This is a genomic window from Oceaniradius stylonematis (assembly GCF_003149475.2).
Lineage (GTDB): Bacteria > Pseudomonadota > Alphaproteobacteria > Rhizobiales > Rhizobiaceae > Roseitalea > Roseitalea stylonematis.
On the sequence record NZ_QFWV02000005.1, the window covers coordinates 1 to 92,439 of the forward strand.

A 92,439-nucleotide genomic window follows, 5' to 3' on the forward strand; every position below is an offset into this window, starting at 1 on the left:
ACATCGTGGGTCGAGCCGTCCCCGCGGTGCCGCGTCGCACGCGGAAAACACCCGCGCTGGCGCTCAAGCTCGGCAAACACACGGTAGTTGCCTCCATCGTGCAAACCGGAGAGCTTGTCGGCAAAAAACCGGTCAAAATCCAGCTGGCCCTGAATTGGTTCCTGGCTTGGCGCGGTGATCGGCGTGATGGTCATCTTCGTCCTCGCATGGCACCTTCGCATTCGCGTTCGTGCCCGTGTTTCCTGCCCATATAAACCAGCGCGCCACTGATTGGAACGCTTCCAAAGTGGTGTGATTGTCGCAACCGGAACCGCGCCGGTCCTTGACACGGATCAATCCCGCCGGACCGTCGAAGCCGCCGGCTCGCGAGAACAAATTTTTCTTCCAAAAGGCACGAGTTGGGAATGGCGTTCTTCTGACGGGATTCAATCGCACCTAAAATGGCATCTCGTTCCAAGAGGTGGGTACATGCGCCATTTTCCGGTTTTTGTGAATGTCGACGGCCGCCGCGTGGTCGTGTCCGGCGCGGGTGAAACCGCCATTGCCAAGCTGCGTCTTCTGTTGAAGACCCGGGCACGAATTTCGGTTTTCGGTGCCGATCCCGAACCGCTCGTCCGGCAATGGGCCGAAGAAGGCCGCATCACGCTGACAGAGCGCCCCGTCGAGACCGGCGACGCGCTCTGCGCGCGCCTCTTCTATGCGGCCAACGACGATGCCACCGAGGACGCGCGCGCGGCAGCCATCGGCCACGCCGCCGGAGCGCTGGTCAACATCGTCGACAATCTCGACGATTCGCAGTTCATCACCCCGGCCATCGTCGATCGCGATCCGGTAACCGTGGCAATCGGCACCGAGGGCGCGGCGCCGGTGCTGGCGCGCAAGATCAAGGCCGATCTCGAAGAACGCCTGCCCGCTTCGCTCGGCGTCCTGGCCCGGATCGGCCAGGCCTTTCGAGTGCGCGCCGACATGCTGGGAGACGCCAAGAAGCGCCGCGCCTTCTGGACGAAATTCTATTTCGGCGCCGGCGACCGCGCCCTCAAGGCGGGCGGCGAAGACGCCGTGCGCAAGACGCTGGAAACGCTTCTGACCGACGGGATCGAAACGCGGCACGGGCCGGGCTTTGTCACGTTCGTCGGCGCCGGTCCCGGCGATCCCGAGCTCTTGACGCTGAAGGCCCGCAACGCGCTGCACGAGGCCGATGTCGTCCTGCACGACAAGCTTGTGCCGCAGCCGGTCATCGAACTGGCGCGGCGTGAGGCGATCGTCGTCGAGACCGGCAAGAAGGGCTTCGGAGACGCCTGGAAGCAGGACGACATCAACGCGCTGATGATCGATCATGCAAACAGGGGCGCCCATGTCGTGCGGCTCAAGTCCGGCGATCCGGCCGTGTTCGGACGCCTCGAGGAGGAACTGGACGCGCTCGATCGAGCGGGCGTCGGCTTCCAGATCGTGCCGGGCATTACTTCCGCATCGGCGGCGGCGGCATCGATCGGCCGGTCGCTGACGCGGCGCGGTCGCAACGCGTCGCTGCGCATCATCACCGGCCATGACGCGGAAGGCTTTGCCGATCACGACTGGCGCGCGCTGGCCCGGCCCGGCGAGGCGGCGGCGATCTATATGGGCATCAAGGCTGCATCGTTCTTGCGCGGGCGGCTGCTGATGCATGGTGCGGATGCGGAAACGCCGGTGACAGTGGTCGAGAATGCGTCACGCACCGACCAGCGCGTCGTCGCCGCAACCCTTGGCACGCTGCCCGAGCGTCTCAGGCAGGCCGGTATCACCGGCCCGGCCATTCTGCTCTACGGCATCGCGCCACGCGGCGCGGCCGCCGCAGTCGCTGACCTTGCCGACATGCACCATGAAGCGGAGGCCGTCTGATGGGGCGCCAGAAACATCCGCAAATCGTCACCGCGAACGATTTGTTCGAGGGCGACGTGATCTATCTGACCGGCGAAGGCGGCTGGACGCGTCTGCATGGCGACGCCGCCGTGGCGCACGACTCGGACGAAGCGCAACGGCTGCTCGCCGTCGCCCAGGCGCAGCCGGACAAGATCGTCGGCGCTTACCTCGCCGATGCAGCAATCGATGCAGACGGACGGCCGCAGCCCGTCCATTTCCGCGAGGCATTCCGCACGCGCGGCCCCTCAAACTATTTCCACGGCAAACAGGCGGAGGTCTGACATGTACCGGTATGACGATTTCGACGCCGAGTTCGTGCGGGCACGCGTGGCTGATTTACGCGAACAGGTCGAGCGCCGCATCGACGGTTCGCTCACCGAGGACGAGTTCAAGCCGCTGCGGCTGATGAACGGTCTGTATCTGCAACTGCACGCCTACATGCTGCGCGTCGCAATCCCCTACGGCACGCTCAATTCCCGGCAGATGCGTCAGCTCGCGATGATCGCCGAGCGCTGGGACAAGGGCTATGGTCACTTCACCACGCGCCAGAACATCCAGTTCAACTGGCCCAAGCTGAAAGATGTACCCGATATTCTGGACGCGCTCGCCGATGTCGAAATGCACGCCATCCAGACCTCGGGCAATTGCATAAGGAACGTCACCGCCGACCATTTCGCCGGCGCCGCGGCGGACGAGATCGAAGACCCGCGCCCGACGGCGGAACTGCTGCGGCAATGGTCGACCGACCATCCCGAATTCCAGTTCTTGCCGCGCAAGTTCAAGATCGCCATCACCGGCAGCCCCAACGACCGGGCGGTGACGAAGGCGCACGACATCGGCCTCAGAATGGTGCGCAACGACGCGGGCGAGCCCGGCTATGAGGTGATCGTCGGTGGCGGGCTTGGCCGGACGCCGATGATCGGCAAGACCGTCCGCGATTTCGTGCCGAAGGCCGATCTCCTGCCCTATCTGGAAGCGATCCTCAGGGTCTACAATCTCGCCGGCCGGCGGGACAACAAGTACAAGGCGCGCATCAAGATCCTCGTCCACGAAACCGGAACCGAGGAGATCAAGGCGCTGATCGAGGCGGCGTTCGCCGAGCAAAAGGCGCTGTTCCAGGCGCCGCCGCAGGCGTTGGTCGACCGCATCGAGGCAGCATTCGCGCCGCCGGACTTCGACAACACCCAGTCGCTCGTCTTCGACCGCGCACAGGCGGACGATCCGGTGTTCCGCTCCTTCGTCGAGACCAATGTGAGCGAGCACAGGAACCCGGCCTACGGCATCGTTTCGGTCTCGCTGAAGCCGGTCGGCGGCACGCCGGGCGATGCCTCAGCCGAACAGATGCGCGTTCTGGCCGACATCGCCGAGCGCTACGGCCACGACGAACTGCGCGTTTCCCACGAGCAGAACATCATCCTGCCGCACGTGCGAAAGGCCGACATTCCGGCCGTCCACGCCGAACTGAACAAGGCCGGGCTGGCGACCGCCAATATCGGGCTCTTGTCGGACATCATCGCCTGCCCCGGCATGGACTATTGCGCGCTGGCGACGGCCCGGTCGATCCCGGTCGCCCAGGAGATCGCGACCCATTTCGACGCGCTCAAGCTCGAACGCGACATCGGCCCGCTGAAGATCAAGATTTCCGGCTGCATCAATGCCTGTGGCCATCACCATGTCGGCCATATCGGCATTCTGGGCCTCGACAAGGCAGGCGTGGAAAACTACCAGATCACGCTTGGCGGCGACGGCACCGAGACGGCGACGATCGGCGAGCGGACGGGCCCCGGCTTTGCCGCCGAAGACCTGATCCCGGCGATCGAAGCGATCATCGACACCTATCTGGACTTGCGCCACACCGGTGAAGAAACGTTCCTGGACGCCTATCGGCGTCTTGGCGCACAACCCTTCAAGGACGCCATCTATGACCACCGACGCGACAGCGCCCGCGCCGTCTGACACGCAGGGCGCAACGCTCGACCTGTTGCGCGAAGCGCTCATCGACCGAAGGTTCGGCGACGTTGCCGCCGTTTCCTCGTTCGGCGCCGAGTCGGCCGTGCTCTTGCACCTGATCGCGAGCGTCGACCGGACGGCGCCGGTGCTGTTCATCGACACGGGCATGCTGTTCGCCGAAACGCTGGCCTATCGCGACGAGCTGGCGTCTCGGCTCGGCCTGACCGATGTGCGGACGATCCGCCCGGCGCGGGAGGCTGTGCGCGGTACCGACATTTGGGGCCGGCTTCACCTGACCGATCCGGACGCCTGCTGCGATCTGCGCAAGACGCAGGTGCTCGATGCGGCGCTCGAAGGGTTCGATGGCTGGATCACCGGCCGAAAGCGGCATCAGGCGCTGACCCGGTCGGACATCGAACCGGTCGAACAAGCGGCCAACGGCAAGACCAAGCTCAACCCGCTGGCCCTGTGGTCGCCGGACGATCTGGCCGCCTATGCTGAAGCCTTCGACCTGCCGCCGCATCCGCTTGTCGGTCAAGGGTATCCGTCGATCGGCTGCGCGGTGTGCACCTCGCCCGTCAGGCCGGGCGAGGATGCGCGTGCCGGCCGCTGGCGCGGCCGCGACAAGACCGAATGCGGCATTCACATCGTCGACGGCGCGATCGTGCGCTTAGCGCCAAGCCATGCTTGAGGAGACAAATGCGATGATCATCGTCACCGACGCCGGGTTTGCGCCCGACGACCGCGCCGAACGGCTGATGGCCGGCACCTATGGCGAGGTTTCGCTGGCTGACCTTCAAGCGGGCCTTCCCGCCAACCGCCCGGCATCGATCGGTCTTGTCGCCGACAATGACATCGATGCGCATGCGGTCGCGCCGCACTTCAAGGTGCTTGATGCGATCATCATCGGCTTTCCGTCGTTCGCCGACGGGCGCGGATTTTCGCTGGCCATGCAATTGCGCCGGCTGGGCTTTACCGGACGGCTGGTCGCGCAGGGTCATGTCATCGCCGACCAGTATGTCCATGCCCGGCGCTGCGGCTTCGATGCGGTGGCAATCGACGAGGCTCTGGCCCAGCGGCAGCCCGAACAGCAGTGGCTGGCGCGATTGACCCGGATCAATGCGACCTATCAACAACGGTTGCATCAAGCGGCCCAGGTCGCCTAACTGGAGCCCATGACGATGAACGAGATGACGCCCATCGCCGGCGGTGCGCAGCCGGTCGCCCTCAAGGACGGGCAAACGGTGACGTGGGTGCGCCATTACACCGACCGGCTGTTCGCCTTCCGGCTCACGCGGCCGCAATCGCTGCGCTTCCGATCGGGCGAGTTCGTGATGATCGGACTGCCCGACGACAATGGCAAGCCGATCCTGCGCGCCTATTCGATCGCCTCACCCTCCTGGGACGAGGAACTCGAATTCTATTCGATCAAGGTGCCGGACGGCCCGCTGACATCGCGCCTTCAGAAGATCCAAGTGGGCGATCAGGTCATATTGAAGACCAAGCCGGTGGGCACGCTCGTCATCGATGCGCTGTTGCCGGGCAAACGTCTCTATATGCTGGCGACCGGCACCGGCATCGCCCCGTTTGCCTCGCTGATCCGCGATCCGGAAGTCTATGAAAAATTCGACCAGGTGATCCTGACCCATACCTGCCGTACCCGCGACGAACTGGTCTACGGCGCCGAACTGGTCGACAATCTCGTTAACGATCCGCTGATCGGCGAGATGGTCGACCGCAAGCTCGTCTACTACCCGACGACGACCCGCGAGGAGAGCCCCAAGACCGGCCGCGTGACCGACAAGATCCGCTCGGGCGAACTGTTTGACGATCTCGGCGTGCCGGCATGGAGCATCGAAGACGACCGCGTCATGATTTGCGGCTCGATGGGCCTCAACCTCGAGATCAAGGAATTGTGCGAAGCCGCGGGCATGGAAGAAGGCGCCAACAACAAGCCCGGCCACTATGTGCTGGAAAAGGCGTTCGTCGGCGAGGCCGAGGCGGGTTGACGCAGCGCGTCTGAAAAACCCATCGCCATTCGACCATCATTGCGGTTAGACAGGCGGCATCATTGGTGCCGCTTTTCGTTTCGGGGGACAGTCTTTGGTCGAGCGTGTTGTCATCGTGGGCGGCAGCCATGCCGCGGTCGCGGTTGCCGACGATCTGCGCAAGCACGGGTTCGGCGGCTCGATCACGCTTTTGAGCGAAGAGACGACCCTTCCCTATCAGCGGCCGCCCCTTTCCAAGGCCTACATGTCCGGCGAGATGAGCCTTGAGCGGCTGAAGCTTCGCCCCGAAGACTGGTACCGCGATCAGAAGATCGACGCGCATCTTTCGACGCGCGTCATCGGCATCGACCGCCAGGCAAAAGAGGTGGTCACCGAAGACGATGCGCGGTTCGGCTATGATGCGCTCGTTCTGGCCACCGGCGCGCACGCGCGGCCACTGCCCGCCGAGATCGGCGGCCGACTCGGCAATGTGCACACGATGCGCGATCTGCCCGACGCCGATGCGCTGATGGCCAAGATGGCCGACGGCAAGCGGCTCATCGTCATCGGCGGCGGCTATATCGGGCTGGAGGCGGCCGCAGAAGCATCGAAGAAGGGCATGGCGGTGACGGTGGTCGAGGCCGCACCGCGCATCCTGCAGCGCGTGGCCTGCCGCGAAACCGCCGACGCGTTCCGAGCGCTTCACGAAGGCCATGGCGTGAGCGTCCTGGAGAACACGCAGATCGCGCGCATCGCCGGGAACGCCGACGGCGCGGCGGCAGCAGTCGAACTGGATGACGGCACGTCCCTGCCCTGCGATCTCGTCGTGGTCGGCATCGGCATCGTACCCAATGCCGCACTGGCCGAGGGCGCCGGGCTCGACGTGGCGGTCGGGATCAGCATCGACGACCGGGCGCGCACGTCCGATCCGGCGATCTTCGCATGCGGCGACTGTGCCATCTTTCCGTTCAACCACATGCCCACACGGCTCGAATCGGTGCAGAACGCGCACGATCAGGCCGGCATCGTCGCCGCCAATATCATGGGCCACGACAAGGCCTACGATCCGCATCCCTGGTTCTGGTCGGACCAGTACGACATGAAGCTGCAGATCGCCGGCTTCAACCGGGGCTATGACCGTGTGGTCGTCCGGCCCGGCAAGCGCGAAGGCAGCGTCTCGCACTTCTATTTCGCCGGCGAGACGTTCCTCGCCGTCGATTGCCTGAACGATGCAGCGACCTATGCGATGAGCCGCAAGATCCTCGCTGACGGCAAGGCGCTGACGCCGGACATGGTCGCCGACGAGACGTTCGATCTGCGGGCGTTCGCGAAGTAACCCCCGCGAACTACCCGGCAAACGGAGAAGTATGATGAGCCGACCTGAATTCGCCGTCATCGGCCTCGGCACGATGGGCGCCGCCCTGGCGCTCAACATGGCCGACAAGGGCTTTGATGTCGCGGTCCACAACCGCTCGGCGGCACGGATCGATGCGCTTGTCGAAAACGCCGGCGATCTCGCCGACCGGCTGACACCGGCCAAAACGCTCGACGACCTTGTCGCCGCGATGAAGGGGCCGCGCGCGATCCTCCTGATGGTGCCCGCCGGCCAGCCGGTCGACGACCAGATCGCCGCGCTTCTGCCCTTGCTCGACGAGGGCGACCTGATCATCGATGGCGGCAATTCGGGCTTTCACGACAGCGAACGGCGCGCCGCAGCGGTCGAGGCGCTCGGCAAGCGTTTCATCGGCCTGGGCGTGTCGGGCGGCGAGGATGGCGCGCGGCACGGCCCCTCGCTGATGGCCGGCGGCTCAGAGGAGGCGTGGGAACGCGCAGCGCCCGTGCTGACGGCGATCGCGGCGACCTACGAGGACGAGCCCTGTGCGGCGCTGCTCGGCGCGGCCGGCGCCGGGCACTTCGTCAAGATGGTCCATAACGGCATCGAATATGCCGACATGCAGATGATCGCCGAAGCCTATGGCATCATGCGCGACGGCATGGGCCGGACGCCGGCCGCGATGTCGGACACTTTCTCACAATGGAACGACGGGCCGTTGCGCTCCTATCTCATCGAGATCAGCGCCGCCGTTCTCAAAGCCACCGATCCGAAGACCGGCAATCCGATGATCGACATGATCGTCGACCGGGCCGGACAGAAGGGAACGGGCCGCTGGACGGCGATCGAAGCGCAGGAGTTGGGCACGCCCGTTCCGGTGATCGATGCGGCGGTGACCGCGCGCAACGTCTCGGCGCGGCTTGAGGAACGGCAGCGCGGCGCAGACCGTTTCGGCGAGCCGGCCCGGCCCTTGCCGGACGGTGCGGTGACCGACACCGACCTTGAAAGCGCGCTGATCGCCGGCAAGATCGTCTGCTATGCGCAGGGCTTTGCGATGCTGGCCGACGGCGGCGCCGACAATGGCTGGGAGTTGCGCCTCGCCGATGTCGCGCGCGTCTGGCGGGCGGGTTGCATCATCCGCTCGGCGATGCTGGACGACATGGCGACCGCGCTCGAACAGGCGCCCGATACGAGCCTTTTGATGGCACCGTTCTTCGCCGATCTGATGGAGCGCCACGTGCCGGGCTTGCGCAAGACCGTCACGGCCGCAAATGGTCACGGGCTGCCGGTGCCGTCGCTTTCGGCGGCGCTCAACTGGTTCGACATGATGGCGACGTCGCGCTCGACGGCCAACATGATCCAGGGGCAACGCGACTATTTCGGCGCGCACGGCTTTGAACGCACCGACGAGGAAGGCACCCATCACGGGCCGTGGTAAGGCGCGGCGCGCCGGCGGCAAAACACAAAGCCTGCCCGGCGCACCCGGCGACGAAGACTTCGAGGCCGCCGTCCGGCGCGTGCTGGCCGGACTGCCGGCGAGAGAAACATCCGCCGGTGCAATCCACCCATCCATTAAACCAAGATCGATGCGGCACGGGTGGATGCTGGTCGAAAAATCGGAGGAATGGCATGGCTATAGCCAGGCAACGCGCGACAAGAACAGCCGGCTCGCCGCCGGTTGGCTGGCCGCCCCCATCGTCAAGGGTGGCGATCTGACATGGGGTGACGCCCCGGTGGCCGATCTCCGCCGACGCCACGTCAAGGCAATCCTCGCCGACCATGCGGCGACGCCGCACAAGGCAAAGCACCTGCTGGTGATGATCCGGAAGATCATCGGCGAAGCGCTCGATCAGGACTGGATCGAGATCGACCCGACGCACAAGATCAGCTGGCAGCCGGACCATGCCGGATGGCGCGCATGGACCGCCGATGAAATGCGCGCCTTCCTCGCGCGATGGCCCGCCGGCACGACGCCCCACATGGCCTTTTGCCTGGCAATCGCCGCGGCGACATCGCCGCCCTGCAATGGTCGCAACGGCAAACGCGTGCCCTGACCATCCGCGGCGAAAAACGCATCGTGCCCGGCTTCGTCCTGACACCGAAGAAACGGCGCGGCAAGACGCTGTTCGTCCCCGAAAGCACCATGCTGACCGCCGCGCTCGCAGCCGCGCCGCGCACCGGCAAAACGGTGTTGATGACGGCCTATGGCAAGCCATTCTCCCCCAAGTCGTTGACCGGCCGCATGGCGGACTGGACCGCCAGCGCCGGCCTGCCCAAGGGCTGCACGCTGCACGGACTGCGCAAGACCCTGGGGAAAGCACTGGCCGAAGGGGGCGCATCCACGCGCCAGCTGATGGATGTCCTCGGCCATGACGACATCGAGCATGCCGAACTCTATTCGCGCGAGGCCGAACAGGCGATTCTCGCCGTCGACGCGATGGACAAGATCGCAGGCTTTCTCGATGAATGACGCGCGCGGCCATAGCAGATGGCGAACCTTGTGGCGAACCCTTGGCGAACCTGTTTTCAAGGCATTGAAATCAATGAAGAATGGTGGGCCTGGAGGGACTCGAACCCCCAACCAAGCGGTTATGAGCCGCCGGCTCTAACCAATTGAGCTACAGGCCCCACCCGGACCGTGCGTATCCGAAAGGTCCCAGCCGGGCAAGCGGTGTCGGAGAAACGGTCGCACACCATATTGTCTGCCCATTTGTCGGCCATTGCCCGGGATGACGGGACCTCTGCTCAAGGATGATCGCTTTGAAACCCATTCGCACCTCACCCATTGCCGCCGCGTTCGCGGCAACCGCGCTGACCGCCGCCGCCGGGCACGCAATCGCGGCCGACACCGACATCACGCCGCAAATCACCGTATCGGCCACCGGAACAGCGGATATTGCGCCGGACATGGCGGTGATCGGGCTGACGGTTCTGCGCGAAGCGGACACGGCGCGCGAAGCGCTCGATGCCAACACCGAAGCGATGGCCGAGGTGCTGGCGGCCATGCAGGCCGAAGGCATCGCCGAGCGTGACCTGCAGACATCGAACTTCAACATCCAGCCGCGCTACGTCTATCCCGAGCCGAAGGACGGCATCCGCCCGGCGCCGCGGATCGTCGGCTATCAGGTCTCGAACTCGCTCACCGTGCGCGTGCGCGATCTCGACAGGCTCGGCGCCATTCTGGACCAGTCGGTGACGCTGGGCGTTAATCAGGGCGGCGGCATCAGCTTCACCAATGACGACCCGTCCGCAGCCATCACCGAGGCGCGGACCAAGGCGATGAAAGCGGCGATGGGCAAGGCCGAGACGCTGACCGAAGCGGCCGGCATCGGGCTCGGCCGCATCCTGTCGATCTCCGAGCAGTCGTCCGAGCCAAGGCCGATGCCGGTTGCCCGCGCCGCGATGATGGAGATGGCGGCCGACGCAGCGCCCGTGCCGGTCGCGGCGGGTGAGAACACCTACCGCGTCAGCGTCAATGTGACGTTCGAACTGGCCCAATAGGCCGCGTCGAGAACGTCAGCCGGCCGAAAGGCCCGGCCAGTTGGCGTCGCCCTTGGTGATGTTGCCGGGAACGTCGCGCTCCCACCGGCTGCGCACGCCTTTGGAGAAGTTCAGATAGAGCTTGTCGTCGACCACGGTGAAGGCTTCGGGGTCGATCTTGGCGGTGTAGCCGTTGGCGACCGCATAGGCGCAGAAACCGCCATATTGCGGTGCGTAGCGGTCGGGATCGGCGGCAAAGGCGTCGCGGTTTTCGGCTGAGGCAAACTGATAAGTCGCGCCCTCATGGGTCGCGGTGATGGAGGGATCGCCCATCACCGCCGCGCCTTGCGTGAAATAGGCGACCGGGTCATGCCCCAGGATCGCGGCGCCGCCGTCCAGATTGACCTTGCCTGCCCAGGCCTTGCGGGCAGACCCCGCGATCAGCGCGGCTGCCACCGCGCCGGCGCCGAGCGCCAGAAACGCGCGACGGTCCAGATTGGCGGTTGCGGTCTTGACCTTGCCGCGAACGATATGGCGGGTCATGGCGATCTCCATCGGTTGAGCCCTGCGTTGCCGCCAAACTGTCAAAACGATCGATCACGTTCAAATCGCATCTTCTGACGCGAACACACATCTGCGTGAATCAGGCGAGCGCCTTGACCCAATACTCCATCGGCTTTTCGGTTTCGGCGGTCTCGCCAATGTCCTTCCAGCCATATGCCGTGGACAGGCCGTCGAGCCGCACATACCCGCGGTTGCGCCAGAAGCCGTCGAGCGGGACGTAACCGGCCGGACGCAGCGGATGGTTCGCCGGGCGGACGACTGCCGAGAACAGGCACTGTGTGAAGCCCTGCCGCCGTGCCTCGCTCTCGCGCAGTTCGAAAAATCCGACGCCGACGCCCTGGCCGCGATAATCGGCCAGAAGGACCGATTCGCCGAAATAGAAGAAATCGTCCGGATCGAGCCCGCGCGCGGCAAACGGTTCGGCGAATTCGGCCTTGTGCTCGCCGAGCGGCGCCGCCGTTGCGGCGCCGACCAGTTCGTCGCCGTCGAATGCGCCGGCAACGAAGGCGCCATCTGCCTCGAGATAGGTGGCGAGGTAGCGGCGCTCATAATCCATGTCACCGTCATAAAGGTAGGGAAAGGCGCGGAAGACGGTGATCCGCAACCGCGCCAGATCGTCCAGACGCGATACGATCTCGTTCCGCGCCAGCGGACGGACCTTCGCCCGATCCGTCATGAAACCTGCGCGATCCAGTCCTTGTGATTGTAGTAGGTCGTCACGCGGCTGATGCGGCCATCGTCGACCTCGAAGAAAATGCCGGCCGGCAACGAATAGCCTTGGCCGCTGGCCGGCGGAAGACCGTCGGCAGTGGCAACATAGGTGCCGTCGACGGTGAATTCGGCGGCGGCGCGCACGCCGCTTTCGGAGACCATGATTTCGATGTCGCGCAGCGTCTCGCGGTAATGCCGCGACATCATCGCGTTGAAGCGGCGGAACGCATCGCGGCCGATCTCGCGGCCACCCAGATTGATGTCGTGGGCGACATCCTCGTGCAGCAGACCGGCCATGGCCTCATAGTCGCTGGCGTTGAAAGCGTCGAAGTAGCGCTCGATCAGCGCCCGTGTCTCGTTCTGGCTCAAAGCTGCCCCCGCAATTGTCTATGCAGGCCGAACCTATCGGCCCACAGCCGAAACGCAACGGCCAAACTCACAGTTCCCCGCCGACCAGATGGTCAAGATATTCGCCATCATGGGCCATGTCCTGCTCTCGGGCCGTCACCCGGCCGAAAACGGAGATGCCCGCCTCGTGCACGCTCATCGGATCGCCCGAGACAAGCGGGTGCCAGTCGTAGAGAGGCCGGCCCTCCGCCACCAGCCGATAGGCGCAGGTGCCCGGAAGCCAGACGATCTCGCCGACATTGTCGGGCGTCAGGCGCACGCAGTCCGCCACCTTTGCCTGCCGGTTCTCATAGTCCGTGCAGCGGCACGAGGCGGCGTCGAACAGCCTGCAGGCAACCGTCGTGTAGAGGATCTCTTCGGTGTCCTCGTCGATCAGCTTGGACATGCAGCATTTGCCGCACCCGTCGCACAGGCTTTCCCATTCCCGCGCCGTCATCTCCGTGAGCGTCTTGGTCTCCCAGAAGGGTCGGAGGGCGTCTTTGGCCACGGTCTCTCCTCAACCGGCGCGGCGGGCCCGATGCCAACGCTGCCAGCGCAGGAAACCGCGATAGCCGATTTCGGCCAGTTGGCGAAGCCCGGGAACCGAAAACACGAACGCAAAGCGCCGCCAGACCGGCAAAACGCGCCAGATGCGCGCAAAGGCATCGACGCCCGCATGCCAGCCGCCATCGGCCTGATCGCGGACGTGAAACCGTCCGAGCAGCGCGTCGCGCGTCTTGCCTGCCGGCAATTCCGCATCGGTCAACGACTCGATGTCGATCCAGCGCACGGCCCCGGCCCGGTCGATCCTGCGGTAATAGCCGACTTCGATGCGGCAGACGGGACACCCGCCGTCATAGAAAACGTCGATGGCCGGCATGGGGGCCGACGCTTCAATACCCGATGTCTGATCGATGATAGCCATAATGCCGAGATAGTGCGCCGCGCCGCACTGTCATCGGTGCGAACTGTCGCGCCTAGGTGCCGGACTTTTCCGACAGGACGCTGCATCCCAGCCGGCGCACCGCATCGCGCAGCCCTTCATCGTCAAAGCCCTGCGCCATCCGTTCGATGCGTTCGGCCTCATCGGCGGTCAGCGGCCGCGCCTTGCGGCGGGGCTTGGGCGGTTCGGCCAGTTGCTTTTGCACGAGCCTCACCCGGCAAATCGCGTCGAACCCCATGAAGGCGTTGATGCGCCCCACGATCTCGCCGGTCTGGTGCTGGATGTGAAGCGCGGCCATGGCCTCGGCCGCCACCACGAGAACGCCGGGCTCGAACGCATCATCCTCATGGCGTCGGCGCGGCCAGTCGATTTTGAGCGGGCAGGACGTCTCGGCGATCTGCGCACCCGCGATTTCGGGCCAGGCATCGATGAGCGCGAGCGACAGGCCGGCGCGCTTGGCAAGTACCGGGTCGAGGACGGCGTTGACGAAATTGGCTGCGGATTTGGCCATGGCGCGACGTTATCAGGTCTGCCCGCGCGCTTGAAGCATGCAGGATCGATCTTGCCCTTGTTGTGGACGGCAGCCTATGTGCGGCCATGCCGTCCCGCGATTCCGCTCCCGCCAAAAAGCTGCTTGCCTGGTATGACGGGCACGCTCGTGACCTGCCCTGGCGGGTGAGCCCGCGCGACCGAACAAAAGGTATCCGTCCAGACCCATACCGGGTCTGGCTGTCGGAGATCATGCTGCAGCAGACGACCGTCGCGGCGGTACGAAGCTATTTTTACGCCTTCACCGCCCGGTGGCCGACGATCGCCGCGCTTGCGGCGGCGGACGAGGAAGACATTCTCAAGGCCTGGGCCGGGCTCGGCTATTATTCGCGGGCGCGCAACCTGAAGAAATGCGCCGAAGCAATCATGGCCGACCATGGCGGCGCGTTCCCCGCCGATCTCGACGCATTGCGCGCCTTGCCCGGCATCGGCGACTACACGTCGGCGGCAATTGCGGCCATCGCCTTCGACCTTCCGGCCGCCGTGGTCGACGGCAATGTGGAACGCGTGGTCACGCGCCTCAAAGCGATTGACACGCCGCTGACCAAGGCCAAGCCGGCCATCAAGGCCGAGGTGGCGGCGATGCTCGATCCCGAACGACCGGGCGATTTCGCGCAGGCGACGATGGATCTGGGCGCCACGATCTGCACGCCCAAGCGGCCGGCATGTCTGCCATGTCCGCTGCGGTCGGAATGCGCCGCTCTCGATCAGGGCGACCCGGAACGTTTCCCCGTCAAGGCGCCCAAAAAGGACAAGCCGCTGCGTGTCGGTGCGGCCTTCGTCCTGGTGCGCGACGACGGTGCGGTGCTGCTCGAAAAACGGGCCGGAACCGGGCTTCTGGCCGGCATGACGCAGGTGCCAACGACCGGATGGAACGCGCGCCACGACGGCGAAACCGGTTCTGACGCCGCGCCGGTCGCTGGCACCGAATGGCGCCGATGCGGGCAGGTGCGGCATGTCTTCACCCATTTCGCGCTCGATCTAACAGTCTGGCACGCCCTGTCGAACCACAGGGCCGGCGACGGGCAATGGTGGTCGCCAGCTTCCGAACTTGCCGGCGAAGCGCTGCCCACCGTCATGAAAAAAGCGATCGCGTGTGCTTTACCGGACGCGTTTTGAGGGGACCCGCCGCCATGCATACCATTCGACACATCGTCTTCGACATCGGCAAGGTGCTGATCCATTACGATCCGGAACTGCCGTTCAAGCGCATCATCCCGGACGACGAAAAGCGCCGCTGGCTTCTGGCCAATGTCTGCACGCCGGCCTGGAACATCGAACAGGATCGCGGCCGCCCATGGGCCGATGCTGAGGCCGAACTCATCGCTGATCATCCGCAGTGGGAACGCGAAATCCGCGCCTTCCGGCAGAATTGGCGCGAGATGGTGCCGCATGCCTACGATGGCAGCGTTGCCATCCTGGTCGAACTGATCGAGGTCGGAACCGATATCACCTTCCTGACCAACTTCGCAGCCGACACGTTCGCCGAGGCGCAGACCCTGTACCCGTTCCTGAAATCGGGGCGCGGCGTGACGGTCTCCGGGCGAGTTCAGCTCATCAAGCCCGACCCGGCGATCTATGCGCTGCACACCGACACGTTCGATCTCGATCCTGCGGCAACGCTGTTCATCGACGACAGCGAACAGAACGTCGAGGCGGCGCGCGCATTCGGATGGCACGCCGTGCACTTCACAAGCGCCGAAGCGCTGCGGGAAGACCTGCAGCGCTTCGGGTTTCGGCCTGATTGAACTGGAGGTCAGTTGCCGAAAGTCAGCCGCCGGCGGCAGCCATGCGGTCGCGAACGATCTGGCGCAGCGCGTCGATGGGCTTGAGGGTACCGGCATCGTCGAAGTGCCAGAAGGTCCAGCCATTGCAGGCGTCGAGCCCCTGGACCCGTGCGCCGGTGCGGTGGATCGAGGCCTGCTCGCCGCCTTCGCACAGCGAACCGTCGGCCTGAACCGTGGCCGTCCAGCGGCGTTTCGGGTCGGTCAGCTCGGTGCCCGGTTCCAAAAGGCCCGCTTCGATCAGCGAAAGGAAGGCGACGCGGGGCTGCGCCCGCTTGCCGGCAACAAGCGTCAGGCTCTTGCCGTCATGGGGTTCGACCGCATCGATACGCGCAGTCGCCGCATCGATATAGGCCTGCTCGCGCTCGATGCCGATGAAATGGCGGCCCAACCGCCTGGCAACTGCGCCAGTCGTGCCCGTGCCAAAAAAGGGATCGAGCACGACATCGCCGGGCTTTGACGCGGACATCAGCACGCGGGCCAGCAGCGCCTCGGGCTTTTGCGTCGGATGCACCTTGGCACCGTCCTCGTCCTTGAGACGTTCGCCGCCATTGCAGATGGGAAACAGCCAGTCCGACCGCATCTGGACGTCGTCATTGGCCGCCTTCATGGACTCATAGTTGAAGGTGTAGCCCTTGGCCTTCTGGTCGCGGCTCGCCCAGATCATCGTCTCATGCGCGTTCTGGAAGCGGCGGCCGCGAAAGTTCGGCATCGGGTTGGTCTTGCGCCAGACGACATCGTTGAGGATCCAGTAGCCCAGATCCTGCAGGCTGGCGCCGACGCGGAAGATGTTGTGGTAGGAGCCGATCACCCAGATCGTGCCGTTCGGCTTGAGCACACGGCGCGCGGCCAGAAGCCAGGCGCGGGTGAAGGCGTCGTAATGGGCGAACGAGCCGAACTGGTCCCAATGATCGTCGCAAGCATCGACCTTGGACTGGTCGGGCCGGTGCAGCGCGCCCTCGAGCTGCAGATTGTAGGGCGGATCGGCGAAGATCATGTCGACCGATTTTTCGGGCAGTTGTTCCATCGCGGCGACGCAATCGCCCTTGAGGATGACGTCCAGGGGAAGGGCCGGCTTGGCGGAACGGACGCCCTTGCGGGCGGCCGAAGGGGCCAGGTGTACGCGAGACATGAAGCACCCGATCTCAAGAAACAGCAACGGGCGCCATGGTTACCGCTCAGGGTAAACATCGCGTCAAGGACCATGGTTAACCGATGGTTGGCAGCCAAAGCCGCCCTACGGCTCACGGTGTGTCGTAGGGACCCTCGTCAAAGCCGACAATGACCTGAAGATTGCGGGTTTCCGGCTCGGGCAAGACGATCTGGTCGTCCCGGAAGATGAACTGCGTCGCTCCGCCGCCCATCGCCACGTCGATGCGGCCAAGCTGCGAATAGGGCAGGTTCTCGCCGGCGCGGATGGCAACACGCACGGGCAGGTTCAGCGAACCCGGCGCGCCCTTGGGCCCGTTGACCACGCGGCCGGCGGCGGCGACGGTCATGAAGAGCTGCCCGTTGCGATAGCGGCAGGTGCGCGTCACGTCCGAGATCACAGCCTGATGGACGACTTCGTCGGGATTGCCCTCATTGCCGTCTGTGTAGGTGCGCAGATAGGCGGTGCCCTCAAGCAGCGTCACGCGCGGACAATAGGCGCGCAGGTCCGCCTCGGTGAAGGCCTCGTCATTGCTGGAAACGTCGAGCACTTCGCTCGGGCCGCCCGACTGGCAGGCGGCCAGCGCGGCCAGCATACCAATGGCGGCCAGCGACCGGATCGTCCGGACAGCGCTTTTGCCATCGAGCCCTGCCCTGCATGTTCCGATACCCATCACCATTATCTTCGCTCTCCAATTCCTGCGGTCGGCGCTCGCGGCGCGCACCATTCGGCTAGTGGGACATCGTGTCAACCATGCGGCGGATGCGCGTCGCCGCGGGGGTTCCGATCCCGTCGGATTTCCGATAAGGCTCGCGCGCATTTTGTGCAATGGCTGACGGGCGGACACAAACCGCCGCCAAAGCGCATCGATGAGGGCAACAGCACCGTGAAATTCATCTCGACACGCGGCGAGGCGCCGCATCTGGGTTTTCGCGACGCGGTCCTGACGGGGCTTGCCGCCGATGGCGGGCTCTACCTGCCCGAAAGCTGGCCGCACTTGTCTCCCGATGCGATCAGGGAGCTGCGCGGCAAATCGTTCGCGCAAACCGCGGTCACGGTGATGTGGCCGTTTGTCGAGGGCGAGATCGAGCGGGAAACCTTCGAGGCCATCGTCGCCGAAGCCTATGGGACCTTCCGGCACGAAGCGGTCTGCCCCCTTGTCCAGACCGGCGCCAACGAATTCACACTCGAACTGTTTCACGGTCCGACGCTGGCGTTCAAGGACGTGGCCATGCAGCTTCTCAGCCGGCTGATGGACCATGTGCTGGCCGAACGGGACCAGCGGGCGACGATCGTCGGCGCTACATCGGGCGATACGGGCGGGGCGGCGATCGACGCCTTTGCCGGCCGCGACCGGACAGACATCTTCATCCTCTTCCCCGAGGGGCGGGTGTCGCCGGTCCAGCAGCGCCAGATGACGGGCTCGGATGCCGCCAACGTGCATGCATTGGCGATCGACGGCAATTTCGACGACTGCCAGAATCTCGTCAAGGCGATGTTCAACCACGGTGCCTTCCGCGACGCGGTTCGGCTGTCGGGCGTCAACTCGATCAACTGGGCGCGGATCATGGCCCAGATCGTCTATTATTTCACGTCGGCGGTTTCGCTGGGCGCGCCCGACAGGCCGGTCTCGTTCACCGTGCCCACGGGCAATTTCGGCGACATCTTCGCCGGTTACGCCGCCAAGCGCATGGGCCTGCCGATCGACAGGCTGGTCATCGCGACCAACGACAACGACATTCTCGCCCGCGCGCTTGACACCGGCACATACGAGATGCGCGATGTGGTCCAGACCACATCGCCTTCGATGGACATCCAGATATCGTCGAACTTCGAGCGGCTGCTGTTCGAAGCCTCGGGACGCGATGCGGCCTATGTGCGCCGCGCGATGGAAACGCTCAAACAGTCGCGGCAGTTCGCGCTCGGCGATGCGGTGCATGGGGCGATCGCAACGGACTTTGCCGCCGGCCGGGCCGACACCACCGAGGCCGGGCGGACCATTTCCCATGTTCTGGACGCCTCGGGCTATCTGCTCGACCCGCACACGGCAGTGGCCACCCATGTTGCGCGGGCCCGCGCCAGGGCCGAAACGCCGATGATCGTGCTGGCGACGGCCCATCCGGCCAAGTTCCCCGACGCAGTGGAAGATGCCGCCGGAATCCGGCCGGAACTGCCCGCATGGCTCGGCGATCTGATGGGGCGGCGCGAGCGGTTCGCGCCACTTCCATCTGATCTCAAAATGGTGGAAGATTACATTTCGGCCCGCACCCGGGCCGCCGGAGGAAGTGTCGGGGCCGGATAAGACAACAAGGCCCCCGGGAGTGCGCGCGTATATGACAGTCCAGACAACCGTCCTGAAGAACGGGATCACCGTTGCCACGCAACGGTTCGACAATGTCGAGAGCGTCTCGGTGGGCGCATGGTTCAAGGCCGGCACCCGCAACGAACAGGACCATGAGCACGGCATCGCCCACATGCTCGAGCACATGGCCTTCAAGGGCACGGCGACGCGCAGCGCGCGCGACCTGGCCGAAGCCATCGAAAATGTCGGCGGCGACATCAATGCGGCGACCAGCGTCGAGACAACCTCCTTCTTCGTGCGCGTCTTGCGTCAGGACACGGCGCTGGCGATCGACGTACTGGCCGACATCCTGCAGAACTCCCGCTTTGACGCGGACGAACTGGAACGCGAAAAGCATGTCGTCCTGCAGGAACTGGGCGCGGCGACCGACACGCCCGATGATGTCGTCTTCGACAGGTTCACCGAAACCGCCTTCCGTCACCAGCCGGTCGGTCGCTCGATCCTTGGTACGCGGGACACCATCGCATCTTTCACCTCGGACATGATCCGTGCCTATGTCGATCGCGAATATAGCGGCGAACGCATGGTGATTGCGGCGACCGGTGCCGTCGACCATGACGAGATCGTCCGGATGGCGGAACAGCGCTTTTCGACCATGAAGCCCTCGGCCGAGGGCCGCGAGCTTGGCCTGGCGCATTATGTGGGCGGCGACTATCGCGAGCAGCGCCCCCTTCAGGACACGCAGCTTGTGCTGGGTTTCGAAGGCCGAGCCTATCATGTGCGCGACTATTATTGCAGCCAGGTGCTGGCAATGCTGCTGGGCGGGGCCATGTCCTCGCGCCTGTTTCAGGAAGTGCGCGAAAAGCACGGGCTTTGCTATTCGATCTATGCATTTCATTGGGGCTTTTCCGACACCGGCATCTTCGGCGTCCATGCGGCCACCGAGCCGGGCGACCTGCCCAAGCTCCTCGAACTGATCATCGGCGAATTGTCGCGGGCGGCCTTCGACATCGAACAGAGCGAACTGGACCGGGCGCGGGCGCAGTTCCGCGCCAGCCTGCTGATGTCGGGCGAGAGCGCGCCGAGCCGCGCCGGACAGATCGCGCGGCAGATCCTGCTGTTCGGCCGTCCGATCCCCAATGAGGAACTTCTGCTGCGGCTCGACAACCTCACCGTGGCGCGCCTGCGCGATCTGGCCGGCCGCATCTTCGTTGAATCGGCGCCCACCGTTTCGGCCGTGGGGCCGGTCGATACGCTGATGGACATGGACGACATTCGCGCAAGGCTGGCCGCGGGCGCGCCGCAACAGGGCACGGCGCAACATCGGCGCGCGGCGGTCGGCTGACTGCACAGACGGGGCAACGGAGGAGGCCGATGTTCGCATTTTCGAGCCGGGGCACATCCGGCGCGGTGATGGAAGGCCGGACCGTGCATCTGCGCCATCCCGAACTTGCCGATCATGAGCAATGGGCAGCCCTGCGGGCCGAAAGCGCGCAGTTCCTGCAGCCCTGGGAGCCGGTCTGGCCGCGCGGCGACCTGACGCGGCCCGCCTTCCGCGCGCGGCTGCGCCGCTATGCCGGCGAGATACGCGCCGGCACGGGCTTTCCCTTCTTCGTCGTGCGCAACAGCGACGAGGCGCTGCTGGGCGGCATTACTTTGGGAAACATCCGCCGCGGTGTCGCGCAGAACGGCCAGATCGGATACTGGATCGGCGAAAAGTTCGCCGGCCGTGGCTTCATGAGCGAAGCGGTGGCGCTGGTGTGCGAATATGCGTTTGCGCGAACCGGGCTGCATCGCCTTGAAGCTGCCTGCATTCCGGGCAACAGCAAGTCGATCCGGCTTCTGGAGAAGAACGGATTTCAACGCGAAGGCGTGCTGCGCGCCTATCTTAAAATCAACGGCCGCTGGCGCGACCATGTCCTTTACGCGCGCATCAACCCGATGCATCTGGACGCGGCGCGCCTCGACCGGACGGATATCTGAGGTGCATTTGCACTTGCCCATCGACTTTTCTTCCCGCCGACCGGCCCGGTCGTTTGGCGTGCTGGCAACGCTTCTGCTGATGGCCGTCCTGGCCGTGCTGCTGGCCGCCATGCCGGCGCATGCCCAGTCCAACGAGCCGATCTCGATCGGCCGCGACGACACCGCGCTCGACCTGACCGGCGCGGTGACGATCTATCGCGACCGCGGCAACGCGTTCCGCGTGTCAACGGCACCGGACGCGGAGGGCATCGTGCGGACCATCGAGGTCCAGGCCTCCAACGCGGACACGGCGGGCGACTGGGCCGTGCTGGTGCTCACCAACACCAGCGACGTGCAACTCGACCGGCTTCTGGTGGCGCCGCGGTTCCGACTGGTCAGTTCCGGCCTTTTCTGGCCCGATCTGGGGGCGCAGCGCATCGTTGCCTTGACGCCCAGTTCGGGTTTTTCGCTCGACCGGATCGACGATCCGCATGCGGACATCTTCGCGATCACGCTCGATCCGGGCGCGGTGATCACGCTGGTTGCCGAACTGGCCTCGCCCACCCTGCCGCAGCTCTATCTTTGGGAAGAAGACGCCTACAAGGACATCGTCAATTCCTACACGCTCTACCATGGCATCGTTCTGGGCATCGCGGGCCTTTTGGCGCTGTTCCTGTCGATCCTGTTCGTCGTGCGCGGCACCGCAACATTCCCGGCAGCAGCGGCCCTCGCCTGGTCGGTGCTCGCCTATGTATCCATCGATTTCGGCTTCATCAGCCAGTTCGGCGTCCTCGACACGGCGGCGATACGCACCTGGCGCGCGACGTCGGAGATCGCCGTCGTGGCGACGCTGGGGCTATTTCTGTTCACCCATCTGAGCCTTGACCGCTGGAGCGACCGGATGCGCTGGGGCGCGCTTTTCTGGCTGCTCGGCATCGTCGTTCTGGGCGCGCTGGTCACCTACGATCCCTCTGTTGCCGCAGGCGTCGCGCGGATCGCGCTTGCGGCGACTGCGGCATTCGGCCTGGCGCTGATCATCATTTTGAGCCTGCGCGGCTTCGACAAGGCGATCATGCTGATTCCGGCCTGGGCGCTGCTGCTTGCATGGGTGGCAGCAGGATGGATGACGATCACCGGTCAGGTCGACAATGACATCATCCAGCCAGCGCTCGCAGGCGGTCTGGTGCTGGTCGTCCTGCTGATCGGCTTCACCATTCTGCAAAGCGCCTTTTCGGGCGGCGCGTTCCACGAGAACCTGTTCTCCAATGTCGAATTGCAGGCGCTGGCCGTCACCGGCTCGGGCGGCATCGTCTGGGATTGGGATGTGGGCCGCGACCGGCTGACGACGACGCCCAATCTGGGCGTGCTGCTCGGTCTCGGCCCGACCGCCTTGCAGGGGCCGGCCAAGAACTGGCTCAAACACGTCCACCCCGACGACCGGGAGACCTTCCGGGCGGCTCTGGATGCCGTTGTCGAACGCCGGCGCGGCAAGATCGATCTGGTCCTGCGCATGCGCACCGGTGAAACCCAGCACGCCTGGTATGCGGTCTCCGCGCGCCCGGTGATCGGCGCGGACGGATCGGTCATTCGCTGCATCGGCACCGCTACCGATGTCAGCGCGCAAAAGCGCGCCGAGGAACGCCTTCTGCACGACGCAGTCCACGACAATCTAACCGGGCTTCCGAACCGCGAACTGTTCTTCGACCGGATCCGCACGGCGGTGGCACTTGCTGCACCCGACGGACCCGTCCGACCGACGGTCTTCATCGTCGACATCGACCGGTTCAAGGAGGTCAACGAAAGCGTCGGCATCAATGCCGGCGACACGCTGCTGATCACCGTGGCCCGGCGCCTGAAGCGGCAGTTGCGCCCGCAGGACACGCTGGCGCGGATCGGCGGCGACCAGTTCGGGATCGTTCTGGTCTCCGAATCCGAGCCCGGCGGCATCGCCGCCTTCGCCGAAGCGGTCAAGAAGACCATCAAGACGCCGATCAGCTTCGCCGAGCGCGAGATCGTGCTGACGCCGTCGGTCGGGCTCGCGACATGGTCGCCCGAATGCAAACGCGGCGAGGAACTGTTCAAGGACACCGAACTGGCGCTGCACCAGGCCAAGCGCTTCGGCGGCGACCGGGTCGAACCGTTCCGCCCCGCCTTCCGTGACGGCGGTTCCAACATCGTCCAGATCGAGGCCGATCTGCACCGGGCCATCGAGCGCGACCAGATTTCGCTTGTCTATCAGCCGATCATCGCCGCCAAGACCGGCGACATTGCCGGCTTCGAGGCACTGATGCGCTGGCATCATCCCAGGCGCGGCGATGTTCCGCCGACCGAGTTCATTGCGATCGCCGAGCGGTCCGAGCTGATCGGCGAGCTGGGTGCCCATGCGCTGGAGATGGCCGCCGCGCAGTTGATGGAGTGGGAGACCGCGCTGCCCGAGATGCCCGTCTTCGTGTCGGTCAACGTGTCGGCGCAGCAACTGGTGCGGCGCGACTTCACCAATCTCGTCTCAGGCATTCTGGCGCGCCATCCCCAGCGCACGCACACGCTGCGCATCGAGATCACCGAGACCTCGCTGATGCAGAACCCCGAGCAGAATGTGCGGGTTCTGGAGCGGGTCAAGGCGCTGGGCGTCAAGCTGGCGCTCGACGATTTCGGAACCGGCTATTCGTCGCTGTCCTACCTGTCGCGCTTTCCGTTCGATGTCCTGAAGATCGACCGATCGTTCATGCGGCCCATTTCATCGGGACGCGATGCGCTGCTGCGATCGATCATCGACATGGCCCATGCGCTCGGACTTTCGGTCGTCGCCGAGGGGGTCGAGGACGAGGATGACCGGTCGGTCCTGGCGGAGATGGGTGCGGACTATCTGCAGGGCTTCATCACCGGCCAGCCGCTCACGCCGGAAGATGCCGCCACCCTGATCGCGCAGCGCAACCCGATCGTGGCCCGCGAGGAACAGGCGGCGGAGTAGTGTTCAGGCCCGGCCGCCCTCGGGGATGAAGTTTGCGGCGCCGATGCCCATGCGACTGATCATGGCGGGATATTTGTCGTCATGGTCGTGCGCGAACACGATGTCGGGATCGGCGTCTGCAGTCAGCCAGGCATTGTCGCGGATTTCCTGCTCGAGTTGCCCGGCGCCCCAGCCCGCATAGCCCAGCGCGATCGCCGCCTGCGCGGGACCGGCGCCGGCGACGATCGATTTGAGGATGTCGACCGTCGATGTCAGGCAGATGGCGTCGGACAGCGGGATCGTCGTATCGATCGCATAATCGTGTGAATGCAGGACGAACCCGCGATGCTCATCGACCGGACCGCCGATCCGTACCGGGCCTGCGGCATCGTTGATCTGCGCTTTGTCGAGCACGGTCGTCTTGCCGAATTCGGTGTGGCCGATCAGTTCGGCGAGCGTCATGTCGGCGGGCTTGTTGAGCACAAAGCCCATGGCGCCCTCATCGCTGTGGGCGCACAGATACACCACCGATTCGGCGAAGATCGAGGCATTCATGCCGGGCATCGCCACAAGGAAACGGCCCTCGAACTGGCCATTTCCGCTGCCGATGCCGCGCTTTCTGAGCGTCTCCATGGCATCAGCGTAACAGGCACCGGCCAAATGAGAAGCCCTTCCGGGTGCAATTGTCCGCCACTTCCCGCCACCACGGCAGCGCCGGTGCGATCACGAACTTATGACGGGCGACGTGGCAGCGCTGCTTGATCGGCCGGCGCGGCACGGCCATACCGGCGCCATGCTTGCGATCGAACGACCCATTCCGGCGATAGTGGCGGCCACCATCACCCTGATCGCGATGGCGGGCCGGGACAGCGCCGCACAATCGACCGAGTGGTATGAAACGGTCGGTGGCGCGGTGCGGGTCGTCGTCGCGCCGCCGGACCCGACCGATACGGAAATCCGCGGAATGCTGGAAGTCCGCCTTGAAGAAGGCTGGAAGACCTATTGGCGCGATCCGGGCGCATCGGGCATTCCCCCGCAGATCGACCTCGCCGGCAGCAAGGGCGTGGCGGACGCCGAACTGCACTATCCGGCACCGGTCTGGATCAACAATCCCTACGGGGACTTTGCCGGCTATGACCGGCCGGTCTCCCTGCCCTTCACCATGGCGCGCACGGCCAATGGCGAGGCGGAACTTGTCGCAAACGTCTTTCTGGGAATTTGTGAGGACATCTGCATCCCGGTCCAGACACGGTTCTCGATGCCGATCAGCCACGCCACCGGCAGCACCCTGGCGGCGATGCGGGTTGAACAGGCCCATGCGGCGCTGCCGCCGCCGGAAGCCGCGGGCCTGACCGTCGCGCCAAACGGACATATGGAGGATGGACGGGCGCGCGTGACCGTCGTCAACATGGCCGACCCCGACACGATCCCGCAACTTTTCGTTCACGCGCCCGATGGCACGCAGTTCAAGCCGCCCGAAANTCGATGCGATCGTCACGGTCGATGGCGGCAGCGTCCGCATCGAAACGCGCGTTTCACTGGAACTTGGCTGACGGGTGATGGCGGACACCGCCGAGCCGGAATTTCTTTGAGATGCGGTCTTTTCCTCCGCGCCAAGGCGCTTATGTCGCTGATGATACAACCTGTTGGGAAGGGATGACCCGATGACGATCGAAACCGGCGCGAAACTGCCCGCGATGACGCTCAAGACAATCACCGAGGACGGACCGGCCGATATCGACAGCGCCTCGATCTTCGATGGCAAGACGGTCGTCCTGTTCGCAGTGCCCGGCGCTTTCACGGGGACGTGCACGCTGACCCACCTGCCGGGCTATCTCGACAATCGCGACGAAATCCTCGCAAAGGGTGTCGATGAAATCGCGGTTCTGGCGATCAACGATCCGTTTGTCATGGCCGCCTGGGCCGAGCAGACCGGCGGAATGGGCAAGATCCGGTTCCTGGCCGATTGGGACGGCGCCTTCACCAAGGCCATCGGCATGGACATCGACCTTTCGGTCGCCGGTCTCGGCGTTCGCTCGAAGCGCTACTCGATGCTGGTCAAGGACAGAACGGTGACCAGCCTGAACGTCGAAGACAGTCCCGGCGAAGCGGAGAAGTCCGGTGCGGCGGCGATGCTGGGCCAGCTCGACTAGGCTGACAACCAGCTAACGCTCATTGGTCGAGCCCCGCGCGGGACCGGACAAAGCCGGCGACAGTGCCGGCCACCGCGCCCCCGATCAGGCCCGAGCCGAGCGTGGCGAACGAGACCGCATCGGCGACAAACCACACCACGACCGCACCGATCACCGCGCCGATGACGGCGTAGGCCGCATAGCGCTGCGCCGGCGTCCCATGACCGTCATTGCCGTTCGTCAATGTCGCCTCCCTGCCCTTTTTCGCCAACGCTCTTCTTGAAAGGCGCCATGGCGCCGCGGGCCAACTCGTCCGCGCGTTCGTTCTCTTCGTGGCCGGCATGGCCCTTGAGCCAATGCCAGGTTACATCATGGCGCTGGGTTGCCGCATCGAGCGCCTGCCACAGTTCGGCGTTCTTGACCGGCTTCTTGGCGGCCGTCTTCCAGCCATTTCTCTTCCAGCCATGGATCCATCCCGAGATGCCATCCTTGACGTAGGAGGAATCGGTATAGAGATCGACGGCATGCGGGCCGCCCTTGAGCGCGCCGAGCGCCTCGATCGCAGCCATCAGTTCCATGCGGTTGTTGGTGGTCCGCGCCTCACCGCCCGACAGCTCCTTGCGGCTGCCGTTCCATTCGAGGATTGCGCCCCAGCCGCCCGGCCCCGGATTGCCCGAGCAGGCGCCATCGGTGTGGATGGTGATACGCTTTGCGTCAGTCATTGCTTACGCACTTTTGCGGGCGTGCAGATCAAGACCATATTCGCGTGCCGAGCCGATGGTCCGATGGAACCGCATCTTGCGTATGTATTCCTGCGGGTCCTTCTTGACCACAAGCGAGCCTTCCGGCGTCGTCACCCAATCATAAAGGCGGGTGAGCATGAAGCGCAGGGAGGCGCCGGCGGCGAGCACGGGCAGCGCGTCGATCTCCGGATCGGTCAGCGGCCTGACGCGGTCATAGGCGTCAAGCAGCGCCTTGCCCTTGGTGATGTTGTAGGAATGGTCGCGCTCGAAGCACCAGGCATTGAGGGCGACCGCGACATCATAGGCGAGCGCGTCGGTGCAGGCGAAATAGAAGTCGATGAAGCCGGACAGTTCGTCGCCCAGAAAGAACACATTGTCGGGAAACAGATCCGCATGGATCGTGCCCTGCGGCAGGTCGCGCGGCCATTGCTCCTCCAGCGTGGCCAGCAGGGCTTCGGTCTCCTGGGCGAGATCGCGATCCATGCCCGGATGGGCCTTGAGGCACTGCTGCCAGAGCGGGCGCCAGTCCTCGACGGTCAGGCCGTTGCGCCGCTGCATGGCGAAATCCGCGCCGGCCAGATGCATTCGCGCCATACCCGTGCCGACACCGGCGCAATGCACCGCGGACGGACGTCGCATCCAGACACCTTCCAGAAACGTCACCATGGCGGCTGGCCGGCCGGCCAGTTCGCCCAGAACGGTGCCGTCGCCGCGCTTGACCGGCAGCGGGCAGGAAATGTCGTGCGTTGCCAGATGCTCCATCAACCCCAGAAAGAACGGCAGGTCGGCGGGATCGACGCGCTTCTCGTAGAGCGTGAGGATGAAAGTATCGTCGCCGGCGTGGACGAGGAAGTTGGAGTTCTCGACGCCTTCGGCGATGCCCTTGTAGGACTTGAGCTCGCCAACGCCGTATGGCGCGATGAAGGCGCGCAGCTCGTCCTCGGAGATGTCGGTGTAAACGGCCAATGTGTCCGCCCGGTCAGCTTGCCGTGCCGTTGAGGAACGCCATATCTTGCCCGGTCAGCGGCGTGTCGCGCAGCGATCGCATGACGGGGAACAGTTCGTTCTCCTCGGCGGTCAGGGCGATGTCGACGGTGACATTGCGGCGTTCGCGCAGCGCGTCGATGATCTCTTCGACGACGATCTCGGGTGCGGATGCGCCGGCGGACATGCCGATGGTTGCGGCATCGCCGATGCGCCGCCAGTCGATATCAGCGGCGCGCTGAACCAGCATCGAATCACGCGCGCCGTGGCGTTTGGCGACTTCGACCAGCCGCATCGAGTTGGACGAGTTCGGCGCGCCCACGATCATAAAGACGTCCGTGCCCGGCGCCGCCTTCTTGACCGCTTCCTGGCGGTTGGTGGTCGCGTAACAGATGCTCTCGGACGACGGGGCGGTCAGTGCCGGGAACCGGGCCTGCAGGGCAGCGATGACATCGGCGGTGTCGTCCACGGACAGTGTCGTCTGGGTGACGAAGCCGAGTTTGTCTTCGTCAGGCACCGTCAGGTCAGCCACCTGCCCGACGGTCTCGACCAGGGTCACGGCACCCTCGGGCAATTGCCCCATCGTGCCGATCACCTCGGGATGACCGGCATGGCCGACCAGAAGAACGTGTCGGCCCAGACGCTGATGGCGCATCGCCTGTTTGTGCACCTTGGAGACGAGCGGGCATGTGGCGTCGAGATAGAGAAGGTTTCGCGCCTCGGCATCGGCGGGCACCGATTTGGGCACGCCATGGGCGGAGAAGACCACCGGCCGATCGACATGTTCGGCCGGAATGTCGCCAAGCTCCCTGACGAACACCGCGCCGCGCTCGCGCAGCGCCTCGACGACGAACTTGTTGTGCACGATCTCGTGGCGCACATAGACCGGCGCGCCATACTTTTTCAGCGCCAGCACGACGATCTGGATCGCCCGGTCGACGCCGGCGCAGAAGCCGCGCGGCTCGCACAGGCGGATCGTCAGCGGCGGCTTGGTGGCGTGGACGTTCATGATCGTTCCCGTTGTCCCTCCTGATTAGGGACCGGCCAAGCCGCGTGTCAAGCGTACATGACGCCCCGCATTTCAGTGGGGCGGACGAACCCGCCTCCACATGAACAGGCCGGTCACCACGACGAGCACGACGGCCAGCCCGTACCAGGTCAGGGCATATTGCAGGTGATTGTTGGGCAGGTCGATCCGCGTGACGCCGCCGACGGGCCAGCCGCCCGGGTTGGCGGCCTCCTCCGCGTCGAGGAAGAACGGCAGCGCGTCGTCGATGTCATAGCCGGCGTTCGCGACCATCGCCGGCCAGTCCTTCCAGTAGTAAATGTTTCCGGCGATGTCGTTGTCGGGCACGATGAAGGAGGGCTTGCCATCGAGCCGCTCGCGCGCAAGCCCGGTGACCGTTACCGGCCCATCGACCTGCCCCTCGGCACGTGTTGCCGGCTCCTTGAGATCGAACGGCACAAAGCCCCGATTGACCAGCAGCATGCGCCCATCGTCCATGAGGAGCGGCGTATAAATGTAATAGCCCGAAGCGCCCTTGTGGGTCGCGAAGAAATGCCGCTCGTTGGCGTGGTCGAAGGTGCCTGTCGCGGTCGCCGGCCGGTAGCGTATGTCGGCGCCGTCGGCGACAAGCCGCGCGATCTCGCCGGCGGGAACGGCAGCCGCAGACAGGCGGGCGTCGATGGTCGCGAGCAGGTCCTCCTTCCACGCCAGCCGCTGCACCTGCCAATTGCCGAGCAATACAAGGACAATCAGCGCCGGCACCGCACATGCAATCATCAGCCAAGGAAATCGGCGACGGTCCTGTGCAGCCGCGTCTGCCATTGTCTGTCCCAAATGGTCGGTCCTCAAATGCGAAACCGGGCGATCATGGTTTGCCACGACCGCCCGGTTCGAAGTTCGTTCGCGCCGATCAGTGGTGGTAGATCGGTGCGCCCCAAGTGCCCCAGATATAGACCACGAAGAACAGGAACAGCCAGACCACGTCGACGAAGTGCCAGTACCATGCCGCCGCCTCGAACCCGAAGTGCTTCTCGGGCGTGAACTGGCCGGCATAGGCCCGCACCAGACAGACGATCAGGAAGATCGTGCCGACGAAGACGTGGAAGCCGTGGAAGCCGGTCGCCATGAAGAAGGTCGCGCCATAGAGCGATTCGGAGAAGGAATAGGGCGCGATGACGAATTCGTAGACCTGCACGCAGGTGAACAGGATGGCCAGCAGAATGGTCAGCCAAAGGCCCATCTTGAGGCCCTGCCGATCATTGTGCAGCAGGGCATGGTGCGCCCAGGTGACCGTCGTGCCCGACAGCAGCAGGATCACCGTGTTGTAGAGGGGCAGGTGCAGCGGATCGAGCACTTCCATGCCGGCCGGCGGCCACTGGCCACCGGTGTATTCCATGCGGCCGACCTGCTGCGCCTCGTTGAAGAACAGGCTTGCGTCGAACACCGCCCAGAACCAGGCAACGAAGAACATCACCTCCGAGGCGATGAACATGATCATGCCGTAGCGCAGATGCAGCGAGACGACCTTGGTGTGGTGGCCCTGCAGCGATTCGCGCACCGTGTCCGACCACCAGCCGAACATGGTGTAGAGCACGATCAGCGTGCCGATCAGGAAGGTCCAGGGATTGGCCATCGGGATGCCCAGCAGCGAAAACTCGTTGCCTTGGCCCGCCTGCATCCAGCCGATGGCGCCGATTGCCATGATCAGCGCGCCGATCGAACCGATCAGCGGCCACGGGCTCGGGTCGAGAATGTGGTAGTCGTGGTTCTTGGCGTGCGTGTCAGCCATGATGTCTATCCCCGATTGTCGCTTTTTGCGGGTCGCTCAGTGTCGAGACCCGATGAGGTCGGTTCGGTGTCGGCCGGCGATATCCCCGCGGTCTCTTCGGCCTCGTCGATCTTGAAAAATGTATAGGACAGGGTGATCGTCGAAACGCCTTGGAGTTCCTTGGCGTCGACGATGGCCGGGTCGATGAAGAACACCACCGGCATTTCCATCTCTTCGCCGGGCTCAAGGGTCGTCTCGGTGAAGCAGAAGCATTCCATCTTGTTGAAATAGGCGCCGGCGGCCTGCGGCGTGACGTTGAACGTCGCCGAGCCGGTCGTCGCCATGTCGCGCCAGTTGCGCGCCGAATAAGCGACCTGGGTCGTCTCGCCGATCTTCAGCGTGACCGACCTGTCGACAGGCTTGAAGTCCCATCCCAGACCCGAACCCGTGTTGGCATCGAAGCGCACATTGATGGTCCGGTCGAGCACCCGAACCGGCGCCGTGTCGGAAACCTGCGTCGTGCCGCCATAGCCGGTCACGCGGCAGAACAGTTCGTAGAGCGGCACGGACGCATAGGCGAGCCCGATCATGCTCGCGAAGAACGCCAGACATGCAAGCGCGATCCGCACATTGGCGCGGTGCTTGACTGGGTCTGTGGCGGTATCGAGGCTGCTCATCGGTGTTCCGTCAAAGCGGTCGGTTGAGGACGTCTGGGCCGAGTTTGATCACGGTCACAGCGTAGAAGATCACGACGAAGGCGGCCAGGCAAATGGCCAAGGCGATCGAACGCTTGCGCCGGGCCTTCTGCTGCGCCTCGGTCAATTCGATGGTCGGACGGTTCTCGGACATCGCGCTCACGCCAGCACCCGCATCAGGACGGTCTCGACGAACAGGACGGCGAAGATGGCGAACAGATAGGTCAGCGAGAAGCCGAACATCTTCTTGGCCGGCACCATCGTCGCATCGCCGTCCGCCATCTTCCAGACAGCCAGCGCATGGCGGATGAAGTTGGCACCCAGAAGGATCGCCGCAACGCCATAGATGGGGCCTGCAAAGCCAAGCGGCCATGGCAGCACGGCGAAGGCTGCCAGAAGCACCGAATAGACGAGCATCTGAAGCTTGGTGTGCCGCTCACCCGCAACGTTCGGCATCATCGGCATGCCGGCGATCTCATAGTCGCGCAGCTTGAACAGGGCGAGCGCCCAGAAATGCGGCGGTGTCCAAAGGAAGATGATCATGAACAGGACGGCCGATTCCATCGTGATCGTGCCGGTCACGGCGGCCCAACCGATCATCGGCGGGAACGCGCCTGCCGCGCCGCCGATGACGATGTTCTGCGGCGTCGAACGCTTCAGCCACATCGTGTAGATGACGGCGTAGAAAAAGATGGTGAAGGCGAGAAGACCGCCCGCCACCCAGTTGGTGACGAGCCCCAGCGTCATCACGGACAGCACCGACAGGATCAGACCGAACACAAGCGTCTCGTCCCGGCTGACGCGGCCCGAGGGGATCGGCCGCTTTGCCGTCCGGCTCATCACCGCATCGATGTCTGAATCGTACCACATGTTGAGCGCGCCCGACGCGCCGGCGCCGACGGCGATCGCCAGAATGGCGACCGCGCCGATGAACGGGTTGATCGCGCCGGGCGCGACGAGAAGCCCGACCAGCGCGGTAAAGACGACGAGCGACATGACGCGCGGCTTGAGCAGGTCGAAATAGTCGCGCGGCGTCGCCTCGGAGATGCGCGGTGCGGATGTCTTGATGTCTTCAACGAGTGCCATGCGGCGAACCCTGTCCCAACGATGCGTGCCGGACTTGTTCTTGATCCGGCGGGCCGGTTGTCCGGCTCCTGTTCTGCGCGACCCGGCACATGGGCGCCGGGTCGCTGCGCGTGATCGCGCCTATTTGATGCGCGGGAGCTGCTCCCACTGGTGATAGGGCGGCGGCGAGGAAAGCTGCCACTCCAGCGTCGTCGCGCCTTCGCCCCACGGGTTGGCGCCTGCCTCGCGCTTGCGGGCAAAGGCCTCGAACACGCCGTAAAGGAAGATCAGCACGCCGATCGCCGACAGGTACGATCCCCAGGACGAGACCATGTTCCAGCCCGCATAGGCATCGGGATAGTCGATGTAGCGGCGCGGCATGCCGGCCAGACCCAGGAAGTGCTGCGGGAAGAAGATGAGGTTGACGCCGACGAACGTCACCCAGAAATGCAGGCGCGCAATGGTCGAATTGTACATGTAGCCGAACATCTTCGGGAACCAGTAGTACCAGGCGGCGAAGATGCCGAAGACCGCGCCGAGCGACAGCACGTAGTGGAAGTGGGCGACCACGTAATAGGTGTCGTGCAGCGAGCGGTCGAGGCCGGCATTGGCGAGCTGGACCCCGGTGACGCCGCCCACGGTGAACAGGAAGATGAAGCCGATGGCCCAGAGCATCGGTGTGCGCAGCTCGATCGAACCGCCCCACATGGTCGCGATCCACGAGAAGATCTTGATGCCGGTGGGCACCGCGATGACCATGGTGGCGAAGACGAAGTAGCGCTGCGTGTCGAGCGACAGGCCGACCGTGTACATGTGGTGGGCCCAGACGATGAAGCCGACCACACCGATCGCCACCATCGCGTAAGCCATGCCCAGATAGCCGAAGATGGGCTTGCGCGAGAAGGTCGACACGATGTGGCTGACGATGCCGAAGGCCGGCAGGATCAGGATGTAGACCTCGGGGTGGCCGAAGAACCAGAACAGGTGCTGGAACAGGATCGGGTCGCCGCCGCCGGCCGGATCGAAGAAGGCCGTGTCGAAATNTCAGCACCGACCAGGCAAACAGAGGCATCTTGTGAAGCGTCATGCCAGGAGCGCGCATGTTGAAGATGGTGGTGATGAAGTTGATGGCGCCCAGGATCGAAGACGCGCCGGCGATGTGGATCGACAGGATGGCGAAATCCATCGCCGGTCCGGGCTGGCCGGTCGTCGAATAGGGCGGATAGATGGTCCAGCCGCCGCCGACGCCATAGGCGCCGGGCGCGGACGGCATGAACATGGAAATGACCAGCAGGATCGCAGCCGGCGGCAGAAGCCAGAACGAGATGTTGTTCATGCGCGGGAAGGCCATGTCCGGCGCGCCGATCATGATCGGCACCATCCAGTTGGCAAAGCCGCCGATCAGCGCGGGCATGACCATGAAGAAGATCATGATCAGGCCGTGGCCGGTCGTGAACACGTTGTACATCTGCTTGCCGGCATCGATTGCCGCGTCGCCCTCGACGCCATAGACCATCGAGGCCAGCCCGTGGAAAATCTGGATGCCCGGCTCGGCCAGTTCCCAGCGCATCATCACCGACAGGAACCCGCCGAACACGCCCATGATGATCGCGAAGATCAGATAGAGCGTGCCGATATCCTTGTGGTTGGTCGAGAAAAGCCAGCGATTGACGAAGCCCTTGGGGGCACCGTGGTCGTGGGCGTCGTGGGCCACTGCGTCCGACATGAAATTGGCTCCTGAAAAATCCTAAACGGTCAAGCTTACTCGGCGAGGTTCGCCAGGGTGCGGCGCGCCTCGATCGTCGCGATCAGCGTGCGGTTGGCTTCATCGAGATCGTCGCGCGCGGCAGTCAGCCACGCGTCGTAGTCGGCCTCGCTGACGACGCGCACCGCGATCGGCATGTAGGCATGGTCCTTGCCGCACAGTTCCGAGCACTGGCCATAATAGAGCCCCTCGCGGTCGGCGTGGAACCAGGTCTCGTTCAGACGGCCCGGCACGGCGTCCATCTTCACGCCGAAGGCCGGAATGGTCCATGAATGCAGGACGTCGGCGGCGGTCACCAGCAGGCGCACCGTCGTGTCCACCGGCACGACGAGTTCGTTGTCGACGGCCAGAAGGCGCGGATAAGCGGCCTCGTCTTCCTTGCCCAGGCCGGCGCGGTCTTCGTCACGCAGCAGAATCTGATCGAAGGCAACCTCTTCGCCGTCCTCGGTCTGGTATTCGTAGCCCCAGTACCACTGATACCCGATGGCCTTGACGGTCATGGCCGGTTCGCCGGGCGGCGAGTACTGCTTGGTCAGAAGCTGGAAGGACGGCACGGCCAGAAGGATCAGTATGACGATCGGTCCGACGGTCCAGATCACCTCGATTGTCGTGTTGTGGCTGACGCGCGAGGGCACCGGATTGGCCGAGGCGCGATAGCGGATCATCACCCAGGCGAGAAGGCCCAGAACCAGGAAGACGATCGGCACGAGGAAAACGAGCGTGTAGCGCTCGAACCAGGCGATTTCTTCCATGATGCCGGTGGCGGCCGGCTGAAAGCCCAGTTGCCAGGGCTCGGGCTGCGCGGCAAAAGCCACGATCGGCGCCGCAAAAGTTGCAAAGGCTGTGGCGCACAGGCGGCGGGTCGTCTTCATCAACACGCTTCGTCTCCCAACATGTCACTGGAGGCCGTTGACTGCCCTTTCCAGTTCGGCGGCTTAGAACCATAATAAATGACGCGCCGCAACTGCGACAGTGGGTTAATTGTGCGTCATATCGGCGCTCACGGGCGCCGGGGCAGCGTTTGGCGGCTGCGGCATGCCGGACCTGCCTCATCGGATGGGATCTTCGCCGCCGCCCGGCCTTTCGCCTTTATTTCGCCCGGTTGGACCGATTTGTGAACGCGCGACGCCGTATCAATTGGCGTCCGCGCGTCGTAAAAACGGGCGCAATGTGATTCGCGACGACAGACAGGACCCTGCCGTGGTTGTTTTCCGCCGGATTTCCCGCTTTGCACGCAGCATCGCCGCGCTGGCCCTTGTTGCGCTGGCAATAGTCGCGCTGCCGTCCACAGTTCATGCCCAGCAGGATACGGTGCGCGGCGAATATGGCTGGTGGCAGCTCAGATGCTCGACGCCGGCGGGCGCGCAGAACGAACAGTGCGTCCTGATCCAGAACGTCGTCGCCGACGACCGCCCCGAGCTCGGCCTGTCGGTGGTCGCCTTCAAGACTGCCGACCGCACCGCGCAGATCCTGCGCATCCAGGTGCCGCTCGGCGTGCTGCTGCCCAATGGCCTGGGCCTGCATATCGACGGCAACGATATGGGCCGGGCCTATTTCGTGCGCTGTTTCACCGATGGATGCTATGCCGAGGTCATCCTGGAAGACCAGTTGCTCAACAGCCTGAAAGCGGGCACCGAGGCGACGTTCACCGTCTTCGATACGCCCGAGGAAGGCATCGGCATACCGGTGGACCTCGGCGGCTTCACCGAGGGGTTCGAGGCGCTGCCCTGACCTGCCGGTGAGCTGGCGGCGGGGCTCGAAACCGGGGCGCCGGCGCCTTATGTCTGCTCCAGCATCGTTCCCGTTACCGAAAGGCGCCGCCATGCAGACCGGCCTGATTTCCCGTTTCGACATGTCCGAGGACCGCCTGAGGGCCCTTGTCGCCGACGCCTTGCGGCAGTCCGACGATGGCGAACTGTTCGTCGAGTACCGCGAATCCGAAACCCTGATGTTCGACAATGGGCGGCTGAAGACCGGCTCGTTCAACACAGCCTCAGGGTTCGGTCTGCGCGCGGTGGCGGGTGAAGCGGTCGGCTATGCCGAATCGGACGATCTTTCCGAAGCCGCGCTGAAAAGGGCCGCCGGTGCGGTCGGCGCGGTCACGCGCGGCCATTCCGGCACCTATTCGGACGCACCGCCGCGCACCAACAAGAAGCTTTACGGCGACATGAACCCGATCGGCGAGCCGTCGTTCGAGGCCAAGGTCAAGCTGCTGCAGCAGATCGATGCCTATCTGCGCGGCAAGGACGATCGCGTCCGCCAGGTCTCGGTGTCGCTGGCGGCCACATGGCAGATGATCGAGATCCTGCGCGCCGACGGCCATTTCGCCCAAGACATCCGTCCGCTCGTGCGCGTCAATGTCTCGGTGATCGTCGGCGAGGGCGACCGGCAGGAAACCGGGTCGCACGGCATGGGCGGGCGCCAGTCGTTCGGCGACTTCATCGCTACCGAGAACTGGCAAACAGCCGCCGACGACGCGCTGCGCCAGGCGCTGGTGAACCTCGAGGCTCGCCCGGCGCCGGCCGGCACGTTTGACATCGTGCTCGGCAATGGCTGGCCCGGCGTGATGTTGCATGAAGCCGTCGGGCACGGGCTGGAAGGCGATTTCAACCGCAAGAAGCAATCGGCGTTTGCCGGGCTGATGGGCGAACAGGTGGCGGCCAAGGGCGTGACCGTGGTCGATGACGGCACGATCGAGTCCCGCCGCGGCTCGCTGACGATCGACGATGAGGGCACGCCGTCCGGCTATAATGTGCTGATCGAGGACGGCAAGCTGGTCGGCTACATGCAGGACCGCCAGAACGCGCGGCTGATGGGCATGAAGCCGACGGGCAACGGAAGGCGGGAATCCTATGCGCATGTGCCGATGCCGCGCATGACCAACACCTACATGCTCGGCGGCGACAAGAGGCCCGAGGAGATCATCGCCTCGGTCGATGACGGCATCTATGCGGTCTCGTTCGGCGGCGGCCAGGTGGACATCACATCGGGCAAGTTCGTCTTCGCCTGTACCGAGGCCTACAAGATCGAAGGCGGCAAGATCACCTATCCGGTCAAGGGCGCGATGCTGATCGGCAACGGGCCGGACGCAATGCACCGCGTGTCGATGATCGGCAACGATCTGGCGCTCGACAATGGCATCGGCACCTGCGGCAAGGGCGGCCAAGGCGTGCCGGTCGGCATCGGCCAGCCGCATCTTAGAATGGACCAGATGACGGTGGGCGGCACCGAGGCAGCCTGAGCGCCCGCTGCGGCACGAAGCCCCGCGGCCTCGTTCAACCGGTCTCGAACAGCGCCAGAACCTGCTCGCGATACTTGCGGCCGACAGGAATGGATGATCCGTCGCTGGTTTCGACGAGCAGCTTGCCGTCGGTGCGCACCAGGCGCCGCACATGGCATTTGCGCACCCACCAGGAGCGGTGCACGCGCAGACCATCGAGGCCGGTCAGGTCGCGCTCTGCGTGGCTGAGCTTCATCAGGACGAGCGCCGATCCGAGCGGCGTCGTCACCTTCACATAATGGTCCTGGGCCTGCACCGAGATCACGTCCATGCCGATCCGCTGGGGCAGTTTTTCAAGAACGGCCGAGGGTACGGGCGCGCCTGTTCCGGCGGTCGCAACGGCTTGCGGTTCGGGCTCGTCGCCACGCGCATAGCGGTAGGTGAAGGCGACGATCACCGATATCGCCAGCGCATAGGGCAAAACCTCGACAAACTCGGCCGGAAAGCCGCTGCCGAAAAACGCCGCTTGAACAAGACCGTTATAAGCGGCGATCGGCAGGGCGGCTGTGAGTGAACCGAGCAGCAGCGCCAGCGGCGGCGAAAGGCCGGCCCCCTCGGCTGTGACCGTCGTCAGCATCGAGACGAACAGGCCAAGCGCGAAACTGCCGACAACCACCAGCGCCCAATAGAGCGTCCTTTCGGCGAGCGACATCGTGCCGAAACTGTCGAACGGACCGGCAAGGCCGAGAATGGCAATGATGCCGGCCAGCACGGCCCAGAACCGGGCGGAGCGGCCGAGACCATGCATTTCGCGCAGCGTGAACGCCAACGGCCCGTCGTTCGCGAACTTGTCCATGCGGTTCACGTAATCGGTCTTGCGGGCCTGCGCAACGCGATGGTTTTCGCTCTGCATCGACCATTTGCATGGGGATGAACAATGGATGCGATGACGGGCCGGACCGCGACGGTTCCGGCGATCAGCGCGCGCGGCCTGGGCAAGCGCTTCGGCCGCATCGAAGCGCTGGCCGACCTTTCCCTGGAGCTGCGCCGGGGCGAGGCGCTGGGACTGATCGGCACCAACGGCGCCGGCAAGACGACCGCCCTGACATTGCTGCAGGGGCTGAGACGGGCAGACACAGGAAGGGCCGAAATCTTCGGCCATCCGGCCGGTTCGGTGGCGGCGCGCCGCCATGTCGGCATCACGCCCCAGAACGCCGACTTTCCCGAGCAGATGTCGGCGCGCGACGTTCTGGCCTACGCAGCCGCACATTTCGAACGGCCCCAGCCGGTCGGCGAGCTTGTCGCCGCGTTCGGCCTGGAACGGCTGGTCGACCGCCGCATGGACGGGTTCTCCGGCGGCGAGTTGCGGCGCGTCGCATTGGCCCTCGCCTTTGTCGGCAATCCCGACCTGGTGTTCGCCGACGAACCCACCGCCGGTCTCGACACCGGTGGGCAGGACATGTTCAAGGCCTATGCGCGCGCCTATGTCGAGAGCGGCGGCAGCCTCTTGCTGACATCGCATCATTGGGACGAGATCGAGCATATCTGCGACCGGATCGTGATGATCGACCGCGGCCGGCTTTTGCTCGAGGGGACGCTCGACGACATCCGCCGGAATGCCGGGCGCAACCGGATCAGCTTCAGAATTGCCGAAAGCGCGCCCGTGCCGTCTTGGCTGGACGAACACTTCCAACGCGAGGGCCAGCGCTGGAGCGGTGTCTCAGCCGACAGCGATGGCCTGGCCCGGCGCCTCATCGCCGACCTGCCGGCCCTGCAGGACGTTCACATCGAACCGCTCGACCTGAAAGAAACCATTGCCCAGATGCAAATGGAAAGGACGATCTGATGGCCATCCTTCGCGCCAACCTGGCGCTGACATTCAAGCGCCTTCTCCGCCAGCCCGGCTTCTGGGTCCCGACCATCCTGTTCCCGGCCATGCTCTATGCATTCTTTGGCGCACAAAACGCCGGCGGCGGCATCGCCGCAGTCTATGCGGCGGCATCTTTTGCGGTCTATGCGGTTCTCGGCGTTGCGTTCTTCCAGTTCGGCGTCAGCATCGCCGAGGACCGCCAGAGCGCGTTTGCCGTCTGGCAGCGCAGCCTGCCGGCGCGGCCGTTCGCGTCATGGACGGCGCGGCTTTGCGCCGCGCTGGTCTTCTCGATCGCCGCCGTCGCGCTCGTACTGGCGACGGCACGTCTGGTCGGTGACCTGCATATCGACGCGGCCACCCAGGCACGGCTTCTTGCCGTCTGCCTGATCCTTGCCGTGCCGGCGACCTTCATGGGTACGGCGCTCGGCTATCTCGCATCGCGGCATTCGGTCGTCGCGGTGGCCAACCTGATCTTCCTTCCCATGGCCTATCTTGGCGGGCTGTGGGTGCCGCCGCCCGCCCTGCCCCCGCAGATCGACGCCATCTCGCGATGGACGCCGACGCGGCACATGGGCGAGGCGGCATGGGCTGCGGTCGATGGCCGTTCCATTCCGCACACGAGCGTCGCGGCGCTGCTGGTTTTCACGTTGGGCTTTTTCGCGCTGACCTGGCTTGCCTACAGTTGCGACAGGCACGCACGGTTCGGATGATCGGGCCGCTCAGGCCGGCCGGTCCACGCCGCGTCTGGTGAACTCGGCCTCAAGCCGCTTCTCCAGATCGACCAGATCCTGGGGCAGCGGCAGGCCCTCGGCCTTCATCTGCTCGAGTTCGAGATGGACCTGCATCAGCAGTTCGGTCGCATCCGCCGGCTGGTTCTCCATCTCCTGAAAGAGCATGTTCAGCCGTGTGATCAATCCCTCGAATGCCATGACCGCCGGTCCTCTCGTTGCGTCCTGCAAGATGGACCACAGCACGAGTGCCCGTCATTGACCAGTGTCAAAGCAAAGGGGTGTCAGCGCACCAGGTTGCGGCCGGCGCTCTTGGCTTCGTAGAGCTGTTGGTCGGCGCGCTCGAACAGCGTGTCGATATCGTCGCCATCGGCCCAGTTCGACACGCCGAACGACACGGTTACCGTGCCGATCGGCTTGTTTGTCTTTGAGGTGACTAGGCGCGCGCCTGCAATCCCTTCCTTGACATCTTCGAGCAGCGCCCGCGCCGTCTCGATGGTGATGTTGGGCAGAATGATCGCGAATTCCTCGCCGCCATAGCGGCTCACCGTGCCGTGCTCTTTCAGCTTGCTGTTGATGAACGTGCCGACGAACTTCAGGATCTCGTCGCCGATCTGGTGGCCGAAGCGGTCATTGACCGACTTGAAGTGGTCGATGTCGGCAATCGCGAAGCTCATCGGCTGCCTGAACGTTTCGGCATGCGCCAATGCCGAGGCAATGGCGTGCTGGAAAAAGCGGCGATTGTTGAGACCCGTCATCGGGTCCTGCATCTCCGCCCTGCGGGACTGGCTGAGCTTGTCCTGCAGGCGAATGATTTCTTCCTGCGTCTCGCGCAGGCTTGCCGAGAGCTGCTGGGTCTGGGCGCGAACGCGCTGGTTTTCGCGAATCATCAGCGCGATCACGGTTTCGACCTCGGCGGCGGTCGATGCCTCGCTCAGCGATTTGGTGGTGTTGTCGATCGCGCCCTCGTAGCGCTCGGTCGTCTGCAGATAGGAGCGGATGAAGGTCTGTACCTCCTCCATTTCCTTGCGCAGGCCCTCGTCGGCCTGCATCCGCGCGATGTCGCCATTCGTGTCGGCCTCGATGATTTCGCCGTTGAGCGCCGACAGATCGTAGACGCTGGGCTTTGCGCCGCCGGCCATCAGGCTTTCGATGCGCTCGTTGAGCACCAGGCTCGAACCGGCGGCGTAGGTGTACCAGACCTTGAACGTGTCTGGCTCGGGCGGCGTGCCGTGCGCTTCGGCCAGGCTCAGCGCTTCGGCGGCGAAGCGGAACGGATCGTCGTTCGTCCCCGAAGCAGGCCGGGCGGCTGCGGATTTTGCGGTCGAACGTGCTGACATCGCTTTGGCGCTTTCAATCATGACTGGACGTCGTGATCCTCACTTGGAACGGGATCACGCGACCTTTATGCCTTCGGTTCCGGGTTCGGAGACGAGCTGATCGACCGAGCCGATCGCCCATTTCTTGATCTGCTCTTCGAGTTCGCCGTTCAGAGCCCGCAGCTTGTCCATTTCCTCGACCATCTTGTTCTTTTCGGCCTGCTGGAACTGTTCGAGCTTTTCCTGAAGCAGCTTGTTGTTCTCGCGCACGGCCTGATAGTCGTCGCCGATATGGGTATCGACCTTGGCCACGGCCTCGGCGACGCGGCCGTCAAGCCGGGCCTCCATCTCGGCAAGCTGTTCTTCCAGACGACGCAGTTCGCCGGCTCGAACGCCCGACGCGGTGAATATGACGGCGAAACCGCAGATGACGAGAAGCGCGATCGGGACGAGAGCGATCGCATGCAACGTGTCGGCCAGTGCAGCCGATCCGACATTGAACGCGCCCAGTGCGAGGACTGCGGCCGATAGAACCGCCAGAACGGCGCAGACCATCTGGACGAGCGCAAGAAGCTTGCCCGAACCGGCCTTTTTCGGCGCGTCCGACGCGTCTTTCTTCTTGCCACCTTTACCGGCCATGTAAGCCCACCTTGCAGACCGAACGAACGACAGGCGGCCACTTTGCAGATGCGCCGCCCCGGCTGGAAAACCACCGGCATCGATTCCGCGAGCGCGCTGCCCGAAGGCATCGCGTCCATCCTGCGGAATGCAGGCCGTTGTCCCCACTGACCAAACGCTATGCGGGTCGTCTTAAGGAAGCGTAAAATGCCGTCAAATTTCAGTCATCTGGCGGCCGTCGTGCGGGTTTCACATGCCGTCGAGGCGGGCCAGAACCTGATCGATGCTGCCAGTCAGCTTTTCCACCTGGCCGCGCAATTCGATCAACTGTTCGCGCGCGAGCATGACGTCGGACCTTGCCGGCGGCGCCTCGCCGGGCGACTCGCCCAGCCCGTTGATCAGCCATGTCGGCGACACGTTCAACAGTCCGGCCAGCATGAACAGCTTGTTGGATCGAGGTTCGGAACGGTCGCTTTCCCAGTTCTGCAGCGTGGCGGACTTGACCCCCAGCCGCCGTGCCAATTGCGCCGTTGTCAATCCAGCCGTCTCGCGCGCCGAAACGATGCGGCCACCGAGCGTGTCATCCATGCCGGCACCGTCTGCATCGGCATTCATGCTGGGTTCAAACGGCGACATCATGGGTTGGTGCTCCATTGCGGGCTGGCGGGGATCATTGGACGGACGGTGCGGTCGGGCATGTCCGATTGCGACACGCACATGACCGTTAGCAACCAAAGACAGGCGGCAGGCATGCCGAGACCGGGTGCTAACATCGCCTCGGGCATTATGTCCAATCGCGGACCGGGCACCGTCCGCGGTTCCGGTCTCAACGGGCCATGGGTTGCAATGGGCGGCAAACGGTCTATGTCCGCTGCGCATCCTCCCAACGGCCGCGATCATGACTAGCCAAGACCAAATCCTGATATCGGCAAAGTCGGTCACCAAGACCTATGAGGACGGCTTCCAGGCGCTCAAGGGCGTCGATCTCGACATTGTCGATGGCGAGATCATCGCGCTGCTCGGCCCCAACGGCGCCGGAAAGACGACGCTGATCTCGATCATCTGCGGGATCGTGAACGCCTCGTCGGGCACGGTGACGGTGGCCGGCCACGACATCGTCGACGATTACCGCAAGACGCGCAGCCTGATCGGGCTGGTTCCGCAGGAACTGACGACGGACGCGTTCGAGAGCGTGTGGTCGACCGTCTCCTTCTCGCGCGGCCTGTTCGGCAAACCGGCAAATCCGGCCCATATCGAAAAGGTCCTCAAGGACCTGTCGCTGTGGGACAAGAAAGACAACAGGATCATGCAGCTTTCGGGCGGCATGAAACGCCGGGTGCTGATCGCCAAAGCGCTCGCACACGAACCGCGTATCCTGTTCCTGGACGAGCCGACCGCCGGCGTCGATGTCGAACTGCGCAAGGACATGTGGGCGGTGGTCGAGCAATTGCGCGCCGATGGCGTGACCATCATTCTGACGACGCACTATATCGAGGAAGCCGAAGCGATTGCCGACCGGATCGGCGTCATCAACAAGGGCGAGATCATCGTCGTCGAGGAAAAGGCGGCACTGATGACCAAGCTGGGACAGAAGTCGCTGCGTCTTGACCTGCACGCCCCGCTGACCCGTATTCCCGACAATCTGTCGGCTTTCACGGGCGCGCTCGATCTGTCCGAGGACGGCTCGGTTTTGACCTACAGCTACGACACCAGCGCCGAGCGCACCGGCATCACGCGCCTTCTCGCAGGCCTTGCTGAAGCAGACGTCCGCGTCGCCGATCTTTCGACACACCAGAGTTCGCTGGAAGACATTTTCGTTGATCTCGTCAGGGAGCAGGCATGAACGGCCGCGCGATACTGGCGATCTACCGCTATGAGATGGCGCGCATGTGGCGCACGATCGGCCAGAGCGTCGTCTCGCCCGTGCTGTCGACATCGCTCTATTTCATCGTTTTCGGTGCGGCGATCGGCTCGCAGATGCAGGAAATCGACGGCGTGTCCTACGGCGCGTTTCTCGTGCCCGGTCTCGTCATGCTGTCGCTTTTGACCCAAAGCGTTTCCAACGCCGCTTTCGGCATCTATTTCCCCAAATTCACCGGCACGATCTACGAGGTCCTGTCGGCGCCGGTTTCGGCATTCGAGATCCTGTGCGGCTATGTGGGCGCGGCGGCAACCAAGTCGCTGATCCTTGGCGCGATCATCCTCGCAACGGCGACGCTCTTCGTCGACCTGCAGATCGCCCATCCCTTCTGGATGCTGTTCTTCCTCGTGCTGACGGCGGTCACCTTCTCGCTGCTGGGCTTCATCATCGGCATCTGGGCGGACGGGTTCGACCAGCTGCAGATCGTGCCGCTTCTGGTGATCACGCCGCTGGTGTTTCTGGGCGGCAGCTTCTACTCGATATCCATGCTGCCGGACTTCTGGCAGACGGTGACGCTGTTCAATCCGGTGCTCTATCTTGTCAGCGGCTTCCGCTGGAGCTTTTACGAGATTTCCGATGTCAGCCCAATGATCTCGATCCTCGCGATTCTGGTGTTCCTGACCGTGTGCTGCACGATCATCTGGTGGATCTTCAAGACGGGCTACCGGCTGAAGAGCTGAGCGGCTTCACAGCGAATGGGCTGGATAAAGCCGCTTCATGGCCGCTAGGTCCGATGCGACGATCTGTTCGAGCACGCCCAGATCGATGTTCTTCAGCCGGCCGATATAGAGGCACGAGACCGAGTGCCGGTGCGGGCCGAGCCGTTCGAGCAGATCGGAATGGTTCTTCAGGCCGGTCATCGCGTAGACGACCATGTTGGCCTTGCGCGGCGAGAACCCGGTCAGGAAGAAGCGGTGGCGGCTGCCGTCGGCGCGCGCATATTCGTAGTTGCCATAGCCGATCAGGCTGTCGCCCCACATTATCGGTGCCGCACCGGTGACGCGGTTCATCATGTCCAGAACCGTTGCCGCATCCTCGCGCCGGCCAGCATTTTCGACCGATGCCAAAAACGCATCGACCGAAGCGCCGGTCGGCCGCGTCTTCATCTCGCTCACGGATAGAAGCGCGCGGTCCGCCAGTCGGCGCCCTCGTCGTCGCGCGTGAAGACGAAACGGTCGTGCAGCCGGAACTTGCCGTCCTTCCAGAATTCGACATAGGTCGGCGACAGGCGAAAGCCCGACCAGTGCGGCGGGCGCGGAATGTCGCCGATGGCGTATTTGGCGGTGAAACGGGCGACTTCCTTTTCGAGCGCGAACTTGCTCTCGAGCGGGCGAGACTGGCGCGAAGCCCAGGCGCCGATGCGGCTGCCGCGCGGCCGCGACGCATAATAGGCATCGGCCTCTTCGTCGTCGACGACCGTGACCGGGCCGCGCAGGCGCACCTGGCGCCGCAGGCTCTTCCAGTGAAAGCACATGGCCGCCTGCCGGTTGGCCAGCAGTTCGGCGCCCTTCTGGCTTTCGAAGTTCGTGTAGAAGACGAAACCGCTCTCGTCGAACCCCTTCAAGAGCACCATCCGGACATTTGGAAGGCCGTGCTCGTCGGCCGTTGCCAGCGACAGTGCGTTCGGGTCGTTCGGTTCGGATTTCCCGGCCTCCGCCAGCCAGTCCGCAAACAGGCCGAACGGGTCGGCTTCCATGGCGGGATCACGTTCTGTTAACCGGGCCTCGGGCATGATCGGTCTCTGGTGTGGGGTTTGTCGGGGTCGCGGTTTTGACCGCTCGGTATCGTTTCAGCTGCAAATTCACGGCCCGCGCGCGGGCTGTCAAGGCGCGTTCCGCCGTGATCGGCCATGGCGCCGCTGCGGTCGTTGCCCTGTCGGCGCTGGCCGGCTGCGCCGTTGGCGGCAATCCCATTGACGACGCCATCTCCACCAGCGCCATTTCGCTCGCCGATCCCGCACCATCGATCGCCACAGACCCGTTCGCGCCACAGCGTGCCGGCGATCCGGGCGACACGGACCGGCTGATCGACGAGGACACGATCCGTCTTGCCGTGACGACCGCCGATCTGGGAAAACTGAACGATGGCGCGCTGCCCTGGGCGAGCGCCGCCACCGGATCGAGCGGTACGATTACCGAGATCAGCCAGGGCGAACTGGCCGGTCAGACATGCCGCCGGTTCTCGGCGACCCGAAACGCATATGACGGTGTGACGCTCTATCGGGGCGAAGTGTGCCTCGATCCCCGTTCCGGCTGGTGGACGCGCAGTCTGGCGCCAGCCGGCACCCTGCGAGACGCCGGCTAAGTCCCGCTTTTCAGGCTGGAATTCGGCCGCTCCATTCCCCATATCGACGCAGACGACTGACATTGGAGGGATTGATGCGCGATCCTTATGCGGTTCTCGGCGTCTCCAAGACGGCGAGCGCGGCGGAGATCAAATCCGCCTTCCGCAAGCTGGCGAAACAATTTCATCCGGACGCCAATCCGGACAACGCGAAGGCCAAGGAGCGTTTCGCGGAGGCTTCGCGCGCCTATGAGATCGTCGGCGACGCCGACAAGCGCAAGAAGTTCGACCGCGGCGAGATCGACGCCGAGGGGCGCGAGACATTCCAGGGCTATCCCGGCGGCAACGGCTTTACCGGCGCCGACGGGTTCGATGACCTGTTCGGCGGCCGGGCGCGGGGCCAGGCGCATGCCGGCGGCTTCGACGCCGAGGACATTCTCAAAACGGTCTTTGGTGGCGGTTTTGGTGGCGCGCAGGCCGGCGGACCCCGTCGAACCTTCTCACAGGCCGAGTTCGAGACGATGTTCGGCGATCCGCCGGGAGGCGGACGCGCGCGCCAGGGCCGGGCCGCGCCGCCGAAAGGCCGCGACATCGAGATGCCGTTGGCGGTGCCCGTGCGCGACGTCATCAATGGCGGCCAGGCCAAGCTTGCGCTGAAGGACGGGCGCACCATCGCCGTGACCGTTCCCAAAAACGTGCAGGATGGACAGATCATCCGCCTGAAGGGCCAGGGGGAAACCGGCCCCGCGGGCCATCGCGGCGATGTGTTGGCAAAGGTGCGCATCAGGCCGGAGCCCGGCATGCGGATCGATGGTCATGCGATCCATGTCGACACCGACATCGATCTGAAGACCGCCGTGCGCGGCGGCAAGGCGCCGGTGCAGACGCCGGACGGCAAGATCGCGGTCAAGATCGCGCCCTGGACCTCGTCGGGCCAGTCGCTGCGCGTGCCCGGTCGCGGCCTGCCGCAAAAGTCTGGAAAGCGCGGCGATCTTTTCGCCGTTGTGCGCATTGCCCTGGACGAAACCGACCGCGAGGCGCTCGAACAGCTCTTTGCCGACGAGGCCGCAAAGGGCTGAGCCAGCCCCGGCGCACACTTCCGATTGCGCCTTGAAGCGCCATGACCTTCGTGCGATATGCCCGGTCGTTGACATGACAGGCGCATGGAGCCGTTTTTATGAGCATGGGTTCGGGCCTGATGAAGGGCAAGCGCGGCTTGGTGATCGGCCTTGCCAACAACCGGTCGGTCGCCTGGGGAATCGCCAAATCCTGCGCCGCCCATGGGGCGGAGCTCGCCCTGACCTATCAGGGCGATGCGCTGCGCCGGCGTGTCGAGCCGCTCGCCCAGGAACTCAACGCGCTGGTGGCCGGGCATCTGGATGTCACCGAACCGGAATCGCTCGATGCCGTCTTCGCCCATCTTGAGAAGACATGGGGCCGGCTGGACTTTCTGGTCCATGCCGTTGCCTTTTCCGACAAGGATGAACTGACCGGCCGCTACGTCGATACGTCGCGCGAGAACTTCAACCGGTCGATGGACATCTCGGTCTACTCTCTGACCGATCTTGCGCGCCGCGCCGAACCGCTGATGACCAATGGCGGGTCGATCCTTACGCTGACCTATTACGGCGCCGAAAAGGTCATGCCCCACTACAATGTGATGGGCGTCGCCAAGGCGGCGCTGGAAGCAAGCGTACGTTATCTGGCGGTCGATCTCGGCCCGCAGGGCATTCGGGTCAATGCCGTTTCGGCCGGGCCGATCAAGACGCTGGCCGCCTCGGGAATCGGCGATTTCCGCTACATCCTGAAATGGAACGAATACAATTCGCCGCTGCGCAGGACCGTCAGCATCGACGAGGTTGGCGATGCCGCGCTCTATCTTCTGAGCGATCTGTCGCGGTCGGTTACCGGTGAAGTGCACCATGTCGACAGCGGCTATCACGTCGTCGGCATGAAGGCCGTCGACGCACCCGACATCACCAAGCAATAGCGATGGCGAAACGGCAGGCGACCTTGCCGCGACCGACATGAGACCTGCCCATCCGTTCTACATGATCCGCCATGGCGAGACGGACTGGAACCGCGAGCAGCGGTTTCAGGGACAGATGGACATTCCGGTCAACCCAACCGGACTCGCGCAGGCGGCCGCCTATGCCGATATGCTGCGCGCCGAGCGCGACGACTGGTCGGGCTGGTATTTTGTGGCAAGCCCGCTGTCGCGCACGCGCACGACCATGGAGGTCCTGCGCGAAGGGCTTGGCATGGCGCCCGGCGACTACGCGCTCGACGACGATCTCAAGGAGGTCACGTTCGGCGATTGGGAAGGCCACACGCTGGAAGCTCTGCGCGACGAGGTGCCGCATCTGGTTGCCGCGCGCGAGGCTGACAAATGGAACTTCGTTGCGCCTGGCGGCGAGAGCTATGCGATCGCCGTCGACCGTGTTCGACGCTTTCTCGAGCGCCTGCAGGGACCCAGCCTGATCGTTACCCATGGCGGCATCATTCGCGGCACACGCCATCTGCTCGAGGCCATTGAAGGCGATGCCGCCGCGCGGGGCCGCATTCCCCAGGACAATATCTACCGGTTTGACGGAAACCGGGGCCGCTGGCTGCGCTGACCGGCTTTGCATCGCAGCGCGGCTCGTCTAAAAGCCCGGTGAACTCCGGGACCCATCATGTCACACAACACATTCGGTCATCTGTTTCGCGTGACGACCTGGGGCGAAAGCCACGGGCCGGCGCTTGGCTGTGTCGTCGACGGGTGCCCGCCGGGCATCCGTTTCACCGTCGCGGAAATCCAGTCCTTCCTCGACAAGCGCAAGCCGGGCCAGTCGAAATTCACCACCCAGCGCCGCGAGGCCGATGAAGTGCGCGTGCTGTCGGGCTTCATACCCGATGAGGACGATCCCGAGATGCTGATCACCACCGGCACACCGGTGTCGATGCTGATCGAGAACACCGACCAGCGATCCAAGGACTATTCGGAGATCAAGGCCCGCTACCGGCCCGGCCATGCCGATTTCACCTATGACACCAAATATGGACTGCGCGACTATCGCGGCGGCGGACGCTCGTCGGCGCGCGAGACCGCCGCGCGCGTCGCCGCCGGCGCGCTGGCGCGCAAGGTCGTGCCCGGCCTAGAGGTCCGCGGCGCGCTGGTTGCGATGGGCACCGAACGGATCGACCGGGCCAACTGGGATTGGGACGCGGTCGGCCACAACCCGTTCTTCTGCCCCGACGCAAAAGCCGCCGATCGGTTCGCCGACTATCTCGACGCGATCCGCAAGGACGGCTCGTCGGTGGGCGCGGTGATCGAGGTGGTGGCGACGGGCGTGCCGGCCGGGCTTGGCGCGCCGATCTATGCCAAGCTCGACCAGGACATCGCTTCGCACCTTATGTCGATCAACGCGGTCAAGGGTGTAGAGATCGGCAACGGCTTCGAGGCGGCAACGCTGCGCGGCGAAGACAATGCCGACGAGATGCGCATCGGCGATGACGGCAGACCGGTGTTCCTCACCAACAAGGCGGGCGGCGTCCTGGGCGGGATTTCGACCGGCGAGCCGGTGGTGTCGCGGTTCGCGGTCAAGCCGACCTCGTCGATCCTGACGCCGACCAAGTCGGTGACCAAGGACGGCAACGAAGTCGATGTTCAGACCAAGGGCCGGCACGACCCTTGCGTCGGCATTCGCGCGGTGCCGATCGGCGAAGCGATGGTGGCCTGCGCCATCGCCGACCATTATCTGCGGCACCGGGGCCAGACCGGCCGGATTTGAGGGTTTTGCGATGAGTTACGATCAGGCCAGCGTGGTCGAGGCGCTGCGCGCGTTCGAAAGGGGTGAGATCGTCGTCGTCATGGACGATGACGGGCGTGAGAACGAGGGCGACCTGATCGTCGCTGCCGTGCACACCACGCCCGAGAAGATGGCTTTCATCGTCAGGCACACATCGGGCATCGTCTGTGCGCCGATGCCGCCCGAGGAAGCCAAACGGCTGAACCTTGCCCCGATGGTCGCCGAAAACACCGACGCCAAAGGCACCGCGTTCACCGTCTCGGTCGATTACAGGCACGGCACGACGACCGGCATTTCCGCCGACGACCGCACGGCCACGGTGCGTAATCTGGCCAATCCCAACGCGGCAGCGGAAGATTTCAACCGGCCCGGCCACATCTTCCCGCTGGTCGCGCGCGAGGGGGGCGTTTTGATGCGTTCGGGGCATACCGAAGCGGCCGTGGATCTGTGCCGCCTGGCGGACCTGCCGCCCGTCGGCGTGATCTCAGAACTGGTCAATGATGACGGAACGGTGATGCGCGGACCGCAGGTGACCGGTTTCGCCGAGACCCATGGCCTGAAAATGGTGTCGGTCGCCGACCTGATCGCCTACCGGCAACGGCAGGAAACGCTGGTCGAGCGGGTCGACGAAAGCCATGTTCAGACCGCCGCCGGGCCGGCGACCGCCCATGCCTATACGCTGCCCTGGGATCCGATGCAGCATCTGGCGATCGTTGCCGGCGACATTCGCGACGGCCAGGAAGTGCCCGTCCGGCTTCATCTGGAGAGCGTGATCGATGACGTGTTCGGGCGAGACCGCGATCCGGTTTCGGTGCTCGAACGGATGATCGCCGAGCACGGGCGCGGCGTCGTCGTCTATCTGCGCGAGGGGTCGGTGGGTGTTGCACACCATAGCTCAAGGCCACTGACCGAAGACCATGCCGAAGCGCGCGACCGGGAGAACCAATGGCGCGAGATCGGCCTGGGCGCGCAAATCCTGCGCGATCTGGGTGTGGCGTCGATCCGGCTCTATTCGACCCGCGAGCGCCGCTATGTCGGCCTTGAGGGGTTTGGCATCCGGATCGCCTCGACCGAACGGCTGGAGGGCTAAGATGGTGCGCGCCGGCCTTGCGACGGCGTTGCTGGCAGCCTTGTCGTCACCGGTGGCCGCCCAAACCGTTACGGCCATCGAGACCGACGGCGCGGTGACCGCTATCGTCGAGACGCTGCGCGGCAGCTATGTGGAGACCGAGCGCGGCACGTTGCGCATTGAACCGGGCGATTGCGACGGCGGCGTCTGCCTTGTCCCCGACGTCATTCGCGGCCTGCCTGCACGGGCGCCCGAAGGCGCCCTGCCCGACGGATTCGTCGCCAGTGCGTCCTCGGGCGACATCGTCCGTGCCTGGTACGGGCGGCCGACGGGCCGCTACGCCCATGGCGTTCTGGGCGATGCGATCGAGGGCGGATCGCTGGTCGCGCAGACCGGCGGCGGCACCACGGTCGAATTCGTTTTGCCCGAATCGCAAGTGTTCGAGGACATCACGCCGCGCATCCGCGATCTCGACAGCGACGGCAAAAACGAGATCGTGACCATCCGCGCATCGCGTTCGGGCGGTGCGGCGGTCGCCATCTACGGCATGCGCGGCGGCGATCTGGTCGAGATCGCGTCGTCAAGCGAAAACGGCCGCGCCAACCGGTGGCTTAACATCGCCGCCATCCTGCCGGGCACCGGCGACGGCGGCACCGAGATCGTCGGTGTGCGTACGCCGCACATTGGCGGACGTCTGTTCACGATGAGCATGGCGCCCGACGGCAGCATCACAGAGCGCAACGACATCGCCCGCGATCTCTCCAATCATCTGATCGGCTCGCGCGAACTGGGCCTGTCGGCGGTTCTGGGTGGCGAGGTCTACCTGCCTTCGCAGGACCGGCGCGCCCTGCGAAGGCCGCTTTCGGACGCCGCAGACATCGCCCTGCCCGCCCCTATCGACAAGGCCATCATCGCGGTGGCCGGGCGGCTGGTCACGGCGACCGAAGACGGACGGTTGCTCGTCGTCGAACCCTGACCGCCGCCAACTCGGCGGTGGAAAACGCCGGGTGTCGGCACCCCCTTATGGCAAGGTGCGCTCCGAACCCCTACCTTGACGCCATGGCGACGCGCTATTTCGAACATCCGATCTTCAAGGAGCATGTCACGCCGCCGGGGCATCCCGAGCGCGTTGACCGGCTGCGCGCCCTCGAAGAGGCGCTGACGTCGGATGCATTTGCCAAACTCGACCGTGCCGAGGCGCCACGCGCGGACGAAAGCGCCGTGCTTCTCGCACATCCGGAGAGCTTTCTCTCCAGCATCAAGGCGCAGATCCCCGAAGAGGGGCTGGCGCGCGTCGATGCCGACACGGTGGCCGGACCCAAAAGCATGGAGGCGGCGCTGCACGGGATCGGCGCGGCGATGGCCGCCGTCGACGGCGTGTTCGAGGGCACGTTCGACAACGCTTTCGTCGCGGCGCGGCCGCCGGGTCACCATGCGGAAAAAGAGACCGCGATGGGGTTCTGCCTGTTCAACACGGCGGCTATCGCCGCCCGGCATGCACAGGCGGTCCACGGCGCCGAACGGGTGGCCATCGTCGACTGGGACGTTCATCACGGCAACGGCACGCAGGACATCTTCTGGGACGACAGGACCGTGCTCTACTGTTCGACGCACCAGATGCCGCTCTATCCGGGCACGGGTGCGAAAGGCGAGATTGGCGCGCACGGCACGATCTGCAATGCGCCCCTGTCGCCGGGCGATGGCGGCGAAGCGTTTCGGCTGGCGTTCAAGGACCGTGTGCTGAGCGCGATCGACGCGTTCGGTCCCGACCTGATCGTCATATCGGCGGGGTTCGATGCCCATCACCGCGATCCGCTGGCCAACATCAATCTTGTCGAAGACGATTTCGACTGGGCGACGGGACGGCTGATCGAGGCGGCCGGGCGGCATGCCGACAACCGTCTGGTCAGCGTGCTGGAGGGCGGCTATGACCTTCAGGGTCTGGCCGCGTCGGCCGGCACGCACATTCAGCGCCTGATGTGGGGATAGACGATGAGCGAGACCGATCCGAACGCCGATGTCACCGGCCTTTCCTTTGAAAAGGCGCTCGAGGAACTCGAGAAGATCGTCGACCGGCTGGAACGCGGTGATGTCGCGCTCGAGGAGAGCATCGCCATCTACGAACGCGGAGAGGCGCTGCGCGCCCGGTGCGACACGCTGCTGAAGGCCGCCGAACTGAAGATCGAGAAGATCAAGACCGGCCGGGACGGTCAGGCGACCGGCACCGAGCCGCTGGGCGACTGAGACGGGCTGACCGGTGAACGCTGTGTCGCTTTGCGACGCGATAGCATTTGGACGATCGCCGTCTATCTTGTCGGCACAACAGCTTCCAAACAGCAGGTCCTGCCATGAGCTTTTTTCCCGGAACCGATCCCAAGGCGGGCGATGCGTTCGCCTGTGACGCGCTCGAACAACTGATCATCCCGAATGCCAAGGACATTGGCGGCTTCGAGGTGCGCCGGGCCCTGCCCTCGCGACAGCGCAAGCTGGTGGGCCCGTTCATCTTTTTTGACCGCATGGGGCCAGCCGTGTTTCGCCCCGGCGAGGCCATCGACGTGCGCCCGCATCCGCATATCGGCCTGTCCACCGTCACCTATCTGTTCGACGGCACCATCCGGCACCGCGATTCGCTGGGTACCGAAATGGTCATTTCGCCGGGTGACATCAATCTGATGACGGCCGGGCGCGGCATCGTGCACTCGGAACGTTCGCCCGAGGAACTGCGGTCGACGAAACGGGCCATGTCGGGCCTTCAGACCTGGCTGGCCCTGCCCGACGGCAGCGAGGAGATCGCGCCGGCCTTCGAGAATACGGCCGCCGAGACGATGGGTATGGTCGATGGCGAAAAGGCCCATGCGAAAGTGCTGATCGGCGCGTTTCACGGCGCGGCGTCGCAGGTGACGCAGTTCTCGGAAACGCTCTATGTCGACGTGACGCTTCCCGCCGGTGGCGAGATCGACATCCCGGCCGACACCGAGGAGCGCGCCATCTATGTGATCGACGGTTCGATCTCGGTGGCGGGCGATGCGTTCACCGGCGACCAGCTTCTCGTCTTCCGCCCCGGCGACGAGATCGTCGTCCGGTCCGAGGCCGGCGCATCGTTCATGATCTTCGGCGGCGCGTCGATCGGAAGCCCGCGCCATATCTGGTGGAACTTCGTGTCGTCTTCGAAGGAACGGATCGAACAGGCCAAGCAGGAGTGGAAGTCGGGACGCTTCGACATCGTTCCGGGCGACGAAGAGGAGTTCATTCCCCTGCCCTCGTAAACGTCCACGACCGCACGTTTGCCGTTTCTTCACCGTTCCGGTTGAGCGGATTTTCACCGCGTTCCTTTGCCCGGTTTCAACGCCCGTTCGCTATCTCTGCACGCGAAGGGGTGGAACCGGGCATGGCTCACATACACGCAAAAAGACAGATTGCGCCGATCGCCGTCATGGCAGCGGCGCTGGTCGCCGGAACGGCGACGGCCGCGTCCGGTCCGCGCCACGACGCGTCGATCGACCAGGCGGCGGCGGAACGGATCGCGCTGCGCATGGGCACGATGCGCGGCAGCATCGAGCCCGGTGCCTCTCCGGTCACCACGCCGGATGCGATGCCGACCCACTCTGTCCAGTCATCCTCGCCCGCCATCCTGCCGGCGCTGGTCCCGTTCAGCGGACCGGCCTTTGCACTCTTCCACGAGCCGATTGCCCGGCCATTGCCCGACCGGCAGGTCCGGATTGTCTATGGCGGTTCCCTCATCGTCGCCGCCGCTGAAGGCTGGTGAGGCCTGACCCGCAAGGCTTGCGCCAACGCGCCACCTCGGCGATGAGGTGGCATGACAGTTCCGGACGACAATCCGCGCGAACGGCTCGACAGAACTCTGGTCCGGCGCGGCCTTTTCGCGACGCGGGCCCGGGCGCGCGATGCGATCATGCGCGGCACGGTGACCGTGGACGGCCAGACAATCACCAAACCCGCACATTCTTGCACAGGCCGGACCAAGATCGCGGTCGCCGACCCGGCCAGCGGCTATGTCTCGCGCGCGGCGCTCAAGCTGAAGGCGGCGCTCGACGCCTTTGCGATCCCGGTGACCGATGCGGTGTGCCTCGACATAGGCGCGTCGACCGGCGGGTTCACGCAGGTGCTGCTGGAAGCCGGCGCAGCCGGGGTCCACGCCATCGATGTCGGACACGGTCAGATGGACCCGACCCTTGCGGCAGACCCGCGCGTCCGCCTGACCGAAGGGCTCAATGCACGCGATCTCGAGATTGGCCATCTGGACGGCGACCGGCCGTCGATCATTGTCAGCGATGTCAGCTTCATCTCGCTCACGCTCGCCTTGCCGGCGGCGCTGGATCTGGCCGCGCCCGGCGCACATCTGGTCGCCCTCGTCAAACCGCAGTTCGAGGTCGGCCGCGAGCGGATCGGCAAGGGCGGACTGGTCGCGGCCGACGATGCAAATCGTTCCGCCGAAGACATCGCCGCGTGGCTCGGCATCCGGCCCGGCTGGTCCAGCCGGTCGTTGATCCCCTCGCCCATCACCGGCGGCGACGGCAATACGGAATTCCTCCTCTGGGGCATCAAGGATGGCTGAGAAGCTGACGATCATGGCCATGGGCGCGCAGGGCGACGGGCTGGCCAGCCATGACGGCCAAACCGTCTATGTGCCGGGCGCGCTGCCGGGCGAGACGGTGCGCGCAACGCTCGATGACGCGCGCGCCCATGACGTTGAAATCGTCACGCCATCCGCAGAGCGTGTGTCCCCGTCCTGTCCGCATTTCGGCGACTGCGGAGGCTGCTCGGTCCAGCATTGGGCCGATCCTCCCTACCGCGCGTGGAAACGGCAGCTCGTGGCCGATGCGCTGAGCCGGCAAGGGATCGAAACGAAGGTCGCGAGCCTGGTTCCCGGCACGCCGCGCATCCGCCGGCGAGCCACCTTCTCCGTGCTGCGGCGGCCGGAGGGCGTGCGGCTCGGATTTCAGCGCGAGGGCAGCCACATGATTGTCGACACGACCGATTGCCACGTCGTCGATCCGGTCCTCAACAGGGCGCGCGGGGCGCTGAAGGCGCTGGCCAAGGCCGTTCTTCCGGTCATGAAGGCGGCGGCGAAGCCCGTCTCGATGACCGTCACGGTCACGCAAACGGGGCTCGATGTGGCGGTCGCCGGCGACTTCACGCTGTCGGAGCCGGGACGGCAGGCGGCAATCGGAATCGCGCTGAAAGCCAACTTCGCACGGCTCACCGTGCGCGACGAGGCGCTCGCCGAAACGCGCAAGCCGGCCGTTTCTTTCGACGGGATCGCCGTCGGCCTGCCGCCGGGCGGCTTCATCCAGGCGACGGCGCGTGCCGAGAGCGCCATGCGCGATCTGGTCACCGGTCACATGCAGGGCGCAAGATCGGTCGCCGACCTGTTCGCCGGCTGCGGCACGTTCGCGCTGCCCCTCGCCCGGCTGGCCCGCGTTCATGCCGTCGAGGGCGACCGCGCCTCGCTGGCCGCGCTGGATGCGGCATGGCGCGCGGCGTCCGGGCAGAAGCTGCGCCGTGTGACGACCGAACGGCGCGATCTGTTCGTGCGTCCTGTGACGGCAAAGGAACTCGACAGCTTTGACGGTCTGGTGTTCGATCCACCGCGGGCCGGGGCCGAGGCGCAGGCGCATCAGATCGCCGGTTCGGGTGTGAAAAGGGTTGCCGCCATCTCCTGCAATCCGGCGACGCTGGCGCGCGATCTGGCCATCCTGACCGGCGGCGGCTACCGGATCGTCACGGTGACGCCGATCGACCAGTTCCTCTGGTCACCGCATGTGGAGACCGTGGCGCTGCTGGTCCGCTGAGCGCCTATTTCTTGCGCGCCATGAAGGCCATGAAGGCCTGCCGCGCCTCGTCGGACTTGAGCTGGACGGCGAACAGGTCCGCTTCCTCGGCGATCCGCGCCTCCAGTGCCGTGGTGTCGCCCTTCATCAGCCGTTTTGTCAGGGCCAGCGCCTTGGGCGGTTTGGCCGCCAGCACCTTGGCAGTGTCCATGACCGCGCGCTCCAGATCGTCTTCGGGAACCACCTTCCAGATCAGGCCGGCATCGGCGGCCTGATCGCCGGAGAAATCCTCGCACATGGCCAAAAGCGCGAAGGCGCGCTGATGTCCGGTGATGGCCGGCACCAGCATGCTCGATCCGGCTTCGGCGACGAGCGCCAGATCGACGAACGGCGTTTTGAACACCGACCGGGGCGTTGCGAATGTCAGGTCGCAATGCAGGTGGAGCGTCGTGCCGATGCCGATCGCGAGCCCATCGACGCCGGAGACGACCGGCTTTTCGAGCTTCGGCAAAAGCCGCAGCAGATCGAGCACTTCGGTGCCCATCTCGCCGGTCGTGGCAAAGGCGAGGAAATCGGCCAGGTCGTTGCCCGACGTAAACGCGCCCGGCTGGCCCAAGATGACATGGCAGCGCACCGCATCGTCGGCCTCGCCGTCGGCGAGCGCGCCGGCAAGCGCGGCATACATGGCGCGGGTGATCGCGTTCTTCTTGTCGGGCCGGTTGAAGCGGACGATCTGGACCGCGCCTTCGCGCGAGACGAGAATATGCCGCTCGGCGGTGTCCTGTGCGGCGCTCATGTCATGCCACCAGCGCCTGGCCGGCCGCCGCCAGGCTCGCCGCGCCCTGTTCCACCCGGTCGCGCAGCGCGCCGGACTGGCCGACCAGATTTTCCGCATAAAAGCGGGCGGGAGACGCACGGTCGACACCGTTGGCGGAGCCGAGCGCGCCCTTGACCAGATAGATGCCGCCGGCCGTCAGACCGAACAGGTGCTGGTAGGGCGTCGCGGCGGCCAGCACCGCCTGCTTCTCGCCATCGGCCATCTTGGCCATCATCCAGTCGGTCGCGGCGCGCAGATCGGCCATCGCGGCCTCCAGATAGCGGCCGGCCTCGCCAAAGCGGGTATCGTTGGAAGCGCGCAGTGTTTCCAGAACACCATCGAGCTCATCGAGATAGGCGGCAACGCATGCGCCGTCCGACAGCGGCAGCTTGCGCTGGACCAGATCGATCGCCTGGATGCCATTGGTGCCCTCATAGATCTGGGTGATCCGGGCATCGCGCATGAAAACCGCCGCACCCGCCTCCTCGATGTATCCCATCCCGCCATGCACCTGCACGCCGAGCGAAGCGACCTCGGACCCGATGTCGGTGGAAAACGCCTTGGCAATCGGTGTCAGAAGGCCGGCGCGCTCGTTCCAGAACCTCTTTTCCTCATCCGTTCCGACGCGGGACATGTCGATGGCGTGCGCGCAGGCATAGCAGATGGCGCGCGCGGCCCCCGTCAGGGTCTTCATCGTCAGCAGGTTGCGCTGGACGTCGGGATGGTGAACGATCGGGCTCATGCCGTCGCCGTCCCAGCCCGGCGCGCGGCCCTGGGTGCGCTCATTGGCGTAGGCGACAGCCTTTTGCGTAGCCGCTTCGGCCACCGCGACGCCCTGGATGCCGACGGCGAGGCGCGCATTGTTCATCATCGTGAACATGCAGTTCAGGCCACGGTTTTCCTCGCCGACCAGCCAGCCGATCGCGCCGGCGGTGTCGCCATGCTTGCCGTCGCCGAAGATCATCGTGCAGGTGGGCGAGGCGTGAATGCCCAGCTTGTGTTCGAGCCCGTTGCAGAACACATCGTTGCGGGCGCCGATCGAACCGTCTTCGTTGACGAGGAACTTGGGCACCAAGAACAGCGAAATGCCGCGCGTGCCGGCCGGCGCATCGGGCAGCCGTGCGAGTACGAGATGGACGATATTGTCCGTCATGTCGTGCTCGCCATAGGTGATGTAGATCTTCTGGCCAAAGATACGGTAGGTCCCGTCGCCGGCCGGTTCGGCCCGTGTCTTCAATGCCCCGAGATCGGAGCCGGCCTGAGGCTCGGTCAGGTTCATGGTCCCGGTCCACTCGCCTGAGACGAGCTTTTCCAGATAGGTCGCGCGCAGCTCGTCGGTGGCGTGCTTTTCAAGCGCCTCGATCGCACCCATGGTCAGCATCGGGCACAGCGCGAAAGCGATCGAGCCGGAATTCCACATCTCCATGGCTGCCATCGCCATCGACATGGGCAGCCCCTGGCCGCCATGGTCCTCGGGGCCGGGCAGCGCGTTCCAGCCGCCTTCGATCCAGTCCAGATAGGCCCGCTTCCAGCCTTCAGGCGTCGTGACTTGCCCATCGTCAAGCCGCGAGCCCTGGCGATCCGACGGCAGATGCAGCGGCGCGATCCGGTCGGTGGCGAACTTTCCCGCTTCCTCGAGGATCGCATCGATCAGATCGACCGACAGATTGCCGCCCTTGCCGTCGTCGATGGCCTCTCCAAGGCCGGAAACCGCCTTGAGCGCGTGGGTGATCTCGTCGACCGGTGCCCGATACATATATGCCTCCCTGAACCGCCGTCTCGTGGCGCGATGCGCGTCCGGCACAGCGCTAACGGCTTTTTACGTAAACGTCAATTGGCCCGTCACTCCAACCGGTGATCAAACCCTCGCGGCCACCTTATCCGCAGGCAGGACGCGAACCAACCGTCCGGCGCCCATTGCACGGCGGCGAGGGCCGCTTACATAGGGCTCGAACACCTAAAAAGGGATCTTGGCCTTGAAAGAGATGATGACGCGGTTCCTGCCGGCGCGCTTCCGAAAGTCGGTTCCGATCATTCCGGTCGTGCGCCTGCGCGGGATGATCTCGCCCGGCGGCTCGCCGCTGCAGCCCGTCCTGTCGTTGGCCGCTGTCGCGCCGGCTCTCGAGCGCGCATTTTCGGTCAAGCAGGCCCCGGCGGTGGCGATCAGCGTCAACTCACCCGGCGGCTCTCCCGTCCAGTCGCGGCTGATCTACAAGCGCATCCGCGATCTGGCCGAGGAAAAGAAAAAACCGGTGCTGGTCTTCACCGAGGATGTCGCCGCTTCGGGCGGCTACATGATCGCGGTTGCCGGCGACGAGATCATCGCCGATCCCTCCTCGATCGTCGGTTCGATCGGCGTGATTTCGGCCGGTTTCGGTTTCACCGAGGCGATCAGGAAGATCGGCGTCGAGCGGCGCGTCTACACGGCCGGCCAGAACAAGTCGACGCTCGACCCGTTCCAGCCGGAAAAGGAAGAGGATGTCGAACGGATCAAGGCGCTTCAACTGGAAGTGCACCGGACATTCATCGATCTGGTGAAGGAACGGCGCGGCGACAAGCTTGGCGACGATCCGGATCTGTTCAGCGGACGTTTCTGGGCCGGCAACAGCGCCAGGGAACTGGGACTGGTCGACCATCTGGGCGATATGCGCGGTTTCATCAAGGACCGTTTCGGCGACAAGGCGCAACTGCGTCTGGTGACCATGCCGCGCGGCCTGTTCGGCCGCCGTCCCCAACCCGGCGTGACGGGGCTGGGCGGGATCGACCCCGCGGTGCTGACCTCACATGCGGCAAGCGGTCTCTTGTCGGCGCTTGAGGAACGTGCTCTTTGGAACCGCTACGGCCTTTGAGCGAACCGACCAGGGAGATGACGGTGCCCCAGCTTCTGTTCTTTGCCGCGGTCGCCGTGGTTGGCTATCTGGGTTATCGCGCCTTCGTGCGCGAAGCGGGAAAAGTGTCGGCCCGAGTGCGCCGCGCCGAAAAGGAAGCCAAGACCAAGGCAGTCGGCACGCTCGTCAAGGACCCCGTCACCGGCGAATACCGGCCCGCCCGCGACGACGACTGAAATCCAGTCCTACAAGACCTTGCCCGGATTCATGATGCCGGCCGGGTCGAAGGCCGTCTTGATCCGCCTCATCAGATCGAGCGCCACTGGCGATTTCACCTCGGCCAGTTCGTCGCGCTTCATCTGACCGATGCCGTGTTCGGCGGAGATCGAGCCGTGATGGGCGCGCGCGATGGCGTGCACTGCCGGCGTGATCTTGTCCGTCGTCACCAGAAAGTCCGCCTTCTCCCACCCGACCGGCTGCGAGATGTTGTAGTGCAGATTGCCGTCGCCCATGTGGCCGAACGGGCACGGGCGAGCGTCCGGCACGATCGCCGCCACGGCCCTGTCCGCTTCGTCGAGAAAGGCCGGAATGGCCGAAACCGGCACGGAAATGTCGTGCTTGATCGAGCCGCCCTCCGGAATCTGGCTTTCGGACATCGCTTCGCGCAGATGCCACAGCGACTGGCGCTGGGCCTCGCTTTCGGCGACAACGCCGTCCGCCAGCGTCCCCTCGCCGAAACCGGTTTCGACCAGATGGTCGAGTTCGGCCCGCGCGTCGGCCTCGGACCGTCCGGACGACAGTTCGATCAGCACATACCAGGGATAGGCCTGATCGAGCGGATCGCGGGCGCCGTGCATGTGGCGGACGGTGAAGTCGATGCCCATGCGCGCCATCAGTTCGAACGTCGTCAGCGACGGGCCGCATCGGGACCGGGCCTGCCGGAAGAAGGTCAGCGCTGCGTCCGGCGACGGCACGGCGAGGAAGGCCGCTGCCCGCCCGCTCGGTTTGGGATGGAGCTTGAGGACCGCGGCGGTGATGATGCCCAGCGTGCCTTCGGCGCCGATGAACAGGTCGCGGAGGTCGTAGCCGGTGTTGTTCTTCTTCAGCCGGTTGAGATCGTCGAGGACCTCGCCGGTCGGCAATGCCACTTCGAGGCCCAGGCACAGGTCGCGCGCGACGCCATAGGCGAGCGCACCGGTGCCGCCGGCATTGGTCGACAGGTTGCCGCCGATCTGGGCCGAGCCCTGGGCAGCCAGCGAAAGCGGAAAGAGGCGGTCATGGGCGTCGGCCGCCTCCTGGATGGTCTGGAGCACGACACCGGCCTCCACCGTCATCGTGTCGCCGTCCACATCGATGGCGCGGATGCGGTTGAGCCTGTTTGTCGAGACGATGATCGCTTTGCCCGATGCGTCCGGTATCTGCCCGCCGACAAGACCGGTGTTGCCGCCCTGCGGGACGATCGGCGTGCCGGTTTCGCTGGCAAGCTTCAGGATCGCGGCGACCTCGGAGGTCGCGCCCGGCTTGAGAACGGCGGCGGCGGCGCCGGTCCAGCGGGCGCGCCATTCGCGCAGGTGCGGCGCGATGTCGTTGTCGGCCGTGGCCGCGTGGGCATCGCCGACGATCGCAATGAAGCGGTTGCGCAGATCGTCCTTCATGGCGTCTCGCGCGGCGCTGCGGCACGGGCCAGCCGATCGTTGATCGCCTCGCCAAGCCCGTCGCCGGGGATGGGCATCACCGCGATGGCGGCGGCGCCCGACCGGTCCAATTCATCGAGCATCGCAAAAAGGTTGGCTGCGGCTTCGGTGAGATCGCCGGCCGGTGACAAGTTTGCCATTGCCACGGCGTTGCCGGCGCCAGTAATTTGGCCGGAGCCGAAGGCCAGAAGCGCTTCGCCGGGCCGGACATCCGCCGCTTCCAGCCGCACGGGCAGGCCGGGTGCATAATGGGAGCGCAGCATGCCCGGCGCGCTGATCGCCGCATCGGCACCGGCGCGCGCCACAGGCTGGCCGATGACGCGCTCGATATCGGCCAGTGCAATGCCGCCGGGCCGCAGGCAGACCGGTGTATCGCCCGACACATCGATGATGGTGGATTCAACGCCCACACGCGCCGGCCCGGCATCGAGGATCAGCGGCACGGCGTCGCCAAGGCTTTCGCGGACGGCATGCGCAGTGGTCGGGCTGATCCGGCCGGACCGGTTGGCGCTGGGCGCGGCAACGGGACGGCCAAGCGCCGAAATCACATCGCGCGCGACGCCGCGCGGCATGCGCACCGCGACCGTATCGAGGCCGGCGGTCACGAGAGGGTGGATCGTCGCGCGCCTTCCGAGCGGCACCACCAGGGTCAGCGGCCCCGGCCAGAAACGGTCGGCCAGCCGTTCGGCCAAAGGTCCGAGATCGGCAAAGCCGCGCGCCATCTCCAACCCGTCGACATGGCAGATGAGCGGGTTGAAACGGGGCCTGCGTTTGGCCGCAAAGATGCGCGCCACCGCTTCGCCGTTGGTCGCGTCGGCGGCCAGACCATAGACCGTCTCGGTTGGCAGGGCGGCGATGTCACCCTCTGCCAGGAGCCGCGCGGCGCGGCGGACGGCGTCTTCATCGGCCGGCACGATCACCGTCTCGGCTGGCGTGCGCCGGGTTAATGTTTCGTTAGCCACGTCGGGCAACACCATCTCAACCACATGGGCATAATCTTTCCGGCGGTCTTACACGAAAACCGGGAATGGGCTCCATGAAAAACCGCCTGTCTGCACTCGCCGCGGGTACCGCGCTCTGCGCCATCATGGCAGCGCCCGCCGGCGCCGGATATACGATCTACGAGGACAGCGCGATGCCGTCGGTCCTGTTCTTCGAGTTCGACGATATGCCGGGCGACGACCCCACCGTGATCTCCGCGCCGTCGGGCACCGCGCCTCCGGTCGTGCTCAACGCGCCAATGACCGAAGAGGCGCCCGGCGCCACCGACGACGATCGCGCCGAGATGGCCGACGATGACGACGAACCGCTGTTTTCGCAGAGCGGCGGCGTTGGCACCATCGACAATGAGCGGATGCGCGAAATCATCATCGAGGATGCGATCCGCGACGAGGTACTGCGCGACGTCCAGTTGCGCTGATCGCGCCCGCAAACATGCCCATCACAACGCCCGGTTCGCGCCGGGCGTTTTGCTATCCGGCGATCCTGGAGAAGTCGGCGAGCTTGCGGGTGACCGCGCGCAGGCCCGAGAGGATTGCCAGCCGGTTGGTCCGCACCTTGGCATCGTCGGCATTGACCATGACCGTGTCGAAGAACGCATCGACCGCAGGCCGGAGTTCGGCGAGCACCGCGAACGCGCCCTCATAATCCTCGCGCGCGACATGGTCGTCGACATGGCCCGCGACGGCCTCGATGACGTTGGCCAGTTCCTTCTCCGCCGGCTCGGCCAGAAGCGCCCGATCGACAGGCCGGTCAAACGCGCCCGCGCCGTCCTTCTTCTCCTCGGCGGCAAGGATGTTGAGCGCCCGTTCGGTGCCGACGCGCAGGTTCGCGCCGGTCTCGCTGTCGAGCAGCTTCTGCAGCGCCTCGACCTTGCGCACGATGATCAGCAGGTCGTCGTCGGTTTCGCTCAGCACCGCGTCGATGAGATCGTGCCGCGCGCCCTTGTCGCGCAGCCAGACCTTGAGCCGGTCATGGAAGAAGGAAAGGAGGTCGGCAGAGACGTGATGCTGCGCCAATGCCAGCCTTATCCCGTTCTCCAGCACGATCCGGATCACGCCCAGTGCGGCGCGGCGCAGCGCATAGGGATCCTTGGAGCCCGTCGGCTTTTCGTCGATCGCCCAGAAGCCCGTCAGAAGATCGAGCTTGTCGGCCAGCGCGACGGCGATGGCGACCGGATCGGTCGGCACGCTGTCGGTCGGGCCGAGCGGTTTGTAATGATCCTCGATGGCGCGGGCGACTGAGGGATGCTCGCCCTGCAGCACCGCGTAAGTGGCGCCCATCGCGCCCTGCACTTCCGGAAACTCGCCGACGATCTCGGTTGTCAGGTCCGCCTTGGCGAGATGGGCGGCGCGGCGCGCGAGGTGGCGCAGCGCCTCTCCCTCCCCCTTGAGGGGAGGGTCGGATGGCGAGCCCTGCGAGACATCCGGGTTGGGGGTATCGCCAGCGCCGTGACCCCCACCCGGCTCAGCTTCGCTTCGCCGACCTCCCCTCAAGGGGGAGGTGGGGAGCGTACCCATGGAATCCGCAACATTGTCCACCAGCTCTCCGGCCAGCGCGGCGATGCGCGCGACGCGTTCACCTTGCGTGCCCAGCTTGGCGTGGAAGGTCACACCCAGATGGTCGAGCTTGGCCATGCGCTGATCGAGCGGCTTTTTCAGATCGAGATCGAATTTTTCGGCTGACGTGCGGCATTTTTCCAGATCGGGCAGGTCGGCCTGGTCGGTCGTCCAGAAATGCAGCGCATCGGCCAGCCGCGCCCGCACCACCTTGCCATTGCCGCGCGCGATCTCCGCACCGCCATCGCTCGCCTCGATATTGGCGACGAGGATGAATTTGTTGGTCAGGTTACCGGTCGCAGGGTCGCGGCAGACAAAGCATTTCTGGTTGGTCTTGATCGTCAGGCGGACCACCTCGTCGGGGATTTCGAGAAACTCGCGCTCGAACTCGCCCATCAAAACGACGGGCCATTCGACCAGCCCAGCCACCTCGTCCAGGAGCGCCTCGTCCTCGACCAGTTCGACGCCATTGGCAAAGGCGAGATTGCGCGCGTCGGCGGCGATCATTTCCTTGCGGCGCTCGGGATCGATAATGACGAAGCGCTTTTCGAGTTCGGCGGCATAATCGTCGAACCGGCGGACCTTAAACGGCTCGCCCGCGTGAAAGCGATGGCCGCGCGTCACATTGCCCGAACGGATGCCGCCCGCCTCGAAATCGATGACCACCGGCTCCTCGGTTTCCGGACCGAAGGTGCACAGGATCGATTGCAGCGGACGCACCCAGCGCAGTGCGCCGGGCTCGGCCGACGGCGCACCCCAGCGCATCGATTTGGGCCAGGGAAAGTCGCGGATGATGGCGGGCATGGCTTCGGCGACGATTTCCTCCGCCGAGCGGCCCTCGCGTTTGATCACTGCGACATAGAAATCGCCTTTCTTCGGGTCGGACCGGACTTCGGCCTCGTCGACCGACGCCAGGCCCGCACCACGCAGGAAGCCGGCAACGGCCTTTTCGGGCGCATCGACGCGGGGACCTTTTCGCTCTTCGGTCGTGTCGGCCGAGCGGGCCGTCAGCCCGCGCACGTCCAGCGTCAGCCGGCGCGGCGTCACATGATCGCGCGCGCCCTCATAGGTCAGCCCGGCATCGACCAGCGCGCCAGTCAGCGCCTCGCGCAAATGGGTCGCGGCGCGGCGCTGCATGCGCGCGGGGATTTCCTCACAGAAGAGTTCGACGAGCAGATCGGGCATGACGGATCGCGTTCAGGGTGGAAGCTGAATGCGTGTTATTGGAGGTCTTGGCCGAACGCAATGTCGTGGCCGTCCAGATCCTGAATTCCGAACTCGAGGACGCCATAGGGCGCTTCATAGAGCGAATAGTCGATGCGGGCGCCGCTGGCCTGGAACTCCGCATAGATCGCCCGGGCATCGTCGACCCAGAAATAGGCATTCCACATCTTGTCGACGATCTTGCAGTTCGGCACGATCTCGTGGTCTTCGGGCGCCTGCGACAGCATGACGAAGCACGCGTCGCGCCAGCAAATGGCGAAACCGGGCGGATCGCCCCAGAGCCGCTCCTTGAAGCCGAGACAGTCACGCCAATAGGCAGCGCTTTCGACGACATCGCGCACCAGCAGCACGGGTGCCTGCTCCACCAGCTTGCCCTTGGCCATTGCAGTCTCCCTCACCAGCCGCCGCCGCCACCGCCGCCGCCGCCACCGCCGGAAAAGCCGCCACCGGAGGAAAAGCCCGACGAGGAGGATTTCGGCGCGGGCATGGCCGCGGTCATCGAACTGGACAGATCGCCGGCCAGACTGCCCATCTGGTCGCCGATCCTGTCGGCGCGGAAACCGTCGCCGTGATACCAGCGCGGTCCGTGATAGGCGACGGCCGTTGCAACGCCCGCCGCGGCAGCCGCCGCCAGCCATTTCTGGAACGCCTTCGACCAGGGCTTTTCGACGCCCAGTGCCACCGCATAGGGCAGAAGCGTCTCATAGTGCTGCGGCGACATTTCGGGCGAGCCGAGCATGTTCATCCGGTCTTCCTCGGCGACGGTCAGATAGCGTTTCAGGCCGGCGATCTCCGCCGACCGGGTCTGGCCGAGCGGCGTCGGTGCGCCCATCAGGAAGAAGAACAGCGCGTTGAGCATCAGCAGGGTGATGAGCGGGCCGACCAGCAGCGGCTTTTCGATCAGCGCCAGTCCGTCCGCAATGCCGGCCAGGCCAACATTGACGATCAGCGATATGGCGATGAAGACCGTGAATGCCAGGCCGATTTTTCCGCCCAGCCCGCGCCGGGCGTTCTTGGCCGCGTTGACCAGCAGTACGGTCACGACGATGCCAATAAAGCCGAGCGGGATCAGCGGCACGAGCGTGGTTTCGACCGGTCCGCTCAGGGCGAGCGCGGCAATGGTGACCACGATCGACAGAACAAGTCCGGCAACGACATAGCCGACATTGGACTTGTAGAAGACCGCGCGATGTTCGTCCTCGATCGCCGAACGAAAGCGGTCGGCCATGCGCTTGACGCGCTCGCCGTTCGTCTTGGTGACGGTCAGCGCGCCGCCATTGGCCGAGACGCGGTCGGCAAGCGCCCGCTCTCCGACGGGCAGTTTCGAGCCCATCAGCGGTGTGTCCGTGCGGCGCATCGTCAGCGTGCCGTCGTTATTGTCGAGCTCCATATAGCCCTTGACCGCCAGATTGAGCGCGGCCGCCGAAAGGGCGGTGAACCCCTGCCCGCGCAGCCCGCGGTTGGCGATGTAGTGGGTCAGCGCCGGCGATACGCCGTCCGGTAGCTCCCAGCGCGGCACGACGATGTCCTCCGGCGGGTCGCGGCCGACGCGGTTCCATGCCCAAAAGAAGAAGCCGAAGACAAACGCCAGCCCGCCAAACGCCACGACCTCTCCGGCGAAATCACGCAGGAAGAACTGTCCCGCCGCCGGCTCGGCGACATGGCCCTTGGGGAACTTGACCCCGACGGTCAGGCCCTCTCTCGGCCCCAGAGGCGCGGTCGTTTCGAAGATCACCGTGCCATTGTTGTTCGCCCTGGCCGAACGCGCCTCGCGTCCGCGGCTGCCGAACGGGCCGGTGAAGAAGATGACATCCTGCGCGCGCGCCTCGCCGGGCAGACGCACCGTCGCGCGCGCCACATCGATCGGGAACGCCCATGCGTTGCCGGTGACGTTCCAGAAGATTTCGTCATGGTCTTCGAAGAAGCGCAGCTGGCGGTCGGTGCGGTAGGTGATGGTGTAGGTGTGGACGCCGGGGCGCAGGAAGACGTCCGCATCGCCGACATAGGTACGGGCGACGCGGCCGTCGCGCTCGACAAAATAGGGTTCGGGGGCGCCGTTGCGGGTCACGGCCACCACATCGAAGCCGACCAGCACTTCGCGGCCGGCGGCGTTTTCGACCCGCAAGGGAAAATCGCGAAAGATGCCGCGGCGAATGCGCTGGCCTTCGGCATTGACGCGGATCGTCTCGACCACATCGAGCGTGCCGTCGGGATTGATCGTGATATCGCTGTCGAACAGGAGAATACGTTCGTCGGCAACCGCCGCGACCGCCATCGCGGCCAGCAGGATCAACGAGATGAGAATGCGGTGAAACACGCGTCCTCCGTCACATGGGCGTGACCTGGGGCCAGGGCCCTAACTGTTGAATGACACCTGCGGCACGGCGCGGTCGCCCGGATCGTCGAGTTCGAAATAGTCGGCCTGGACGAAATTGAACGTGTTGGCGACGAGATTGGACGGAAAGCTCTCGACCTTGACGTTCAATTCGCGGGCCGAACCGTTGTAATAGCGCCGGGCCATCTGGATTTCGCGTTCGGTGGTCTCCAGCGCTTCCTGCAACTCGGCGAAATTCTGGTTGGCCTTCAGGTCGGGATAGCTCTCGGCAACCGCGAACAGCCGGCCAATCGCCTGGCTGAGCATGCTTTCCGCCGCGGCGCGACCGGCCACATCGCCCGCCGGCACGTTCTGCGCCCGCGTGCGCATCTCGGTGACCTGCTCGAGCGTTTCCTTTTCATGGCCGGCGTAGCCCTTGACCGTCTCGACCAGGTTGGGGATCAGGTCGGCGCGCCGCTTGAGCTGCACGTCGATGCCGCTCCAGGCCTCCTGAACCATCTGGCGGGCCCGGACCAGCCCGTTATAGATGACGATCGCATAGGCCGCGATGGCCACGATGATGATTGCCGTGATGGTGCCGCCGCCGAACATGGCGCGTCTCCTTGTGCTCGCCCCGTCGGCCGGCAAACTAGATGGGTTCATCCCAAGATGGAAGCGCCCCGGCCAACAGCGTCGCGCGCATCATCTGGACGGGGCGGACCTCAGGCGGGCGGGTCATCCGCTGGCGCGATCCAGCCCATCAGCGCGCCTCCCGGCTGGCGGACCATTGCAATGCGTCCCAACTGCGGTACGTCGAACGGTTCGCCCAAAACGGTTGCGCCGGCAGCTTTCGCCCTTCCAACGCGCTCGTCCACGTCATCGACCGCGATGTAGGGGTACCAGGCTTCCGGCATGCCATCAAAACTGTCGCCTGCCATTTCGTACATGCCAGCGACGCGCTCACCGTCCTGGATGGCAATCCAGTAGGTACCCGTCGGTCCCATCTTCATCGATTCGAAGGACCAGCCGAGCACGTCCGCATAGAACGCCTTGGCCTTCTCGACATCGCGACTCATCAGTTCGTTCCAGTGGAAATGGCCGTGTGCCGTCATCTGCGCCTCCCCGGTCCGCGACGATGGGGCCGATTGAACGCGCCGAGGCGGCTTCAGGCAAGAAAAAACCCCGCCCGGCAAAGCCGGACGGGGCTCGCTACCCAAAGAGCAGGGGGGTCAGCTCGCGGGCAGCATCACTTTGTCGATGACGTGGATGATGCCGTTGTCGGCCTGAATGTCGGCGGCAACGACGTTGGCACCGTCAACGACGACAGCGCCCGTGTGGGCGTCTTTCTCGATGGCCAGCAGGCGGTCGCCGCCGGCCTTGATGGTGCGGATGTGGATGGTGCGGCCCGGCAGCTGGTTTGAGGCCAGTTCGCGCGGCAGGACGTGATAGCTCAGGATCGCGGCGAGCTTGTCCTTGTTCTCCGGCTCGAGCAGGCTTTCGACCGTGCCGGCGGGCAGGGCCGCGAACGCGTCGTCGGTCGGCGCGAAAACGGTCAGGTTCTCGCCAGTCGCCAGCGCACCGGCCAATCCGGCTGCTTCGGCTGCGGCGAGCAGCGTGTTGAACGTGCCGGCGCCCTGGGCCACCTCGACGATGTTGTCGGCCTGGGCCGGTGCGGCCAAAAGGCCCATGGAAATGGCAGCGCCCATCATTACCTTGCGCATGGTGAGTAGTCCTCCGTAAACGAACAAGACGGCGCAGCGTTCCCGCGCCATTGTCCGTGTTTACGGGCACCGCACCTTTCAGATGTTCGTGATCGATGAACGGTCCGTCACAAATTTGTTTGTGATCCGATCGGACATTGCTGCGTAAGCGCGGCCTGCGCGGACGAATGACTGCCGTCGCAGAAAGGCTGTTTGGCCGACTGGCCGCAGGTGCACCAGAAATAGGCCTTTCCCTGTTCCACTTCGACACGGATCGGGGCGGTTGCGGCAACGGCGCCTTTTGTCATGGTCATCCTCCGGCTTTTTGTGGCGCGGATTGCACCGGCCTGCGGAAATCGGACAGGACAGATCGGTGAACAGTGCCGCGACTCACCCGCCGGGCTTTGCGCCGCCCGCATCGGTCATCAGGAACGCCTCGCCACACGCCTTGGCCAGATCGCGCACCCGCAGGATGTAGCTCTGGCGCTCGGTCACCGAGATCACGCCGCGCGCATCGAGCAGGTTGAAGACGTGGGACGCCTTGATGCACTGGTCATAGGCGGGCAGGACGCATCTGTGGAGCTGGGCGTTGGAGGCATCGTCCGGCGCTCCTGCGGCCAGCAAGGCGCGGCATTCGGCTTCGGCGTCCTCGAAATGGCGCATCAGCATCGCCGTGTCGGCATATTCGAAGTTGTGCCGCGAATATTCCTGTTCGGCCTGCATGAAGACATCGCCATAGGTGATCCTGTCGTCGCCCTCGCCGCCGTTGAAGTTGAGGTCGTACACATTGTCGACGTTCTGCACATACATGGCGAGGCGCTCGAGCCCGTAGGTGAGTTCGCCGGAAACGGGCGCACACTCGATGCCGCAGACCTGCTGGAAATAGGTGAACTGGGAGACTTCCATGCCGTCGCACCAGCATTCCCAGCCAAGCCCCCAGGCGCCCAGCGTCGGGCTTTCCCAGTCGTCCTCGACGAAGCGGATGTCGTGCAGGAGCGGGTCGATGCCGATCGCGCGCAGCGAACCCAGATAGAGCTCCTGCAGGTCCGGCGGCGACGGTTTCAGGATCACCTGGTACTGGTAATAGTGCTGCAGCCGGTTGGGATTCTCGCCATAGCGCCCGTCAGTCGGCCGGCGCGAGGGCTGCACATAGGCTGCCTTCCATGACCGCGGCCCGAGCGAACGCAGGGTCGTCGCCGGGTGGAACGTTCCGGCGCCCACTTCCATGTCGTAGGGCTGCAGGATCGCGCAGCCGTGGCGCGCCCAATAATCGTGCAGGGTCAGGATCAGGCCCTGAAACGAACGCGTCGGATGCTGGGCGTCGATGGATGTGTGAGCGGTCATGGCGTCGTCGAAAACCGTTTTTCAATGCCGGCTGCCCTCGCACGGGCCAGAGAAAGGGTCAAGCTGTGCCGCATTCCGACAGGCCGCCGCAACGCGGTCGGATTCCGCTAACCATTTCATCCGTCAATCTTTTTTAACCGCGTTCCTTAGCCCTTGTTTGGCCGGCTTGCGCTAGGGTGCGTCTTGTCGAGGCGGCGAACACAAGCCTCCCGGCAAACAGGGTAAGAGGATCGCAAGAGGCCAAAAAGGCCCGGCGGCTCTCAGGACAACAGGCGAGACGTCAAACGATGAGCATCGGTGCGCAACCAGCCTGGGCAGGGCATGAATTCCGGCTCGATCCGGCCCGCCTGCCCCAGGAACTGTCCTATGCAACACGCAACGGCAATGGCGAGACGACCATCACGGTCAACCGCCGCGGCGCCACCCTGAAGCGCGAACTGGCGCAATCGGGCCTGCCGCTTCACATTGCGCTGCCGGCGCGCGCCTTTCGCGGCGTTGCGGTGCGGGCCACCGAAACCGGCCCCGATCAGGCTCTGGTGACGCTGGAGCTGTTGCACGAGGACGAGGAACTGAGCGTTCCGCTGAGCGTCGGGCACGACCTGCCCGCCATCGCGCGCGACTGGCAGGCCTGGTCGGAGCTGCTCGAACTGCCGATGATGATGATCGAGATGGACGGTGTCGCGCGCACGCTCGAAGAAAGCGCGCAGGCGCTCGTTTCGGGCGATGCACAGCCGCGCCGCCACCATTCCATGTTCGCCGAGCGCCGGCCGCGTTTTCTGGCGCGCCGCCGGATGGGCAATCTCGGCGTGCGGCTGATGGTGCGCGGCGAGGAAATCATCGCCCGCGATCCGTCGATCTGACGCCTCGGCCTCACCGGCCCCTCAGAAGCCTCTCTGCCTGTCGCGATCGCTCGAACTTCTTCGCGAAATGGTCGGCGAAGGCACGGACACGCGGCACGATGTCCGCCCGGCTGGGAAAGGTCAGGGCCAGCGGTGTCGTGTCGGCAATCGCCTCGTCGAGAAGCACCACCACACGTCCGTCTTCGATTGCGTCGGCGCACAATCCCTCGGGGATTAGCGCGACGCCGTTGCCCGCCAGAACCAGATCGCGGATGGCGAACTGATTGTCGGCCATGACATCGCCGGCGGGCAGTTTCGCGCCCCCCAGAACGGTGTGCTCGAGAAACCGCGCCAGCTCCGGTGCAGGCGCAATGAAGTCGTCGATCTCTGCAATTGTTCGCGGCCTGCCTTTGCGGCGCACCCATTCCGAACTTGCGCAGAACTGCCATCCGACATCCAGCAACCGCCGTTCCACGCGGTCTTCGCCGCCGCGGCGGCTGATCCGAAGCGCAATGTCCACATCTCCGTCGATCATGTTCATCGTCGCGCTGGTCAGCATGACGTCAAAGCGAACAGCCGGATGCATCCGACGGAACTCGGTGATCGCCGCGGTCAACGTGTCGGTGGGTAAGTCTGCAGGCGCGGTCAGGCGTATCAGCCCGCCCAGCCTGCCTGGTTTCGTCCGGATTGCGTCCATCGCGGCGGTCAGCGTCTTCAGCCCGCCTTCCGCCTGATCGAACAGCAGACGCCCATCCTCGGTCAGCGACAGGGATCGCGTGGACCGCTTCATCAGCCGCGTGCCGAGCGTCGCCTCAAGGGTCTTGACGTGCAGGCTCACCGTCGAGCGCGGCTTGCCCAGCCGAGCAGCCGCCGCGGCAAAGCTCCCGGCCCGAACGACTTCGACAAAGGTGAAAAGGGAATCGAGTTTGGCCATTGTGCAGAATTCCGTTCAATCATGCCATGAATGACCGGCTAATCAAAACAATCAAGTGGGTCCAATGTCCGTGTCGAAGCAAGGAGATTTGCCATGACCAGCGACCCGATCCATCGACACCCCGCAGACGGAATCCTGTCATCTGTCGGCCAAGCCCGGTTTTCCGGGATCGAGGCCGACATCCTTTTGGGAGGCGATGCCGCGCCCTTCACGGTCATGGTGATGACCGTCATGCCCGGGCTGGGTGCGCCGGCGCACAATTCATTTGGGGAAGACAAGATTTTCCACGTGAGCAAAGGCGCGCTGCTGTTCCTCGTCGGCGACGATCGCGTGCGTGCGGAGCCGGGCGATCACATCCTTGTCGCAAAGGGCGTCACGCACAGCTTCTCGGCGCTCGGCGACAGCCCGGCGAAGATGACCCTGATATCGACGCCCGCGAAGCATGAGCGCTTCTTTCTGGCGCTTTCCGACCTGCCCGTGCCGCATGATCCCGGTGACGTTCAAGCGGTCTGCAAGGCATTCGACCAGGCCATCGTCGGCCCCGTGGTGCAGCCCTAAAGGCAGATCAGCGAACGATTTCGGCGATGGCGGCGGCGACAAGGCCGCCGAAGATTAGCCAACCGACGACCGTGTTGGACTTGAAAAGCGCCAGGCACTGGTCGGCGTCGTCAATGTCGAGGACGCGGATCTGGTTGAGCATGTGCAGGCCCGCCGCGACCAGGCCGAGATAGGCAATCGGCGGCGCGCCCGTGCTGGCATAGCTGGCGGCCAGAAGCACGACCATGCCGCCATAAAGGATCACGAGCGCCGGCTTGGTACGCTCGCCGAACAGGCGCGCGGTCGAGCGCACGCCGACCAGCGCGTCGTCCTCCTTGTCCTGATGGGCGTAGATCGTGTCATAGCCGATCGTCCACAGGATGCAGCCCAGATAGAGCAGGACGGGCGTCGGCCCGAGCGATCCGTGCACGGCCACCCAGCCCATGAAGGCGCCCCATGAAAAGGCGAGCCCCAGGAAAAGCTGCGGCCAGTCGGTGAAACGCTTGGCAAACGGGTAGATCGCGACAATTGCCAGCGAAGCGATACCCACGGCGATCGCCGTCCAGTTGAACTGGACAAGCACGACAAAGCCGACGAGCGCCTGCCCGACCAGAAAGGTCTTCGCCTGGGTGCGGGTCACCTGCCCGGACGGCAGCGGCCGCGACCGCGTGCGCGCGACCTTGTCGTCGATCTCGTGATCGACAAGATCATTGTAGGTGCAACCCGCTCCGCGCATGGCGATCGCGCCGATCAGGAACAGGACGAGATGCCACGGATCGGGCAAACGGTCCAGAACGGGCATGCTTTCGGTGCCGTGGCCAAACGGCGCCAGCGCCGCCGCCCACCAGCACGGCCACAGCAGCAGCCACCAGCCGATCGGCCGGTCCCAGCGCGCCAATTGCGCGAACGGCCAGACCGCCCGCGGCATGATCGCATAGACCCAATGGCCCGATGGCGCGTCGGCGACGCGGCCCTGCCCGGCCTTTGACTGCACATTGTCCATGATTGCCTCGTCGCAACCCTGTGGGCAAAGGTCAAGCGCACGGGGCCGGTCTTGACCCGCGTCGTGGTGCCGCGTAGCGCCGGGCCATCGATGGCCGTTGGGAGTTGAGCGAAATGCGCGTTCTGTTGATCGGCGGCGGGGGCCGCGAACATGCGCTGGCGGCAAAGTTGGCCGCCTCGCCGCTTCTGACCGCGCTGATCTGCGCGCCCGGCAATCCCGGCACGGCCGCCATCGCCACCAATGCGGTGCTGGATGTCGCCAACCATTCCGCCGTCATCGATTTCTGCCGCATCCAGAGCATCGACCTCGTCGTCATCGGACCGGAAGCGCCGCTCGTCGCCGGCCTTGCCGACGATCTTGCCGCTGCCGGCATCGCGGTGTTCGGCCCGACAGCGGAGGCGGCACGGCTGGAAGGCTCCAAGGCCTTCACCAAGGAATTGTGCGACCGGCAGGGCATTCCGACCGCCGCCTACGGACGGTTCAACAATGCGCCCAAGGCGAAGGCCTACGTCCGGCAACAGGGCGCGCCGATCGTCATCAAAGCAGACGGGCTTGCGGCCGGCAAGGGCGTGACCGTGGCAATGACCGTGGAAGAGGCTCTGGCCGCGATCGACGACTGCTTCGAGGGCGCGTTCGGCGATGCAGGCGCCGAAGTCGTCGTCGAGGCGTTCCTGGAAGGCGAGGAGGTGAGCTTCTTTTGCCTGTGCGACGGCAGGACCGCCCTGCCCCTGACCTCGGCGCAGGATCACAAGCGGGTCGGAGACGGTGACACGGGTCCCAACACCGGCGGCATGGGCGCCTATTCGCCCGCACCGATCTTCGATGCAGCGATGCAGGCGCGCGTGATGGAAGAAATCATCGCGCCGACGCTTTCCGGCATGGCGGCGATGGGCTGTCCCTTCACCGGTGTCCTTTATGCAGGCCTGATGGTGACGGACGAAGGTCCGAAGCTGATCGAATACAATGTCCGCTTCGGCGATCCCGAATGCCAGGTGATCATGCCGCGCCTGCGCGACGACCTGTTGCCGCTGCTCAAGGCAGCCGCCGAGGGCGCATTGGGCGATGCGACGGCGCGCTGGACGGATGACACCGCGCTCACCGTCGTCATGTGCGCACCGGGCTATCCGGCCGCGCCAGAAAAAGGTTCGGTGATCGGCGGCTTGGACAAAACCGGCGCGATGGACGGCGTCACCATCTTCCATGCGGGAACGGCAACGCGAAACGGCGAACTGGTCGCCCATGGCGGGCGGGTGCTGAACGTCACCGCGACGGGAAGCACGGTGTCGGAGGCGCAGGCGCTCGCCTATCAGGCTGTCGAGGCGATCGACTGGCCGGACGGCTTCTGCCGCTCGGACATCGGTTGGCGCGCCATCGAACGTGAGCGCTGATCAGGACTCCATCGACAGTGCCGCGCGGCCATTGATGAGCGCGTCGGCGTCCGCCGTGAACTTTCCGGATGCGCCATCGGGGTGAAGGACCACGGCTGGCAGCAGGGCGAGCCGGGCACGGCTGCCCTTGACCCCCGACACAAGGATGCGGATCGCTGCTTCATCGGCGCGCGGATGGACCGGCCGGATGGCGATCGCGCCGAAACGGCGCCCCATGCCGGCCAATATGTCTGCGAGCATGGACGGCCGCGCGATCATCGAAAACCGGCCGCCGGGCCGGGCGATCGCCGATGCGGTCTTGATCCAGGCCAGCATCGTACTCGCGTCGATCACATGGGCGGCGGCCCGCGCAGCATTGGGCGATTGCCGGTCGCGCGCATCGTTGAACGGCGGATTGGCGATGACCTGATCGAAGCGCCCGCTTTCGAGACCCGCCGCTTCCCGGGCACGACCATCCAGCGTCACATCGGCGGCGACGATCCGCACGCGCGGCTGAAGGCTGGCGTTTTCCGCGCGCTGCATCGTCTGGCGCGCGCAGTTCGCCATCACGGGATCGTTCTCGAACAGCGTCGCACGGGCATCGGGGCACCGGCTGAGGACGGCCAGCGCCGCCGCGCCGGCGCCCGCCCCCAGATCGGCTAGCGTTCCATCAAATCCGGCGGGCACCGTCGCCGCCAGAAGCATCGCATCGAGCCCGGCGCGATGGCGTCCACGCGAGGGCTGCACAAGAACGAACCGCCCGCGATGAAAAGCGTCTATGGTCGTTGGCGACCCCGGATCAGCCCTTGAGTTCATGCCTTGAGTTCATGGGCAAGCCCCGCATCGTGCATGATGCGGCGCGCCTGGTCGATCCGGTCGCTTTCGACGAGAATGCGGCGGGGAATGGCGCCAATCGACCCTTCGATGATCGACATGTTCTGGTCGGCAATCATGACGCCGATGCCCGCATCGCGCATCAGCGCCTCGACGAAGGAGAGGGTGACGATGTTGTTGGAGCGCATCAGTTCTTCCATGGAGCTTGGTTACGCGGTTGCAGGCTGGCGGGCAAGGATGGCTGCGACCAACGGCGCAGCCCGCGCGCCAATTCGCCGCTTGCTGGCCGCCGGGCGAAACCATAGGGTGCCGCCGAAAAAGGAGAGGCACTCATGGGTGTTGTCGTTGCCATCGACGAGCCGCCGCGCAAAAGCGGAATCGAGCCGCTCGTGGCGCTTGCCAAGCCCGGCATGGAACGGGTGAACCAGCTTATCCTCGACAAGGCCGGGTCGGATGTCCGGATGATCCCGGAAGTCGCCAACCATCTGATCAACTCGGGCGGCAAGCGGCTGCGGCCGATGCTGACGATCGCGAGCGCCGAAATGTTCGGCTATCAGGGCGATCACCACATCAAGCTCGCCGCCAGCGTCGAGTTCATGCACACGGCGACGCTCTTGCACGACGACGTGGTCGATGAGAGCGACCGACGCCGGTCAAAGCCGACGGCGCGGATCATCTGGGGCAATCAGGCCAGCGTTCTCGTCGGCGATTTCCTTTTGGGACAGGCCTTCCGGATGATGGTCGATGTCGGCTCGATGGACGCGCTCGATGTCTTGTCGACCGCCTCTGCGATCATCGCCGAAGGCGAGGTGATGCAGCTTTCGGCCGCCAAGAAACTGTCGACCACCGAGGACGATTATCTCGCCGTCATCAAGGCCAAGACCGCCGCTTTGTTCCTTGCTGCGGCCGAAGTCGGGCCGATCGTCGCCGGCGCGGGCAGCGACGAGCGGGCGGCGCTGCGCTCCTATGGGCTCAATCTGGGCCTTGCCTTTCAGCTCGTCGACGACGTGCTCGACTATGGCGGCGATGCCGGCGATCTGGGCAAGAATGTCGGCGACGATTTCCGGGAGGGCAAGATTACGCTGCCGGTCCTGCTGGCCTACCGGCGCGGCTCGGACGATGAGCGCGGCTTCTGGAAACAGAGCCTTGAAGACGGCGACAATGGCGCCGAGCGGTTGGAAAAGGCGCGGGCGCTGATGGCCAGGCATGGCGCGCTGGCCGACACGATCCAGCGGGCGCGGCACTTCGGTGCGATTGCGCGCGATGCGCTGGCGCCAATGCCGGCGACGCCGCAAAAGGACGCGCTTCTCGAGGTGGTCGATTTCTGCATCTCGCGCCTTAACTGAGCACTCGTCCCGCAGCGATGCGGCGTGATTGCCGCAGGGCCACAAAAGCGCCATGCTGGCGGGTGAATCGGAACAAGCCTCCAATCCACGGTTACAGGCCGCCCATGACCGCATCCTTCGCAAAGTCCTCGACGCTGGCCCTGATGGCGCTTGCCACGGCGCTGGCCGTCCAGCCACGGCCCGGCATCGCATCCGCCGATCCCGCACCCGGCTTCCATGCGCCGACACGGACATTTGCCGGAGCGTTCCTTGCGGCCAATGCGGCGCGCGAGCGGTTCGATTTCGGCGAGGCGGCGCGTTACTACGACGAGGCACTGCGCTTTGATCCCGGCAATCCGGGCCTGCGACGCGACCTGATGATCTCGCTGGTCACCGATGGCCAGATCGGCGCGGCGGTGCCCCACGCCGAGATCCTGAAGGACGAGGCCGATGTGGAGCGGATCGCGCGCCTTGTGCTCGGCGTCGAGGCAATTCGCGAAAACCGGTATCTGGATGCCGAACCGACATTGATCCTGGCCGTCGAAAACGACCTCGAACGGCTGTTGACGGGCATCCTCCGCGCATGGGCGCGACACGGTGCGGGCGACACGGACGGCGCGCTCGACCTGATCGACGGCCTGCGAGGCCCGGACTGGTTCGACCTTTTCTCTTCCTATCACGGCGCGCTGATCGCCGATGCGGCCGGCCGGGCCGATCAGGCAAGAACCCGTTATGCGGACGGCATGAACAATGCCGCCGGCGGCAGCGCCTCGCCGCTGACCTATCTGCGGCTTGCTGAAGCCAATGCGCGGTTTCTGGCGCGCACCGGCGAACTGGCCGAAGCGCGCGAGGTGATCGGGCGCGGGCTTGGGACGGCGCCCAACAATCCGGACCTGCTCGCCGCTTCCGGGACCATCGACACGCCAGCGGGATCGCGCAACGTCATCGACACGCCGCAACTGGGCGCCGGAGAGATCCTGCTCAATCTGGGATCGGCGATCAACCGCGACGGCGCCGAGGACTTTGCCGCGCTCTATCTTGAGCTGGCGCGTTCAATGGCGCCGGAGAACGCGCAAATTCTGTTCGAGCTCGGCGGTATCGCCGAAAAGCTCGGCCAGCCGGAACGCGCGATCCGCTACTACGCATCGGTACCCGCCGATTCGCCGCTGGCGCGGATCGCCGACCTGCAGCGCGGGCTGGCGCTGTCGGCGCTCGATCGCCACGACGAGGCCAAGGCCACCCTCGCCGCCCTGATCGAGGACAATCCCGACGATTTTCGCGGTTATCTGGCGCTCGGCGGCGTCTACGCCTCGCTGAAGGAGTTCGAAGAGGCGGCCGATGTCTACGAGGCCGCCGTGACCCGGCTCGATCTCGACGATTCGCGCTTCTGGCAGATGCACTACCGTCTCGGGATCGCCTATGAGCGCACCGATCGGTGGCCCGAGGCCGAGCGCACGTTCAAGCATACTCTGACGCTGTCGCCCGACCAGCCGGATGTCCTCAACTATCTGGGCTATTCGTGGGTCGACATGAACATGCATCTCGATGAAGGCATCGAGATGATCCGCACCGCAGTCGAGCAGCGGCCGCGCGACGGCTATATCGTGGATTCGCTCGGCTGGGCTTATTACCGGCTCGGCGAGTTCGAAAATGCGGTGGAGCATCTGGAGCGGGCAACGGATCTTCGTCCGCGTGATTCCATCATCAACGACCATCTGGGCGACGCCTATTGGCGTGTCGGGCGCAAGCTGGAGGCGACCTATCAATGGTCGCGCGCGCTTGCCATGGAAGGCGAGGATGATGCGCTGGCCGAAATCCGCGCCAAGCTGGACGCGGCCAATGCCGGCGAGGAACCGGCGATCGCCGAAAGCCGCGTCGACAGTGGTGCAGCTGAGCAGGCCAGCGACACCGCCGGCGGCAATGACGGCTGAGCCATGCCGGAAATTCCGGTGAGTCCGCCCGGCGCTTCGCTTGAAGACCTCGCGCCGGCCAAGATCAATCTGTGCCTGCACGTGACCGGCCGTCGCGCCGACGGCTATCATTTGCTCGATTCGCTGGTGGTCTTTGCCGACAGCGATGCCGCTGACCGGATCGCCGTGGCGCCGTCCGATACCGACCGGTTTTGCGTGAACGGGCCGGAGGCATCGGGGCTCGAAAGCGACAACAGCGCCGGCAATCTGGTGACCACGGCGCGCGACTGGCTGCGTGCGCAGAGCGATACCGCCAGCCCGGTTGCCTTGACGCTCGATAAGAATTTGCCGGTGGCGTCAGGCATTGGCGGCGGTTCGGCCGATGCCGGCGCGACGTTGCGGCTGCTGGCCCGTTTGTGGAGTGCCGAAGCGGCGATCGGTGCCGATCGGTCCGAAGCGATCTGCAATGCGCTCGGCGCCGATATCGCCATGTGCGTTCATGGCGGGCCTTTGCGCGTGCGCGGCATCGGCGAGCGGCTCGATCCGGTCGCCGGCCTGCCAGCCCTGCCGGCTCTTCTGGTCAATCCGCGCGTCGCAGTCGCCACGCCGTCCGCCTTCGCCGCGCTGCAAGACCGGGACAATACGCCGGTCCCGGCAATGCCGGATGGCGGCTTCGCCGATATCGGCGCCCTCGCCGACTGGCTGTCGGCCGGGACGCGCAACGATCTGGCTTCGCCGGCCCGACAGCTGGTGCCGGCCATCGACGATGTGCTTGGCGCGCTGCGGTCCAGCGGTGCGCTGATGGCCCGCATGTCGGGTTCTGGCGCGACCTGTTTCGGCCTGTTCACAACGCGCAAGCAGGCCGTGGACGCGGCCGAAACCATGGCCGGGGCGCGACCGGACTGGTGGATCAGGGCGACGATCCTGAACGCGGACACACCTGTCAGGAACCGGGCAGAACAGGGAGAAGCCCATGTCGAGGCTTGACGACACAAGGCCGTTCATCGCGCTGGCGATTGCGGTGATGACCGTCTCGGACACGCGCAAGGAAGACCAGGACCGCTCCGGGCAAGCCCTCAAGGACCGGATCGAGGCCGCCGGGCACACGGTTGCCGGCTACGCGATCGTGCCGGACGAGATGGCGCGGATATCGGCGCAGGTGCGCGACTGGGCGGACGATGAGGGCATCGACATCGTCATCACCACCGGCGGCACGGGCTTTACCGGACGCGATGTGACGCCCGATGCGCTCGAGCCGATGTTCGACAAGCACATGGACGGTTTTTCCCATGTCTTCCACCGCATCTCGTTCGACAAGATCGGAACGTCGACCGTCCAGTCCCGCGCGACGGCCGGGCTGATCGGCACGACATTCGTCTTCGTTCTTCCCGGCTCGCCGGGCGCCTGCAAGGACGCCTGGGACGGCATCCTGAAATGGCAGCTCGACTACCGCCACATGCCCTGCAATTTCGTGGAGATCATGCCGCGTCTGGACGAGCATCTCAAACGCGGCGGCGGCAAGTCAGCGTGAGGCCGGCGGCAACAGTCCGGCCCTGAGGGTCCGCACCGCGACGCCGCGCGGCAACGCGTCGAGCGTCATGCCGGGGCGGCTCAAAGCCTGCGCCTGCGCCTTGGAGATCAGAAACCCGCGCGCGAACGGCCCGGTCAGGCCCCGTCGCGCGAACAGACGCGCCCAGAACGATTGGCCGGGATCGCGCGCCATGCGAAACCGGGCCGCACCAGCCGCACCCGTCGGCGCATTGATGTGCGTTTCCACCGCGGCGAGCCAATCGCCGACCAGCCGCGCGCCGGGCGGCAGGACCAGGATCCAGAGCCCGCGAGCAGTGTCGAGCATGGCCGACACATCGGCCTTCGATGCATCGATGATCGTGCAGCCAGCGATCTCGCCGACACGCGCGGTTTCGTCCGACGAATCGTGGTCAAGCACCAGCACGTCGCTGACGGCGCCACTGACCGCATGGCGCACCAGATCCGGCAACATGTGCGCCAGCCGGTCTTCGTCATTGTGCGTGGGAACCAGGACGGAGAGCATCCCGCACGCCTAACCGATGTTCCGGCGCGACGCAAAATCGTCAGTTTGTTCTTGTATTGTTCTGCCGATCACGATAGGAAAATAATCATTGAACCATGGACAGATTCGCACGGGAGCGCGGCATGAAGGCGATTGCCGAAGCAGATCAGATTGCAGGCCATCTCAGCGCACTGGACGGCGCGGTGGCCGCCAATCAGCATATCGAGGCATCCGGCATGCGTCGCGACAATCGCCGCGTCCGCGGCCGGGCGAGCGCGATCAATCCCGCCGGGCGTTTCGAGGCGCTCAGCCGCACCGAGGAGGATGATGGCTGGCAGAGCCTTGAGGATCTGCCGCCGTTCAAGACCGAGGTGCAGGTCGAGCAGGCGCGCACGGTGATCACGCGCAACCAGTCGCCGGACATTTCGTTCGACCGGTCGATCAACCCCTATCGCGGCTGCGAGCACGGATGCGTTTATTGTTTCGCGCGCCCGACACATGCCTATGCGGGACTGTCGGCGGGCGTCGACTTTGAGTCCAAGCTGTTCGTCAAACCCGATGCGGCAAAGCTTCTGGAAAAGGAAATCACCCGCAAGGGCTATGAGGCCCGATGCATCGCGATCGGCACCAACACCGATCCCTACCAGCCGATCGAGCGGGACTGGATGGTGATGCGCTCGATCCTGGAAGTGCTCGAACGCTACAATCACCCGGTCGGCATCGTGACCAAGTCGGCGCTGGTGACGCGCGACATCGACATCCTCTCGCGCATGGCCTCAAAAGGGCTGGCCAAGGTGGCGCTGTCGGTGACCACGATGGACCGGATGCTGGCCCGGACGATGGAGCCCAGGGCCTCGACCCCGACAAAGCGGCTCGAAGCGATCCGGGCGCTGGCCGATGCCGGCATTCCAACCTCGGTCATGGTCGCGCCGATCATTCCGGGGCTGAACGATCACGAGATGGAGCGCATTCTCGATGCGGCGGCTTCGCTTGGCGCGACCCAGGCCGGCTATGTCCTGCTGCGCCTGCCGCTCGAGGTCGCACCGGTCTTCAAGGAATGGCTGCTGCGCCATTATCCCGAGCGCTACCGGCATGTGATGAGCCTGATCCGCTCGATGCGCGGCGGCAAGGATTATGACGCCGACTGGAACAAGCGCATGCGCGGCACGGGCCCCTATGCGTGGCAGATCGCGCGCCGCATGGAAATCGCCTGCAAACGGTTGGGGCTCTCGGGACGCGGCACGGCGCTGCGCACCGACCTGTTCGTCAAGCCCGCGCCAAACGGGGAGCAATTGGCGCTTTTGTAAACCCCGGACACGATTGGCATCGGCAGCCCACACGGCCCGTCCCCGCCGTTTTTCGCAGCCGATGCCACGGTTCGCTTCACTTGGGCGGCTTCCCCTGCCGCCTGCCGCGCCGAACTGCCGACGGCGTGCCAAGCAAGCGAACCTTGCGGCGAATCGGGTTGCGTGTGATGGCTCTGCCATGACGTCGCATGCATCCGGTTCGCCGCTTCTTTTCGACCCTGTCCCGCAGGAGCCGGATTTTGCGTTCGAAGAGGCCCTGTACAAAAAGGGCCATAACGCTGTCGCCGGCGTTGACGAAGCCGGGCGCGGCCCGTTGGCAGGCCCTGTCGTCGCGGCCGCCATCGTGCTCGATCCATCGGTGGAAATTGCGGGCCTTGCCGATTCCAAGGCGCTGACGGCACGGCGCCGCGACATTCTGTTCGACGCGATCATGGCCGATGCGCGTGCGGTCAGCGTGGCAAGCGTCTGCGCCGACAGCATCGATGCGTCCGACATCCGCAAGGCGAGCCTTGCGGCGATGCGCGCCTGTGTGACCGGCCTTTTGCCGCGCGCCGATGCGGCGCTGTTCGACGGGCGCGACGTACCGCCCGGACTGCCACCGGAGTTTGCGGCACAGTCGTTGATCAAGGGCGATGCGCGCTGTCTGTCGGTCGCCGCCGCCTCGATCGTCGCCAAGGTCAGCCGGGACCGGATGCTCGTCAACCTGTGCACGGCGCATCCGGGCTATGGCCTGTCGGGGCACAAGGGATACGGCTCGGCTGGCCATCGCGCGGCCATCGAACGGCTTGGCGGCGTTGCGCGCCTGCACCGTTTCACGTTCCGCCCGCTGTCCGGGCTCTGACAGACCAAAATTCGCTTCGAACCGGCAACAAAAAACCGCGCCCGAGGGCGCGGCATTGATGCCTTGACCGGACCCAGCGGCGGTCAGTTCATGTGCGTTTTGACCTGGTCGATCGACGCCTTGAAGAGGTCGCCCCGCGTCGTTGCGGTCATCTTGTCGCCCAGCAACCGTTCGGCGGCGGCGACCGAGACATCGACCGCCGTGGCGCGCACGGCGTTGACCGCATCGAGTTCCGCCTGGGCGATCTTCTGCTCGGCGAGCGCGGTGCGGCGCTCCACATATTCCTCGGTCTTCTGCTTGGCTTCGGCCGTGATGTGCTCGGCCTCGCTCCTGGCAGCCTCGACGATGCTTTCGGCTTCGCTTTCGGCTTCCTTGCGCTTGCGCTGGTATTCGGCCAGCAGTTGCTGGGCCTCCTCGCGCAGCCGGCGCGCCTCTTCCAGCTCGTTGCGGATCTTGTCGCCGCGGCTGTCGATGCCGCGCGTGATCATCCCCGGCACCTTGAAATAGACCAGGATGCCAAAGAACAGGAAAAGACCGATCAGAGCCCAGAAACTTGAATCGAACATGTCCTAATCCCTTCCGGCGCCCTAGCGGCGCACCGCGCCGACCGCTTTGGTCAGCTCGGCCTTGGTGACCGAAGTGCCAACCAACTGATCGACAATCGCGGCGGTGGTGTCGGTCGCGATCGAGCCGACTTCGGCCATTGCCTTTTCGCGAATGGATGCGATCCGGCTTTCCGCCTCTTCGAGCTTGGAGGCCAGTTCGCCTTCCACCTTCTGGCGTTCGGCCTCGGCTTCGGCCTTGGCCTTGTCGCGCGCCTTCTGGCCGATCTCGCCGGCCGTCGTGCGCGCCTGCGCCAGTTCCTGCTCATAGGCGGCATGCGCCTCGTCGGCCTTTTCCTGCAGGTCGCGGGCCATGTCGAGGTCGCCGGCTATGCGGTCCTGCCGGGTCTCCAGAATCTCGCCGATGCGCGGCGAGATCACCTTGGCGATGAACCAGTAGAAAAAGCCGAAGGTGATCGCCAGCCAGAACAGCTGCGATGCATAGCTCGATGTATCGAACGGCGGAAAGGCGCCGCCGCCCTCTTGGGCTGCTTCGGTGCTGGCGGCCAGCGCAGCGGTGACGAACATGGCGTTACCCCAAAAGGCTTCTGGTCATGCGGCCTGTCCGCCTTCGGACGAGACCGCGGGATGAGGCGGATGGGCCGCCGCATCCATGGTTCCGGCGTCGATCAGACTGCGAAGAGCAGCAGCAGGGCGACGAGCAGCGAGAAGATGCCCAGCGCCTCGGTCACGGCGAAGCCGAAGATCAGGCGGCCGAACTGGCCGTCGGCGGCCGACGGGTTGCGCAGTGCGCCGGACAGATAGTTGCCGAAGATGGATCCGAGGCCGATGGCCGCGCCACCCATGCCGAGACAGGCGATACCGGCGCCGATGAACTTTGCTGCTTCCGCTTCCATGGTGAGCTCCTTTGAACGAAGAATTTGCGGGATGGGTTGTGGCGGCGGGCCGCCATGTGGATCAGTGGCTCGGGTGCAATGCGTCGTTGAGATACATGCAGGTCAGAACCGCGAAGACATAGGCCTGGAGAAACGAGACCAGGAATTCGAGCGCTGTCATGGCGACGACCATGATCAGCGGCAGGATGGCGCCGCCAATGCCGACCGCGCCCAGCGCACCCAGCGAAACGACGAAGCCGGCGAAGACCTTCAGCGTGATGTGGCCGGCCAGCATGTTGGCGAACAGGCGGACGGACAGGCTGATCGGACGCGACAGGAACGAGATGACCTCGATCGCAACGACCAGTGGCACGAGCACGCCCGGCACCCCTTCGGGCACGAACAGGCCCAGAAACTTCAGCCCGTGCTTCATGAAGCCGTAGATGATCACAGTGCCGATCACCAGCATGGCGAGCGCGAAGGTGACGATGATGTGGCTGGTCACGGTGAAGAAATAGGGGAACATGCCGAACAGATTGGCGAACAGCACGAACATGAAGAGCGAAAACACAAACGGGAAGAACCGCATGCCCTGGCTGCCGGCCGCATCGCGCAGCATCGAGGCGACGAACTCGTAGGACATTTCGGCCATCGACTGCAGCCGGCCCGGCACGAGGCCCCGGTTGGCGCTGCCGAAATAGAGGAAGGCCGACGCGGTCGCGACGGTTGCGACCATGAAGAGCGAGGAGTTGGTGAACGACAGGTCGAGACCCGCAACATTCTCCAGCGGCACGATCGTGTTGATCTCGAACTGCTTGATGGGATCGTTCGCCACCGTGCCTGTCTCCGTCCTTGCCGGGCGCCGGGCGCCCTTGTCATTTGCAACCGCGGCGTGATGCCGTCAGTCGTCGCCCTCTTGCGATCCGGGCCCGTCGCCGAGCCGTTCTCCGCGCTTGCCCGCAGCCGGATGGGCCACCTTGCCCGCCGCGCGCAACACATTCAAAACACCGGCAGCAAAACCAAGCAGCAGGAAGACAATCAGTCCCCACGGACTGGTGCCAGCCACCTGGTCGAGCAGATATCCGAGCCCGGCGCCAACCAAAATGCCCGCAACGAACTCGCTGGACAGTTTGAGCGCAGCCGCGATCCCGGTTCCGGCTCCCTCCTGCCGCCCTTCGTCAGCCGCATCCCCGCTCGGGGCGCGTTGCGCCAGCGCTTCTTCGAGCGCCCGGCGCCGCTGTTCCAGATCGGCATTCGGTTTCGAGACGGCACGCCCGCCCTGCTTGTCACCGGCCGGGGTGCGTGTTGGCTTGTCTGCTGCCATGACCCTGAACCTGACGCGCGAGACGGGCCGCAGGCCCCCTCAAATTGCGCGCAACATAGTTTCGGCCCTGTCATTCGTCAAGGCGGATTGGGCGGTGCAATATGAGCAGGAAAACGATTTTAAATCAGATATTTATGGCGGGATTGCCGATTCGTCGCACGGCGCAACGACAGGCTTTAGACCAAATGCCGACGTGGGGCGGTGACGATCAGCTCCAGCCGCCGCCATAGGTGCGGTAGAAGATGTGCAGGCCGATCCGCGTCAGCCGTTTCATCGACCGGGCCCAGCGCGGGTTGACATAGGTGGCGTGATAATGGGTCGACGAGCCGACCTCGTCGAGCCAGATCTTGCCGGCCGTGGTGGCCATCGCGATGTCCTTGGCCTTCTGCCACATGTGCGGCTCGGTGATGCGGTCGCGAATGCCGTCGCAGGCAAACGAGAACTGGCAGCGGTTGCGCCAATGCCGGTTCTGATAGACGACACCACAGATCGAGTTCGGGAATGAGGGGTTGCGCACCCGGTTGAGGATCACCTGGGCGACGGCTGCCTGACCGCGCGCGATCTCGCCGCGGGCCTCGAAGTAAATGCCTTCGGCAAGGCATTTCTGCTCGCGATCGGAAAAGACGCGCGGCGGCAGCGGGCTGCTGGCCCAGGCGTGATCGTTTTCCGGTACCGGCGGAATGAACCGGCCGCGGCCGGCCGGCTCGCTGCGCAGCAGGCTGGCGAATGGCGATTCTTCGGCGAAGTCGGCTTCCGGCGGCGCATAGGCGGTCGCCAGGACATCGGGATTGGTATTGGTGACCAGGGACGCGATCATCGAGGACACCTGGGGCTCGGGCGCCGGCTTGCGAATGTGGAACGCGGCGGCGATCTGCATCTCTTCGCCGCGAATTTCCGGCTTGACGAAAGCCATCTGCACGCCGTCCTCAAGCGAGGGCCGCAGGATGCTGGACTGGCGTTCCAGGATCGAGCCAGCCGAGAAATCCTTGGGCGGGGCGGCGGGAACGACGGCGGCGATGCGGCCGGACTTCTCGGTGCGGTTGATGCGCGCCTCGTCGGGCGTGTCGGGCAGAACCTGCTTTTCGCTGATCACGGCGAGCGGCCCGACGCCCGATTGCGCGCCATCGGGTTTGCGGATCGCGCCGGTGACACCGGTATCGACCGGGAAACGGACTTCGGCGGAGTGGATCGAACCGACGCCGGCCCGGCTGACATGCATCAGCCAGCGGTCTTCGGCGGCCGTGTCGATGCCCGAAACGAGAACCGACATGTCCTGGAGGGACATTTGCGACGGATTGGCGACAACAACAGCGGAGGCGAACGCAAACGGCACGATGAACTTCGTGCCAAAAAGACGCAGAAAACGCACTGACCAACTCCGAAATGCTTGCAACGCAAAGCGAACGAGCAGCACAATGCGGCATTAACCTTGATGAGCCGTTAAGTGGCCGGTCAATTTTTGTTAAGGGGTCGCCGGCGACGCAAGAGCGTTCACCTTCGGCGTTTGGCCTTGCCTGCGAACGGGTTGTCGGGCGAGCGCAGCATCAGCCGCACCGGCACGCCGGGCAGGTCGAAATCCTCGCGCAGCGCGTTGGTCAGATAGCGCAAATAGGATGCCGGCAGCGCATCGGGCCGTGAGCAGGACAGGACGAAGCCCGGCGGACGGGTCTTCGCCTGGGTGATGTATTTGAGCTTGATCCGGCGGCCCGAGACGGCTGGCGGCGGATGATGCTGGGCGACGGCGTCGAGCCATTTGTTCAGCCGCGCCGTCGCGACGCGCCGGTTCCAAACCTTGTGGGTGGCGACGATCTCCTCCATCAGCCGGTCGAGCCCGTAGCCGGTTTCACCCGAGACCGGAACCGCACGGACGCCACGGATTTGCGGCAGAAGGCGCGCGGTGCGTTCATGCAGGTCGGCCAGCCGCTCCTGCCGATCCTCGACCAGGTCCCATTTGTTGAACGCGATGACGGGCGCCCTGCCCTCGCGCGCGATCAGATCGACGATCTGCAAGTCCTGCTTTTCGAACGGAATCATCGAATCGAAAACCACAACGACGACCTCGGCGAAGCGGATCGCCCGCAGCGCATCGCCGACCGACAGCTTTTCAAGCTTTTCCTGCACGCGCGCCTTGCGCCGCATGCCGGCGGTATCGAACAGGCGCACCTTGCGCCCCCGCCACTGCCAGTCGACCGAAATCGAATCACGCGTGATTCCCGCCTCGGGCCCGGTCAGCAGGCGCTCTTGACCGACCAGCCGGTTGATCAGCGTCGACTTGCCGGCATTGGGGCGGCCGACGATGGCGATGCGCAAGGGCTTGGTGTCGTCATAGGCGGGCTCTTCGCCCTCGGGCACGTCCTCGACGGCGATGTCGGTCTCGGCCTCGTCGGCGCCGCCCTCCCGCTCGTGCGCCAGGGCCCGCTCCTCGCCGATGGCCTCAACGATCGCGTCGCGCAGATCGCCCAGGCCCTGACCGTGCTCGGCGGAAACCGGCACAGCTTCGCCGAGCCCGAGCGCATAGGCATCGTAGAGCCCTGCTTCGGCACCGCGTGCCTCGGCCTTGTTGGCGACAAGGACGACGGGCTTTCCCGAGCGGCGCAATATGTCGGCGAAGGTCCGGTCGGCGGCGGTCAGCCCGTTCTTGGCATCGACGAGAAAAAGCGCCAGATCGGCTTCGCCGACGGCAATCTCCGTCTGCGCGCGCATGCGGCCGGGCAGCGTTGACGCATCGCCTTCCTCAAGCCCGGCCGTGTCGATGACATCGAAACGCAGGTCGACAAGCCTTGCTTCATGCCGGCGCCGGTCGCGGGTGACGCCGGGCTCGTCATGCACCAGCGCGAGCTTGCGGCCCACCAGACGGTTGAACAGCGTCGACTTGCCGACATTGGGCCGGCCGACAATGGCGATGGTGAACGACATGGCTCAGCCTTCGGCGACCGCGCCGCTGGCCACGATCAACTCGACCATCATCTGCGCGCGACCGGCAACGCCCTGCGGCGCCAATTCGTCGTTCAGGATCTCGTCGAACAGGCGTTTTGCGTCGGCAAAGCGGTCTTCGTTCCAGGCGGCAAGGCCCATCGCCTCGCGCGCCGAATGGCGCAGCGGATTGTCGGACGCGGTCAGTTGTTCGGCGCGGCTGGCGACATCGGTGTAGCTGCCGTGATCGACCATCACATAGGCCGCGCGCAGCCGCGCCATGTCGCGCAGCGCGACCGGAACGGAGCGGTCGGCGGCGATCGCATCGAACGCGGTAACGGCCGCATCGGTTTCGCCCTGTTCCAACTGCACCGTCGCCGCGCGCATCCGCGCCAGAACGGGATATTGTCCGAATCCGTCGGCTTCGAGTGAGCGCAACCGTTCCATGGCGGCATCGGACTGGCCGTCATTGGCAAGGTTGAGTGCTTCAAGGAACCGGTCGCCCGATGCGGACGCCTGACGGGCGCTGTACCATTCCCAGCCGCGATAGCCGGCGGCGACGGCGACGATCAGCACCGCGCCGGCGACGATCAGGACACCGAACCGTTCCCAGAAGTTCTTGAGCCGCTCGGAGCGAAGCTCCTCTTCGACCTCGCGGAAAAAACCGTCGTCCGACATTACAAAACCCAGAAGACCAAAACGTTGCGCCGCTTTACCGGCAAATTGCGCGCATTGTAAGTGGGATCGCCCGCCTCACATGGCAACCGGCGGCACGCCGAACAGCAACAGATGGCCCTGCAGGATCAGCCACAGATAAAGCGCGGTGCCGACGACCGCCGCGATGCCGTCGTAAAGGACGGCCGGATTTTCATACACCGGATCGCCGCGCCGCTTGACCGAAATCCGGTTCCACACGCCCCAGCCCAGGAACGCGCCGAAAAGGATGAGCGATGCCAGATCGCCATTGGCAAGCAGATGGCCGAATGCCCAGACCTTAACGCCCAGGATCATCGGATGCTTGACGGCGCGCTTGATGTAGCCGGCCGGCAGTTGCGAGGCGACCAGCAGGATCAGCGCCGGCAGCATCAGCAGAAGATTGATGTGCGCCAACCATGTGGGCGGAACCCACAGGACCGGCGCAACCATGCGGGCCTCGCCGAAACCCCAGATCAGCAGCACGAAGCCGATCAGCGAGACGGCCGAATAGACGCCCTTCCAAAACCCCTCGCCGCGTTCGGCGATCACGCCATCGCGAAAGTCCGGCGCCACCATGCGCACCGAATGGATGCCCAGAAAGACGATAATGCCCGCCACAAGCCAGATCATGGCCAAACTCCCCGAACTTGCGCCGGTCTTCGGCGCTTTCTATCGTCCCCCTATGACAGCGAACGTGAAAAAGGCCAAGGCGCGGCTTGCCGCACTCAAGGCGGAGATCGAATCCCTGCTTGTCATGGGGGCCGACGCCAACGCACCGGTCGAACTCGACCAGGTTGCGGTCGGGCGGCTTTCGCGCATGGATTCCATGCAGCAGCAGGCGATGGCCCAGGCGGCCGAACGCGCGCGGCGGCGCGACCTTGTTCGCATCGAGATGGCCGAGCGGCGGATCGCCGAGGGCGAATACGGCTATTGCACGCAATGCGGTGAGGAGATCGCCGAAAAGCGCCTGGAGATCGATCCGATGGCCGAACGCTGCATCAACTGTGCGCAATAGGCGGCGGGTTCCCCGCGTCGATCTTGACAACGTCAAATAACACACCATCTGACCTGACACTGCCAACACAAAGGACACTCCGCCATGACCCAACGCGTCGTCCTGACCGGTGCATCCGGCTTTATCGCCAAGCATATCGTGCTGCAGCTTCTCAATGCCGGGTTTGCCGTTCACGGCACGGTCAGGTCGATGAAGCGGGCCGACGAGGTGCGCGACGCGGTCCGGCCGCATCTTGACGACGCGCAGGCGCTGGACCGGCTCACCTTTGCCGAACTCGATCTGACCAGCGACGACGGCTGGGGCGAGGCGCTCGAAGGCGCCGATGTGCTGATGCATACCGCCTCGCCGTTCCCGCTGGCCCAGCCGAAAGATGAAAATGAGGTGATCCGCCCAGCCGTCGACGGCACGCTGCGGGCGCTGAAAGCCGCCAAGGCCGCGGGCGTCAAACGCGTCGTGCTCACCTCTTCAATGGTGTCGGTGATGGAAAAGGACGCGCCGGACAATGGCAAGGAATACACCGCCAGCGACTGGAGCGACGTCAATTCGGCGCGGATCAACCCCTATGGCAAGTCGAAGACGCTGGCCGAGCGAGCCGCATGGGACTTTGTCGGCAACGAAGCGCCCGACATGCAACTGACCGCCATTAATCCCGGTCTGGTGCTCGGTCCGGCGCTCGATGCGCATTACGGCACCTCGCTGGGCGTGGTGGAGCGTGTTCTTTCGGCCAAGGATCCGATGCTGCCCAATTTCGGTCTGCCGGCGGTGGATGTGCGCGATGTGGCCCACATGCACGTCAAGGCGCTGTCGGTACCAGACTCGATCGGCAAGCGGCTCATCGCCGTTTCGGATTTTATCTGGTTTCCGCAGATCGCCGACATGCTGGCCAAGGCCTATCCGGACCGCNAAGATCGTCACGCGGCGCGC

105 protein-coding genes, 1 tRNA gene and 2 pseudogenes are annotated in these 92,439 nt (G+C 65.1%); 53 read left to right on the plus strand and 55 right to left on the minus strand.

Going from position 1 to position 92,439, the window contains the following annotated elements; genetic code table 11:
* Positions 1–194, minus strand: a pseudogene (locus tag DEM25_RS08925) (5-aminolevulinate synthase); the annotation flags it as partial.
* 274 nt (positions 195–468) lie between these two features.
* Here DEM25_RS08925 and cysG point away from each other — a divergent pair.
* The 10 genes from cysG (at position 469) to DEM25_RS08975 (ending at position 9,640) form a co-directional block, all read left to right on the plus strand.
* On the plus strand, positions 469–1,878 hold the full coding sequence (gene cysG, locus DEM25_RS08930; protein WP_109766672.1) for a siroheme synthase CysG: 1,410 nt from the start codon (positions 469–471) through the stop codon (positions 1,876–1,878).
* Positions 1,878–2,180: a DUF2849 domain-containing protein gene (locus DEM25_RS08935; protein WP_109766671.1), complete on the plus strand. Its 303-nt coding sequence runs from the start codon at positions 1,878–1,880 to the stop codon at positions 2,178–2,180. Before cysG ends, DEM25_RS08935 begins: the two co-directional genes overlap by 1 nt.
* Before the next feature lies 1 nt (position 2,181).
* Positions 2,182–3,855: a nitrite/sulfite reductase gene (locus DEM25_RS08940; RefSeq protein ID WP_109766670.1), complete on the plus strand. Its 1,674-nt coding sequence runs from the start codon at positions 2,182–2,184 to the stop codon at positions 3,853–3,855.
* A complete protein-coding gene (locus DEM25_RS08945; RefSeq protein ID WP_109766669.1) occupies positions 3,821–4,540 on the plus strand; it encodes a phosphoadenylyl-sulfate reductase in 720 nt (239 codons plus the stop codon). Before DEM25_RS08940 ends, DEM25_RS08945 begins: the two co-directional genes overlap by 35 nt.
* A gap of 13 nt (positions 4,541–4,553) precedes the next feature.
* Positions 4,554–5,015: a DUF934 domain-containing protein gene (locus DEM25_RS08950; protein ID WP_210210105.1), complete on the plus strand. Its 462-nt coding sequence runs from the start codon at positions 4,554–4,556 to the stop codon at positions 5,013–5,015.
* 15 nt (positions 5,016–5,030) lie between these two features.
* The gene (locus DEM25_RS08955; RefSeq protein WP_196780337.1) at positions 5,031–5,858 is read left to right on the plus strand and encodes a ferredoxin--NADP reductase; all 828 of its coding nucleotides are present in this window, start codon (positions 5,031–5,033) and stop codon (positions 5,856–5,858) included.
* Between the two features lie 94 nt (positions 5,859–5,952).
* Positions 5,953–7,173 (plus strand): NAD(P)/FAD-dependent oxidoreductase, encoded by a 1,221-nt coding sequence (locus DEM25_RS08960; RefSeq protein ID WP_109766667.1) that lies wholly within the window; start codon positions 5,953–5,955, stop codon positions 7,171–7,173.
* 34 nt (positions 7,174–7,207) lie between these two features.
* Positions 7,208–8,608 (plus strand): NADP-dependent phosphogluconate dehydrogenase, encoded by a 1,401-nt coding sequence (gene gnd / locus DEM25_RS08965; protein ID WP_109766666.1) that lies wholly within the window; start codon positions 7,208–7,210, stop codon positions 8,606–8,608.
* A 163-nt stretch (positions 8,609–8,771) separates the two neighbouring features.
* Entirely contained in the window at positions 8,772–9,224 is a 453-nt protein-coding gene (locus DEM25_RS08970) for a site-specific integrase (protein ID WP_120222694.1), read from the plus strand.
* On the plus strand, positions 9,125–9,640 hold the full coding sequence (locus DEM25_RS08975; protein WP_109766664.1) for a tyrosine-type recombinase/integrase: 516 nt from the start codon (positions 9,125–9,127) through the stop codon (positions 9,638–9,640). Before DEM25_RS08970 ends, DEM25_RS08975 begins: the two co-directional genes overlap by 100 nt.
* 81 nt (positions 9,641–9,721) lie before the next feature.
* Here DEM25_RS08975 and DEM25_RS08980 read toward each other — a convergent pair.
* Positions 9,722–9,798, minus strand: a tRNA-Ile gene (locus tag DEM25_RS08980).
* A gap of 123 nt (positions 9,799–9,921) precedes the next feature.
* Here DEM25_RS08980 and DEM25_RS08985 point away from each other — a divergent pair.
* Positions 9,922–10,671 carry an SIMPL domain-containing protein gene (locus DEM25_RS08985; RefSeq protein ID WP_109766663.1) on the plus strand — a complete coding sequence of 250 codons (750 nt, stop codon included), beginning with the start codon at positions 9,922–9,924 and terminating at the stop codon, positions 10,669–10,671.
* A gap of 15 nt (positions 10,672–10,686) precedes the next feature.
* On the opposite strand, the gene DEM25_RS08990 is transcribed toward DEM25_RS08985, so the two are convergent.
* The 6 genes from DEM25_RS08990 to DEM25_RS09015 form a co-directional block, all read right to left on the minus strand.
* On the minus strand, positions 10,687–11,193 hold the full coding sequence (locus DEM25_RS08990) for a YHS domain-containing (seleno)protein (protein ID WP_109766701.1): 507 nt from the start codon (positions 11,191–11,193) through the stop codon (positions 10,687–10,689).
* 100 nt (positions 11,194–11,293) lie between these two features.
* On the minus strand, positions 11,294–11,890 hold the full coding sequence (locus DEM25_RS08995; RefSeq protein ID WP_109766662.1) for a GNAT family N-acetyltransferase: 597 nt from the start codon (positions 11,888–11,890) through the stop codon (positions 11,294–11,296).
* Positions 11,887–12,294, minus strand: coding sequence for a ketosteroid isomerase-related protein (locus DEM25_RS09000; protein WP_109766661.1), 408 nt, complete (start codon positions 12,292–12,294; stop codon positions 11,887–11,889). The genes DEM25_RS08995 and DEM25_RS09000 overlap by 4 nt, the downstream gene beginning before the upstream one ends.
* Before the next feature lie 67 nt (positions 12,295–12,361).
* On the minus strand, positions 12,362–12,820 hold the full coding sequence (locus DEM25_RS09005) for a YcgN family cysteine cluster protein (protein WP_281004535.1): 459 nt from the start codon (positions 12,818–12,820) through the stop codon (positions 12,362–12,364).
* A gap of 9 nt (positions 12,821–12,829) precedes the next feature.
* Positions 12,830–13,192 carry a thiol-disulfide oxidoreductase DCC family protein gene (locus tag DEM25_RS09010; RefSeq protein ID WP_158585218.1) on the minus strand — a complete coding sequence of 121 codons (363 nt, stop codon included), beginning with the start codon at positions 13,190–13,192 and terminating at the stop codon, positions 12,830–12,832.
* A gap of 97 nt (positions 13,193–13,289) precedes the next feature.
* Entirely contained in the window at positions 13,290–13,766 is a 477-nt protein-coding gene (locus DEM25_RS09015) for a DUF721 domain-containing protein (RefSeq protein WP_109766659.1), read from the minus strand.
* 86 nt (positions 13,767–13,852) lie between these two features.
* Between DEM25_RS09015 and mutY the strand changes: the two genes are divergently transcribed.
* Both mutY and DEM25_RS09025 read left to right on the plus strand, forming a co-directional pair.
* The gene (gene mutY / locus DEM25_RS09020) at positions 13,853–14,923 is read left to right on the plus strand and encodes an A/G-specific adenine glycosylase (protein WP_109766658.1); all 1,071 of its coding nucleotides are present in this window, start codon (positions 13,853–13,855) and stop codon (positions 14,921–14,923) included.
* Positions 14,924–14,937: 14 nt separating this feature from the next.
* On the plus strand, positions 14,938–15,552 hold the full coding sequence (locus DEM25_RS09025; protein ID WP_109766699.1) for an HAD family hydrolase: 615 nt from the start codon (positions 14,938–14,940) through the stop codon (positions 15,550–15,552).
* Positions 15,553–15,574: 22 nt separating this feature from the next.
* Here DEM25_RS09025 and DEM25_RS09030 read toward each other — a convergent pair whose 3' ends face one another.
* Both DEM25_RS09030 and DEM25_RS09035 read right to left on the minus strand, forming a co-directional pair.
* Positions 15,575–16,720, minus strand: a complete 1,146-nt coding sequence (locus tag DEM25_RS09030) for a site-specific DNA-methyltransferase (protein ID WP_109766698.1) — start codon at positions 16,718–16,720, stop codon at positions 15,575–15,577.
* Positions 16,721–16,832: 112 nt separating this feature from the next.
* Positions 16,833–17,411 carry a hypothetical protein gene (locus tag DEM25_RS09035; protein WP_109766697.1) on the minus strand — a complete coding sequence of 193 codons (579 nt, stop codon included), beginning with the start codon at positions 17,409–17,411 and terminating at the stop codon, positions 16,833–16,835.
* 213 nt (positions 17,412–17,624) lie between these two features.
* Between DEM25_RS09035 and thrC the strand changes: the two genes are divergently transcribed.
* The 4 genes from thrC (at position 17,625) to DEM25_RS09055 (ending at position 23,973) form a co-directional block, all read left to right on the plus strand.
* On the plus strand, positions 17,625–19,040 hold the full coding sequence (gene thrC / locus DEM25_RS09040) for a threonine synthase (protein WP_109766696.1): 1,416 nt from the start codon (positions 17,625–17,627) through the stop codon (positions 19,038–19,040).
* Positions 19,041–19,071: 31 nt separating this feature from the next.
* A complete protein-coding gene (locus tag DEM25_RS09045; protein ID WP_109766657.1) occupies positions 19,072–20,385 on the plus strand; it encodes a M16 family metallopeptidase in 1,314 nt (437 codons plus the stop codon).
* Between the two features lie 29 nt (positions 20,386–20,414).
* Entirely contained in the window at positions 20,415–21,023 is a 609-nt protein-coding gene (locus DEM25_RS09050; RefSeq protein WP_109766656.1) for a GNAT family N-acetyltransferase, read from the plus strand.
* Between the two features lie 79 nt (positions 21,024–21,102).
* Positions 21,103–23,973, plus strand: a complete 2,871-nt coding sequence (locus DEM25_RS09055) for a putative bifunctional diguanylate cyclase/phosphodiesterase (protein WP_109766695.1) — start codon at positions 21,103–21,105, stop codon at positions 23,971–23,973.
* Positions 23,974–23,976: 3 nt separating this feature from the next.
* On the opposite strand, the gene DEM25_RS09060 is transcribed toward DEM25_RS09055, so the two are convergent.
* The gene (locus DEM25_RS09060) at positions 23,977–24,585 is read right to left on the minus strand and encodes a YqgE/AlgH family protein (RefSeq protein ID WP_109766694.1); all 609 of its coding nucleotides are present in this window, start codon (positions 24,583–24,585) and stop codon (positions 23,977–23,979) included.
* Positions 24,586–24,805: 220 nt separating this feature from the next.
* Between DEM25_RS09060 and DEM25_RS09065 the strand changes: the two genes are divergently transcribed.
* Both DEM25_RS09065 and DEM25_RS09070 read left to right on the plus strand, forming a co-directional pair.
* Entirely contained in the window at positions 24,806–25,612 is an 807-nt protein-coding gene (locus tag DEM25_RS09065; RefSeq protein WP_439650671.1) for a protein-disulfide reductase DsbD domain-containing protein, read from the plus strand.
* Between the two features lie 4 nt (positions 25,613–25,616).
* Complete coding sequence (locus tag DEM25_RS09070; protein ID WP_109766654.1) at positions 25,617–26,105, plus strand: peroxiredoxin; 489 nt, start codon at positions 25,617–25,619, stop codon at positions 26,103–26,105.
* Positions 26,106–26,124: 19 nt separating this feature from the next.
* On the opposite strand, the gene DEM25_RS09075 is transcribed toward DEM25_RS09070, so the two are convergent.
* From DEM25_RS09075 to coxB, 11 genes and pseudogenes are all read right to left on the minus strand, one after another.
* Positions 26,125–26,328: a hypothetical protein gene (locus tag DEM25_RS09075; protein ID WP_109766653.1), complete on the minus strand. Its 204-nt coding sequence runs from the start codon at positions 26,326–26,328 to the stop codon at positions 26,125–26,127.
* On the minus strand, positions 26,312–26,806 hold the full coding sequence (rnhA, locus tag DEM25_RS09080) for a ribonuclease HI (protein ID WP_109766652.1): 495 nt from the start codon (positions 26,804–26,806) through the stop codon (positions 26,312–26,314). Before rnhA ends, DEM25_RS09075 begins: the two co-directional genes overlap by 17 nt.
* A gap of 3 nt (positions 26,807–26,809) precedes the next feature.
* Positions 26,810–27,793, minus strand: coding sequence for a homoserine kinase (locus DEM25_RS09085; protein ID WP_109766651.1), 984 nt, complete (start codon positions 27,791–27,793; stop codon positions 26,810–26,812).
* A gap of 13 nt (positions 27,794–27,806) precedes the next feature.
* The gene (gene ispH, locus DEM25_RS09090; protein WP_109766650.1) at positions 27,807–28,820 is read right to left on the minus strand and encodes a 4-hydroxy-3-methylbut-2-enyl diphosphate reductase; all 1,014 of its coding nucleotides are present in this window, start codon (positions 28,818–28,820) and stop codon (positions 27,807–27,809) included.
* 72 nt (positions 28,821–28,892) lie between these two features.
* Positions 28,893–29,639 carry an SURF1 family protein gene (locus DEM25_RS09095; RefSeq protein WP_109766649.1) on the minus strand — a complete coding sequence of 249 codons (747 nt, stop codon included), beginning with the start codon at positions 29,637–29,639 and terminating at the stop codon, positions 28,893–28,895.
* 88 nt (positions 29,640–29,727) lie between these two features.
* Positions 29,728–30,606, minus strand: a complete 879-nt coding sequence (locus tag DEM25_RS09100; protein ID WP_109766648.1) for a cytochrome c oxidase subunit 3 — start codon at positions 30,604–30,606, stop codon at positions 29,728–29,730.
* A 5-nt stretch (positions 30,607–30,611) separates the two neighbouring features.
* Entirely contained in the window at positions 30,612–31,262 is a 651-nt protein-coding gene (locus DEM25_RS09105; protein WP_109766647.1) for a cytochrome c oxidase assembly protein, read from the minus strand.
* 10 nt (positions 31,263–31,272) lie between these two features.
* Positions 31,273–31,434, minus strand: coding sequence for a cytochrome c oxidase system small membrane protein (locus DEM25_RS17930; protein ID WP_196780338.1), 162 nt, complete (start codon positions 31,432–31,434; stop codon positions 31,273–31,275).
* A 5-nt stretch (positions 31,435–31,439) separates the two neighbouring features.
* A complete protein-coding gene (locus DEM25_RS09110) occupies positions 31,440–32,366 on the minus strand; it encodes a heme o synthase (RefSeq protein WP_109766646.1) in 927 nt (308 codons plus the stop codon).
* Positions 32,367–32,486: 120 nt separating this feature from the next.
* Positions 32,487–34,071, minus strand: a pseudogene (locus DEM25_RS09115) (cytochrome c oxidase subunit I).
* A 35-nt stretch (positions 34,072–34,106) separates the two neighbouring features.
* Positions 34,107–34,982 (minus strand): cytochrome c oxidase subunit II, encoded by an 876-nt coding sequence (gene coxB / locus DEM25_RS09120; protein ID WP_109766644.1) that lies wholly within the window; start codon positions 34,980–34,982, stop codon positions 34,107–34,109.
* A gap of 328 nt (positions 34,983–35,310) precedes the next feature.
* Here coxB and DEM25_RS09125 point away from each other — a divergent pair, with 328 nt between their 5' ends.
* Both DEM25_RS09125 and tldD read left to right on the plus strand, forming a co-directional pair.
* Entirely contained in the window at positions 35,311–35,841 is a 531-nt protein-coding gene (locus DEM25_RS09125) for an invasion associated locus B family protein (RefSeq protein WP_245412844.1), read from the plus strand.
* 91 nt (positions 35,842–35,932) lie between these two features.
* Positions 35,933–37,351 carry a metalloprotease TldD gene (tldD, locus tag DEM25_RS09130; RefSeq protein WP_109766643.1) on the plus strand — a complete coding sequence of 473 codons (1,419 nt, stop codon included), beginning with the start codon at positions 35,933–35,935 and terminating at the stop codon, positions 37,349–37,351.
* A 34-nt stretch (positions 37,352–37,385) separates the two neighbouring features.
* On the opposite strand, the gene DEM25_RS09135 is transcribed toward tldD, so the two are convergent.
* On the minus strand, positions 37,386–38,243 hold the full coding sequence (locus DEM25_RS09135; RefSeq protein WP_109766642.1) for a LytTR family DNA-binding domain-containing protein: 858 nt from the start codon (positions 38,241–38,243) through the stop codon (positions 37,386–37,388).
* A gap of 24 nt (positions 38,244–38,267) precedes the next feature.
* On the opposite strand from DEM25_RS09135, the gene DEM25_RS09140 reads away from it, so the two are divergent.
* Both DEM25_RS09140 and DEM25_RS09145 read left to right on the plus strand, forming a co-directional pair.
* The gene (locus DEM25_RS09140) at positions 38,268–39,176 is read left to right on the plus strand and encodes an ABC transporter ATP-binding protein (RefSeq protein ID WP_245412845.1); all 909 of its coding nucleotides are present in this window, start codon (positions 38,268–38,270) and stop codon (positions 39,174–39,176) included.
* Positions 39,176–39,910 (plus strand): ABC transporter permease, encoded by a 735-nt coding sequence (locus DEM25_RS09145; RefSeq protein WP_109766641.1) that lies wholly within the window; start codon positions 39,176–39,178, stop codon positions 39,908–39,910. The genes DEM25_RS09140 and DEM25_RS09145 overlap by 1 nt, the downstream gene beginning before the upstream one ends.
* Positions 39,911–39,919: 9 nt before the next feature.
* Here the strand turns inward: DEM25_RS09145 and DEM25_RS09150 are convergent, their stop codons facing one another.
* From DEM25_RS09150 to DEM25_RS09165, 4 genes are all read right to left on the minus strand, one after another.
* Positions 39,920–40,129: a hypothetical protein gene (locus DEM25_RS09150; protein WP_109766640.1), complete on the minus strand. Its 210-nt coding sequence runs from the start codon at positions 40,127–40,129 to the stop codon at positions 39,920–39,922.
* 83 nt (positions 40,130–40,212) lie between these two features.
* Complete coding sequence (locus DEM25_RS09155; RefSeq protein ID WP_158585220.1) at positions 40,213–41,268, minus strand: GGDEF domain-containing protein; 1,056 nt, start codon at positions 41,266–41,268, stop codon at positions 40,213–40,215.
* Positions 41,269–41,322: 54 nt separating this feature from the next.
* Positions 41,323–41,886 (minus strand): hypothetical protein, encoded by a 564-nt coding sequence (locus DEM25_RS09160; protein WP_109766638.1) that lies wholly within the window; start codon positions 41,884–41,886, stop codon positions 41,323–41,325.
* Between the two features lie 228 nt (positions 41,887–42,114).
* Entirely contained in the window at positions 42,115–42,480 is a 366-nt protein-coding gene (locus DEM25_RS09165; RefSeq protein WP_109766691.1) for a helix-turn-helix domain-containing protein, read from the minus strand.
* Positions 42,481–42,763: 283 nt separating this feature from the next.
* Here DEM25_RS09165 and DEM25_RS09170 point away from each other — a divergent pair, with 283 nt between their 5' ends.
* Both DEM25_RS09170 and DEM25_RS09175 read left to right on the plus strand, forming a co-directional pair.
* Positions 42,764–43,708, plus strand: coding sequence for an ABC transporter ATP-binding protein (locus tag DEM25_RS09170; RefSeq protein ID WP_109766636.1), 945 nt, complete (start codon positions 42,764–42,766; stop codon positions 43,706–43,708).
* Complete coding sequence (locus tag DEM25_RS09175) at positions 43,705–44,466, plus strand: ABC transporter permease (protein WP_109766635.1); 762 nt, start codon at positions 43,705–43,707, stop codon at positions 44,464–44,466. The genes DEM25_RS09170 and DEM25_RS09175 overlap by 4 nt, the downstream gene beginning before the upstream one ends.
* Positions 44,467–44,472: 6 nt before the next feature.
* On the opposite strand, the gene DEM25_RS09180 is transcribed toward DEM25_RS09175, so the two are convergent.
* Together DEM25_RS09180 and pdxH are read right to left on the minus strand one after the other, a co-directional pair.
* Positions 44,473–44,892, minus strand: a complete 420-nt coding sequence (locus tag DEM25_RS09180) for a DUF1801 domain-containing protein (RefSeq protein WP_196780339.1) — start codon at positions 44,890–44,892, stop codon at positions 44,473–44,475.
* Between the two features lie 5 nt (positions 44,893–44,897).
* Positions 44,898–45,518, minus strand: a complete 621-nt coding sequence (gene pdxH / locus DEM25_RS09185; RefSeq protein WP_109766633.1) for a pyridoxamine 5'-phosphate oxidase — start codon at positions 45,516–45,518, stop codon at positions 44,898–44,900.
* A 107-nt stretch (positions 45,519–45,625) separates the two neighbouring features.
* On the opposite strand from pdxH, the gene DEM25_RS09190 reads away from it, so the two are divergent.
* From DEM25_RS09190 to DEM25_RS09250, 13 genes are all read left to right on the plus strand, one after another.
* Positions 45,626–46,090: an RT0821/Lpp0805 family surface protein gene (locus tag DEM25_RS09190; RefSeq protein ID WP_158585221.1), complete on the plus strand. Its 465-nt coding sequence runs from the start codon at positions 45,626–45,628 to the stop codon at positions 46,088–46,090.
* Between the two features lie 74 nt (positions 46,091–46,164).
* On the plus strand, positions 46,165–47,148 hold the full coding sequence (locus tag DEM25_RS09195; RefSeq protein WP_109766631.1) for a DnaJ C-terminal domain-containing protein: 984 nt from the start codon (positions 46,165–46,167) through the stop codon (positions 47,146–47,148).
* Between the two features lie 98 nt (positions 47,149–47,246).
* Complete coding sequence (gene fabI / locus DEM25_RS09200; protein ID WP_109766630.1) at positions 47,247–48,059, plus strand: enoyl-ACP reductase FabI; 813 nt, start codon at positions 47,247–47,249, stop codon at positions 48,057–48,059.
* 37 nt (positions 48,060–48,096) lie between these two features.
* Complete coding sequence (locus DEM25_RS09205; RefSeq protein WP_109766629.1) at positions 48,097–48,687, plus strand: histidine phosphatase family protein; 591 nt, start codon at positions 48,097–48,099, stop codon at positions 48,685–48,687.
* A 57-nt stretch (positions 48,688–48,744) separates the two neighbouring features.
* Entirely contained in the window at positions 48,745–49,842 is a 1,098-nt protein-coding gene (gene aroC, locus DEM25_RS09210) for a chorismate synthase (protein ID WP_109766628.1), read from the plus strand.
* A 10-nt stretch (positions 49,843–49,852) separates the two neighbouring features.
* Positions 49,853–50,950: a 3,4-dihydroxy-2-butanone-4-phosphate synthase gene (ribB, locus tag DEM25_RS09215; RefSeq protein WP_109766627.1), complete on the plus strand. Its 1,098-nt coding sequence runs from the start codon at positions 49,853–49,855 to the stop codon at positions 50,948–50,950.
* Position 50,951: 1 nt separating this feature from the next.
* Positions 50,952–51,905, plus strand: a complete 954-nt coding sequence (locus DEM25_RS09220) for a hypothetical protein (RefSeq protein WP_109766626.1) — start codon at positions 50,952–50,954, stop codon at positions 51,903–51,905.
* Between the two features lie 83 nt (positions 51,906–51,988).
* Positions 51,989–52,918: a histone deacetylase family protein gene (locus DEM25_RS09225; protein WP_109766625.1), complete on the plus strand. Its 930-nt coding sequence runs from the start codon at positions 51,989–51,991 to the stop codon at positions 52,916–52,918.
* 3 nt (positions 52,919–52,921) lie between these two features.
* Positions 52,922–53,173, plus strand: a complete 252-nt coding sequence (locus tag DEM25_RS09230) for an exodeoxyribonuclease VII small subunit (RefSeq protein WP_109766624.1) — start codon at positions 52,922–52,924, stop codon at positions 53,171–53,173.
* A gap of 104 nt (positions 53,174–53,277) precedes the next feature.
* Positions 53,278–54,195, plus strand: a complete 918-nt coding sequence (locus DEM25_RS09235; RefSeq protein WP_109766623.1) for a pirin family protein — start codon at positions 53,278–53,280, stop codon at positions 54,193–54,195.
* 122 nt (positions 54,196–54,317) lie between these two features.
* The gene (locus DEM25_RS09240) at positions 54,318–54,695 is read left to right on the plus strand and encodes a hypothetical protein (RefSeq protein ID WP_147393295.1); all 378 of its coding nucleotides are present in this window, start codon (positions 54,318–54,320) and stop codon (positions 54,693–54,695) included.
* A gap of 51 nt (positions 54,696–54,746) precedes the next feature.
* Entirely contained in the window at positions 54,747–55,505 is a 759-nt protein-coding gene (locus DEM25_RS09245; RefSeq protein WP_109766621.1) for a TlyA family RNA methyltransferase, read from the plus strand.
* Positions 55,498–56,742: a class I SAM-dependent RNA methyltransferase gene (locus tag DEM25_RS09250; protein ID WP_109766620.1), complete on the plus strand. Its 1,245-nt coding sequence runs from the start codon at positions 55,498–55,500 to the stop codon at positions 56,740–56,742. Before DEM25_RS09245 ends, DEM25_RS09250 begins: the two co-directional genes overlap by 8 nt.
* A gap of 4 nt (positions 56,743–56,746) precedes the next feature.
* Here the strand turns inward: DEM25_RS09250 and DEM25_RS09255 are convergent, their stop codons facing one another.
* Positions 56,747–57,517, minus strand: a complete 771-nt coding sequence (locus DEM25_RS09255; protein ID WP_109766619.1) for a crotonase/enoyl-CoA hydratase family protein — start codon at positions 57,515–57,517, stop codon at positions 56,747–56,749.
* Between the two features lies 1 nt (position 57,518).
* Positions 57,519–59,294 (minus strand): acyl-CoA dehydrogenase family protein, encoded by a 1,776-nt coding sequence (locus DEM25_RS09260; RefSeq protein ID WP_109766618.1) that lies wholly within the window; start codon positions 59,292–59,294, stop codon positions 57,519–57,521.
* A gap of 220 nt (positions 59,295–59,514) precedes the next feature.
* On the opposite strand from DEM25_RS09260, the gene DEM25_RS09265 reads away from it, so the two are divergent.
* The gene (locus DEM25_RS09265; RefSeq protein ID WP_245412846.1) at positions 59,515–60,387 is read left to right on the plus strand and encodes a S49 family peptidase; all 873 of its coding nucleotides are present in this window, start codon (positions 59,515–59,517) and stop codon (positions 60,385–60,387) included.
* A gap of 23 nt (positions 60,388–60,410) precedes the next feature.
* Entirely contained in the window at positions 60,411–60,602 is a 192-nt protein-coding gene (locus DEM25_RS09270; protein ID WP_109766689.1) for a hypothetical protein, read from the plus strand.
* Positions 60,603–60,611: 9 nt separating this feature from the next.
* Here DEM25_RS09270 and DEM25_RS09275 read toward each other — a convergent pair whose 3' ends face one another.
* Together DEM25_RS09275 and DEM25_RS09280 are read right to left on the minus strand one after the other, a co-directional pair.
* Positions 60,612–62,021 (minus strand): FAD-binding oxidoreductase, encoded by a 1,410-nt coding sequence (locus DEM25_RS09275; RefSeq protein ID WP_109766617.1) that lies wholly within the window; start codon positions 62,019–62,021, stop codon positions 60,612–60,614.
* The gene (locus DEM25_RS09280) at positions 62,018–62,980 is read right to left on the minus strand and encodes an L-threonylcarbamoyladenylate synthase (protein ID WP_245412856.1); all 963 of its coding nucleotides are present in this window, start codon (positions 62,978–62,980) and stop codon (positions 62,018–62,020) included. Before DEM25_RS09280 ends, DEM25_RS09275 begins: the two co-directional genes overlap by 4 nt.
* Before the next feature lie 116 nt (positions 62,981–63,096).
* Here DEM25_RS09280 and DEM25_RS09285 point away from each other — a divergent pair, with 116 nt between their 5' ends.
* Positions 63,097–63,480, plus strand: a complete 384-nt coding sequence (locus tag DEM25_RS09285; RefSeq protein WP_147393296.1) for a hypothetical protein — start codon at positions 63,097–63,099, stop codon at positions 63,478–63,480.
* 52 nt (positions 63,481–63,532) lie between these two features.
* Here the strand turns inward: DEM25_RS09285 and glyS are convergent, their stop codons facing one another.
* The 8 genes from glyS to DEM25_RS09325 form a co-directional block, all read right to left on the minus strand.
* Entirely contained in the window at positions 63,533–65,803 is a 2,271-nt protein-coding gene (gene glyS / locus DEM25_RS09290; RefSeq protein ID WP_109766614.1) for a glycine--tRNA ligase subunit beta, read from the minus strand.
* A gap of 35 nt (positions 65,804–65,838) precedes the next feature.
* Entirely contained in the window at positions 65,839–66,225 is a 387-nt protein-coding gene (locus tag DEM25_RS09295; protein WP_109766613.1) for a VOC family protein, read from the minus strand.
* An 11-nt stretch (positions 66,226–66,236) separates the two neighbouring features.
* Positions 66,237–68,159 (minus strand): DUF2207 domain-containing protein, encoded by a 1,923-nt coding sequence (locus DEM25_RS09300; RefSeq protein ID WP_245412847.1) that lies wholly within the window; start codon positions 68,157–68,159, stop codon positions 66,237–66,239.
* A 39-nt stretch (positions 68,160–68,198) separates the two neighbouring features.
* The gene (locus tag DEM25_RS09305) at positions 68,199–68,768 is read right to left on the minus strand and encodes a LemA family protein (protein ID WP_109766687.1); all 570 of its coding nucleotides are present in this window, start codon (positions 68,766–68,768) and stop codon (positions 68,199–68,201) included.
* A 110-nt stretch (positions 68,769–68,878) separates the two neighbouring features.
* Complete coding sequence (locus tag DEM25_RS09310; RefSeq protein WP_109766612.1) at positions 68,879–69,268, minus strand: VOC family protein; 390 nt, start codon at positions 69,266–69,268, stop codon at positions 68,879–68,881.
* A gap of 117 nt (positions 69,269–69,385) precedes the next feature.
* A complete protein-coding gene (locus tag DEM25_RS09315) occupies positions 69,386–69,877 on the minus strand; it encodes a fasciclin domain-containing protein (RefSeq protein WP_109766611.1) in 492 nt (163 codons plus the stop codon).
* Between the two features lie 107 nt (positions 69,878–69,984).
* Positions 69,985–70,164, minus strand: coding sequence for a CDGSH iron-sulfur domain-containing protein (locus tag DEM25_RS09320; RefSeq protein WP_109766686.1), 180 nt, complete (start codon positions 70,162–70,164; stop codon positions 69,985–69,987).
* 82 nt (positions 70,165–70,246) lie between these two features.
* Positions 70,247–71,200 carry a glycine--tRNA ligase subunit alpha gene (locus DEM25_RS09325; RefSeq protein WP_109766610.1) on the minus strand — a complete coding sequence of 318 codons (954 nt, stop codon included), beginning with the start codon at positions 71,198–71,200 and terminating at the stop codon, positions 70,247–70,249.
* 287 nt (positions 71,201–71,487) lie between these two features.
* Here DEM25_RS09325 and DEM25_RS09330 point away from each other — a divergent pair, with 287 nt between their 5' ends.
* Complete coding sequence (locus DEM25_RS09330) at positions 71,488–72,060, plus strand: DUF6101 family protein (RefSeq protein ID WP_109766609.1); 573 nt, start codon at positions 71,488–71,490, stop codon at positions 72,058–72,060.
* 10 nt (positions 72,061–72,070) lie between these two features.
* On the opposite strand, the gene DEM25_RS09335 is transcribed toward DEM25_RS09330, so the two are convergent.
* On the minus strand, positions 72,071–72,973 hold the full coding sequence (locus DEM25_RS09335) for a LysR family transcriptional regulator (RefSeq protein WP_109766608.1): 903 nt from the start codon (positions 72,971–72,973) through the stop codon (positions 72,071–72,073).
* 222 nt (positions 72,974–73,195) lie between these two features.
* Between DEM25_RS09335 and DEM25_RS09340 the strand changes: the two genes are divergently transcribed.
* Complete coding sequence (locus DEM25_RS09340) at positions 73,196–73,531, plus strand: cupin domain-containing protein (protein ID WP_158585222.1); 336 nt, start codon at positions 73,196–73,198, stop codon at positions 73,529–73,531.
* Positions 73,532–73,538: 7 nt separating this feature from the next.
* Here DEM25_RS09340 and ubiA read toward each other — a convergent pair whose 3' ends face one another.
* Positions 73,539–74,513, minus strand: coding sequence for a 4-hydroxybenzoate octaprenyltransferase (gene ubiA / locus DEM25_RS09345; RefSeq protein ID WP_109766606.1), 975 nt, complete (start codon positions 74,511–74,513; stop codon positions 73,539–73,541).
* Positions 74,514–74,626: 113 nt separating this feature from the next.
* Here ubiA and purD point away from each other — a divergent pair, with 113 nt between their 5' ends.
* Entirely contained in the window at positions 74,627–75,901 is a 1,275-nt protein-coding gene (gene purD, locus DEM25_RS09350) for a phosphoribosylamine--glycine ligase (protein WP_109766605.1), read from the plus strand.
* Here purD and DEM25_RS09355 read toward each other — a convergent pair whose 3' ends face one another.
* Complete coding sequence (locus DEM25_RS09355) at positions 75,902–76,696, minus strand: tRNA1(Val) (adenine(37)-N6)-methyltransferase (RefSeq protein WP_109766604.1); 795 nt, start codon at positions 76,694–76,696, stop codon at positions 75,902–75,904.
* Complete coding sequence (locus tag DEM25_RS09360; RefSeq protein ID WP_109766603.1) at positions 76,693–76,914, minus strand: putative signal transducing protein; 222 nt, start codon at positions 76,912–76,914, stop codon at positions 76,693–76,695. The genes DEM25_RS09355 and DEM25_RS09360 overlap by 4 nt, the downstream gene beginning before the upstream one ends.
* A 132-nt stretch (positions 76,915–77,046) precedes the next feature.
* Between DEM25_RS09360 and DEM25_RS09365 the strand changes: the two genes are divergently transcribed.
* The 4 genes from DEM25_RS09365 to moaB all read left to right on the plus strand — a co-directional run bounded on the left by DEM25_RS09365 (position 77,047) and on the right by moaB (position 81,480).
* Entirely contained in the window at positions 77,047–78,060 is a 1,014-nt protein-coding gene (locus DEM25_RS09365) for a polyprenyl synthetase family protein (RefSeq protein WP_109766602.1), read from the plus strand.
* Between the two features lie 104 nt (positions 78,061–78,164).
* Positions 78,165–79,970: a tetratricopeptide repeat protein gene (locus tag DEM25_RS09370; protein WP_158585223.1), complete on the plus strand. Its 1,806-nt coding sequence runs from the start codon at positions 78,165–78,167 to the stop codon at positions 79,968–79,970.
* Between the two features lie 3 nt (positions 79,971–79,973).
* Positions 79,974–80,936: a 4-(cytidine 5'-diphospho)-2-C-methyl-D-erythritol kinase gene (locus DEM25_RS09375; RefSeq protein ID WP_109766600.1), complete on the plus strand. Its 963-nt coding sequence runs from the start codon at positions 79,974–79,976 to the stop codon at positions 80,934–80,936.
* On the plus strand, positions 80,923–81,480 hold the full coding sequence (moaB, locus tag DEM25_RS09380) for a molybdenum cofactor biosynthesis protein B (protein WP_109766599.1): 558 nt from the start codon (positions 80,923–80,925) through the stop codon (positions 81,478–81,480). Before DEM25_RS09375 ends, moaB begins: the two co-directional genes overlap by 14 nt.
* Here moaB and DEM25_RS09385 read toward each other — a convergent pair.
* Entirely contained in the window at positions 81,472–82,002 is a 531-nt protein-coding gene (locus tag DEM25_RS09385) for a glycosyltransferase family protein (protein ID WP_109766598.1), read from the minus strand. The genes moaB and DEM25_RS09385 overlap by 9 nt on opposite strands.
* A 122-nt stretch (positions 82,003–82,124) precedes the next feature.
* Between DEM25_RS09385 and DEM25_RS09390 the strand changes: the two genes are divergently transcribed.
* Entirely contained in the window at positions 82,125–83,288 is a 1,164-nt protein-coding gene (locus DEM25_RS09390) for a PA0069 family radical SAM protein (protein ID WP_109766685.1), read from the plus strand.
* 178 nt (positions 83,289–83,466) lie between these two features.
* The gene (gene rnhB, locus DEM25_RS09395; RefSeq protein WP_109766684.1) at positions 83,467–84,129 is read left to right on the plus strand and encodes a ribonuclease HII; all 663 of its coding nucleotides are present in this window, start codon (positions 83,467–83,469) and stop codon (positions 84,127–84,129) included.
* Positions 84,130–84,212: 83 nt separating this feature from the next.
* Here rnhB and DEM25_RS09400 read toward each other — a convergent pair whose 3' ends face one another.
* The 5 genes from DEM25_RS09400 to DEM25_RS09420 form a co-directional block, all read right to left on the minus strand.
* On the minus strand, positions 84,213–84,695 hold the full coding sequence (locus tag DEM25_RS09400; RefSeq protein WP_109766597.1) for a F0F1 ATP synthase subunit B: 483 nt from the start codon (positions 84,693–84,695) through the stop codon (positions 84,213–84,215).
* Positions 84,696–84,716: 21 nt separating this feature from the next.
* Complete coding sequence (locus DEM25_RS09405) at positions 84,717–85,259, minus strand: F0F1 ATP synthase subunit B (protein WP_109766596.1); 543 nt, start codon at positions 85,257–85,259, stop codon at positions 84,717–84,719.
* A gap of 101 nt (positions 85,260–85,360) precedes the next feature.
* On the minus strand, positions 85,361–85,588 hold the full coding sequence (locus tag DEM25_RS09410) for a F0F1 ATP synthase subunit C (RefSeq protein ID WP_109766595.1): 228 nt from the start codon (positions 85,586–85,588) through the stop codon (positions 85,361–85,363).
* Positions 85,589–85,649: 61 nt separating this feature from the next.
* Positions 85,650–86,402, minus strand: a complete 753-nt coding sequence (locus DEM25_RS09415) for a F0F1 ATP synthase subunit A (RefSeq protein WP_109766594.1) — start codon at positions 86,400–86,402, stop codon at positions 85,650–85,652.
* Between the two features lie 66 nt (positions 86,403–86,468).
* Positions 86,469–86,891: an AtpZ/AtpI family protein gene (locus DEM25_RS09420; protein WP_109766593.1), complete on the minus strand. Its 423-nt coding sequence runs from the start codon at positions 86,889–86,891 to the stop codon at positions 86,469–86,471.
* Here DEM25_RS09420 and DEM25_RS17600 point away from each other — a divergent pair.
* Complete coding sequence (locus tag DEM25_RS17600) at positions 86,890–87,096, plus strand: hypothetical protein (RefSeq protein ID WP_109766592.1); 207 nt, start codon at positions 86,890–86,892, stop codon at positions 87,094–87,096. The genes DEM25_RS09420 and DEM25_RS17600 overlap by 2 nt on opposite strands.
* 3 nt (positions 87,097–87,099) lie before the next feature.
* On the opposite strand, the gene DEM25_RS09425 is transcribed toward DEM25_RS17600, so the two are convergent.
* The 4 genes from DEM25_RS09425 to DEM25_RS09440 form a co-directional block, all read right to left on the minus strand.
* The gene (locus DEM25_RS09425; protein WP_245412849.1) at positions 87,100–88,260 is read right to left on the minus strand and encodes a cell wall hydrolase; all 1,161 of its coding nucleotides are present in this window, start codon (positions 88,258–88,260) and stop codon (positions 87,100–87,102) included.
* A 122-nt stretch (positions 88,261–88,382) separates the two neighbouring features.
* Positions 88,383–89,807: a ribosome biogenesis GTPase Der gene (der, locus tag DEM25_RS09430; protein ID WP_109766591.1), complete on the minus strand. Its 1,425-nt coding sequence runs from the start codon at positions 89,805–89,807 to the stop codon at positions 88,383–88,385.
* Positions 89,808–89,810: 3 nt separating this feature from the next.
* Complete coding sequence (locus DEM25_RS09435; RefSeq protein ID WP_109766590.1) at positions 89,811–90,482, minus strand: tetratricopeptide repeat protein; 672 nt, start codon at positions 90,480–90,482, stop codon at positions 89,811–89,813.
* Between the two features lie 75 nt (positions 90,483–90,557).
* Positions 90,558–91,130 carry an NnrU family protein gene (locus DEM25_RS09440; protein ID WP_109766589.1) on the minus strand — a complete coding sequence of 191 codons (573 nt, stop codon included), beginning with the start codon at positions 91,128–91,130 and terminating at the stop codon, positions 90,558–90,560.
* Between the two features lie 64 nt (positions 91,131–91,194).
* On the opposite strand from DEM25_RS09440, the gene DEM25_RS09445 reads away from it, so the two are divergent.
* Entirely contained in the window at positions 91,195–91,515 is a 321-nt protein-coding gene (locus DEM25_RS09445; protein ID WP_342633472.1) for a TraR/DksA family transcriptional regulator, read from the plus strand.
* A gap of 84 nt (positions 91,516–91,599) precedes the next feature.
* A partial coding sequence (locus DEM25_RS09450; RefSeq protein WP_120222710.1) for an NAD-dependent epimerase/dehydratase family protein occupies positions 91,600–92,439 on the plus strand: 840 nt, incomplete at its 3' end.

Bases quoted from the DNA above. Each gene is read 5' to 3' on its own strand.
- cysG (WP_109766672.1), top strand. From the start codon at position 469: ATGCGCCATTTTCCGGTTTTTGTGAATGTCGACGGCCGCCGCGTGGTC.
- DEM25_RS08935 (WP_109766671.1), top strand. From the start codon at position 1,878: ATGGGGCGCCAGAAACATCCGCAAATCGTCACCGCGAACGATTTGTTC.
- DEM25_RS08940 (WP_109766670.1), top strand. From the start codon at position 2,182: ATGTACCGGTATGACGATTTCGACGCCGAGTTCGTGCGGGCACGCGTG.
- DEM25_RS08945 (WP_109766669.1), top strand. From the start codon at position 3,821: ATGACCACCGACGCGACAGCGCCCGCGCCGTCTGACACGCAGGGCGCA.
- DEM25_RS08950 (WP_210210105.1), top strand. From the start codon at position 4,554: ATGATCATCGTCACCGACGCCGGGTTTGCGCCCGACGACCGCGCCGAA.
- DEM25_RS08955 (WP_196780337.1), top strand. From the start codon at position 5,031: ATGAACGAGATGACGCCCATCGCCGGCGGTGCGCAGCCGGTCGCCCTC.
- gnd (WP_109766666.1), top strand. From the start codon at position 7,208: ATGAGCCGACCTGAATTCGCCGTCATCGGCCTCGGCACGATGGGCGCC.
- DEM25_RS08970 (WP_120222694.1), top strand. From the start codon at position 8,772: ATGCTGGTCGAAAAATCGGAGGAATGGCATGGCTATAGCCAGGCAACG.
- DEM25_RS08975 (WP_109766664.1), top strand. From the start codon at position 9,125: ATGGCCCGCCGGCACGACGCCCCACATGGCCTTTTGCCTGGCAATCGC.
- DEM25_RS08985 (WP_109766663.1), top strand. From the start codon at position 9,922: ATGATCGCTTTGAAACCCATTCGCACCTCACCCATTGCCGCCGCGTTC.
- DEM25_RS08990 (WP_109766701.1), bottom strand. From the start codon at position 11,193: ATGACCCGCCATATCGTTCGCGGCAAGGTCAAGACCGCAACCGCCAAT.
- DEM25_RS08995 (WP_109766662.1), bottom strand. From the start codon at position 11,890: ATGACGGATCGGGCGAAGGTCCGTCCGCTGGCGCGGAACGAGATCGTA.
- DEM25_RS09010 (WP_158585218.1), bottom strand. From the start codon at position 13,192: ATGCCGGCCATCGACGTTTTCTATGACGGCGGGTGTCCCGTCTGCCGC.
- DEM25_RS09015 (WP_109766659.1), bottom strand. From the start codon at position 13,766: ATGGCCAAATCCGCAGCCAATTTCGTCAACGCCGTCCTCGACCCGGTA.
- mutY (WP_109766658.1), top strand. From the start codon at position 13,853: ATGCCGTCCCGCGATTCCGCTCCCGCCAAAAAGCTGCTTGCCTGGTAT.
- DEM25_RS09025 (WP_109766699.1), top strand. From the start codon at position 14,938: ATGCATACCATTCGACACATCGTCTTCGACATCGGCAAGGTGCTGATC.
- DEM25_RS09030 (WP_109766698.1), bottom strand. From the start codon at position 16,720: ATGTCTCGCGTACACCTGGCCCCTTCGGCCGCCCGCAAGGGCGTCCGT.
- DEM25_RS09035 (WP_109766697.1), bottom strand. From the start codon at position 17,411: ATGGGTATCGGAACATGCAGGGCAGGGCTCGATGGCAAAAGCGCTGTC.
- DEM25_RS09045 (WP_109766657.1), top strand. From the start codon at position 19,072: ATGACAGTCCAGACAACCGTCCTGAAGAACGGGATCACCGTTGCCACG.
- DEM25_RS09050 (WP_109766656.1), top strand. From the start codon at position 20,415: ATGTTCGCATTTTCGAGCCGGGGCACATCCGGCGCGGTGATGGAAGGC.
- DEM25_RS09055 (WP_109766695.1), top strand. From the start codon at position 21,103: ATGGCCGTCCTGGCCGTGCTGCTGGCCGCCATGCCGGCGCATGCCCAG.
- DEM25_RS09060 (WP_109766694.1), bottom strand. From the start codon at position 24,585: ATGGAGACGCTCAGAAAGCGCGGCATCGGCAGCGGAAATGGCCAGTTC.
- DEM25_RS09070 (WP_109766654.1), top strand. From the start codon at position 25,617: ATGACGATCGAAACCGGCGCGAAACTGCCCGCGATGACGCTCAAGACA.
- rnhA (WP_109766652.1), bottom strand. From the start codon at position 26,806: ATGACTGACGCAAAGCGTATCACCATCCACACCGATGGCGCCTGCTCG.
- ispH (WP_109766650.1), bottom strand. From the start codon at position 28,820: ATGAACGTCCACGCCACCAAGCCGCCGCTGACGATCCGCCTGTGCGAG.
- DEM25_RS09095 (WP_109766649.1), bottom strand. From the start codon at position 29,639: ATGGCAGACGCGGCTGCACAGGACCGTCGCCGATTTCCTTGGCTGATG.
- DEM25_RS09100 (WP_109766648.1), bottom strand. From the start codon at position 30,606: ATGGCTGACACGCACGCCAAGAACCACGACTACCACATTCTCGACCCG.
- DEM25_RS09105 (WP_109766647.1), bottom strand. From the start codon at position 31,262: ATGAGCAGCCTCGATACCGCCACAGACCCAGTCAAGCACCGCGCCAAT.
- DEM25_RS17930 (WP_196780338.1), bottom strand. From the start codon at position 31,434: ATGTCCGAGAACCGTCCGACCATCGAATTGACCGAGGCGCAGCAGAAG.
- DEM25_RS09110 (WP_109766646.1), bottom strand. From the start codon at position 32,366: ATGGCACTCGTTGAAGACATCAAGACATCCGCACCGCGCATCTCCGAG.
- coxB (WP_109766644.1), bottom strand. From the start codon at position 34,982: ATGAAGACGACCCGCCGCCTGTGCGCCACAGCCTTTGCAACTTTTGCG.
- tldD (WP_109766643.1), top strand. From the start codon at position 35,933: ATGCAGACCGGCCTGATTTCCCGTTTCGACATGTCCGAGGACCGCCTG.
- DEM25_RS09135 (WP_109766642.1), bottom strand. From the start codon at position 38,243: ATGCAGAGCGAAAACCATCGCGTTGCGCAGGCCCGCAAGACCGATTAC.
- DEM25_RS09140 (WP_245412845.1), top strand. From the start codon at position 38,268: ATGGATGCGATGACGGGCCGGACCGCGACGGTTCCGGCGATCAGCGCG.
- DEM25_RS09145 (WP_109766641.1), top strand. From the start codon at position 39,176: ATGGCCATCCTTCGCGCCAACCTGGCGCTGACATTCAAGCGCCTTCTC.
- DEM25_RS09150 (WP_109766640.1), bottom strand. From the start codon at position 40,129: ATGGCATTCGAGGGATTGATCACACGGCTGAACATGCTCTTTCAGGAG.
- DEM25_RS09155 (WP_158585220.1), bottom strand. From the start codon at position 41,268: ATGTCAGCACGTTCGACCGCAAAATCCGCAGCCGCCCGGCCTGCTTCG.
- DEM25_RS09160 (WP_109766638.1), bottom strand. From the start codon at position 41,886: ATGGCCGGTAAAGGTGGCAAGAAGAAAGACGCGTCGGACGCGCCGAAA.
- DEM25_RS09165 (WP_109766691.1), bottom strand. From the start codon at position 42,480: ATGAATGCCGATGCAGACGGTGCCGGCATGGATGACACGCTCGGTGGC.
- DEM25_RS09170 (WP_109766636.1), top strand. From the start codon at position 42,764: ATGACTAGCCAAGACCAAATCCTGATATCGGCAAAGTCGGTCACCAAG.
- DEM25_RS09175 (WP_109766635.1), top strand. From the start codon at position 43,705: ATGAACGGCCGCGCGATACTGGCGATCTACCGCTATGAGATGGCGCGC.
- DEM25_RS09180 (WP_196780339.1), bottom strand. From the start codon at position 44,892: ATGAAGACGCGGCCGACCGGCGCTTCGGTCGATGCGTTTTTGGCATCG.
- pdxH (WP_109766633.1), bottom strand. From the start codon at position 45,518: ATGCCCGAGGCCCGGTTAACAGAACGTGATCCCGCCATGGAAGCCGAC.
- DEM25_RS09195 (WP_109766631.1), top strand. From the start codon at position 46,165: ATGCGCGATCCTTATGCGGTTCTCGGCGTCTCCAAGACGGCGAGCGCG.
- fabI (WP_109766630.1), top strand. From the start codon at position 47,247: ATGAGCATGGGTTCGGGCCTGATGAAGGGCAAGCGCGGCTTGGTGATC.
- DEM25_RS09205 (WP_109766629.1), top strand. From the start codon at position 48,097: ATGAGACCTGCCCATCCGTTCTACATGATCCGCCATGGCGAGACGGAC.
- aroC (WP_109766628.1), top strand. From the start codon at position 48,745: ATGTCACACAACACATTCGGTCATCTGTTTCGCGTGACGACCTGGGGC.
- ribB (WP_109766627.1), top strand. From the start codon at position 49,853: ATGAGTTACGATCAGGCCAGCGTGGTCGAGGCGCTGCGCGCGTTCGAA.
- DEM25_RS09220 (WP_109766626.1), top strand. From the start codon at position 50,952: ATGGTGCGCGCCGGCCTTGCGACGGCGTTGCTGGCAGCCTTGTCGTCA.
- DEM25_RS09225 (WP_109766625.1), top strand. From the start codon at position 51,989: ATGGCGACGCGCTATTTCGAACATCCGATCTTCAAGGAGCATGTCACG.
- DEM25_RS09230 (WP_109766624.1), top strand. From the start codon at position 52,922: ATGAGCGAGACCGATCCGAACGCCGATGTCACCGGCCTTTCCTTTGAA.
- DEM25_RS09235 (WP_109766623.1), top strand. From the start codon at position 53,278: ATGAGCTTTTTTCCCGGAACCGATCCCAAGGCGGGCGATGCGTTCGCC.
- DEM25_RS09240 (WP_147393295.1), top strand. From the start codon at position 54,318: ATGGCTCACATACACGCAAAAAGACAGATTGCGCCGATCGCCGTCATG.
- DEM25_RS09245 (WP_109766621.1), top strand. From the start codon at position 54,747: ATGACAGTTCCGGACGACAATCCGCGCGAACGGCTCGACAGAACTCTG.
- DEM25_RS09250 (WP_109766620.1), top strand. From the start codon at position 55,498: ATGGCTGAGAAGCTGACGATCATGGCCATGGGCGCGCAGGGCGACGGG.
- DEM25_RS09255 (WP_109766619.1), bottom strand. From the start codon at position 57,517: ATGAGCGCCGCACAGGACACCGCCGAGCGGCATATTCTCGTCTCGCGC.
- DEM25_RS09260 (WP_109766618.1), bottom strand. From the start codon at position 59,294: ATGTATCGGGCACCGGTCGACGAGATCACCCACGCGCTCAAGGCGGTT.
- DEM25_RS09275 (WP_109766617.1), bottom strand. From the start codon at position 62,021: ATGAAGGACGATCTGCGCAACCGCTTCATTGCGATCGTCGGCGATGCC.
- DEM25_RS09285 (WP_147393296.1), top strand. From the start codon at position 63,097: ATGAAAAACCGCCTGTCTGCACTCGCCGCGGGTACCGCGCTCTGCGCC.
- glyS (WP_109766614.1), bottom strand. From the start codon at position 65,803: ATGCCCGATCTGCTCGTCGAACTCTTCTGTGAGGAAATCCCCGCGCGC.
- DEM25_RS09295 (WP_109766613.1), bottom strand. From the start codon at position 66,225: ATGGCCAAGGGCAAGCTGGTGGAGCAGGCACCCGTGCTGCTGGTGCGC.
- DEM25_RS09305 (WP_109766687.1), bottom strand. From the start codon at position 68,768: ATGTTCGGCGGCGGCACCATCACGGCAATCATCATCGTGGCCATCGCG.
- DEM25_RS09310 (WP_109766612.1), bottom strand. From the start codon at position 69,268: ATGACGGCACACGGCCATTTCCACTGGAACGAACTGATGAGTCGCGAT.
- DEM25_RS09315 (WP_109766611.1), bottom strand. From the start codon at position 69,877: ATGCGCAAGGTAATGATGGGCGCTGCCATTTCCATGGGCCTTTTGGCC.
- DEM25_RS09320 (WP_109766686.1), bottom strand. From the start codon at position 70,164: ATGACAAAAGGCGCCGTTGCCGCAACCGCCCCGATCCGTGTCGAAGTG.
- DEM25_RS09325 (WP_109766610.1), bottom strand. From the start codon at position 71,200: ATGACCGCTCACACATCCATCGACGCCCAGCATCCGACGCGTTCGTTT.
- DEM25_RS09330 (WP_109766609.1), top strand. From the start codon at position 71,488: ATGAGCATCGGTGCGCAACCAGCCTGGGCAGGGCATGAATTCCGGCTC.
- DEM25_RS09335 (WP_109766608.1), bottom strand. From the start codon at position 72,973: ATGGCCAAACTCGATTCCCTTTTCACCTTTGTCGAAGTCGTTCGGGCC.
- DEM25_RS09340 (WP_158585222.1), top strand. From the start codon at position 73,196: ATGACCGTCATGCCCGGGCTGGGTGCGCCGGCGCACAATTCATTTGGG.
- ubiA (WP_109766606.1), bottom strand. From the start codon at position 74,513: ATGGACAATGTGCAGTCAAAGGCCGGGCAGGGCCGCGTCGCCGACGCG.
- purD (WP_109766605.1), top strand. From the start codon at position 74,627: ATGCGCGTTCTGTTGATCGGCGGCGGGGGCCGCGAACATGCGCTGGCG.
- DEM25_RS09355 (WP_109766604.1), bottom strand. From the start codon at position 76,696: ATGAACTCAAGGGCTGATCCGGGGTCGCCAACGACCATAGACGCTTTT.
- DEM25_RS09360 (WP_109766603.1), bottom strand. From the start codon at position 76,914: ATGGAAGAACTGATGCGCTCCAACAACATCGTCACCCTCTCCTTCGTC.
- DEM25_RS09365 (WP_109766602.1), top strand. From the start codon at position 77,047: ATGGGTGTTGTCGTTGCCATCGACGAGCCGCCGCGCAAAAGCGGAATC.
- DEM25_RS09370 (WP_158585223.1), top strand. From the start codon at position 78,165: ATGACCGCATCCTTCGCAAAGTCCTCGACGCTGGCCCTGATGGCGCTT.
- DEM25_RS09375 (WP_109766600.1), top strand. From the start codon at position 79,974: ATGCCGGAAATTCCGGTGAGTCCGCCCGGCGCTTCGCTTGAAGACCTC.
- moaB (WP_109766599.1), top strand. From the start codon at position 80,923: ATGTCGAGGCTTGACGACACAAGGCCGTTCATCGCGCTGGCGATTGCG.
- DEM25_RS09385 (WP_109766598.1), bottom strand. From the start codon at position 82,002: ATGCTCTCCGTCCTGGTTCCCACGCACAATGACGAAGACCGGCTGGCG.
- DEM25_RS09390 (WP_109766685.1), top strand. From the start codon at position 82,125: ATGAAGGCGATTGCCGAAGCAGATCAGATTGCAGGCCATCTCAGCGCA.
- rnhB (WP_109766684.1), top strand. From the start codon at position 83,467: ATGACGTCGCATGCATCCGGTTCGCCGCTTCTTTTCGACCCTGTCCCG.
- DEM25_RS09400 (WP_109766597.1), bottom strand. From the start codon at position 84,695: ATGTTCGATTCAAGTTTCTGGGCTCTGATCGGTCTTTTCCTGTTCTTT.
- DEM25_RS09405 (WP_109766596.1), bottom strand. From the start codon at position 85,259: ATGTTCGTCACCGCTGCGCTGGCCGCCAGCACCGAAGCAGCCCAAGAG.
- DEM25_RS09410 (WP_109766595.1), bottom strand. From the start codon at position 85,588: ATGGAAGCGGAAGCAGCAAAGTTCATCGGCGCCGGTATCGCCTGTCTC.
- DEM25_RS17600 (WP_109766592.1), top strand. From the start codon at position 86,890: ATGACCCTGAACCTGACGCGCGAGACGGGCCGCAGGCCCCCTCAAATT.
- DEM25_RS09420 (WP_109766593.1), bottom strand. From the start codon at position 86,891: ATGGCAGCAGACAAGCCAACACGCACCCCGGCCGGTGACAAGCAGGGC.
- der (WP_109766591.1), bottom strand. From the start codon at position 89,807: ATGTCGTTCACCATCGCCATTGTCGGCCGGCCCAATGTCGGCAAGTCG.
- DEM25_RS09435 (WP_109766590.1), bottom strand. From the start codon at position 90,482: ATGTCGGACGACGGTTTTTTCCGCGAGGTCGAAGAGGAGCTTCGCTCC.
- DEM25_RS09440 (WP_109766589.1), bottom strand. From the start codon at position 91,130: ATGATCTGGCTTGTGGCGGGCATTATCGTCTTTCTGGGCATCCATTCG.